Annotated in this window: 83 protein-coding genes, 3 tRNA genes and 3 pseudogenes (1 of these 89 cut by a window edge); 29 read left to right on the top strand and 60 right to left on the bottom strand. The window is 36.6% G+C overall.

All coding sequences use genetic code 11. The annotated features are described in order from the left end of the window. The 4 genes from ribB to B5V81_RS01045 all read right to left on the bottom strand — a co-directional run. A protein-coding gene (gene ribB / locus B5V81_RS01060) for a 3,4-dihydroxy-2-butanone-4-phosphate synthase (protein WP_212111331.1) crosses the window boundary here: on the bottom strand, positions 1 to 937 show its 5' portion. Its footprint begins 170 nt before the window's first position; 937 of the gene's 1107 nt are visible here — the first part of the coding sequence; its start codon is at positions 935 to 937; the stop codon falls past the left edge of the window. A 15-nt stretch (positions 938 to 952) separates the two neighbouring features. After that, a complete protein-coding gene (gene aroC, locus B5V81_RS01055) occupies positions 953 to 2041 on the bottom strand; it encodes a chorismate synthase (RefSeq protein WP_212111330.1) in 1089 nt (362 codons plus the stop codon). Positions 2042 to 2186: 145 nt separating this feature from the next. After that, positions 2187 to 3005 carry an enoyl-ACP reductase FabI gene (gene fabI, locus B5V81_RS01050; RefSeq protein ID WP_212111329.1) on the bottom strand — a complete coding sequence of 273 codons (819 nt, stop codon included), beginning with the start codon at positions 3003 to 3005 and terminating at the stop codon, positions 2187 to 2189. A gap of 129 nt (positions 3006 to 3134) precedes the next feature. Continuing rightward, complete coding sequence (locus B5V81_RS01045; protein ID WP_212111328.1) at positions 3135 to 4037, bottom strand: DnaJ C-terminal domain-containing protein; 903 nt, start codon at positions 4035 to 4037, stop codon at positions 3135 to 3137. 331 nt (positions 4038 to 4368) lie between these two features. Between B5V81_RS01045 and pdxH the strand changes: the two genes are divergently transcribed. Further along, positions 4369 to 4992: a pyridoxamine 5'-phosphate oxidase gene (gene pdxH / locus B5V81_RS01040; RefSeq protein ID WP_212111327.1), complete on the top strand. Its 624-nt coding sequence runs from the start codon at positions 4369 to 4371 to the stop codon at positions 4990 to 4992. A 466-nt stretch (positions 4993 to 5458) separates the two neighbouring features. On the opposite strand, the gene ubiA is transcribed toward pdxH, so the two are convergent. Then, a complete protein-coding gene (ubiA, locus tag B5V81_RS01035; RefSeq protein ID WP_212111326.1) occupies positions 5459 to 6463 on the bottom strand; it encodes a 4-hydroxybenzoate octaprenyltransferase in 1005 nt (334 codons plus the stop codon). Positions 6464 to 6550: 87 nt separating this feature from the next. Here ubiA and purD point away from each other — a divergent pair, with 87 nt between their 5' ends. Beyond that, the gene (gene purD, locus B5V81_RS01030) at positions 6551 to 7825 is read left to right on the top strand and encodes a phosphoribosylamine--glycine ligase (protein ID WP_212111325.1); all 1275 of its coding nucleotides are present in this window, start codon (positions 6551 to 6553) and stop codon (positions 7823 to 7825) included. 850 nt (positions 7826 to 8675) lie between these two features. Here purD and B5V81_RS01025 read toward each other — a convergent pair. The 7 genes from B5V81_RS01025 to B5V81_RS00995 form a co-directional block, all read right to left on the bottom strand. Continuing rightward, positions 8676 to 9203, bottom strand: a complete 528-nt coding sequence (locus B5V81_RS01025) for a DUF6101 family protein (protein WP_212111323.1) — start codon at positions 9201 to 9203, stop codon at positions 8676 to 8678. A 142-nt stretch (positions 9204 to 9345) separates the two neighbouring features. Continuing rightward, positions 9346 to 10755 (bottom strand): FAD-binding oxidoreductase, encoded by a 1410-nt coding sequence (locus B5V81_RS01020; RefSeq protein ID WP_212111321.1) that lies wholly within the window; start codon positions 10753 to 10755, stop codon positions 9346 to 9348. Positions 10756 to 10757: 2 nt separating this feature from the next. Beyond that, positions 10758 to 11720, bottom strand: coding sequence for an L-threonylcarbamoyladenylate synthase (locus B5V81_RS01015; protein ID WP_212111320.1), 963 nt, complete (start codon positions 11718 to 11720; stop codon positions 10758 to 10760). Then, positions 11717 to 12391, bottom strand: a complete 675-nt coding sequence (gene rnhB, locus B5V81_RS01010) for a ribonuclease HII (protein WP_212111317.1) — start codon at positions 12389 to 12391, stop codon at positions 11717 to 11719. Before rnhB ends, B5V81_RS01015 begins: the two co-directional genes overlap by 4 nt. A gap of 241 nt (positions 12392 to 12632) precedes the next feature. Further along, positions 12633 to 13541: a 4-(cytidine 5'-diphospho)-2-C-methyl-D-erythritol kinase gene (locus B5V81_RS01005; protein WP_212111315.1), complete on the bottom strand. Its 909-nt coding sequence runs from the start codon at positions 13539 to 13541 to the stop codon at positions 12633 to 12635. A gap of 222 nt (positions 13542 to 13763) precedes the next feature. After that, on the bottom strand, positions 13764 to 14615 hold the full coding sequence (locus B5V81_RS01000) for a S49 family peptidase (RefSeq protein WP_212111313.1): 852 nt from the start codon (positions 14613 to 14615) through the stop codon (positions 13764 to 13766). A 190-nt stretch (positions 14616 to 14805) separates the two neighbouring features. Then, positions 14806 to 15594, bottom strand: a complete 789-nt coding sequence (locus B5V81_RS00995; RefSeq protein WP_212111312.1) for a tRNA1(Val) (adenine(37)-N6)-methyltransferase — start codon at positions 15592 to 15594, stop codon at positions 14806 to 14808. A gap of 181 nt (positions 15595 to 15775) precedes the next feature. Between B5V81_RS00995 and B5V81_RS00990 the strand changes: the two genes are divergently transcribed. From B5V81_RS00990 to glyS, 4 genes are all read left to right on the top strand, one after another. Then, the gene (locus tag B5V81_RS00990; RefSeq protein WP_212111425.1) at positions 15776 to 16852 is read left to right on the top strand and encodes a polyprenyl synthetase family protein; all 1077 of its coding nucleotides are present in this window, start codon (positions 15776 to 15778) and stop codon (positions 16850 to 16852) included. Positions 16853 to 16946: 94 nt separating this feature from the next. Then, on the top strand, positions 16947 to 18641 hold the full coding sequence (locus B5V81_RS00985; protein WP_212111309.1) for a tetratricopeptide repeat protein: 1695 nt from the start codon (positions 16947 to 16949) through the stop codon (positions 18639 to 18641). Between the two features lie 97 nt (positions 18642 to 18738). After that, positions 18739 to 19680, top strand: a complete 942-nt coding sequence (locus B5V81_RS00980) for a glycine--tRNA ligase subunit alpha (RefSeq protein ID WP_212111308.1) — start codon at positions 18739 to 18741, stop codon at positions 19678 to 19680. Beyond that, positions 19680 to 21902: a glycine--tRNA ligase subunit beta gene (glyS, locus tag B5V81_RS00975; protein ID WP_212111306.1), complete on the top strand. Its 2223-nt coding sequence runs from the start codon at positions 19680 to 19682 to the stop codon at positions 21900 to 21902. The genes B5V81_RS00980 and glyS overlap by 1 nt, the downstream gene beginning before the upstream one ends. A 1113-nt stretch (positions 21903 to 23015) precedes the next feature. On the opposite strand, the gene B5V81_RS00970 is transcribed toward glyS, so the two are convergent. The 8 genes from B5V81_RS00970 to B5V81_RS00935 form a co-directional block, all read right to left on the bottom strand. Further along, complete coding sequence (locus B5V81_RS00970; RefSeq protein ID WP_212111304.1) at positions 23016 to 23510, bottom strand: F0F1 ATP synthase subunit B; 495 nt, start codon at positions 23508 to 23510, stop codon at positions 23016 to 23018. A gap of 11 nt (positions 23511 to 23521) precedes the next feature. Next, complete coding sequence (locus B5V81_RS00965; RefSeq protein ID WP_212111302.1) at positions 23522 to 24088, bottom strand: F0F1 ATP synthase subunit B; 567 nt, start codon at positions 24086 to 24088, stop codon at positions 23522 to 23524. Between the two features lie 129 nt (positions 24089 to 24217). Continuing rightward, positions 24218 to 24448, bottom strand: a complete 231-nt coding sequence (locus B5V81_RS00960) for a F0F1 ATP synthase subunit C (protein ID WP_005773968.1) — start codon at positions 24446 to 24448, stop codon at positions 24218 to 24220. Between the two features lie 54 nt (positions 24449 to 24502). Then, the gene (locus B5V81_RS00955; RefSeq protein ID WP_212111424.1) at positions 24503 to 25261 is read right to left on the bottom strand and encodes a F0F1 ATP synthase subunit A; all 759 of its coding nucleotides are present in this window, start codon (positions 25259 to 25261) and stop codon (positions 24503 to 24505) included. A gap of 7 nt (positions 25262 to 25268) precedes the next feature. Further along, the gene (locus B5V81_RS00950; protein WP_212111300.1) at positions 25269 to 25703 is read right to left on the bottom strand and encodes an AtpZ/AtpI family protein; all 435 of its coding nucleotides are present in this window, start codon (positions 25701 to 25703) and stop codon (positions 25269 to 25271) included. Between the two features lie 1249 nt (positions 25704 to 26952). Next, positions 26953 to 28377, bottom strand: coding sequence for a ribosome biogenesis GTPase Der (gene der, locus B5V81_RS00945; RefSeq protein ID WP_212111298.1), 1425 nt, complete (start codon positions 28375 to 28377; stop codon positions 26953 to 26955). A gap of 4 nt (positions 28378 to 28381) precedes the next feature. Continuing rightward, positions 28382 to 29053 carry a DUF2659 family protein gene (locus B5V81_RS00940; protein ID WP_212111296.1) on the bottom strand — a complete coding sequence of 224 codons (672 nt, stop codon included), beginning with the start codon at positions 29051 to 29053 and terminating at the stop codon, positions 28382 to 28384. A 569-nt stretch (positions 29054 to 29622) separates the two neighbouring features. Beyond that, positions 29623 to 31395 (bottom strand): SLC13 family permease, encoded by a 1773-nt coding sequence (locus B5V81_RS00935; RefSeq protein WP_212111294.1) that lies wholly within the window; start codon positions 31393 to 31395, stop codon positions 29623 to 29625. Positions 31396 to 31749: 354 nt separating this feature from the next. On the opposite strand from B5V81_RS00935, the gene B5V81_RS00930 reads away from it, so the two are divergent. Both B5V81_RS00930 and nhaA read left to right on the top strand, forming a co-directional pair. Next, positions 31750 to 33456 carry an aq_1923 C-terminal domain gene (locus tag B5V81_RS00930; protein WP_212111292.1) on the top strand — a complete coding sequence of 569 codons (1707 nt, stop codon included), beginning with the start codon at positions 31750 to 31752 and terminating at the stop codon, positions 33454 to 33456. Between the two features lie 148 nt (positions 33457 to 33604). After that, complete coding sequence (gene nhaA, locus B5V81_RS00925) at positions 33605 to 34966, top strand: Na+/H+ antiporter NhaA (protein ID WP_212111290.1); 1362 nt, start codon at positions 33605 to 33607, stop codon at positions 34964 to 34966. A gap of 662 nt (positions 34967 to 35628) precedes the next feature. On the opposite strand, the pseudogene B5V81_RS00920 reads toward nhaA, so the two are convergent. Further along, positions 35629 to 35931: pseudogene (locus B5V81_RS00920) on the bottom strand (hypothetical protein); the annotation flags it as partial. A gap of 791 nt (positions 35932 to 36722) precedes the next feature. Next, positions 36723 to 37979: an aspartate kinase gene (locus B5V81_RS00915; protein ID WP_212111288.1), complete on the bottom strand. Its 1257-nt coding sequence runs from the start codon at positions 37977 to 37979 to the stop codon at positions 36723 to 36725. 189 nt (positions 37980 to 38168) lie between these two features. Between B5V81_RS00915 and ubiG the strand changes: the two genes are divergently transcribed. Beyond that, a complete protein-coding gene (gene ubiG / locus B5V81_RS00910; RefSeq protein WP_212111287.1) occupies positions 38169 to 38912 on the top strand; it encodes a bifunctional 2-polyprenyl-6-hydroxyphenol methylase/3-demethylubiquinol 3-O-methyltransferase UbiG in 744 nt (247 codons plus the stop codon). 20 nt (positions 38913 to 38932) lie between these two features. On the opposite strand, the gene grxC is transcribed toward ubiG, so the two are convergent. After that, positions 38933 to 39187 (bottom strand): glutaredoxin 3, encoded by a 255-nt coding sequence (gene grxC, locus B5V81_RS00905; protein WP_212111286.1) that lies wholly within the window; start codon positions 39185 to 39187, stop codon positions 38933 to 38935. Between the two features lie 49 nt (positions 39188 to 39236). After that, positions 39237 to 40022, bottom strand: a complete 786-nt coding sequence (locus B5V81_RS00900) for a ComF family protein (protein WP_212111284.1) — start codon at positions 40020 to 40022, stop codon at positions 39237 to 39239. A 197-nt stretch (positions 40023 to 40219) separates the two neighbouring features. Here B5V81_RS00900 and B5V81_RS00895 point away from each other — a divergent pair, with 197 nt between their 5' ends. Next, positions 40220 to 41116, top strand: coding sequence for a methyltransferase domain-containing protein (locus B5V81_RS00895; RefSeq protein ID WP_212111282.1), 897 nt, complete (start codon positions 40220 to 40222; stop codon positions 41114 to 41116). Here B5V81_RS00895 and B5V81_RS00890 read toward each other — a convergent pair. The 3 genes from B5V81_RS00890 to B5V81_RS00880 form a co-directional block, all read right to left on the bottom strand. Beyond that, complete coding sequence (locus tag B5V81_RS00890; protein WP_212111280.1) at positions 41105 to 42460, bottom strand: L-cystine transporter; 1356 nt, start codon at positions 42458 to 42460, stop codon at positions 41105 to 41107. The two genes, B5V81_RS00895 and B5V81_RS00890, sit on opposite strands and share 12 nt — an antisense overlap. Before the next feature lie 1830 nt (positions 42461 to 44290). Then, positions 44291 to 45664, bottom strand: a complete 1374-nt coding sequence (locus B5V81_RS00885) for a glutamate--cysteine ligase (protein WP_212111278.1) — start codon at positions 45662 to 45664, stop codon at positions 44291 to 44293. Between the two features lie 68 nt (positions 45665 to 45732). Then, the gene (locus tag B5V81_RS00880) at positions 45733 to 46476 is read right to left on the bottom strand and encodes a 16S rRNA (uracil(1498)-N(3))-methyltransferase (protein WP_212111276.1); all 744 of its coding nucleotides are present in this window, start codon (positions 46474 to 46476) and stop codon (positions 45733 to 45735) included. Between the two features lie 233 nt (positions 46477 to 46709). Here B5V81_RS00880 and B5V81_RS00875 point away from each other — a divergent pair, with 233 nt between their 5' ends. After that, the gene (locus tag B5V81_RS00875; RefSeq protein WP_212111274.1) at positions 46710 to 46853 is read left to right on the top strand and encodes a hypothetical protein; all 144 of its coding nucleotides are present in this window, start codon (positions 46710 to 46712) and stop codon (positions 46851 to 46853) included. Positions 46854 to 47173: 320 nt separating this feature from the next. Here the strand turns inward: B5V81_RS00875 and B5V81_RS00870 are convergent. Then, a pseudogene (locus B5V81_RS00870) lies at positions 47174 to 49055 on the bottom strand (AsmA family protein). A gap of 316 nt (positions 49056 to 49371) precedes the next feature. Between B5V81_RS00870 and B5V81_RS00865 the strand changes: the two are divergent. Next, entirely contained in the window at positions 49372 to 50271 is a 900-nt protein-coding gene (locus tag B5V81_RS00865) for a bifunctional methylenetetrahydrofolate dehydrogenase/methenyltetrahydrofolate cyclohydrolase (protein WP_212111271.1), read from the top strand. Between the two features lie 66 nt (positions 50272 to 50337). On the opposite strand, the gene edd is transcribed toward B5V81_RS00865, so the two are convergent. The 10 genes from edd to B5V81_RS09135 all read right to left on the bottom strand — a co-directional run bounded on the left by edd (position 50338) and on the right by B5V81_RS09135 (position 63233). After that, positions 50338 to 52161 (bottom strand): phosphogluconate dehydratase, encoded by a 1824-nt coding sequence (gene edd / locus B5V81_RS00860; RefSeq protein WP_212111270.1) that lies wholly within the window; start codon positions 52159 to 52161, stop codon positions 50338 to 50340. A 59-nt stretch (positions 52162 to 52220) separates the two neighbouring features. Then, entirely contained in the window at positions 52221 to 52973 is a 753-nt protein-coding gene (pgl, locus tag B5V81_RS00855) for a 6-phosphogluconolactonase (protein ID WP_212111268.1), read from the bottom strand. Positions 52974 to 52983: 10 nt separating this feature from the next. Continuing rightward, positions 52984 to 54459, bottom strand: coding sequence for a glucose-6-phosphate dehydrogenase (zwf, locus tag B5V81_RS00850; RefSeq protein WP_212111265.1), 1476 nt, complete (start codon positions 54457 to 54459; stop codon positions 52984 to 52986). Positions 54460 to 54579: 120 nt separating this feature from the next. Continuing rightward, positions 54580 to 55863: an NAD(P)/FAD-dependent oxidoreductase gene (locus B5V81_RS00845; RefSeq protein WP_212111263.1), complete on the bottom strand. Its 1284-nt coding sequence runs from the start codon at positions 55861 to 55863 to the stop codon at positions 54580 to 54582. Positions 55864 to 55874: 11 nt separating this feature from the next. Continuing rightward, positions 55875 to 57302 (bottom strand): glutamine synthetase family protein, encoded by a 1428-nt coding sequence (locus tag B5V81_RS00840; protein WP_212111261.1) that lies wholly within the window; start codon positions 57300 to 57302, stop codon positions 55875 to 55877. Positions 57303 to 58117: 815 nt separating this feature from the next. After that, positions 58118 to 58426 carry a hypothetical protein gene (locus tag B5V81_RS00835; RefSeq protein ID WP_212111259.1) on the bottom strand — a complete coding sequence of 103 codons (309 nt, stop codon included), beginning with the start codon at positions 58424 to 58426 and terminating at the stop codon, positions 58118 to 58120. Positions 58427 to 59246: 820 nt separating this feature from the next. Then, positions 59247 to 59807, bottom strand: a complete 561-nt coding sequence (locus tag B5V81_RS00830; protein WP_212111257.1) for a ThiF family adenylyltransferase — start codon at positions 59805 to 59807, stop codon at positions 59247 to 59249. Between the two features lie 230 nt (positions 59808 to 60037). Then, on the bottom strand, positions 60038 to 60844 hold the full coding sequence (locus B5V81_RS08700) for an MFS transporter (protein WP_244979315.1): 807 nt from the start codon (positions 60842 to 60844) through the stop codon (positions 60038 to 60040). Between the two features lie 33 nt (positions 60845 to 60877). Further along, complete coding sequence (locus B5V81_RS08695; protein WP_244979314.1) at positions 60878 to 61186, bottom strand: hypothetical protein; 309 nt, start codon at positions 61184 to 61186, stop codon at positions 60878 to 60880. A 1783-nt stretch (positions 61187 to 62969) separates the two neighbouring features. Continuing rightward, complete coding sequence (locus tag B5V81_RS09135; RefSeq protein WP_369333983.1) at positions 62970 to 63233, bottom strand: hypothetical protein; 264 nt, start codon at positions 63231 to 63233, stop codon at positions 62970 to 62972. A 576-nt stretch (positions 63234 to 63809) separates the two neighbouring features. Here B5V81_RS09135 and B5V81_RS08690 point away from each other — a divergent pair. The 5 genes from B5V81_RS08690 (at position 63810) to B5V81_RS09015 (ending at position 66690) form a co-directional block, all read left to right on the top strand. Then, positions 63810 to 64418: a hypothetical protein gene (locus B5V81_RS08690; RefSeq protein WP_244979313.1), complete on the top strand. Its 609-nt coding sequence runs from the start codon at positions 63810 to 63812 to the stop codon at positions 64416 to 64418. 243 nt (positions 64419 to 64661) lie between these two features. Then, positions 64662 to 65231 carry a hypothetical protein gene (locus tag B5V81_RS08685; protein ID WP_244979312.1) on the top strand — a complete coding sequence of 190 codons (570 nt, stop codon included), beginning with the start codon at positions 64662 to 64664 and terminating at the stop codon, positions 65229 to 65231. Positions 65232 to 65241: 10 nt separating this feature from the next. Further along, on the top strand, positions 65242 to 65532 hold the full coding sequence (locus tag B5V81_RS08680) for a hypothetical protein (RefSeq protein ID WP_244979311.1): 291 nt from the start codon (positions 65242 to 65244) through the stop codon (positions 65530 to 65532). Between the two features lie 105 nt (positions 65533 to 65637). Continuing rightward, positions 65638 to 66471: an MFS transporter gene (locus B5V81_RS00810; protein WP_342356075.1), complete on the top strand. Its 834-nt coding sequence runs from the start codon at positions 65638 to 65640 to the stop codon at positions 66469 to 66471. Positions 66472 to 66531: 60 nt separating this feature from the next. Further along, the gene (locus tag B5V81_RS09015) at positions 66532 to 66690 is read left to right on the top strand and encodes a hypothetical protein (RefSeq protein ID WP_342356074.1); all 159 of its coding nucleotides are present in this window, start codon (positions 66532 to 66534) and stop codon (positions 66688 to 66690) included. Positions 66691 to 67630: 940 nt separating this feature from the next. Here B5V81_RS09015 and B5V81_RS00805 read toward each other — a convergent pair. Further along, a tRNA-His gene (locus B5V81_RS00805) sits at positions 67631 to 67707 on the bottom strand. A 137-nt stretch (positions 67708 to 67844) separates the two neighbouring features. Next, positions 67845 to 68927: a quinone-dependent dihydroorotate dehydrogenase gene (locus B5V81_RS00800; RefSeq protein ID WP_212111247.1), complete on the bottom strand. Its 1083-nt coding sequence runs from the start codon at positions 68925 to 68927 to the stop codon at positions 67845 to 67847. Positions 68928 to 70021: 1094 nt separating this feature from the next. Here B5V81_RS00800 and mscL point away from each other — a divergent pair. Beyond that, positions 70022 to 70432 carry a large conductance mechanosensitive channel protein MscL gene (mscL, locus tag B5V81_RS00795; RefSeq protein ID WP_212111245.1) on the top strand — a complete coding sequence of 137 codons (411 nt, stop codon included), beginning with the start codon at positions 70022 to 70024 and terminating at the stop codon, positions 70430 to 70432. Between the two features lie 19 nt (positions 70433 to 70451). Here the strand turns inward: mscL and B5V81_RS00790 are convergent, their stop codons facing one another. Further along, positions 70452 to 72152 carry a PAS domain-containing sensor histidine kinase gene (locus B5V81_RS00790; protein WP_212111244.1) on the bottom strand — a complete coding sequence of 567 codons (1701 nt, stop codon included), beginning with the start codon at positions 72150 to 72152 and terminating at the stop codon, positions 70452 to 70454. Positions 72153 to 72961: 809 nt separating this feature from the next. Next, entirely contained in the window at positions 72962 to 75538 is a 2577-nt protein-coding gene (locus tag B5V81_RS00785) for a DNA translocase FtsK (RefSeq protein WP_212111243.1), read from the bottom strand. 461 nt (positions 75539 to 75999) lie between these two features. Here B5V81_RS00785 and B5V81_RS00780 point away from each other — a divergent pair, with 461 nt between their 5' ends. From B5V81_RS00780 to rpoH, 3 genes are all read left to right on the top strand, one after another. Continuing rightward, on the top strand, positions 76000 to 77430 hold the full coding sequence (locus B5V81_RS00780) for an aldehyde dehydrogenase family protein (RefSeq protein WP_212111242.1): 1431 nt from the start codon (positions 76000 to 76002) through the stop codon (positions 77428 to 77430). A gap of 30 nt (positions 77431 to 77460) precedes the next feature. Continuing rightward, positions 77461 to 78465, top strand: coding sequence for an RluA family pseudouridine synthase (locus B5V81_RS00775; protein WP_212111241.1), 1005 nt, complete (start codon positions 77461 to 77463; stop codon positions 78463 to 78465). 148 nt (positions 78466 to 78613) lie between these two features. Beyond that, complete coding sequence (rpoH, locus tag B5V81_RS00770) at positions 78614 to 79498, top strand: RNA polymerase sigma factor RpoH (protein ID WP_212111240.1); 885 nt, start codon at positions 78614 to 78616, stop codon at positions 79496 to 79498. 194 nt (positions 79499 to 79692) lie between these two features. Here rpoH and B5V81_RS00765 read toward each other — a convergent pair whose 3' ends face one another. From B5V81_RS00765 to B5V81_RS00755, 3 genes are all read right to left on the bottom strand, one after another. After that, positions 79693 to 81114 (bottom strand): hypothetical protein, encoded by a 1422-nt coding sequence (locus tag B5V81_RS00765; RefSeq protein WP_212111238.1) that lies wholly within the window; start codon positions 81112 to 81114, stop codon positions 79693 to 79695. 238 nt (positions 81115 to 81352) lie between these two features. Then, positions 81353 to 82642, bottom strand: coding sequence for an adenylosuccinate synthase (locus tag B5V81_RS00760; RefSeq protein WP_212111236.1), 1290 nt, complete (start codon positions 82640 to 82642; stop codon positions 81353 to 81355). A gap of 408 nt (positions 82643 to 83050) precedes the next feature. Then, on the bottom strand, positions 83051 to 84214 hold the full coding sequence (locus B5V81_RS00755; RefSeq protein ID WP_212111235.1) for a phosphoserine transaminase: 1164 nt from the start codon (positions 84212 to 84214) through the stop codon (positions 83051 to 83053). A 401-nt stretch (positions 84215 to 84615) separates the two neighbouring features. Between B5V81_RS00755 and B5V81_RS00750 the strand changes: the two genes are divergently transcribed. Beyond that, positions 84616 to 84691 (top strand) — tRNA-Phe (locus B5V81_RS00750). Positions 84692 to 86670: 1979 nt separating this feature from the next. Here B5V81_RS00750 and B5V81_RS00745 read toward each other — a convergent pair. The 5 genes from B5V81_RS00745 to B5V81_RS00725 form a co-directional block, all read right to left on the bottom strand. Next, positions 86671 to 87225 carry a biotin transporter BioY gene (locus B5V81_RS00745; RefSeq protein ID WP_212111234.1) on the bottom strand — a complete coding sequence of 185 codons (555 nt, stop codon included), beginning with the start codon at positions 87223 to 87225 and terminating at the stop codon, positions 86671 to 86673. Positions 87226 to 87535: 310 nt separating this feature from the next. Next, the gene (locus tag B5V81_RS00740; protein ID WP_212111233.1) at positions 87536 to 88090 is read right to left on the bottom strand and encodes a biotin transporter BioY; all 555 of its coding nucleotides are present in this window, start codon (positions 88088 to 88090) and stop codon (positions 87536 to 87538) included. 15 nt (positions 88091 to 88105) lie between these two features. Continuing rightward, positions 88106 to 88744: an energy-coupling factor transporter transmembrane component T family protein gene (locus B5V81_RS00735; RefSeq protein ID WP_212111232.1), complete on the bottom strand. Its 639-nt coding sequence runs from the start codon at positions 88742 to 88744 to the stop codon at positions 88106 to 88108. Then, positions 88741 to 89421, bottom strand: a complete 681-nt coding sequence (locus B5V81_RS00730) for an energy-coupling factor ABC transporter ATP-binding protein (RefSeq protein ID WP_212111231.1) — start codon at positions 89419 to 89421, stop codon at positions 88741 to 88743. Before B5V81_RS00730 ends, B5V81_RS00735 begins: the two co-directional genes overlap by 4 nt. 40 nt (positions 89422 to 89461) lie before the next feature. Beyond that, the gene (locus tag B5V81_RS00725) at positions 89462 to 90889 is read right to left on the bottom strand and encodes an amino acid permease (protein ID WP_212111423.1); all 1428 of its coding nucleotides are present in this window, start codon (positions 90887 to 90889) and stop codon (positions 89462 to 89464) included. A gap of 165 nt (positions 90890 to 91054) precedes the next feature. On the opposite strand from B5V81_RS00725, the gene B5V81_RS08675 reads away from it, so the two are divergent. From B5V81_RS08675 to B5V81_RS00710, 4 genes are all read left to right on the top strand, one after another. Next, positions 91055 to 91381 carry a hypothetical protein gene (locus B5V81_RS08675; RefSeq protein WP_244979310.1) on the top strand — a complete coding sequence of 109 codons (327 nt, stop codon included), beginning with the start codon at positions 91055 to 91057 and terminating at the stop codon, positions 91379 to 91381. A gap of 511 nt (positions 91382 to 91892) precedes the next feature. After that, a tRNA-Thr gene (locus B5V81_RS00720) sits at positions 91893 to 91968 on the top strand. Between the two features lie 1337 nt (positions 91969 to 93305). Next, a complete protein-coding gene (gene bgtA, locus B5V81_RS00715; protein ID WP_212111230.1) occupies positions 93306 to 93968 on the top strand; it encodes a gene transfer agent endolysin BgtA in 663 nt (220 codons plus the stop codon). Beyond that, on the top strand, positions 93965 to 94192 hold the full coding sequence (locus B5V81_RS00710; RefSeq protein WP_212111228.1) for a hypothetical protein: 228 nt from the start codon (positions 93965 to 93967) through the stop codon (positions 94190 to 94192). Before bgtA ends, B5V81_RS00710 begins: the two co-directional genes overlap by 4 nt. A gap of 3705 nt (positions 94193 to 97897) precedes the next feature. Here B5V81_RS00710 and lldD read toward each other — a convergent pair. Then, positions 97898 to 99049: an FMN-dependent L-lactate dehydrogenase LldD gene (lldD, locus tag B5V81_RS00705; RefSeq protein WP_212111227.1), complete on the bottom strand. Its 1152-nt coding sequence runs from the start codon at positions 99047 to 99049 to the stop codon at positions 97898 to 97900. Between the two features lie 1090 nt (positions 99050 to 100139). Beyond that, the gene (locus tag B5V81_RS00700; protein ID WP_212111226.1) at positions 100140 to 101228 is read right to left on the bottom strand and encodes a 2'-deoxycytidine 5'-triphosphate deaminase; all 1089 of its coding nucleotides are present in this window, start codon (positions 101226 to 101228) and stop codon (positions 100140 to 100142) included. 271 nt (positions 101229 to 101499) lie between these two features. Here B5V81_RS00700 and mutL point away from each other — a divergent pair, with 271 nt between their 5' ends. Together mutL and B5V81_RS00690 are read left to right on the top strand one after the other, a co-directional pair. Beyond that, complete coding sequence (gene mutL / locus B5V81_RS00695) at positions 101500 to 103353, top strand: DNA mismatch repair endonuclease MutL (RefSeq protein ID WP_212111225.1); 1854 nt, start codon at positions 101500 to 101502, stop codon at positions 103351 to 103353. Between the two features lie 109 nt (positions 103354 to 103462). Further along, positions 103463 to 103699, top strand: a complete 237-nt coding sequence (locus tag B5V81_RS00690; protein WP_212111223.1) for a DUF2093 domain-containing protein — start codon at positions 103463 to 103465, stop codon at positions 103697 to 103699. Between the two features lie 19 nt (positions 103700 to 103718). Here the strand turns inward: B5V81_RS00690 and lpxK are convergent, their stop codons facing one another. From lpxK to B5V81_RS00650, 8 genes and pseudogenes are all read right to left on the bottom strand, one after another. Beyond that, positions 103719 to 104759 (bottom strand): tetraacyldisaccharide 4'-kinase, encoded by a 1041-nt coding sequence (gene lpxK, locus B5V81_RS00685; protein ID WP_212111221.1) that lies wholly within the window; start codon positions 104757 to 104759, stop codon positions 103719 to 103721. Continuing rightward, on the bottom strand, positions 104749 to 106071 hold the full coding sequence (gene waaA / locus B5V81_RS00680) for a lipid IV(A) 3-deoxy-D-manno-octulosonic acid transferase (protein WP_212111219.1): 1323 nt from the start codon (positions 106069 to 106071) through the stop codon (positions 104749 to 104751). The genes lpxK and waaA overlap by 11 nt, the downstream gene beginning before the upstream one ends. A gap of 1229 nt (positions 106072 to 107300) precedes the next feature. Continuing rightward, positions 107301 to 107546, bottom strand: coding sequence for a DUF4170 domain-containing protein (locus B5V81_RS00675; protein ID WP_212111218.1), 246 nt, complete (start codon positions 107544 to 107546; stop codon positions 107301 to 107303). Between the two features lie 46 nt (positions 107547 to 107592). After that, positions 107593 to 108396: a 3'(2'),5'-bisphosphate nucleotidase CysQ gene (locus B5V81_RS00670; protein ID WP_212111217.1), complete on the bottom strand. Its 804-nt coding sequence runs from the start codon at positions 108394 to 108396 to the stop codon at positions 107593 to 107595. Next, positions 108383 to 109714 (bottom strand): TldD/PmbA family protein, encoded by a 1332-nt coding sequence (locus B5V81_RS00665; protein WP_212111215.1) that lies wholly within the window; start codon positions 109712 to 109714, stop codon positions 108383 to 108385. The genes B5V81_RS00670 and B5V81_RS00665 overlap by 14 nt, the downstream gene beginning before the upstream one ends. A gap of 1623 nt (positions 109715 to 111337) precedes the next feature. After that, positions 111338 to 111783, bottom strand: a pseudogene (locus tag B5V81_RS00660) (SRPBCC family protein). Between the two features lie 731 nt (positions 111784 to 112514). Next, on the bottom strand, positions 112515 to 113081 hold the full coding sequence (gene rsmD, locus B5V81_RS00655; protein WP_212111213.1) for a 16S rRNA (guanine(966)-N(2))-methyltransferase RsmD: 567 nt from the start codon (positions 113079 to 113081) through the stop codon (positions 112515 to 112517). Further along, positions 113062 to 114483 (bottom strand): pseudouridine synthase, encoded by a 1422-nt coding sequence (locus tag B5V81_RS00650; protein WP_212111211.1) that lies wholly within the window; start codon positions 114481 to 114483, stop codon positions 113062 to 113064. Before B5V81_RS00650 ends, rsmD begins: the two co-directional genes overlap by 20 nt. 266 nt (positions 114484 to 114749) lie before the next feature. Here B5V81_RS00650 and B5V81_RS00645 point away from each other — a divergent pair, with 266 nt between their 5' ends. After that, a complete protein-coding gene (locus B5V81_RS00645) occupies positions 114750 to 115196 on the top strand; it encodes a nucleoside deaminase (protein WP_212111209.1) in 447 nt (148 codons plus the stop codon). Positions 115197 to 115343 lie beyond the last annotated feature (147 nt).

The following is a 115343-nucleotide window of genomic DNA, read 5'->3' as shown; positions in this document are numbered from 1 at the left end:
TCTCTGAACCTTCTCGTATAATCCCCTGAATGCCTGTAGATGATTGTATATTAACAGATTCTGCACGCAAATAAACAAACACACCACGCTTTTCTTTTGTCATCATACGTTGCATGATAGCTGTAATATCTGGAAACTGCCCAAAAATATCATTCAAAATATTTTCGCGATACAAACATACAGGAATGTCCTCACCCTCACGGATATCGCCAAAAATGACTGCAATATGCTGAACAGCTTCCCAGGGAAGTTGATAACTTTGAACAATAGCAGAGCCTACAGGTGTTTTAATAGCCATTTCTCCAACAGACTTAATCAAGATTTCTTTACGCTGGCGGTAAGCAATTAAATCTGCAACCGTTATGATATGCAATCGATGTTCTTGCGCAAATTTTGTAATCTGATCGCCATGTTTGACGCTTCCATCATCATTGACTAACTCACCAATAACACCAACCGGCGGTAAACCAGCTAATTTACATAAATCAACAGCAGCTTCCGTGTGACCTGAACGCAAAAGAACTCCCCCTTCATGCGCAATCAAAGGGAAAATATGTCCAGGACGAACAAAATCATCCGCACTTGCACTTGAATTCGCAAGATTACATACCGCTAATGTACGGTCATGCGCTGAAATCCCTGTTGTTATGCCATGTTTAAAATCAACAGTAACAGTAAATTGAGTCCCATGCGCAGAGTTATTATCTCGTACCATAGGATCAAGATGAAATCGTTGTGCTTCTTTTTTGGGCATAGGTGTACACACAATACCTGTTGTGTGACGAAGAATAAATGCCATCTTTTCTTCTGTACAATGCGCTGCTGCAACCGTTAAATCACCTTCATTTTCACGGTCATTATCATCTGTCACCACAACAATTTCACCGCGTTCAAAAGCTTTAAGTGCAGAAACAATTTTTTCTTCATTATACGCCATTATTTACCTTCTTAATCACCCAACTTGACCGCGATGTCTTAAATAATGGTCAGCAATAGCACAAGCAACCATCGCTTCACCAACAGGAACGGCACGAATCCCAACACATGGGTCATGGCGTCCCTTCGTTATAACATCTACATCATGACCATCAACATCAATGGAGCGACGAGGCGTTAAAATTGATGAAGTAGGCTTTACAGCAAAACGTGCAATAATTGGCTGTCCACTCGATATTCCTCCTAAAATACCACCTGCATGATTGGATAAAAAAAGTGGTTTTCCATCATTTCCCATCCGCATTTCATCGGCATTTTCTTCCCCCCTCAAACGGGCTGCCGCAAAACCATCACCAATTTCAACCCCTTTTACCGCATTAATTGACATAAGTAAGGAGGCAATGTCTTGATCAAGTTTTGCGTAAATAGGGGCTCCTAAACCTGCCGGAACATTTTCTGCAACGATCTCAATAACCGCACCAACAGATGTCCCATCTTTACGGATTTTACGGATATAATCACTAAAAATCTGAACCATCTCTGCATCAGCTGTAAAAAAAGGATTATTCTCAACCTCTGACCAATCCCAACGATCACGATTAATATGATGGGGACCAATTGCTATCACGGCTCCTCGTACAACCAAACTAGGAACAACTTTACGAGCCAATGCACCAGCCGCAACACGCGCTGCTGTCTCGCGTGCTGAAGCACGTCCTCCCCCTCGAAAATCACGAATGCCATATTTAACATCATACGTATAATCTGCATGACCAGGACGATATTGATGAGCGATTTTCCCATAATCTTGAGAGCGTTGATCTGTATTTCGAATCAACAGAGAAATTGGTGTGCCTGTTGTAACGAATGTTGTCCCGTCTTCCTGAGCAATCGCTCCTGAAAGGATTTCTACTTGATCTTGTTCTTGGCGCTGCGTTGTATATAAGGATTGCCCAGGCTTGCGCTTATCAAGATAAGCTTGAATTTCTGCAAGAGTAAAAACAATTCCAGGTGGACAACCATCAATGACACAACCAAGAGCAGCTCCATGACTTTCACCCCATGTTGTTACACGAAACAAATGACCAAATGTATTATGCGACATGAAAAAAGATCCGTTTCTCTGTCAAATATACGCAACGACAATACATGTTGAGCTATACACAAAACAGCTCTTTATTCCAAAATATTCTTGGCCGCTTTAAATTTTGTCAAATCACCGCTGTCCAATACGGGTCCTTAAACAAGACTTATTCTTTAACGACAGAAATATCTGGGGCATCAACGGCTTTCATACCGATGATATTATAACCTGAATCGACATGATGAACTTCACCGGTAACAGAACGAGACAAGTCCGAAAGAAAATAAAGAGCAGAGTCACCAACTTCTTCAATTGACACCGTACGACGTAAGGGAGCATTATATTCATTCCATTTTAGAATATAACGGAAATCACCAATACCTGAAGCCGCTAACGTTTTAATCGGCCCAGCAGATATCGCATTAACACGAATATTTTGGGGACCTAAATCTACCGCTAAATATTTCACACTTGCCTCAAGAGCTGCTTTAGCAACCCCCATTACGTTATAATTTGGAACAACCTTTTCCGCACCATAATAGGTTAGTGTTAAGATTGAACCACCTTCTAACATCAACTTTTCTGCACGCTTTGTTAACGCTGTTAGGGAATAAACCGAAATATTCATGGTCATCATAAAATTCGATTCGCTGATATCAACATAACGACCACTTAACTCGTCTTTATCAGAAAAACCAATAGCATGAACTAAAAAATCGAGTTTGCCCCATTTTTCCTCGATAACTCTGAAGACCTCATCAATAGAGGCACTGTCAGAAACATCACAATGTCCACAAACAAACCCATTTAATTCTCCAGCCAAAGGCTCAACACGCTTTTTCATTGCTTCACCCTGATAGGTAAAAGCAAGCTCTGCCCCTGCAGCACTCGCTGCTTTAGCAATTCCCCAAGCGATGGAGCGATTATTGGCCAACCCCAAGATTAAACCACGCTTACCATACAATAAACCATTACCCTTAGCCATCAGCACTGCCCCATTGTTACTTAAAATTAATATTATTCATCTGCCTATGACACAGGTCAACTTTTTCTTCAAGTAATTGGTTTAAAATCAAACAAAAACTACGCTTGCTCTATATAAAAATTTTAAAAATTAATCTTTTTGCATTTGAAAAAACTGTTCTAGCGCTGCATTTCCACCTTCCGGCAACATAATACGAACATGCACATAGAGATCATCTCTTGTACCATTTTTTAAACGAAGTCCTTTTCCTTTCAACCGCAAAACGCGATCAGAACTCGACCAAGCAGGAATCGTTAAAACCACACGTCCCTCCAATGTCTCAACTTCTTCTTTTGCTCCCAAAACAGCATGTTTAAGAGAAACGGGTAAATCAAGATGAAGTGCTCTTCCTTCAACCCGAAAACGAGAATGTTTTTGAATCTGAATGGTGATCAACGCATCGCCTGCTTGCCCATGAGGAACCTCTTCTCCCTGACCTTTTAAACGAATAGTTTGCCCGTCTTCAATATAATCGGGAAGTTTAATTTTTAACTTTTTTCCATGAGGAAAAACAGCTTCCACCTTTTCTGCACCAATCATCTGCTCTAATGTTATGGTAAGATTAGCGCGAATATGGGCTCCTTGTTGAGAGCGATTATAGTGTGTGGAATTTGAAAAGCTACCGCCTCCCCCAAAGAGATCGCGAAAAATATCACTCGCATCAAAACCGGCCCCCCCTGAAGAGGAAAAATCAAATCCTTTTGCTCTTCCTGAAAAGGGGTTTTGTTTATTGTTAAAATTTTCACCCGCACCATAGGCTTGATAAAGCGGTTTCCCTTCCATATCAATTTCACCCCGGTCAAATTGTGCCTTTTTATCTTTATCACCTATAATTTCATAAGCTTGATTAATTTCAGCAAACTTTTCTTTAGCCTTTGCATCATCTTTATTGTGGTCTGGATGATACTTCTTTGCTAATTTTCTAAATGCTGATTTAATCTCTTGTGATTTCGCGGTACGTGCCACACCCAGAATCGTGTAGGGATCACGCATATTGTCCTCTTTTCAATTTTTTCGTTTCCAAAATATTAACGGATATGTTGCTCAATATCCCTCATACCTTCATCAATCTATTCTAGAGAATAACTTCTTCTTTTCTTTATATGTCTATCAAGAAACTAAAATACCAGATAAAATGAGATATTTATTTAATATAGCTCATTGTTGTCTATGCTAAAGACAAAAATAACAAAACCACCATAAAAATACGCATTTAAAATATATGAAAGCATTGGCTTTTTGAAAATAAGAAAAAATGGTACTTTACTTCTAAATGAAAAAGTAAATGAGAAAATATCCATGCTCACTGACATTTGGAGACACTATGAGCGATAAAATACCAACAGACGATCATTTTATGCGAATGCAAAAACCTTTTGAACTTTTTGCACAATGGCTTGAAGAGGCGACGATAAACGAAATAAATGATCCAAATGCTATGGCACTCGCAACAGTTGACGAAACAGGCCTCCCTAATGTTCGTATGGTTCTCCTCAAAGACTATAATCCTCAAGGATTCGTCTTCTATACAAATTATGAAAGCTGTAAAGGACAAGAAATTTTAAAATCAATGAAAGCATCCTTAGGGTTTCATTGGAAGTCGCTCCGTCGTCAGGTTAGAATAAGAGGAATTGTTGAAAAAGTCAGTCCCCAGGAAGCCGATGCCTATTTCCAATCGCGCCCCCGTGGGAGTCGAATTGGTGCATGGGCATCTAAACAATCTCAACCATTAGAAAATCGTTTTGTGCTCGAAAAAGCAATTGCTCAATATACTGCGCGTTATGCTCTAGGCAATATTCCACGACCACCTTATTGGTCTGGTTTTCGTGTTAAACCCCTTTCTATAGAGTTTTGGTGTGATCGCCCATTTCGTTTACACGATCGTCTGCTTTTTACACGTGATTGTGTTGAACACAATAATTGGAAAAGACAAAAACTTTACCCCTAATTCTTCAAGCTTCATTGTTCTGAAGTTTTTCCTAACGGCTAAACGATTATTTTCTATTTGCAAAATTCTAAAAAGAGATGATTTATTTCTCAACGTTGTTTGATAATATCCTCTATCGCTTAAAAGTCGATAAGCAACAAGTCTATTGAAGAGGAAATGCTGTATTCAGCAAAAACTATGACTTTACTTTTGAATTTCTGATAAGAAACGCTGTAATATTTAAATGAAGCCTAAGATAAAACAGTCATATATCATTTGATTCTGATGAATAAAGAGAAGGCGCACTTTCAATTTAAAAAGGTTTTCATTTCTCCTAAAGTCTATTTTTATTTTAATAAAATTTGAAAAAAACCGTTATTTCAAACAAGAAAGAGCTGGAACAAAAATATTAAAACTCATGAAAGTATCTTTGTATTTTCATTCCTCTCTCCACTATCAAGAACATATGACTTTATCTAACGCGTTGTTAAACTGCATAATTAAATATCATCCATAGACCACCACAGACTAAGCCAACAAAAATCACAAAACCAATAAGCGAATTAGACTTGAAAAGCCTGAGGCATTGTGAACTGTCATCTATATCAATGACTTTAATTTGAATAAACATATGAATGCTTGCCGCAAAAATTCCCAAAAAACTCAAGAGAGGAACTTTAGCCAAATAAAATGCTAAACTAACGAATACGACAAAACCACCATACAGAAATACTAAAGCACACTTAGTTCCTTTACCAAAGAGAAGTGCCGTAGAACCGATACCAACAGTAGCATCATCCTCTTTATCTTGATGTGCGTAGATTGTATCATATCCTATGGTCCATAAGATTGATCCCACATAAAGTAAAATTGGTGCCCAGCTTAAACTTCCAAACACAACGGCCCACCCCATTAATCCTCCCCAATTAAATGCAACGCCCAAAAAAAACTGCGGCCAATAGGTTACGCGTTTCATAAAAGGATAAAATGCAACAGCTATCAATGACGAAATGCCTAGAAAAAAACTAAACTTATTAAATTGTGATAAAACGCCTAAACCAACTAAACATTGCACAAGTATAAAAACTTTTGCTTGAAACCGACTCACATGACCTGTCGGTAATGGGCGAGAACGTGTTCTCTCTACCTGAGAATCAATTTTATGGTCAACAAGATCATTCCAAGTGCATCCTGCCCCTCGCATAGCGATGGATCCCAGGAAAAAAAGAAAAAGATACCAAACCCAATGAAGCAACATTGGTAAAAGAGGTTCATAATGCATGTCATAAGAGAGAAAAGCCATTGTTGTTGACCAAAAACAAGGCCACATCAACAATTGCCATCCGATAGGCCGGTCCCAACGCGCCAATTGCGCATAAAACCATAAAGAACAGGGAAGAAAATTATAGACCCATTGGTTGGAAGATGCATCCATAACCCGTCCTTGGCTATCATAGGACTGAACAGGTGCGATATTTTTATTTTTTTTCATCAAATGATTTACCTTTAGTCTTGCGATAGAGACATTTCATTCTTATGAGAAGATGAGATTAATCATCTTTTATGAGAGGAGCAAGCAATGAATATTCTTCTTATTGGTTCAGGTGGACGAGAACATGCTTTAGCATGGAAAATAGCAGCATCACCACTACTCAAAAAGTTATATTGCGCTCCTGGAAATCCTGCAACAACAGAATTTGGTGAAAATATTAATTTAGACATTGATAACCACCCCCTTGTTATTGATTTTTGTAAAGCACATTCTATTGATCTTGTGATTGTGGGACCAGAAGCACCATTGGTTGCTGGTATAACTGACTCTCTTAATAGCGCTAACATCTGTGTATTTGGTCCTACTCAAAAAGCGGCTCAACTAGAAGGTTCAAAAGCTTTTACAAAAGATTTATGTCGTAAGAATAACATTCCTACAGGAAGTTACCAATGCTTTAATGATGCGGCAAAAGCCAAAGCTTACATTCATCAACAAGGGGTTCCCATTGTCATTAAAGCAGATGGCTTAGCAGCTGGCAAAGGTGTTGTGGTTGCAACAACGATAGAAGAAGCATTTAACGCAGTCGATGCCTGCTTCAAAAGTGCCTTTGGAGATGCGGGAAACAAAATTGTTGTAGAATCTTTTCTTGAAGGTGAAGAAGCAAGCTTCTTCTGTCTTTGTGATGGTAAAATTGCTCTTCCCTTTGGATCTGCTCAAGATCATAAGCGTGTGGGAGATGGAGATACTGGAGCAAACACCGGTGGTATGGGCGCTTATTCACCAGCGCCCATCATGACCGAAGAAATGGTGAATCGTACCCTCAAAGAAATTGTTGAACCTGCTTTAAAAAGTATGCACGAAATGGGCGCCCCTTTTAAAGGCATTCTCTTCGTCGGATTGATGATAACGCAAAAAGGACCTGAACTTATTGAATTTAACGTACGATTCGGTGATCCTGAATGTCAAGTTTTAATGATGCGCCTCAAAAGTGATATTCTACCGATATTTCTTGCCGCAGCTCAAGGAAAGCTTGAAAATAAACCTCTTCAGTGGTCCGATAAAACTGCTCTTACTGTTGTTATGGCTGCGCATGGTTATCCAGCCTCTCCTCAAAAAGGAACTGTTATCCGTAATGTTGATAAAGTAAACACACTTCCTGATGTAAAAGTTTTTCAAGCTGGTACCGCATTGCGCAATGGAGAGCTTATTGCAAATGGAGGACGTGTCCTCAATATAACAGCAACAGGAAAAACAATTACGAGCGCACAAAAACGTGCTTATGAAGCTGTTGATTGTATTGATTGGCCAGAAGGCTTTGTTCGTCGTGATATCGGATGGCGAGCCATTGCGCGAGAAAACTAAATTGGGGGGTATTCTTTTTTACGATTTGATTCTTTCACCTAAGAGCATGATATATGAATCTTCTGATTATGTGGTGTTAACCATAACTTTTGAAGAAAACGTGTATATTTTTCTTTAAAGAATAAAATACCTAAAAAAGAATATACTCATCTTATTCACGCACAAAGCAATATCTCTCATGCTCTTTTTATCATTTCATGATATTAACCGTGAAGAATATCAGTTCATTCTGCTATTTTTATTAAATAAAGATAAATCCTAATAACGTTCTTGTATCCAAATCCCAATACTACAATATAACCCTTGTTATCTAGAAAACTTATCAGAGAGTTTTTGCTCTTTTTAATGTTCCTCATCCACATGAGCCTTCCCTCCTTGTAATGTGCAAGAAAATGACCATTATTTTTATAAATCAATAACTTGCTTTATACAAAAGAAAGTAAAAAACACTCCCAGCAATCTGATCGTGTTTTAACAACGTAGTAAAACCAAAAATCACATAATCAACAAAAAAGCATTTAGTATAGTCGATTCCTGCTGCCGATAGATGCGATCAAAAAACTCTTAATTTACAATCCTTGGCTTCCTCTTTGCCTTAAAGAGCTAAGAATCCTGTTAGAACCAATCTTTAAACAATCAAATTTCTCATTGAATAACTTCCTCTTGAGTTTTCCCTTGGATTCGCACTCATATGTTTCACTGACATAAGGCACGACAAGAAAATTGAAGAATATTCACTAAGTCTCCTAAAAATACTTCATGCGGTAAAGCTCTGTATGCCTCATATCATCACACTAAATAATGGTGCTTTATGGCTCGGTAAAATCAATGCCTATGATCGCATACTAATTTACTGAAGTGCAATTCGATTCGAAATCACCAAACGCAAACCTAACGGATTGCTATAACGAAGTAAAAAACGCTTTTGTTTAGAATGCGGCATTGCATAAAAAAATCGATGTAAATCAGAACGATCTTTTACAGCCACGATGCGATTATCTTCATTAATCATAAGCATGGGAAGGTTATAAGTATCTGCCCATAAACGCCAATCCAGAAGAACATTATTCAAATCTCTAGAAACCAAAAGCGGAATACAAGATTTCTCATCTGCATGAAGTAACTCTAATGCAACAGCTCTTTCTCCTGAACGCGTTTTTACGGTACGCGCCGCAATCCCTTTGAAATGATAAGGGGGAACTAAATGCGATAAGCTTGAAGGCTTATCCATTTTTAAAAAAACACCGCGCTCATTTAACGAACAAATGACCTTATTGCCCGTTTTAGATGAAAAATACGTCGTCGTTTGTGGCAAATGGCACGGATCTAACCGAAATTCAAGCACCGCTTTTGCCTGATTAAAGCATTGATTAGCCATATACAGTGTCCCAATTTACTTAGATAACATACACCTTTTAGCAGCTTTTCCTCATTGGATTATTAAAAGTTTGAATAAAAAACAACAGATTTCTTTTTTGGTTATTAAAACCTAAACAAAAATATAGATCAGCATTCTTGAATTATAATACTTTTCTAGGATTCATGATTCCTAAAGGATCGAGCGTTTTCTTAATCCCTCGCATAATATCCAATGCAACAGGCGATTTAAAAGAACGAAGTTCTTCCCGCTTAAGCTGACCAATTCCATGCTCAGCAGAAAATGCACCTTGATAGTCCATCACCAACCTATGAATGCGATGATTCATTTTTGACCATAACTGCAAGAATGCTGTCGTATCAGCGCCTATCGGTTGTGTAACATTATAATGCAAATTTCCATCCCCCATATGTCCAAAACAAACCACTCGTGCCCCTGGAGCAATATCTTCAACAATAAGTGCTGCCTCAGCAATAAAATCAGGAACGGAAGCAAGTGGTACTGCAATATCGTGCTTAATAGACCCTCCCGCCAGCTTTTGTGCCGATGATATACTTTCTCGCAATTGCCAAAAAAAATCTTGCTGTTTTAAGGATTGTGCAACAATTGCATCTTCTATCACCGCCCTCTTTAAGGCTTTTTCTAATATAATACTCAACACAGATAAAGCTTCATCATCACCTTGCAACGATGAAATGTTCATCAATACGTACCATTCATGTTTCTGTTGAAGAGGCGACTTCTCACACCTCTTATAATCTAAAGCCATTTGAAAACTGAGATTTCCCATGAGTTCAAAACCTGTCACCATCCCTCCTCCATATTCTTGAGCAAGAGATAAAAACTCTAGAGCTTTCGCTGGACTATGTAATCCTACCAAAGCAATTGCTTTTGCTTTTATTTTTGGAAAAATCTTTAAAACAGCTGCCGTTATAACGCCTAATGTGCCTTCTGCACCAATAAAAAGATTTTTTAAATCATAACCGCTATTGTCTTTTTTGACAAAACGCAAATCATCTAAAATACGACCATCCGGTAAAACAACCTCTAAACCAAGACAAAGATCACGCATATTGCCATAGACTAAAACAGCAGTCCCTCCAGCATTTGATGAAAGATTTCCTCCTATTTGGCAAGATCCTTCAGATGCCAAAGAAAGAGGAAAAAAACGGCCTGATTCATCCACTTTTTTTTGTAAATCCTGTAAAATAACACCAGCTTCTACAACAACGAAATTCCCATCAAGATTCATCGCTCTAATCTTATTTAATCGCTCCATGGATAAAAGAACGCTCTCTCCTCTTTCATCTGGTTGTTGCCCTCCCACGAGCCCTGTATTTCCCCCCTGGGGTACAATTGGTGTGCGTGTTTGGCTCGCTAACTGCATAATCAATGAGATTTCTTGCGGTGAAGATGGACGTAAAAGTAAGGGGGTTTTTCCATGAAAAAGCCCTCGCTCTTCAAGCAAATAGGGTGCAATCAACGCCTGATCTGTTATAGCATTCTTGGCACCAACAATTTCTCTAAACCTCTCAATTAATTCCTGCTCCATGTTTATTTCTCCCTTGGAGCTGCAGCTCTTATAAGACGGTCATTGATCGCTTCTCCTAATCCATATGATGGAATAGGTTCTACGGCAATACATCGCACTTTAAATAAATCCAATTCCTTTATGTATTGAAATAAATGAGAAGCTGCTTCTTCCAACTTTCCTTCTTCGCTAAGGTTTAAAATAAAAACGGCATTTTCAGCCCCCATAACGCGTTTTGGACCAAAGGCTAAAAGTGCTTCACCATTTTCTACCTTTTCTACATTCAAACGAATCGCGGCATTGGGAGCATAATGTGACTTTAACATTCCTGGAGCTTCAATCGCCGACCTTTGATCTATCCGTTGTAAAGACCTCCCCACAACTTCTTCAATTTTATCAGCTGCAAGCCCCCCTGGACGCAAAAGATAAATACTTTCACCACAAATCTTAACAATCGTTGATTCAAGCCCTATTTTCGTAGGTCCTCCATCCAATATCAAAGGCACGGATTCTCCCAAAGATGCAAAAACAGACTCAGCGGAAGTAGGACTAAGACGTCCTGATTGATTCGCACTAGGAGCAGCAAGTGGGCGGCCAAAATATTGTACAACTTCCGCAAAACGACTGTCTGGAAAACGAACAGCCAAAGTATTTAAACCGGCAGTTGTTAAAGGATGGATATTATGCTTTTCCTTTAAAGGTAAAACCAATGTTAAAGGTCCTGGCCAAAATTTCTCCATTAACTGTCGTGAAAGAAAATCAATTTTAACATACCGTTCTGCCATTTCAATACTGCTGACATGCACAATCAGAGGATTAATTTGCGGACGACTCTTTGTAGAAAAAATAGAGGAAATTGCCCTCTCATTGGTTGCATCGCCCGCTAATCCATAAACAGTTTCCGTTGGTAATGCGACTAACCTCCCTTGTTCAAGAAGCGCTATTGCCTCTTTTATCGAAGCGCTATTGAGTGGTCGAATCGTCATGACAGATCATTCCTATAACGCTCTTTGAGTGGTGCAAAACTATAACGATGTAGCCCTACAATTGGACCATATTTATCAAGCGCTGTACGATGGGCTAATGTTGCATACCCTACGTGCTTCTCTAAGCCATAATCTGTATAAACTCGTCCTGCACATTCCATCATCCGGTCACGCGTTACTTTCGCAATAATAGATGCTGCTGCAATTGAAACCGAACGCTGATCGCCTTTAATCAATGCCATTGCAGGACAGAGCAACTCAGAGGGGATATCGCGTCCATCAACAAGTACATAATGGGCTGGAACAGCTAACCCTATAATACAGCGACGCATTGCTTCTAAAGTTGCGTTTCTAATATTAGATTGATCAATTGTACGAGCACAAAGACTAGCAACTGAAACGGCTAAGGCACTTTGCAAAATTTCATAGTAAAGCTTATTTCGTTGGAGAAAAGAAAGTTTTTTCGAATCATTTAATCCATCAGGAATATGATCTTTATCCAAGATAACTGCTGCCGTTACCACCGGTCCAGCGAGAGGTCCCCGTCCTACTTCATCAACACCGGCTATATGAAAAAAACCCTGTTTCTGCAAATCCAATTCACACGAAAAATTTGGCTGATGCGGCAAATTAAACCTCTTTGATAAATCACAAATACAACAAATATACACTTATGTCTTTAGCCTGTTTATTTTCTGCAAGCATTACAGTTTTAAATGGCTCTTCAAACATTCTGCGAATTCTTACACAAAAGATAAAAACAAACCATGAGATAAAGAGTATGCTATTGTCCATTTTCTCTTCTAAAAGATTATTCTCGCATGTATTCATTTTATCTAAAAAAACAGATTTCTTTAGTTAGCCTCTTCATGAGGTATAGTAGAATCAGGATAAAATAAAAGTTTTTACTTCTCAAATATTTCCCAAAGTCATGATCGGTTTTACAAACCAATTTGGGTGCATTGACTTGATCAAAAGAGCTGCTTTTTGCGCGGCTTGTTGATTTTTAAAAATGCCAAAACAAGTTGCCCCCGTTCCAGACATACGAGAAAAAAGAGAGCCACATTCATCTAATACAGATAATACTTCAGCTAACTGAGGTGCCATTTTTAATGCCGGAGAAAAAAGATCATTTCGCGTTTCTTGTAAAGCTTCAACCAATGAATCAACAGTCTTTAAAGCAACTGGATTAATTTTTAAAGAAGGATGATGATGCTTGTCTAACGCTTTAAAAACAGCTTGTGTTGAAATCTTTTGGCCATGATTAACCAATACTATCGCAAGAGGACAGGCTTCTTTTAGTTGTATAATCTCTTGGCCAATCCCTTTTACCAAAAGTGGCTGCTGATATTCCAGTGCAAAAAGACACATGGGAACATCAGCACCAAGAACTAAACTCATTTTTGCTAATTTTTCACAAGAGCAATCAAGATTCCACTGTTGACGCAATATGCTGATAACCCCTGCGGCATCGCCTGAGCCACCACCAATGCCTGAAGCAATAGGGAGTGTTTTTACAAGTCGAAAAAAAGCAGGTTGAGCACTTTCAGGAAAAGTCTTATGCATAAAATCCCGTGCACGAATAACCAAATTATCTGAATGAGAAACAAGCCCTTTTGCAAACGATCCCGTTAAAACAAACTGGTCACTTTCACAAGACGCATAGTGCAGGCAATCACCGCTAAGACTAAAATAAACCAAACTTTCTATTAAATGATAACCATCAGCACGTTGCCCCACAACATGCAAAGCTAAATTCAATTTAATGGGTGTAAATACATAAGAATGATTTTGGATAGAAGCTTTTACATTTGATATCATATGACGTAATATTAACCTATACAGAGTTCTTTTATAAATATGCTCCTTTCATCCATACCTTTAGCACCAACCCTATAAACAGCTTGGAACATTCTTAATCGTTTTCTAAACAAATCATAAATATGAAAAGTCCTTATACAAAATAAACTTTTGTACCATTTCAAGCCTCTTTTCTTCTATCATCTGTTTTTAGATAAACCCCCTCTCGAATGATTCTTGGCCTCACAAACCGTAACGCTGCCAAAGTGCCCGCTCTTCTGCTGCCATCAATGCGCTGTCAACTGCTGTATAAACTGTATGAGCAGTTACTCCTGAAGGCGTTTTAAGGCCTAAAAAACTTTTTTGAGGCGTAATAAGTCGAAGTTTTGCATCACGACCAAAGCGCTCCTTAATAACAGAACGGACATCATTTAATCCGTCAATCAAACCAAGTTCAACGCCTTTTTTTCCACTCCAAAACATTCCTGTAAAGAGATTCAAATCATTTGATAATTTTGTAGAACGCCGCTCTTTAACTAAATCGATAAAAGTTTGATGCACTTCCAGTTGGAGAGATTTCAAATGCTCAATATCCGCCTTTTTTTCAGGCTGAAATGGATCGAGTGTAACCTTGTTCTTTCCTGCTGTGTAAACGCGCCGCTCCACACCAATTTTCTTCAAAAGTTCCGGAAAACCAAAGGAAGCTGAAACCACCCCTATGGAACCAACAATCGAAGAAGGATCGGCAAAAATTTCATCGCCCGCACAAGCAATCATATAACCACCGGATGCTGCTATATCTTCAATAAATACAAAAACCTTTTTATTTTTTTCTTCTGCCAAATCACGAATACGCTTGAAGATTAAACGCGATTGTACAGGTGAACCACCAGGAGAATTGATAATAAGGACAATAGCCGGTGCTTTTTTGTATGCAAAAGCCTTCTCTAAAAGATTGGCACATCTACTGAGGGAAAGCGTACGAGATATAGATGTTGACGAATCCATAATCGCTCCTTGAAGGCGAACGACAGGAATTTCCAATTTATTGGAAGAAAAACGATGGGGAACAAGTTTCTTGATAACATCAATCAAAACAAAATCTCCTTATAAGTTAAGAAAAATTAAAGAGGAAAGGACAACAAAAAGGAACAACGCGATACCATCCAAAAACACCAATCGCCCCCCACATTATAACCAGAAATATAATTTCACCCAAAAGCTAAACCTCCCTAATAACAAAGTGTAGACTTTAAATAATAAACTGAAAAACGCAAAGATACCATTACAAAAGTTCCCACAAGCTTATATATCCATTATTAATTGCATCAATCCGTGGTGAAAAAGTATGGCCATTCTCTTCATGGATAACCAATGCCGGTAAAAGTGATAAAGCTGCTCTGCTTCCTCGTTTTGCGTAAAATAAAAGACGAATTGCTGCTGTTTTGGCGCGTGCATGCACAGGAACTATACAAATACCACCAAAACGTCCCTCTAAAGCACGCAAAATATCTGCCAGTGATTGTGGTCGCGCAATGAGTCCTAAGTATCCGCCTGGCTTAACAATCGCTGCTGCACTGCGTAGCCAGTTATCAAACATCGCTTCTGGCATAACGTGTGCTTCAGATTTTTGTTTATCAGGTGTCTTGCGATCAGTAGGATTATTAAAAGGTGGATTCATAATCGCAAAATCAAAGCTATTATCTATCAAACCTGCTGTTATACGTTCATTCCCTTTGAGGGAGACATCTGCTTCTAGCAAACAAATGCGGCCAGCAAATTGTTTATTTTGTTTTAGCATCAGCGTTTTTTGAGCGTAAGATACCATAAAAGATGAACGTTCAACTAAGGTAACATGAACTTGCGGACAACGCGAAGCAACAGCCAACCCTGCAGCTCCAGCTCCCGCCCCTAAATCAACAACCTTACCTTTTAAATCAGTAGGAACCAAACTCGCTAATAACATAGCATCCATCCCAGAACGATGACCATGTTTATGAGGTTGAACTAAATAAAATTTCCCGCGATGAAAACTGTCAATCGTCTCACCTCTCTGATTCGTCACTTTATCCATTTAAAAGTCTAATGTTCAGCTTGTATAAGTTACACTTTCGCTATTCAGCTGCCATTTTAATTTTTTTATCATTTTATAACAACAACATTACACTTAATTAAAGAACATTTCTTGACAAGATCATTTAAAGCTTACACTTCAAAGCCACATCAAAGGCTTGAGTCAAAACAAAACCCCCTTTATGCTAACCAATAAAATAGAATTTATATATGTCCATTGCAATACTCTAGGAGTAAATACATTGAGTGCAGCCATCAAATCAGAACAAATAAGAAATAATCAAATTTCTCTTCAATCTCTTATCAATCTTACTCAACAAGATATGAAGCGCGTAAATCAATTTATTCTCTCTATGGCAAAATCAGAGGTTGAGATGATTCCTGAAATTTCTAATCATCTTATTTCATCAGGGGGAAAGCGATTACGACCAATGATTACCATCGCTTCTGCTCATATGTTTAATTATCAAAGTGACGGGCATATAAAACTTGCAACAGCTGTTGAATTTATGCATACAGCAACATTACTGCACGATGATGTGATTGATGAAAGTAATTTACGACGTGGAAAATCTACAGCACGGATGATTTGGGGAAATCAAGCAAGTGTACTTGTTGGTGATTTCTTGTTGGGTCAAGCTTTTAAAATGATGGTTGATGTCGGCTCTATAGAAGCGCTCTCTGTCTTAGCAAACGCTGCTGCAATTATTGCCGAAGGAGAAGTTATGCAACTTTCTGCTGAAAAAAATATCAAAACCAGTCCTTCAGACTATCTCAAAATCATCAATGCAAAAACAGCAGCACTTTTTTCAGCAGCCGCCGAAGTAGGACCCATTGTTGCTGGCTATGGAGATAAAGAGCGTTCTGCATTACGTGAATATGGAACATCTTTAGGTTTAGCTTTCCAATTGATTGATGACGCTCTTGACTATAGTGGTAGTGCTCAAAACTTAGGAAAAAATATAGGAGATGATTTTCGAGAAGGGAAAATCACGATGCCTGTTATTCTGGCATATGAGCGCGGGAATATGGCTGAAAAAGCTTTCTGGAAAGAAGCACTTGAAGATGGCAATAACAATAATGAAGCCTTCATACACGCGCAACACTTAATGGAGAAATATAATAGTATCACAGATACCATAGAACAAGCACGCATCTATGGAAAACATGCAATTGATGCTCTTATTCCCATGAATGAAAATCTTGCTTATAATGCTCTCGTTGAGGCTGTTGAGTTTTGCATTACACGCGTAAACTGATTCTTTGCAAGAATCGCAGTATTTCTCAAACACAGTAATGAGATTGATTTATAAACGACACAATCGATTGATTATCTTGAAAAGGATTAGCTCCATGTGCTCTGCAACGGTATCCCGACTTTTTACCCTCTTTATCGTGGGTATCATGCTGATGCCATCCCCTACATACAGTAAAATAAGCATGGCGACTCATACAAGCTCATTTACAGGTGCTTATTTAGCTGGAAGGGTTGCAAATCATGAAAATAAAACAGATCTTGCTATCAATTATTTTAAACAGGCACTCATTTATAAACCTGACAACATTGAAACACAAAAAGAGCTCCTTGAAGCTATGCTCTTGGTCGGAGACTTTAAAGAAGCTGTGCAACAAGCTCAAAAACTCAAAGAACAAGATGTTATAACTCCCTTTGTTTCCTTAACATTGTCGATAGAAAGTCTCATCAAAAAAGACTATAAAAATGCCAAGCTTCTTCTGCAATTAAAAGAACCTTCGACAGCTAACAACCCAATACCTGAACTCATCGGGGCTTGGATTACATTTGGATCTGGACAAAAATCTCAAGCAATTGCTGATCTTAAGAAGCTCAAAGGTCCTGACTGGTATGAGCTTTTTATCTCTTATCATCTAGCACTTATGAGCGACCTTGCAGAACAACCAAAGGATGCAAAAAAATATTTCATTAAAGCACTGAGTAATAAACAGGGAACTCTTATTGCTCCTAATACCTATGAGCGTATTATTACAGCCTATGCCTCATTCCAATTGCGCCATAATATGCGCAACCAAGCTCTTCAAACCATCCAGTATGGCGAACAAATGTTGTCAGATCGAGAAGTCTTTAAAAACTTGCGAGAAAAAATTGAAAAAAATGCTTTCTTAGAGAGGTTGATTAAAACACCTCAACAAGGAACAGCAGAGGTATTGTATAACTTTGGGACATCTCTCAACCATAAAAACTCAGGGCGGATTGCACGTATTTTCAAACAATTATCTTTTACCTTATACCCTCAAAATGACGCAACACTGTTTCAGCTCGCAAACATTTCTGTTAAATTGGATGATCATGATCAAGCAATGAAACTTTATCGCGCTTTATCCCCTAAATCTCCTTATTATAAAGATGGGCAACTTCATCTTGCATTCCTTCTTGCCAATAACAACAATTACAAAGAAGCAATAAAATTACTCACATTGTTAAATAAAAAATTTCCCAATGATCGTAACATTTTGATAACACTTGTTGCCTTTTATATGCAGGACAATAAATTTCTTGAAGCGACTAAAACTCTAGACTATGCTATTGCTCAGATAAAAGACTTTCAGCAGGATGATTGGAAACTTTTTTATCAGCGTGGTATTGCTTTTGAACGTCTAAAACAGTGGCCAAAAGCAGAAATTGACTTGCGAAAATCACTTGAATTTTTCCCGAACCAACCGCAGGTTCTTAATTATTTAGCCTATTCCCTAGTAGAACGAGGTGAAAAACTTGAAGAATCACTCCAGATGTTGCAAAAAGCTTCTGCTTTGCAAGCTCAAAACAGTCATATTCTCGATTCTTTGGGATGGGCTTATTATAAACTAAAAGAATACAACAAAGCAGTCCAAATATTGGAAAATGCTGTCAGACTACAACCTGAGGACCCAACATTGAATGATCATTTAGGGGATGCCTATTGGAAAGTTGGACGTAAACGGGAAGCAATATTTCAATGGAACCACGCAATTGACGGAAAACCAGAAAATTCTAAACAAATTCAAGAAAAATTGAAATTTGGTTTGCAATAAACAATGCTTAACCGTAAACCACATAAAATAATCAACGGAGAGACTGAAATTTCTTTGGTCGCTTTCTGTGTCGTTCGATATTTAAAGAGTATAAAGCGTGAAACTGCCCGAGTATCTTAACCCCAAACGTTCTTTTCAAGGACTAATCTTAACTTTGCAAAATTATTGGGCTCACTATGGATGTGCAATTTTGCAACCTTACGATATGGAAGTTGGAGCTGGAACTTTTCATCCAGCAACAACGCTACGCTCTCTAGGTCCACGGCCTTGGAAAGTTGCTTATGTCCAACCCTCTCGGCGTCCAACAGATGGCCGATATGGTAAGAATCCAAATCGTTTACAACACTATTATCAATTTCAAGTACTTCTCAAACCCTCTCCAACCAATCTACAAGAACTTTATATAAAGTCGCTACAAGCTATCGGGCTTGATACAAAACTGCATGATATTCGCTTTGTTGAAGATGACTGGGAAAGCCCAACCCTCGGTGCTTGGGGGCTTGGATGGGAATGTTGGTGTGATGGGATGGAAATCTCTCAATTTACTTATTTTCAACAAGTTTGCGGCATCGAATGCGCCCCTGTTTCAGGAGAACTCACATATGGTCTTGAGCGTCTAGCAATGTATATCCAAGGAGTTGATAATGTCTATGACCTTAACTTTAATGGTTTGGAAGGAGAAGAGAAAATAAGTTATAGAGATATTTTTTTACAAGCAGAACAAGAATATTCATACTATAACTTCGAATTTGCTAATACAAAATTGCTCCACCAGCATTTTATTGATGCCGAGTGTGAATGCAACGCACTTCTTGATGCGGGAAGACCCAATAAAGAAAACGCATTCCATCGCTGTGTTTTTCCTGCCTATGATCAATGTATTAAAGCGAGCCATATCTTTAATCTCTTGCAAGCACGTGGCGTCATTTCTGTAACCGAACGACAAAATTATATTCTTCGCGTTCGTGATCTCGCACGCCGTTGTGGGGAAGCCTTCTTACTCACAGAAGCTGGACAAATACATACTGGAGAAACTTAATGTCTGATCTTCTTCTTGAACTTTTCAGTGAAGAAATCCCTGCACGTATGCAACGAAAAGCTGCTGCTGATCTTAAGAAAGCTGTTACAGATCAACTTGTCAATGCTGGTCTGACCTATAAAGCCGCTTGTGAATATTGGACACCTCGTCGACTAACATTGGACATACGCGGACTTTCTATACGCTCAAAAGATGTCCATGAAGAACGAAAAGGTCCCAGTACAAAATCACCACAGCATGCAATTGACGGTTTTCTACGTGCAACGGGACTCAATGATATTTCTGAAGCCCATATTGGACATGATGATAAAAAAGGTGATTTTTATATTGCTAAAATTGTAAAAAAAGGTCGTGCTGCAGAAGAAATTCTTGCCGATATTTTACCAGATATTATCCGCAATTTTCCGTGGTCGAAATCTATGCGTTGGGGAAAAGATTCAGCAAAAAGTGGTGCTCTAAAGTGGATTCGACCTTTGCAAAATATTCTTTGCATCTTCGGACCAGAAATTGGTGAAACGCATGTTATTCCGTTTACAATTGGTACTCTTGAAAGCAATAATCTAACTTATGGTCATCGTTTCTTAAGTGAGGGAAAGCCATTTCAAGTTCGCCGCTTTGATGATTATGTGACGCAACTTGAAACCCATAAAGTCATTCTGGATGCCGAAAGACGGAAGAATATTATTTTAGCGGATGCCCAAAATCTTTGCTTTGCAAAAGGTTTAGAACTAGTTAAAGACGATGCCCTCTTAGAAGAAGTTTCTGGTCTTGTTGAATGGCCTGTTATCCTTATGGGGGATTTTGACAAATCATTCCTTGATATTCCTCCAGAAATTATTCGCTTGACCATTCGAGCCAATCAAAAATGTTTTGTCACCCGTAAACAGGGAGAAAAAGTAAAACTTTCTCATCATTTTATTCTTGTTTCTAATATTCTTGCAAATGATGAAGGCAAAGAAATTTCGAAAGGAAATAGTAAGGTTGTTCGTGCCCGTCTTTCTGATGCACTCTATTTTTGGCAAACAGATCAGCGTGATTTGCCTGATATTCAACAGTTGGAATCTTCTATAAAAAAATTTGATCTCGATATAAAGAAACCTCTTGATCAAAGAATGGCACGACTTGATCATTTGAATGTAACTTTTCACGCTAAATTAGGCACGCAAGGTGCAAGAGTAGAACGCATCGCTACACTCGCGCAAAACATTGCACCTTTGATACAAGCAGATCCTCTCTTAGCGAAACGTGCAGCAATCCTTGCAAAAGCTGATTTGCAAACAGAAATTGTTGGAGAATTTCCTGAACTACAAGGAGTTATGGGGCAGAAATATGCCCTTCTTCAAGGAGAAGATCCTCGCGTAGCTGTAGCAATTGAAGAGCATTATAAACCTCAAGGACCAACAGATCGTCTTCCGCAAGAACCGCTTGCTATAACTATCATGCTCGCCGACAAAATCGACATGCTCGTTGGCTTTTGGCTCATTAATGAAAAACCAACGGGATCAAAAGATCCCTATGCGTTAAGACGAGCAGCCTTAGGGATTATTAGGCTTGTACTTTCACGGGATTGGAAAATCAATCTTATGCCACTGTTTCAGTTGGCGATGAGTCTTTTTGTACAACAAAAAAATAAATACGAAATCTCTCAAAGAGAAAAGCCACAATTGCAGGATCTTCTTCCAGAAAAAACAGAGGTTATTTTGTCAGATCTGTTATTCTTTTTTCATGACCGTTTAAAAATTCATCTAAAAGAGGAAGGGGCTCGCTACGATGCCCTTGAAGCCGTTTTAAACAAAGATTCTGATGATTTTTTATTGGTTGCATGTCATGTGGAGTCCCTGATCGCTTTTATCAATACCCATGATGGAATCAACTTTGTAGCCTCTGTAAAACGTACTGCTAATATTCTTGAAAATGAATTTCAAAAAAATACAACAATAGCGAATGAAATTAATCCTGAGCTCTTTGTTGAGAAAGAAGAAAAACAGCTCTATCATGCAATTTGTGAAGTAGAAAAAAAGATTCTTGCGCCCATTAATGCAACAAATTTATCCTTTGCACTCGATATGCTAGCGCCACTTGGAAAATTGATTGATCTATTTTTTGAAAAGGTATTAGTGAACGATAAAAACCCTGCTATTCGTGCTAACCGTCTTGCTCTCCTCAAACGTATTCACACAATGACACAAGCGGTTGCAGACTTCTCAAAACTTGTTCTTTAAACCTAAAATATCCCATGAACTGATAAAAATAATGAAGATGATTTTTTTATTAATGAATATTCCAAAATATAATAAAGAACTTCTCCGTGAGATTTGATCTAACTTTAAAAAGCAGTAAAACTTTTGTCGTCAATGACGCTTTATATTGAACAATAACACTGAATATTGTAAATTTTTCTCATAATAACTCTCCTTTCTCTTACGGAATCAATTAAAAGCAATCCTCTACACACTACAAATCGTATTAGTATGTGGTAAGCTATTGAAAAAAAGAGTAAAAGTGCTCCTCACGAATGATGCTAAAATTAGGAAAATGGGCTAGGCACAATATAGGAACTCCTATTGTGTACTGGTACTAAAACAAAAAGATGATCACGCTCAGCAGATTTTATACATTTTACAAGGGCCACACTCTTTACAGATGTTGTCATAACATAAAGAAGGTATATGCGTTGAGAAATGTCTCTTCAAAACAAGCGTATAAATATCTCACACATAGATATTTTGTAAGACAAAATATCTGGATTGCTCATTCATTGGCTTTTTTTTAAGAAACATTCCTTAAGGCACCCAAATCCTTTTCATAATGGAGTCCATGAATGGTATATTAAAGCCATTGAGTACCACCATTTTTACGCTTATAAAAGGAGCCTGCTAACACCGTCACACACTTTGCTACCTCTAAACGCTACCGATAGTCCTTAGCCCTTGAGATGATTCATGAGAGATAAACTTTTTGTACAGCTTTTTCCACGAACCATCCCCGCTTGTTACGTACAAGAAAATGATCTTTATTGATTTAACATGGAGCAGATTTGAAATGAGAGATGTGTTTTCCACTAAACACAAAAACAGTTTCTCGATAAATCATCATAATATCTTAGATACATAATAACAGTGCTCACTTATCGCTTCATAAAAACAAAAATAACGGCACTTCCTATTATAATCTTGGTAAATACAATCAAAAGATGAATCTAGGCTAGATAATACAGTTCTTTAAACTCAATGCATAACTAATTGAAAACTAGCCGTCACAACACAATTAATTAAAGCATTCAATATTAAAAATCTACCCACCTAAAAAAGCAGCTTTTTATCTCTAAAATACCATTAATTAAGATGTGTTTTCATTTTTCCCAATGATTCTTTCGAAAGAGCTTCTTTAACGAATTCATCTGCCCTGTTAGAATCTAATTCCTTTTCAATAAGGATACGTGCCGTAGAAATTGCCAAATCAATAGCCGATGAAGAAACCATGCGTATTGCATCCGCTTCTGCCTGAGCGATTTTTTGCTCTGCCAATTTATTGCGGTTTTTTACATATTCTTCTGCTTTTGTACGAGCCTCCGCAATAACAGATTCAACTTCATGCTTTGCCGCTGCAATAATTTCTTGCGCATCTTTTTCTGCTTCCGCGTGTTTGCGTTGATATTCAGCTAATATTTCTTGTGCCTCTTCACGAAGACGCAGAGCCTCATCCAATTCATCCTTGATACGCTTTGCACGTGCATCAAGATGATGTATAATCTTCTGCGGAATTTGGAAATAGACTAAAAGAGCCAAAAAAAGAACTAACCCAACAAAAGCCCAAAAAGTATCACTCATCTTTGTCTTCCTCAATAATTCGCAGTTTTAATAACTGAACGAACAGCCTCTCTGCTGATATCAACATCAATCACTTTTTTCACAATTTCAAGGGCGACTTCTTCAGCGATAGAACCAACATTTTGCATCGCTTTATCTCGAATTTTTGTTATCTGTTTTTCAGCATCTGCAAGTCTTTTCTCTAAACGCTCTTCAATTTCCTTTCGTTCAAGCTCAGCCTTTTGTTTTAATTCTTCACCAGCTGCTTGTGCTATAGTATGAGCTTTCAAACGCGCTTCCGCTAATTCACGCTCATAAGTTTCAACAACAGTATCTGCTTCCTGCTTCATGCGCATAGCCTGATCTAAATCAGATGCAATTCGATCTCGGCGTGTTTCAATAACACCACCAATACGCGGCGCAATCACACGAGAGATAAACAGATAAAAAAGTCCGAAAGAAATTGCCAACCAGAAAAAATGCGAACTAAAATGAACAAAATCAAAAGGTGGAAACACACGATTTGCATGCTCTGCCACTTTTTTAATATGTTCTATCGACGTTTCGGTGTTCTGTGCATAAGCGCTGGAAACAAACATCTTCTTTCATCCTTTAAATAGCTTAAGCCCTCTTTAGTCGATGATAACTGACAAACAATTTTTCTGGTTGAGAGCTAAAAGGGTAAATCTTTCCTCATAGCGAGAACAAATATACCCTTTTGATAATGATTAAACCCCAAAAAGAAGTAATAAAGCAATGAGTAACGAAAAAATACCCAAAGCTTCTGTCACAGCAAAACCAAAGACGAGACGTCCAAACTGACTATCTGCTGCTGACGGATTACGTAATGCACCAGAAAGATAGCTCCCAAAAATATTACCAAGCCCTAAAGCTGTTCCAGCCATGCCAAAGCAAGCAAGACCAGCTCCAATATATTTTGCTGCAAGCACCATTTCCATGTTATTCTCCTTTTAAGCGAAATTGCACTATTCGACGGAAAACCGCCAATTCTATTAATGTCCTGGATGAATTGCATCATTAAGATACATACACGTTAAAACTGTAAAGACGTAAGCCTGAAGAAATGCAACCAAAAACTCAAGAGCCGTAATCGCTACAGTCATAATAAGGGGCAAAACCGAACCACCAACGCCTACGATTCCTACCCCAATCATCGAAACAACAAACCCAGCAAACACTTTGAGCGTAATATGACCAGCAAGCATATTCGCAAAAAGACGAAGCGAAAGGCTGATGGGGCGGGAGAGAAAAGAAATAATCTCAATCATTGTCACTAGAGGCAAAACTACGACAGGAACTCCACTGGGAACGAACAGTTTCAAAAAACTGATCCCATTCTTATAAAATCCATAACCAATCACTGTCAAAATAACCACCATTGCCAACGAAAACGTAATCATAATCTGAGAGGTCACCGTATAAAAATAAGGAAAAAGACCAATAAAGTTAGCAACCAAAATAAAAGTAAACAGAGAAAAAACTAAAGGGAAAAACTGCATTCCCTGTACACCAGATGATTCTCGCAGAGTCGACGCGACAAACTCGTAGGCCATTTCTGAAAGAGATTGCATCCGCGTTGGAACCAATCCACGACTTGATGATGAAATAAAGAGAAAAACAGAAGTTATAACAACCGTAACGACTGTAAACAATGATACATTTGTAAATGATAAATCCATATTTCCTACGGAAATCTTAATCAGCCGTGAAACCTCAAATTGATGAATAGGATCTGGAGCGTGCGCTGTCACTTCAACCTCATTTATCGGACCTCTTATTGGCCCCTTTATTTTGTTCATCTTGGCGCAATACGCCTTTTTTTCCTAATTGACTGGAGGAAATATACCCCACAGACCGAAGAATACTCAATACACCAGCAGCAAATCCAAGAAAGAGAAAAAATACTAATCCCCAAGGCCATGAACCTGCTAACTTATCAAACCCCAACCCCAAAACAACACCAACGATAACACTTGCCAGAAATTCACTGGAAAGCTTAACTGCTTCCGCCATCCTTCCTTGTGACTTTTCCCGTCTCTCCTTATGCTCACGTTTCCTTAATGCCTGCTTACGCACTAAAGCCACGCTTAAGTTCTTACTACGACATTCCAAATCCTCTGAATGAAAACATTCTCTTTGCTTTTTCTCTTCAGCCCCCTTGCGGCTTGTAACGGGTTCTTCGCCCATCGCCATCATCGGCTCCTTCATCAAAAAGCAAAGTAAAAATGTATCTTATAAAACCGCGTGCATCATATTGTTCCCGAATTTATTCGTCAAGACACTAAAAGAAATCTATCACAAATTATCATATAAATTTTATCGCATAAATAACGCATTTTTCAATTCACATGCTTTAAAAAAAATATATTTCTTAAAGTCCCTAAACTGATTTCACAACATCACCCCAAAATACATAAAAATTTCCGTGAATAATATAAAGCTCACAGGTCCACCATCTTTATGCTTATGAAGAGACAAGGCAACACCATTATACACTTTGTTAATTTCAATATTGCAACAGTCCTCATCTTGAAAAAAGCGTAAAAAGCATTTCTTTTCTTTAATCGTTTTTACTCACACATCACACCTGCTTATGATGGCAAGGACATTATTTTAATTAATTCAATATGAACATATTTGAAATATTAAAGAAGCGTATGATATTTGATGTTCTAAATTCAATATAAAAATGATGATTTATTATGATAAATCAAAGTATTATTAAATTAAAATCCAAAACATCAACGCACTTTCACATTATCATTCTAGCTTGCAAAAAAACGGAATGCTATCTTGTTTTCTATCAAAATCATATTTTTGCTCATATCATTTAAATATTTTAAACATATATGAATTCATCTACACAAAACATATAAAATATATCGTGTAACACTTCGATAAAATAGCACAAACATAACTGGTGCCTTATTCTTGGTAACATAATATAATACATATTCACTGAATGTAAATCAATTGCTAGGATTTTCCCATCATGCATTAAAGAAAATAGATGCCTATGGAACTCTTACACGTTTTAAATGAAACACATTGATTTATAATGGTCATTTATAATTTTTCGACTTGAATAAAAACGCTGATAAGATACTTTTGCGTATTCATATTGAAGTAATCAAAATTGTTTTTTATCTATCACGAGAAGGATTGATGTGTTCTTAAATACTCCCTATTCAATTCTTCTCACAACATACGAATAAAGAAGCTTTATTAAGAAAAATTAAAATGAGAAAGCTCTATAGCACTCGTGATAAATGATTATTGAGAAATCAAGATGTTAGAAAATAAAGATTTTTCCTTTTATGAAAAAGAAGAAATTTGTCTGTTGAAGTTATCATTTCATTTCCGATATTTAGAACGTTATAAATCATGAAGAGATTTATTTTTAAGGTTCTGTAGATTTCATTCACTTTTAAATAAAGAGGTATCATTTCTTTTTAGAACGTGTCGAAAAAGGATTATCAGAAGCTCGTAATGATAGGCGCACTGGTATACCAGACATATCAAATGTTTCACGTAATCCATTGACAAGATAACGCAAATACGACGGGGGCATGACTTTGGGACGCGAGCAAGAAATCATAAATCCAGGGGGACGTGTTTTCACCTGTGTGATATACTTAACCTTAAGTCGACGTCCCGAAATTGCAGGTGGTGGATGATGTGCCACAACAGTTTCGAGCCATTGGTTCAATTTAGCCGTGGAAATGCGACGATTCCATACACGGTGCATCATCATGATATTTTCCATGAGTTTATCAATCCCTTGACCATATTGTCCCGATAAAGGCACAGCCCTCAAACCACGAACTTGAGGAAGAAATCGCATACATTTTTCATGCAAATCAATTAATGTAGCCTGACTATTTTCAATAAGATCCCACTTATTGAAAGCAATAACTGGCACACGCCCCTCACGAATTACAAGATCAGCAATTTGTAAATCCTGCTTTTCAAAAGGCATCGTTGCATCAAAAACAATGACCACTACTTCTGCGAAACGAATAGCACGCAAAGTATCTGCAACGGATAACTTTTCTAATTTTTCTTGAACTTTCGATTTTCGACGTAAACCTGCAGTATCAAAAAGTTTAATATGACGACCACGCCATTCCCAATCAACAGAAATAGAATCGCGTGTTAACCCTGCTTCTGGTCCTGTTAACAACCGATCTTGCTTCAACATGCTATTGATAAGAGTAGATTTCCCCGTATTGGGACGCCCCGCAATGGCAATCCGAATAGGCTTACTTTCATCGTAAATAAGCTCCTCTTCTTCCAAATTGTTTACATCATCACCAACAGATGCAGGCTGTATCGTCATATCTTCTGCTTTGTTATTGTCAAAAACGCGCTCCGATCCAACAGCGTCTATAATGGCATCACGAAGATCACTAAGTCCTAAACCATGTTCAGCCGATATTGGGCACGGCTCTCCCAAACCTAATGACCACGCCTCATACTCCCCCCCTATTGCCGCTTTTGACTCAGACTTATTGGCAACAAGCACAATTGGTTTTCCTGATTTGCGAACCAGTGAAGCAAAATTTAAATCACTGGGTGTTATTCCGCTCTTTGCGTCAAATACGAATAAAATAAGATCTGCTTCATCAATCGCAGCTTTTGTCTGAGAACGCATACGTCCCTCAAGTGTATGATCTCCTGCTTCTTCCAGCCCAGCCGTATCAATCACATCAAAATGCAAATCTTGAAGTTTCGCCGCATGAATACGTCGATCACGTGTCACACCCGGCTTATCATCAACCAAAGCCAACTTTTGCCCAACCAAACGATTAAAAAGTGTTGATTTCCCAACATTGGGACGACCAACGATAGCAATGGTAAGGCTCATCGATTTATTCCTTATTTGCCTTGCCTTCAGCTTGCATAAGCTCAAGCATCATTCGAGCCCGATCTGTTACTTTTGATCTCAGCGCACCTTCTCCAGAAATTTTCTTAAAATAGTCAACGGCCTCATCAATCTTCCCTGCTTTATAGGCAGCTAAGCCCAAAGCCTCTCGTGCGGACATACGCATAGGATCAATATCACTTGCCATATCTTGGACGCGCTTTTTAACATCATCCAAGGTCCCTGAATCAACTAAAAGATAGGCTGCTCGAATGTTCGCAACTTTCCGCAAAATTTGCGGTGCTTTCTCATTCGCTGCAACAGAATCAAAAATCTCCACCGACTTAATAAAATCACCCTGCTCCATAAGTAAAGAAGCCTCCCGCAAACGAGCAAGAAAAGGATATCCCCCAAAATGAGAGTCTTTAACATTCTCCAATTGCTTTATCGCCTCATCAAAATGACGTGTATCTGCAAGATCAAGACTCTTTACAAATGCATCACCAACATAGCTGGCTTTCTTTATTTGCGTATGATGATAAATTTGATAAATAATTATCACGAGAATGAAAAGAAGAGCGGACCCAATAATTGAAAAACCATAACGTTTCCAAAAAGCAAGCGCCTTTTCCTGACGAAATTCTGCATTAACTTCAGCAATAAAACTATCATACGACATATAACATACCTTGTAAAAAATTTACTTTCTATCTTTTACGCATAAATGAACAAAGAGGGTAGCCCTCATTGATGAAAAATCCTCAATTTGCTCCGTTTATTCACTTCAAAGCAATATGTACCCTAATCGATTAGGCTTTTGCAACTGTATCAATTAAAAACGATGTAAATATCCTTTTGCTTTACATAATAATTTTTATACAATTTGAATTTACAAAAAAGATCACAATCTTAATCGTCTAGCATGCTTATCAATAATATGAGCCATTCTTTCTTCATTAATCTATGCCAAAATAATTCTTTAAAGCCATTAAAAACGACTGCTTCCTTATCTTTTGCTTTAGAATTGCATTAAAAATGCAAACTCTTTACAAAAAATGATTGCTAAACTTTCCTTCCTAAAACAGAATAAACAAATTTTCATCCAGAAGAAAAAAATACTGGAACGTTATTAAAAGTATGATCCCCCAAGCTTCAAATAAAATTTTTTATACAAAGTATATCCTTTCAACTCATCTTCATACGATGAACAACCTTTTGTAATCGATCCTTAAAGCTTCTAAAAATACCCTATTGTAATGGCCAAATCCACATAAGCATGGGAACAGCAACAATAACGATCAACACCGCTAATGGAGCCCCCAAACGTGGATAATCACTAAAACGATATCCTCCTGGCGCCATCACGAGCATATTGCTTTGATGTCCAATAGGTGTAAGAAATTCACAACCTGCACCAATTGCAACAGCCATCAAAAAAGCTTCAGGCTTATAATGAAGAGAATGAGCAAAACTTGACGCAATGGGTGCGACCATCATAACCGTCGCTGCATTATTCAAAAATGGCGTAACCAACATGGCTGTCACCAACATCAGTGCTAAAGCACCAGAGGGTGGAAAGAATATTGCCAGTTGGCTTAACCATTGACCAATGAGATCCGTACATCCCGTTTTCTCTAACGCTTCACTTACTGGAATAAGAGCCGCCAACAGGACTAATATTGGTCCATCTAATGCCTGATACAGATCACGCGCGGGAAAAACGCGAAAGATAACCATTGCAGTGGCAGCAAAAAAGAAAGAAAAAGCAACAGGAACGATGTGAAAAGCCGTAAAAATAATTGCTATAAATAAAATGGCTAAAGATATAAAACCATGTCGTAAATTTCCAAACGCAATATTTCGTTTTGCTAGGGGCAAACATTTCAATTCCCTTAATAAATTTGGAATAACCGAATCTTGTCCTTTTAAAACAATTACATCTCCAAGATGGAAAATAATATCATCAAGTCTTCCTCGAACCCTTTCATGTTGACGACTTAACGCAAGTAAATGGACGTTATAGCGATCAAATAGGGAAAATTCTTTCGCACTAATGCCAATAAGAGGCGAGTTATGAGTAATGACCGCTTCAATAATATCAATGTCACTATCCTTATCCCCTGTAGAAAGAGCTTGCCCCTTAAAAAACTCTAAACGAGCAGAATTCATCACACTATCTATTCCTGTATGTGATCCTTCCAGCAAAACAATATCGTTTTCCGACAAAACAAAATCCGGTAGTGGCGAAATAGATACTTTGTTTCTGATGATTTGAATCACCATAACATCACCACTTGATGGCTTAACCAAATCAACGATACTTTTTCCCACAATTGGTGAATTTATTGGAATATGCACTTCTGCAACATAATTACGAATATCAATGGCATCATCAAACGATCCACCCGAACGCACACGCACAGGCAAAAGCCAATAAAAAAAGACCAAATATAAAACACCAACTGTCGCAATAACCGCACCAACTGGTGTAAAATCAAACATAGTAAAAGGTGCTCCTGCTAAACGTTCTTGCATCGCTGAAATAACAACATTGGGAGATGTTCCTATCTGTGTCATAAGCCCCCCTAACAAAGAACCAAAAGCCATGGGCATCAAAAAGACAGAAGGGGAAATCTGAGAACGACGTGCAAACTGAAAAGCTATTGGAAGCATAATAGCTAAAGCACCAATGTTTTTAACAAACATTGATAACACGACAACAGAAAGAACCAAAAAAGCTAATTGAAGACGTACTGATTTCACATCTGGCCATATTCGTTGAATAATAAACTCCATTACACCAGAGCGCGATACAGCCGTACTGACCACAAAAACACTTCCCACGATAATAACAATATCATTACTAAAACCGCTAAAAGCTTCCTTTGGACTGACAAGTCCAAGAGCACACGCAATTAATAATGTACAAATAGCAACAAGATCATAACGAAATCGATCCCAAATAAAAACAACCATCATAAGACCAATGATCAAAAAGGCCATTATTTGATTTTCTGTCATAATACTCACCTCTCCCCATTAAATTATAATGAACAAAAACACCTTTTTATATGTTTTAAATATTCCTATAAACAGCAGAAAGATAAAAGCAGACATAGGAATATTTTAAGATAATTTAAAGTGATAAAAAATATGAGGCGCATAAACTTATCTTTCCTTCATTGTGCGTATTTTTCTATAACGTGCTGAATCCAAAGAAAATCGATAAAAGTTGATAAAGCGATATTGCAAAAAAGATGAGAATAACTCTAATATAGAGGACAGATGACTGTTGAAACTGGTACACGCTATATTTTAACCTTTGTCATTGCTTAAAAAAGTTTATCTTCACTCTCAATTTAAAGAGTGATAAAAATGAAAGAAGAAAGAATGGTCAATCTTAATAGTGGGTATCAAAATAACCTAAAATATTGGCTCACTTGCATTATTGGATTTGTTGCTATCTTGGCAATGATCGGTGTTGGGGGATTTTATATTGCAAAACCTTATCTTGACAGTTTTGTAAAACAAGAGATAGCCCGTCGTGCTATAAAAGCAGAAACAGCTGAAGTCAGTATTCTAGGTAAAGTCAATTTAAAGAACGTTACACTCCCCGTTCCAGCCGATACATCACTTAAAATTGGTGCCATTTCTGCTCGTCCTCCTTTTTCTTTTATTCCTGGAACTTTTACATTTTATAATGTTGACTTAAAGCATAATAATATTCACGTAAAAATTCCCCAAATTTCTCTTAAAGGTATATCCTTAAAAGACAAAGATAGAACAATCACATCGCATCTTTTACAGACAATGATGCGTATTGAGCTTGCCTCAATGAGTGCTCCCAATATACAACTTTCTATAGGAAATAAAAACAAACGAGCAGAAACGGTTGAAGTCAAAGATTTTCAGCTTTTTGACTTTAAAAAAGGCCATATTCGTTCTGTTAGTATCAAAAATATGGATCTTAAAACAGTTGCAGTCAATGGTGATAAACAAATGCAGCTGATGGCTAAAAGTGATACAATAAAAGCCCAAGATATCGACATCAATTATGCCTATTCTATCATTTTCGGAAAAAATAACGCTCTCAATCAAGGAAAAACCGTTACTGGTCCTATTCTTCTGAACAATATAAATGTTGATATTTTTGAAGAAGCAGAAAAAAATAGCTCCTTCTCCCTTGCCCAATTTAAAACATCTGGTCTAAAGATGAAACCGCTTGAACAAGCTCCTGAAAAATTGGTCAAAGCTTATCTTAATGCAAGAAAAGAAAATAATAAAGTCGCAGAAAAAGTAGCACAAAATGGTCTCCTTCTAAACATACTGCTCGCCATTACCTCTGCTGATGCCAAAATCGATAATGTCATCGTTGATATTCCATCATTGAAAGCATCTCTCGAATCATTCCAATTTAAACCAAGCTTGTGGAAACACCCTATCCCCAAAAAGCTTTTCCTTTCTCTCAATAACCTTTCCGTTTTGCCTAAAAAAATGAATGAAAAAGACTTAGAGTTCCTCAAAAATCTGAACTTTGAGCGCTTTGATATTTCAGGAAAACTTGATATTTCTTATGATGAAAAAAAACATATACTCTTTCTTGATACAATGTCTTTCAATATGAAAGATGTTGGATCTGGGAATGTATCGGCTAAGGTTATTGATGTTGATGAAGGGCTTTTTTCTGGTCAACAAAATGTCATGATTGCTGCTTCTCAAAACATTGGCATTAATGAAATTGATATACGATATAAGGATGCAGGTTTCATTGATAAGCTTTTTTCTTATCTTGCGAAAAGCCTTGATGACAGCCAACATGATCTTAAAAAGGAACTCTATGATGATTTCTATTTAATGATGACGAAAACCCCCAAAATGCTGCTAAAAAATCATGACGAAGCAGAAAAAATTTCAAAATCCTTAGGTGAATTTGCTAAAAATCCAAAAACATTGATCGTTAAAATTAAAGCAAAAGATAATAAAGGGCTCACAATGGTTGACCTCGAATCTGCTCTACAAAATGATCTATCCAAGGCTTTAAACAAAGTAGACCTCGCAATTAGAAATGAAGCATCGCCTTGAACATATCGTGCTTTAAACATGATGATCTTGTCTATAAATTAAGAACTTTATTCCTCTTTTTGCTTTTATATGATACACACAGCATCGTGGTAGTGTTATTTACACAGAGAATATAGAATCGTAAAATTGTCGATAGTTGGAGTTATTTATGTCTGATTTATCTTCAAATCGCTTGCCTAATCGCGCTTCTCGTGTCACCAATCAAGCGCTTTCTGCTATCGAGCGTTTTCTCCATATTGAAGCTCTTAGTGGCATTGTTCTTTTATTAGCTGCTGCTTCTGCACTCATTTTTGCCAATTCTAAATATGCTGCTCTCTATGAAGCTTTTTGGCATACACCGCTTGGTTTTAATTTGGGTCATTTCACTCTTTCATGGGATTTACATTTCTGGGTTAATGATGCTCTTATGACTATTTTCTTTCTCGTCGCAGGAATGGAAATTCGACGCGAAATTCATGAAGGTGCTCTTGCCGATTTTAAACAAGCAATTTTACCGATTGTTGCGGCAATAGGGGGCGTTTGTGTCCCTGCAATTATTTATTTCATCTTTAACTTTAACGAGGGACATATCCACGGTTGGGCTGTGCCAACAGCGACAGATATTGCCTTTGCTCTTGGTATTCTAGCTCTTCTTGGGAAAAAAATTCCTTCTAATCTTCATGTCATTCTTCTATCATTAGCCATCATTGATGATATTATTGCTGTTCTTATTATTGCTTTTTTCTACTCAACAAACATTGACCCTAGTGGTTTATTGATTGCAGGTGCAGGTATTGCTCTGGTACTCTTTTTTCAATGGATCGGACTTGCATCAGCATGGCTGTACATTTTACCTGGTGCAATTATCTGGTGGGGATTAATGGTAACAGGCGTTCATCCATCACTTGCTGGTGTCATCTTAGGTATGATGACTCCCGTTTTTCCTACACGCACTCTTGTAGCGCCACTCACCATGCTCAGCAACGCTATGCACATTCTCCAAGAAAAAAACGCAAAAACAGATCTCCATCACATTTCAACCGCATTGAAAAAAATGCGCAAAGGACAACGGGCCATGATTGCGCCAGTAACGCGCATTCAAAAAGCGCTGCATCCATGGGTTGCATACGGTATCATGCCGATTTTTGCCTTTGCAAATGCAGGAGTAAGTTTTGCAAACTTTGATCTTTCTTCTGACAAATCATTCTTAATTGTTCTTGGTGTTATCATTGGTCTTTTCGTTGGTAAGCCCCTTGGCATTATCACAGCCAGTTATCTAGCTGTAAAATCAGGACTATGCCGTCTCCCTCCTCATATGACATGGGCGGGTATTTTACTCATTGGATTCTTAGCAGGAATTGGATTTACAATGTCTATCTTTGTTTCAATGCTTGCCTTTAAAGATATTATCCTGCTTGATGCTGCAAAAATTGGGGTCCTTTGTGGCTCTGGTTTATCTGCTTTTATCGGACTTGGGTATGGACTTATTTATATTAAGCGCAATAAAAACGTTTCTCATAATTCCGAATAAACCAAACAATCATCTACTTTATTGGACTGATCTTTTAGCATAGTCAAGATTTTATCTACAGTTCTTGAAACAGGTGTATCTGCTGGCTAAGATATTTTTATCTTATATTCATTTCGGCTAAATGAACGATTTGAAAATCCCCATAAAAACGTTAAGAATTGCCTGTTGTTGTTTCATTTACTACAGGCAAAAAAACATTAAACCTCAAAAAGAGTTGCTGTTATTATAGCCTCTATCCTTAACTTATTCTCTGTATTCAAATATACTTGTGCATAGCTCTACAGGTCGTTCTTATATCATCATATGAATATTTCAAGAGAATAAAAATATCATTATCATAGCAGAACTTGATCACTTTTTTAAATAACTGTCCTTTTCCAAACTTTTAAAAAATGCGTTGTCGTTTAATGATCACCGGTCGCCTCATTAAAATATTAAGATATAAAATATTTTTCCAAAACTCTTAAATTATCGTGGACTGACCTTTAAAACTCTCGATGTAAAATCAATGAGGTCACAAAGGAGAAGAGATCATAGATAAATTTTTCAATGTACTCATCAATGGGGGTATTTTATTTATCGTTAAAACAAGCCTTGTCTATATGGTATCGTATTTGATTATGAATTGAAGAAACAGAAGCCGTTCCATCAATGACGATAAATCATTCGTCTACTTCTGATAAAATTTGATATACTTGATAAACTTTTTCAATAAATGAGAATTTCTCTTTGTATTTTAAAACTAAACCGTTCCTTTTTGGCAATCGTTCGATAATAGCAGCAGACGGAAAATAACGATAAAATATGATACAAGGTCTTGGAACAAATTGATTTAAATTAATCACACTTTCAAGTGACAACCCTCGAGTATAAAAATAAGCAAGACTGCAATGAATATATTGATCACTGATGAATAAATTTTGCGATGAAATTAAAGAAGGTGTGATAAATTCAAGCGTATGTTTTCGTCTATCTGTTGTGGCTTAGAGTGCTAAAAGCAATAGATCAATTGATTTTCCACTCTCTCAATAATCTCTAACCTCTTGATTATTGCTATACCAATGACTGAGTTGAAAAGTTTGTATTATATGTTTTTCTTGCGCCCAATAGCGAAAAATCTCTTGTGCTTGAGTGCTGCTCTTCCCACTCCCATCAAATCCACATAGAGCAACAAAAGAACCAGAATATTGCTTCAAAGATCACATGGAATTATATATATCTTGATGAAGATACATTTTTCTCCATCCATATAATTTATGTCGTTTCACATCTAAAATCTTCTTATTGAGAGAGAGGGCATTTTATCTATTGATATCATAGGTATGATACCAATAATACTCTCCCTTTCAGCATGAGAGCTTGAGGTTTTTATAAACTATTTACGACTAGGATAATATTTTTAATTTTTAGCCGACTAAAAAGCAAATTGTGCAAGCTCTATGATATTGATTCTGAATTCCCATTCTCATAACATACACATATATGCATTCTTCTTCTCTTAAAAAAAACTATTGTAGACAATTCTCCTTTCCCTTTATCTTATAACGAAACGATTTATAATAAGTATTTTATGTTGTCTCTTAAATAGTTTTTATTCCTACGCCAATCGTGTTGGTGATATGCAGGCAAACAGTTTTTTGCTTCATCATAAGGAAATCTTTAATGAAAAAATTTCACCGTATAAATTATGCTTATAAAGAAAATCATTCATACATATTAAAACTTTACGTTCTTGAAATTGAGAGTTTAAAAATACTTAACCCTTATCCAGTCCATAAACAGCATGTAATGTTCTAACTGCAAGTTCAGTGTAAGCACTATCAATCAAAACAGAAATCTTAATCTCGGAAGTCGTGATTGCTTGAATATTAATACCTTTTTCAGCCAAAGCTTTAAAAGCTGTAGCCGCAACACCTGCATGGCTGCGCATTCCAATACCAATCACAGATATTTTTGCAAGATCGCTTTCAAATTGGAGAACATCAAATCCAATTTCTTTGCGATTTTTCTCAAGAAGTGCAACGGCTTTTTCTACATCTGCTGATGGTACAGTAAAAGTCATATCCGTTTTTGAGCCATCTTCAGAAATATTTTGCACAATCATATCAACATTAATGCACTCTTCAGCTAAAGGACCAAAAATTGCTGCCGAAATCCCTGGACGATCAGCAAGTCGACGCAGCGAAATTTGTGCTTCATCCTTAGCAAAAGCAATACCAGTTACATTTTGTTGTTCCACAATTTCATCCTCATCGCAAATAAGTGTTCCAGAAGAGTTCATTGGATCGCCCATGTCTAATGCATCAGGATCCTCAAAACTTGAACGTACAAAGGTACGAACCTTATGAACCATTGCCAATTCAACAGAACGAACCTGTAAAACTTTTGCCCCAAGAGAAGCCATCTCTAGCATTTCTTCAAAAGCTACTTTTGGTAAACGGCGCGCTTTTGGTTCTATACGTGGATCCGTTGTATAAACACCATCCACATCCGTATAAATATCACAGCGATCAGCTTGTACAGCTGCTGCTATAGCGACAGCACTGGTATCTGATCCCCCACGTCCTAAGGTAGAAACCCGATTATCCGGAGCTAATCCCTGAAAACCAGCAATAACAGCAACCTGACCTTCCTGAAAACACTTTATTAAAAAAGACCCATCAATATCCGTAATGCGCGCACGTCCATGCGCATTGTCTGTGTGAATAGGGATCTGCCAACCAAGCCATGAACGTGCATTGATCCCCATTGTTTGAAGTGTCAAAGCCAGCAAACCTGAAGTGACCTGTTCACCAGAAGCAACGACAACATCATATTCACGAGCATCTCTATGGATAGGCGAAGCATCACACGTCCACTGGACAAGCTCATTGGTTTTACCCGCCATCGCAGAGACAACAACAGCAACCTCATTGCCTGCATCAACCTCTCTTTTGACATGCCGTGCAACATTATGAATACATTCAATGTTTGCTACAGACGTTCCACCAAATTTCATGACAATGCGCGCCATTAATAACACTCTTACCTTTACATCTCTTATCTCAAGCGATAATGAGAATAAGATGCTCTATCCACTAACTGTTTTCTCGACATAGCGAATATCTATCATTTGTGCAAGTTTCATTATGATTATATTAATTTTTCTTGACTTTGTATAAAATCTCCTGGCCTTGATCATTTTAAATAAAAGGAAAGCACCATGATAGATAAAACACGAACAACTGTTGATCAAAATGAAATTGATCATTTTTCACGTATCGCTACAGAATGGTGGAATCCACAAGGGAAATTTCGACCTCTTCACCAATTTAATCCAACACGTCTTGCTTACATTAGAGAAAAAATCTGTTTAGAATTTAATCGTGACCCTGTTTCACTGAGGCCTTTTGATAATTTGAAAATTCTTGATATTGGCTGTGGGGGGGGCTTGTTATGTGAACCAATGGCACGTCTTGGCGCTATAGTTGTAGGCGTTGATGCAGCACAAACGAATATTGAAGTCGCAAAAATCCATGCTGCCCAAAGTAACCTTTCAATTGATTATCGCACAACCACGGCAGAAGCACTCGCTAATGAAGGGGAAAAATTTGATATCATTCTTAATATGGAAGTTGTTGAACATGTCGCTGACGTTAATCTCTTCATAAAAGCGACAGCAAAAATGCTGAAACCACGAGGGTTGATGTTTGTTGCAACACTCAACCGCACGTGGAAAGCATGGGGGCTTGCTATTATAGGTGCTGAATATATCCTCCGTTGGCTACCAAAAGGAACCCATGATTATAAAAAATTCTTAAAACCTCACGAACTTAAAAATTTCTTATCAAAAAACGCTCTGACTGTCATTGATGAGATCGGTATTACTTATAATCCATTAAACGACAGCTGGAATCGCTCAAAAGACATGGATGTTAACTATCTCCTTCTCGCAAAACGGTCTTAAAGAGATATCATTTACAGCAATTATAGATTTTGCAATAAAGAATTGAGTTTTCCCTCATCTTCTAAAGCATAAAGATCATCACAACCACCAACATGATAATCACCTATAAAAATTTGTGGAAATGTACTCCGTCCATTCGCACGTTGTACCATTTCTTGACGAAGGGATGTGGAAGCATCAATATCTGTATATTTTACACCCTTTTTGTCCAGCAAATCACGTGCTTTTGTACAATAAGGACAACCGGGGCGTGTATAAATGATTATCTCTTTCATAAGTATTATCCTCCAAGTATTTTTTTAATAATATCACTTTAAATTCCCCTTAAGAAGAAGGAAAAATAGAATCTTCTTTAAGGACACGCGAAAATGTTAGCACATCAATCTGTCGTGCACCTGCATATTTTAATGCAGATGCTGCTGCCGTAACTGTTGCACCCGTTGTAAATACATCATCAATCAGTAAAACAGAACATCCTTTGAGATATTTTTTAACCTTATGTGAAACCTTAAAAGCATTTTTTACGTTAATTTTTCTCTCTCTCGAAGAAAGACTAACCTGGGGACGCGTATGCCGACAACGAACAAGCCAACCTGGTTTTAAAAGCTTTTTTTGTGATGCTGCAATATAACGTGCAAGCTCAGCAGATTGATTATAACGTCTCTCCCAAAAACGACGAAAATGCAATGGAATGGGAATAATAACATCACACTCATCAATAACCTCACGCCCAGCAAAAATCATCCAATTGGCCATAAAAGATGCCAATTCTATATGATCTCCGTATTTTAAGCGCGTTACCAAAGTGCGTGCAAGCCCTTTATGAACAATGGCGGAACGAACACGTGAAAAAGGGTAAGAATTATGCAGTGCTTCACCACTGAGAAAACCATCCCCCATATCACAAACAAAAGGCGTCCCCATAACAGGACAATAAGGTTTCGTGATAAATTGAAGGTCTTTCCAACATTCAGAGCAAATCGTGCCATAAGTAGAAACATTTCGCTTACATCCAGGACACATTGGTGGATAAAGCATCGTTTTAAAGCACTCAACGAATTGACTGAGTATATCCCAGCTATTTAAAGCCGCTTCTCGAAAATAAAACATTATAAATTTAGGCTGTTACAAATTCCCCGTAGAACAAAAGTTCCTTTGTATTCTCTCAATTTATAAATTTAATTTCTTTAAAAACTCTTAACCTCCTATAAACTTGTTTTTCTTTCACATTATAAACTTGACAGAGCTTGCATAAACATGAACCTTTTCAAGATATATTCTTTCATAGATCGAAAGTGTTCTACAATATGTCTCATCCTTTAATTTTTGATCATAACCGCATTGAACAATTCCGCAAACGTGCTTTCCAAAAAGCTAAAAAAGGGGATGACTTTTTACTCTCTCTCATGGCAGAAGATCTCTATACACGTCTTAGCACTGTTGATCGACTCTTTACATTAGCTCTCGATTTACACAGCCATACTGATCTTGCCACGAAAACTCTCATGAAATCTGGAAAGGTTTGTTCTATAGAACGTATTGAAACCGATATACTTTATCAAAGCCATGATAAAAAATTTCATTTACGTCACCGAGAATTTCTTGATTTGCCTCAAAATTACTGTGATCTTGTTGTTTCACTTCTTTCATTACAATTGACGAATGATACCCCTGGTGTTCTAAGCCAGATAAAAAACACCCTTAAACCAGATGGTTTATTTCTAGCTGTTATGGCAGGAGCTGGTACACTCAAAGAATTACGTGAATGTCTCCTACAAGCTGAAATTGAAATTTATGGTGGGGCAAGTCCTAGAATTTACCCTTTTGCCGATATTCGTGATGCAGGTGCTCTTTTACAGCGTATTGGCTTTGCTCTACCTGTAACAGATGTTGAAGAGATTACAATACGCTATAATACAATGTTTGACCTTATGCATGATCTTAAAGCAATGGGAATGCAAAATGCCCTTATCAATCGCTCACGACGCCCTGTCTCCAAACGATTTTTTCTTCGTGCTGCTGAAATCTATGCACAAAAATTTAGCGATCCTGATGGACGTATTCGTGCACATTTTTCTTTCATCTGGCTCTCTGGTTGGGCGCCTCACCCCAATCAACAAAAACCTCTACAACCTGGTTCTGCACAAATGTCTCTGACAGATGTTTTTTCCCCAAAAAAACATAACCCGAAATCATTTTTTTAAAATACTTTTATCCGTTGTCTGTAATATTTGACTGGTGATCGTTCCAGCTACCATTGAATCACTCACGTTTAAAGCGGTACGCCCCATATCAATCAGCGGCTCAATAGAGATAAGTACAGCAACCAAAGTAATAGGAAGCCCCATAATTGGTAACACAATCAATGCAGCAAAAATAGCCCCTCCCCCCACACCCGCAACACCAATAGAACTCAACGTTACAATTCCAACAAGCGTAGCAATCCAAGTAGGATCAAGAGGATTAACCCCTATCGATGGTGCAATCATGGTTGCAAGCATCGCTGGATAAAGACCAGCACAGCCATTTTGTCCAATTGTAGCCCCAAAAGAAGCGGCAAAACTCGCAATGGATTGCGGTACACCTATCCACTGTGTTTGCGCTTCAATATTCAAAGGAATACTTGCAGCACTTGAACGACTGCTAAAAGCAAATGTTAAAACTGGTAAAACTTTTTTGAAAAAACGAAAAGGATTAACCCCAGAAATGCCAAGTAATACACCATGAATTCCAAAAACTAACATAATGCCGACATAAGAGGCAATGATAAAAACAAGTAAATTTAAAATATCTGCAATATGCGAAGTTGCTCCTACTTTCGTCATAAGAGCAAAAATACCATAAGGTGTCAAAGCAATCACAATACGAACTAACCGCATAATCCAAGCTTGTGCCACTTGAATAAATAAAAGCGCTTTTTCTCCTTTTTCTGGCTCATCTTTCTTTAAAAGAAGAACCGATGCCCCTAAAAACGATGCAAAAATAACAACACTGATAATTGACGTACGCTTGGCTCCACTTAACTCAGCAAAGGGATTTTTAGGAATAAAGGACAAAATCATTTTGGGTATATTCATATCTCCAAGTTGAGAAATACGATCCCCAAGAACAGCAGAAACAGCTTGCCCTTCATGTACCAAACTACTTGCTGTTAATCCAAAGGCATTAACAACCAAAACACCAACCAACGCTGAAAGAGCCGTCGTAATAAGCAATATTGAAATTGTTATGACGCTCACCTTTCCAACAGCATAAACAGAATGTAAATGAGCAACAGCTGAAACGATGGAGACAAAAACCAGTGGCATAACAATCATTTGTAACAATGAGATATAACCTTCACCAACAATGTTAAACCATTCAACGGATTTCAATAAAGTGGCTTCACCCTCTCCATAAAAAACCTGCAAAACACTGCCAAAAATCAAGCCAAGGATAAGCCCTAGCATAACACGGAATGAAAGACTCCATTGCATTCTCTTACTGTGAGCAATCCATAATAAAAAAATAACAAATAGAAATAAATTGATGAAAAAATTAAATGTCATTGTCTGTGCCCAGTCTATACCCACTATTGTCATGATTGATAATGAATAATATGCATAATTCAAAATCAATACGTAATATTTAAAATTAAGGTATAAAGCTTACAAGGCTTTTAAAAAGTCATTATTTTTTTAATTTATAGAGTAAAAGAGAATTTTTTATCTACAAATAACTGTTTAAGGAAAATAAATAAATTTATTTCCCTATTATTTAATAATTTATGATCTTATAAAATAATTTAATGAGAGAAATATCAATACCATTCATTGTATTGTAATACTTAATAATTCTAACTTATCTTATTTTATTAATGCCCTTATTGCTTTCTTTTTCTCTTTTGCCTTTTGAATTGAAAAAAGCTTTTTTGAAAAATGATTGATTAACAAACAAACATTCATCAATTTTCTGGAAAATAAACCATCAATCTCCTCTTGCCAATTTTATGGACCGTACTCTCAATGAAAGCTTTTTGAAGAGGCTTTTTTATTTTTTTAAATTCTCTTTATAGGCATAAAATATGCCCTCTTAATAACAAAAAATCACAAATGTGAAAGCTTTAAAACCACAATGCCTATTCAAAAGAAATACAACTAATAATATATAAAATCACTCTATACACTATAAAACACAATACCAACAAAAATACCATATATCCTGTCGATATAACCAAATTAAGTGATATCAACCGTCATAATAGCTGTATTCAATATCGGTCTATTTATCAAAGATAAGGAGTTAAATCACTCATGAAACGTACCATAGCATTTATTGTGTTATCTTCTCTATTGATACTTGTGTTTGCTGTATTAGTATCATTTGGATATACAAAAGTGAACGATCTGAATCTGTACGATGAACTTTATCAGTCATACCTCAATAAAAACTTTAGAGACTCAGAATATCGCGACAAAGAGGAAATAGCAAAAGAATATATAAAAATGTTTTAGAGTAAGATAGAAAACGAAAAATTGAATCTTCATAATTAGATATTTAAAAGTATTACCCCAAGATACTTTTTTGTAGGTGATTTGCTCTTTTTAGGTAAAGAATCCTAATATGGAGATTTGCTAAGTATTCAAATAGGCTACTCCTTAATTTATTGAAAAAAAATATTTTCCTCTCAAAACTTGAAGCAGACTTTAGGAATTAGATGTTTGAATACGTTTCTAGATTCTCCAACGCGCATTAACCGAAAAAAACAAACATCCTGTCTTAAAGAAAATAATCCCCTCTAATTTCCCTACCCATTTAAAAAATGCCGCTATTGCCTGCACGATGACTGTATAATTTATCATATAATGATAAAAGTATAGAATCCCTACGCAGTCTTGCTATTAAAAAATGGAAGCAACAAACTGTTAAGAAGCATACTCTATGTTTTTAAATAATAAAAGAAGTGTTTGTGGCTTACCAGCACAACAAAATAAAATTTTGTATTTTATTCTACAGAATAAAACGCTTCATATTCCTATAAGCAACATTGAAGCTACTGAGCAAAAATAATGTTTTTTATCCCCTATTTTTAAGCAAAAAATTATTTTCTGCCCTCTTCATAAAAGGAATGAGCCAAGTGGGTAAAAAATGTTTTATAAAAAGCTCAATAGATCAAATCACCTTTAGCACAAAGATATATTAGCATAGAATTATAACATGGAGGTTATGGAAATATCGTGATCGTCGTAATCTGCAGTGAGCAAGAGGTCTTTGTATTGTATCCCTTTATGAGAAAATTTGAAAGTAAGAGTGGATAGTTTCTCTAAAACAAATGAATGAATAAACCACTACGAAGATATGCAATTTTTAAAAAAGTACAAAATGTCTTTTCTTCAAATTTAATAGGCATATTCTAAAAATACAGGTTCGACAGACTCATCCCAAATAGAAGAATAATGGGATAAAAGTTTTTCAGCATCTGTTTGACCCGTTGCCACAACCTCTTCTAAAGGGTTAAGAAAATTTGTTTCATCAAAACTATTTGCATCATACTGTTTGCGATTTTTTAAGCCCTTGCGAGCAATAGCGATAGCTTGACGTGCCAATTCTAAAAGAATGGTTTGACGAAAAGGGGTTTTTAACCCTTCTTTGGGAACGCGTTGGCGCATATCTAAAACCTCTTCAAAACACCAATCTTTGGTCAAGGCCTCTGCCTCGTTAAGCGCTTCTCTATCATAAAGAAGCCCAACCCAAAAAGCCGACAATGCGCAGATGCGCTTCCAAGAACCGCAATCAGCTCCTCTCATTTCTAAAAATCTTTTTAAGCGGACTTCAGGAAATAACGTTGATAAGTGGTTCATCCAATCTCCCATGTTTGGAATTGAATTTGCAACTTGTCCTCTTAATGCTCCATGCATAAACTGACGAAACGTTATATGTGTGCAATCATAATAACGACCATCACGTACAACAAAATACATGGGAACATCAAGGGCCCATTCAACGTAATCAGCAAAACCAAAACGCTCAGAAAATATAAAGGGAAGAACGCCTGTCCTCTGATTATCTGTATCACGCCAAATTTCAGAACGCCATGACAAAAAGCCATTTGGGCGTCCTTCTGTAAAAGGTGAACTGGCAAATAATGCGGTTGCAATGGACTGTAACTTCATGGATACTTGCATTTTTCGCCGCATATCGCTTTCAGATGAAAAATCAAGATTAACCTGAACTGTTGATGTGCGATACATCATATTAAGACCATTATGCCCAACTTTTGGCATATAATCAGTCATAATCTTATAACGTGATTTTGGCATTTTCGGCGTTTCAGCTAACGTCCACTTTGGACTAGCTCCTATCCCCAAAAAACCAATACCCAATGGTTCTGCAATTTTCTTGAGAAGAGCTAAATGTTCCATCAACTCGTGATACGTATCACCTACTGTTTTTAATGGTGCTCCAGATAATTCAAACTGTCCTCCAGGTTCCAAAGAAATAGCTCCCTGTTCAACTGAACCTACGAGCCCAATAATATTTCCTTCATCTAAAATAGGTTTCCATCCTAAAGCACTTTGCATCCCCTCTAATAGCGCTCGGATTCCCCTCTTACCGTCATAAGGAACAGGCCGAAAACCCTCTCTGTAAAACGGAAATTTTTCATGTTCTGTACCAATACGCCAATCATCTTCTGCTTTATACCCCCCTTGGAAATAACTAACCAAGGAATCTAAGTTATAAACTTCACTTTCATCCATTATATCAAGCGCCATAACTTATCGTATCCTATCATTGGTGTTATCATCTTAAATGAATTATTTAGAATGATTTTACAGACATCTCAATCCATTGACCAATCCCCCACGGTAGCATTAAGAAGAGCCAAAGCTGCAACAGCCGCAGTGTCAGCGCGTAAAATGCGTGGACCTAATGATATTGGTACCACAAAAGGATGCTTTTTTAAAAAGCTCCGCTCTTCTTCACTAAACCCACCTTCTGGTCCAATGAGAACACCAGGCGTTGTAACATCACACTTCTTAAAAGAAAGTAATGGATTATGAGGTTTATGCTCTTCATCACAAAAGAATAAAGGCTGTGTCTCATCCCAACGTTCTAAAAGCTCTGCTAATGATAGAGCCGATACACATTCAGGGAGAGATAAAATGCCACATTGTTCAGAAGCTTCGATAACATTCGCTTCCATACGCGCCATATTGATACGTGTGACCTGAGTATGGTGCGTTATAACAGGCTGCAGAACCGATACCCCCATTTCAACAGCTTTCTGCACCATATAATCCAACCGCGCATTTTTGAGTGGAGCAAAGCAATAAATAAGATTGGAATGTGTCGTTTGTAATCTTTCTTGATGGATAAGCTGAACCACGACAAATTTTTTCTTAACAATAAGGAGTTTAGCAAGCCACTCACCATCCTGTCCATTAAAAAGTAGTATTTCCGCTCCTTCTTTCATCCGCAAAACATGCACAAGATAAGAAGCTTGTGCCCCCTCTATCTTTATTTCTTCATTCAAAGCCAATGTCTGTCGAATAAATAATCTTTTAAGTTTATAATTTATGCGCATAAAATCTTGCCAATGCTCACTATCATCATCGAGAAATAGAGAAAAATATATAACAAAAAGAAAAAATTATATCTATAGCGCTATAATATATTCAAAGAATTATAGAGTTTTTTAGCTTTATGAGATAATGATGGGAACCTATAGATCATTAAGTGATTCTGCTTTCATAAAAGTTTAAATAATACACCATTCATCTTTGCATTCGGTTATTAATGCATCAGTGGAGGAAAGATATGTCTGCTAAAAAAGCTACCATTATTACGATTACAACCCTCTTAGCCTTTATTGTGATTACGGTGGGAATTGGTTCTGTTGGAGCAGATGGAAAGCATGCAGTTATCGAAGATGGCTATGGTATTTCTTCTCAGATTCAATAAACACTAACAGATATGCCCTTAAAGTTTTAATGCAACAAAATGTTTTTAGCAATTTTCTAAGATTTGCACTCATATTATGAATCTCTTGTATTTAAAGAGATTCCATAGAGAGGCGTTTTTATTCCCCTCTTCAATCATTTGTCTACATACCAACTGCACTTATGAAAGAGGGGAAGGGTTTTGGTTTCATCACGAACAGATTTAAAATGAAAGAATTTTACTATATTGAAATCTCTTCTTTAAATTAAAAAACAACTTTAAATTACAAATAGACGAATTATCATAACAGAATAGAGTGTTATACAGATGAAAAACAATGCTCAATCTGTATCAATGTCTTTTGTAATCAGAAAATTACCATGATCTTGTCCTTTAAAGCTCAGAGAAAATGTAAAAGGCCATGCAAGGCTGTTAGCAAGGCATTGAACATCTTTACATAAAGTTTCTGACCTATAATTTTTGCGCAATTGTGCCTGTAATATCAATTCATTCTGCTGCCCTTGAGCAATAGCCATTGGAACAGCCCCCTGTATGGATAAACTCAAGTCTGCTGTACGCATTAATGACTCTGTCACCTTCATCACCCTTTCTGAAAAGCTTGCCTGAATATTCCAGTGTTCAAAATTTGTGGAGAGAGAATCATTAATTGTTAAAAGAAATTGTTGTTTGTTTGAAAGTTTTGTTTGTAATTCATTCAAATCATACCCTAAGAGCCAACCAGAAGACATCTTCAATGTTAATTCACCCTGCATCTTTGTAAAAACTTCCATCCAAAAACCTGCACGTGTTTGTATCGTTGCGGTAAAATTTGTTTTGCTCTGTACAAATGGAATAAACCCTAAGGTTTCTAAAGCCTCCTGCGTATCAATAGAAGCCCCTGACATCGTTCCTCCAATACGTATTTCTTGTCCAGATGGCATAATTTCAATATTACTTTGAACGGATCTCCCCCAAATATTGGCATGTCCAAGATCAAAAATACCATGCCCATTTCTTATCTGTATTGCAGCAGCTAAATTTGTGAGTGAAATATTTCCTACTTTGGCTTGTGGTGCAGAAAGTCGTATATCCACCCCAATACAATCCCAAAGCGCCATATCAAAGATATGAATTTTTCTCTTTAACCGAAAAAAACATTGAGTCCAAAAGGTTAATGTCTAGGTTATCAAATGCTAAAGAGCCCATGACATTTGGTACATAATCTTGAAAATCAAATTTCAAAGCTCCACGTGCATTGGCTTTCCCCATCGTAAATGCAACATTGTGCATTTGGATATACATTGGTCGCGCTAAAAAATGAGATTCCCATACAATGGGAATTTTTAATCTATGTCTCCAAAACTGTTTCCCTCCAATCCAAGACAAAGTCTGATTCCATACTGGAGAGCGCATCGATATTTTCCCATCAAAAATATAATATTCAGATAACCGAGCCTATCCTGTAAAAGTTATTCCCCCACGTACAGAATTAAGACTTGCTTTAATTTGGCTTTTTTCTCCTGCCAAAAGTAATAATGCTTGAGAAGCATCAATTGATAATTTTGTAAATTCTCCGCGCCAACAAGCATCTGCACGAAATCGTACTTCCTGATTCGATTCTGGCCAATCTAAAGTCGCATTTAATCCTGTTATTTTTTCTACTGATCCTGAGAGGCTATCATGATATACAAGGGTACCATTTTCAATGACAACCCGTCCAAAAGGTTGTTTTAAAAGGTGTTCTATCTCTGGATGTTCGGGGTTATGCTTTAATATTTCACGCGTCTTGCGTATGGCCAATCCTAAAGCACCTTATGAGAAAGAAAAGCGATCAAAAAAAGCCGCCATTGTTTTAACAGGCTTTTCCATAACAAATTGAGGATGCACAATCCGTGTCTCTGAAAAAGAAACACGTCCTCCAAAAAGATCAACAACAGAAAGATCGACTTCTATTGATTCAGCTTCCATTAATGGCGCAACATCATCTATTTTTGATGATAAAATAACACCGGAAAGTAACGCTTTAGGATAAGGAAAAAGATTTAACCGCGGTGGATCACGCAATTGCACATTATAACCTGTCCATGCACTCAACTCTTGCACTAAACGAACACGAATCATATCCGTAGAAACAAGATAAGGTAAAACGAAAATCCCCACTCCAAATAAAAAGATAATTGTAATAAAAATTCCGCTCAAAAATTTTATTATTCTGATGCGCACAATATCCCTCTACACGCACCCCCTATACAAGATTAAAATAAACTTAAATAATCGTTAAGAGGCTTTTTATAACCCTATAATTGACCTTACCCATTTTGTATTTTCATTATTTTTGTTCTTTATCCAAAGTTTATTCAAACAGCAATATTGCTGCTTTTTTATAAAGCAATTATTTAAAAGTATTCTAAAATGATAAATCCACAACATTATCAAGCCATTCTTACTGTTCTCATATGAATATTGCTATAAAACTCTATCGTATTATTAGAAAATGCTTTACAAAAAAACAAACAGCCTTACCGAAAGGGTCTCTCTCATGAATAATATTATCGACGGAAAAAAACTTGCTGAAGAGATTATTGTGAAAGTTAAGGCTGAAACCATAAAACTTCGCAATAACTATAATATACGACCTGGTATCGCTGTTATTATCGTTGGAGATGATCCGGCAAGCCAAGTCTATGTCACTTCAAAAAATAAAAAAGCTGAAGAATGTGGATTTCTTTCAATCAAACATGTTGTTTCCAAAGAAACACAAGAAAAAGAGCTCCTTCAACTTATTGCAGCATTAAATTCTGATCCTAAAATTCATGGTATTTTGGTACAGCTGCCCCTTCCTGCCCATATCAATACAAATCGCATAACACAAGCCGTTGCTTTCCAAAAAGACGTTGATGGTTTCCATTATGTCAATGTAGGAAAACTCGCAGCAAATGCACTTGAAGATGCTATTATTCCCTGCACACCAGCGGGAGCTATGATGATGATTGAACAACACTGTGGGAAAGATTTATCTGGACTTGATGCTGTGGTTGTTGGACGCTCTAATATTGTTGGAAAACCTATGGCTGCCCTTTTAACAGGCGCCAATGCTACTGTGACAATTGCCCATAGTCGTACCCGTGACCTTGATGATGTATGTCGGAGCGCCGATATTCTCGTGGCAGCTGTAGGCCGCCCACAAATGATTAAAAAAGATTGGATTAAAAAAGATGCTATTGTTATTGATGTAGGCATCAATCGCATTCCAGCTCCAGAAAAAGGTGTAGGAAAAACGCTTCTTGTAGGGGATGTCGATTTTGAAAACGTAAAAGAAAAAGCTGCTGCAATCACCCCTGTTCCAGGAGGTGTTGGTCCCATGACTATTGCCATGCTTATGGTTAATACACTTAAAGCCGCCACCCGATTACACAATCTTCCTGTACCAAAATTCTAAGAATTGTAACAATTAATTGTACATGGTTGCATTGCACATGGTTCATCTTGTTTCTTTTTGCATTCCTCACGTCATAAAAACAGATGCCCCCTGATCTGCACGATTAACCGATTGACGAAAAACACGAAAAAGTTCACGTCCAACACCCTGTTCGTTTTTTGTAAGATCAGGAGGTGTGATTGTTCGTGCGTTAAATTTTGCTAAATCCTCTAAAAGCGTTAATTTACCCCCATAAATATCAAGGAAAACGATGTCACCATCTTGCAAACGTGCAATGGGACCATTATCCAAAGCTTCTGGTGTCACATGAATGGCAGCAGGAACTTTTCCTGATGCTCCCGACATACGGCCGTCGGTTATCAATGCTATTCTCTGACCGCGATCTTGTAAAATCCCTAAAATAGTGGTTAATTTATGAAGCTCTGGCATGCCATTGGCTTTTGGTCCTTGGTAGCGAATAACAGCAATAAAATCTTTATCATGTAACGCTCCAGATTGAAAAGATTTGTGGAGCTCCTCTTGATCATTAAAGACAAGGACTGGTGCTTTAATTTGCCAATATTCTGATTTAACAGATGAAACTTTTATAATAGCAGTTCCTAAATCTCCCGATAAAACACGAATCCCCCCCTCAGATTGAAATGGTTTTTTCCACCCTGCTAATACCTTATGATCACCACTTTCTTTAAGAGCTGCTTCACGTACCACACAGCCATCAGCAGAAAGCTTTGCTTCAATTGCATAAGCGTTAAGATCTTTACCAACAACTGTAGAAACATCTTCATGCACTAAACCAGCTTCAATAAGCTCGCGAATAATAAATCCTATCCCCCCTGCTGCATAAAAATGATTGATATCAGCCAAACCATTCGGATAAATTCGCGCTAAAAGAGGCACAACGGATGAAATTTCTGCAATATCATGCCATGTCAATTGAATACCGCAAGCCGCAGCGATAGCTATCAAATGAATTGTATGATTGGTAGAACCTCCTGTTGCATTTAATCCTACAATGGCATTCACAAAAGAACGCTCATCAATGATCATACCAAGTGGTCTATAATGATCACCAAGATCGGTCATTTCAAGTACACGCTTTGTCGCTTCTTTTGTTAAAGCATCACGCAACGGTGTATTCGCATTGACAAAAGAAGCTCCTGGTATATGAAGCCCCATCATTTCTAGTATCACCTGATTTGAGTTAGCTGTCCCATAGAATGTACATGTTCCTGGTTCATGATAAGAACGAGCTTCTGATTCCAAGAGTGTTTGGCGATCTATTTTATTTTCCGCGTAAAGTTGACGTATTTTTGCTTTTTCATCATTCCCTTGCCCCGTTGTCATGGGACCAGCGGGTATAAAAATTCCCGGTAAGTGACCAAATGTTAGTGCACCAATCAATAAACCTGGTACGATTTTATCACACACCCCAAGATACAATGCTGCATCAAAGACATCGTGTGATAGGCTTATTACTGTCGCCATTGCAATCACTTCACGCGAAAAAAGGGAAAGCTCCATCCCCGCATTCCCTTGCGTAACACCATCGCACATCGCAGGAACACCCCCTGCTACCTGTGCAACACCACCAACCATACGAGCTGCCTCTTTAATTAAGTGAGGAAACTTTTCAAAAGGTTGATGTGCTGAAAGTATATCGTTATATGCCGTGATAATGCCAATATTCCCAACGATATTTCCCTTCAGACGCTCTTTGTCTATTGCACCACAAGCAGCAAAACCATGAGCCTGATTGGCACATCCCAAAAAACTCCGCTTGGGACGATGAGTCTGTGCATTTGCAATACGATCTAAATAAATTTCTCGTGTTGGTAAAGAGCGTTCATAAATCCTTCGTGTAACTGTAGCAATTACCTTGGAAAGTGCCATATTTACTTTCCCCCCTTTCATTGATGCTCCCCCTCATTCATGAAAGAGAGATTGCATTTTTATTCACCTTGTCTCTCATATTTTAATTCACTTATTTCATTTTCTGCAGGCGACCAATAAACCTGCATAAGATGAGGAGAATTACGCAAAATCGCCCGAACCGGCATTTCTATTTCAGCCCCACCTTGACAAGCTTCTTCAAAACAGTCACGTTTCTGAAAACCTTCAAAATGGAGAATAATGCAACGAGATTGTATTATAACTGGCAAAGTGAGTGAAAGCCTTGGCTCAATAGCGCTCTTGGAATGAAGCGGTAAAACAAGCGCTTGTGTTCGAAGGTCAAGTGCTTGCTTTAAACGATCAGCATCAGGAAAAAAGGAAGCCGTATGTCCATCAATCCCCATTCCTAAAACAACAACATCAAAGGGTTTAGGCAAAGCATTAACACGGCTTGCTGCTGAAAAAGCAGCAAGTTCAACGGTGCGTGCCTTATGATAAAGTCCCACAAAACGTGCTTTGGTTGCAAAATTTTGTAACAAATAACGCTGTACCATATATTCATTTGAGCGTTCATCGTGTATAGGGACAAAACGTTCATCAACCAAAGTAATAATGATATTTTGCCAATCAATATCCGCTTTTGATAAATAATGAAAAAATAATTCTGGTGTTTTACCACCAGACACCGCTAAAATCGCGCGCTTGCGCTCCAGAACAGCTACACTGAGCTCTGCTGCAACACGGTCAGCCAAGGCTAAAGCAAGATTTGTGGGTGTTTCAAAATTTAAACGGTCAATATTCATTCCATGCATACTTATTGCTCTAAACTAAGTTATTCCATATACGCCTATCACGTTCCATCAAAACTGTGGAAGCAGATGGCCCCCATGATCCCGCACTATATTCATAAATAGGCTGCTTTATCGCTTGCCACCCCTCAAGAATAGGATCAATCCAACGCCAAGCTGCTTCAACTTCGTCACGACGCATAAAGAGTGTTTGATCTCCGCGAATAACATCCATCAATAAGCGCTCATAAGCATCAGGATTACGCTGAGAAAATGCAGATGCAAAACTCATATCCAGGGGGATATGACGAAACCGCATACCACCAGGACCTGGATCTTTAATCATCAACCATTGTTTGACACCTTCATCAGGCTGGAGACGAATAACAAGTCGATTAGAAAAAACCTCATCCGAATCTATATTAAAAATATTATGAGGAATAGGTTTAAATACGACAACAATTTCAGACATTCGCGTAAACATGCGCTTACCAGTTCGTAAATAAAAAGGCGTATTTGCCCAACGCCAATTATTAATTTTAACCTTCAATGCTACAAATGTTTCGCTCCTACTCTCCTCTTTTTCAAGATCATCAAGATAAGAACCTACAGAAATACCATTTAATATACCAGCCCCATACTGCCCACGTACGGTATGTTGTTCTACATTATGAACATCAAGAGGTGTTAAAGAATGTAAAACTTTAAGTTTTTCATCACGTACAGCATTAGCACTGTTGATAAATGGTATTTCCATCGCAACCAAACAAAGCAGCTGCAGCATATGGTTTTGAACCATATCGCGTAGAGCACCAGTACTCTCATAATATTCTGTACGCCCTTCCAAACCTAAAGATTCAGCAACGGTTATCTGAACATGATCAATATAGTTGGAATTCCATAGTGGTTCATAAAGTGTATTCACAAATCGCAATGCCATTAAATTTTGAACGGTTTCCTTCCCAAGATAATGATCAATGCGAAAGATTTGATCTTCATGAAATACTTTTGCAAATATATCATTGAGTTCAACAGCTGTTTCTCTATCTCGGCCAATAGGTTTTTCAATGATAATTCGTGTTTGTGGCGTGACCAAATTGCTTTTCCCCAACTTCATCGCAATAGCAGCAAAAAGCGACGAACCAACAGCTAAATAAAAAGCTCGAATATCCGCTGAATCTTGCGACAATACCTGCACAAGATCTTGCCATCCTTGATGTGAGGTAATATCAACAGAGACGTAAGTTAAACGTGCAAGAAAACGATGAAGTTCAATTTGGTTAAGATCTTTTGGATGAACATGTTTTTCTAAAGATGCACAAACAAAGTTTTGATACTCTTCATTACTCCATGCGGAACGTGCAACCCCAATAATACGCGTTGGTTCACTCAATTGCCCAACGCACTGACAATGATAGAGAGCAGGCATAAGTTTGCGTAAAGCCAGATCACCATTGCCACCAAAAACAATACAATCAAAGGGAGAGACTGGAATAATTTTACTTACCATGAACTTATTTATTTTTCTATTCGATTATTCAATCCTATACTACTTACAAAAACTTCCATCATTAAAGCAGACAGATACTAAATAAGCCATTAATTTTCTCCATTTCAATCAATGTTTCTGTTAAAAACGATCCATTAAAGAAAACCAACGCATTGCTAAAAATATAAGCGGATAACGCAAAGTACTTCCCCCTGGAAAAGACGAAATTTTTAAGTCCTTAAAATGGGCAAAACGTTCATGATTCCCAGTCAACCATTCTGCGTATAATTTTCCCATAAAAGGAGCAAGCATAACGCCATGTCCTGAATAACCGCCACAATAAGTCATCCTTGAGAAAAGTTGGCGAACATAAGGCATACGTTCAACCGTAATGGCAACCGTCGCCCCCCAACGATGGCTGAGATTGATAGTGGATAATTGAGGATAAATTTCAGCAATTTGCCGTTTTATACGTGCATCTAAATTTACAGGATTCCTATTATTGTAACTTTCTACACCACCAAATAAGAGACGATTATCAATACTTTTGCGAAAATAGCGAACCATAAAACGGGAATCATCAACCGATTCACCCCCCATGAGAATTGAACTGTTCCTCGGTAATGGTTCCGTTGCTCCAATATAAGAGCGAATAGAAACAATATTTTTTTGAACAAAACGCTGAAGCCCGAGTTTATATCCATTCGTTGCGAGTAAAACATGCTTTGCTGTTATACTTCCTTTTTCTGCGATCACTTTCCAACGAGTCCCTTTGCTCTTTACGGTTGTTACTTGTGTTTTCTCATAAAGCTTAGCACCAGCATCTTTGGCTCTTTTTGCCAACCCAACAATCAATTTTAAGGGATTTATATGGCCAGTATCCGCATCATAAATACCACCACAATAAAAAGACGATCCAAGTCGCTTAGATGTTTCAGCCCTATCCATAAAAGTAAGCGCGTGATAGCCATAACGCTGCATTGCTTCAATATGCCGTTGATAAGAGAGAAGCTCACGCCTTTTATGGGTTACAGAAAGCTGTCCTGCCATAAAGTCGCATTGAAAATCAGGCATCGCGCATAACGATAAAATATCTCTTTTAGCTTCTTCTGCTAAATCAAACAGTACTTGACTGCGCTCAAAACCATATTTTTTCTCTAATGTTTCGACCCATTGCCGTTGCCCCGTTCCCAGTTGTCCACCATTACGTCCTGAAGCACCATCACCAAAACGTGATGCTTCAAGCAAAACAACATCCACTCCAGCGTTCGCTAAATGATAAGCAGCTGAAAGTCCTGTAAATCCACCTCCAATAATGACCACATCACACTGTCTCTCTTCACAACAAGAAGGATAAGAGGGGCGCTCTTTTAAAGTACCTTCATACCAAGAAATTCCTGGAGAAATTGGATTAGAGCCAATCATCGTGATAAACCTCAAACATTAAGCAAGAGATATTCGCGCTCCCACGGGCTAATCACTTCCATAAAGGTTTCAAACTCTTGTCGTTTGATTGCAGCATAAGTACTAACAAACACATCCCCTAGAATAGCACGTATTTCTGTATCTTGTTCAAATAAATTAACTGCTTCAATAAGACCACGCGGTAACTCAATATTATCAGCATTCACATTATTTGTTGTTGGCTCATCCGGTTCAATTTTTTGCTGTAAACCAATGAGACCACACGCTAAAGAAGATGCAAGGGCTAAATAAGGATTCGCATCTGACGAAGGAAGCCTATTCTCGACACGTCGCGCTTGAGGAGCAGAACGAGGAACACGAAATGCTGTGGTACGGTTATCATATCCCCATCGCAAATTAACAGGTGCTGAAACATCTGGCATAAGACGTCGATAAGAATTGACATAAGGAGCAAGCATGACAAGTCCCCCCGCCATATGTCTTTGTAATCCACCAATAAAATGGCGAAAACAAATACTTTCTCCACCGTCTTCCTGCGTAAAAATATTCATCCCTGTCTTCTTATCAACGACTGATTGGTGAATATGCATCGCAGAACCCGGCTGCCCTTGAATGGGCTTAGCCATAAAAGTTGCATACATATTATGTTTAAGTGCTGCTTCACGAATTGTTCGCTTGAACATAAAAACTTGATCAGCCAATTCAATCGGATCTCCATGACGTAAATTGATTTCAAACTGACCTGCCCCTTCCTCGTGAATAAGTGTATCAATCTCCAATCCTTGTGCTTCCGAAAAATGATAAATATCATCAATGAACTCATCAAACTCATTCACACCGGCAATCGAATAGCCCTGCCCTCCACCAATTGAACGTCCAGAACGACCAACGGGAGGAACTAAAGGATAATCAGGATCGGGATTTTTCTCTACTAAATAGAACTCAATTTCTGGTGAAACAACCGGCTTTAGATTCATTTGCGTATAAAAGTTGACTACTTTTCGCAAAACGTTTCGTGGTGTATAATCGACGACCTGTCCATTTTGATAGACAAGATCACAAATCACCTGTGCTGTAGGAGCATCTTCCCATGGTACAATACTTAACGTAGACAAATCGGGCTCAAGACGCAAATCACCATCGGCTTTGGGATATTCAAAGCCGTGACCATCTTCAGGATAATCTCCTGAAATGGTTGCCATAAAAACCGCTGAAGGCAATGCTAATGATGTTGCCGATGTAAATTTTTTAGAAAGCATCATCTTGCCACGCGGCACGCCCGCCTGATCAGGTGTGATACACTCGATATCTTCTACATTACGAAAAGAAAGCCATTGTAAAACTTGCTGCCAGTTGTTTACACCACGTAAATTTTTAAGAAAACTGGAAACAGGCTTAGAACCCTTACTTTTTATTTGTTTACCATTTTTCACAGCCATAACACACCAACTTAAAACACAATCAATTTCCGTTATTATGGTACCATCCTATGCATAAATGTCACAAAAAAATCTTAATCAATTTAACTTTTATAGAATGCATAACACCTATCAAGGTAAAATCGTTCTTATCATCATTCTAAGCTGCTTATTGTATCAAATACGATGGGAAAATGGTCCTGAACGCGATACATCGCGTGCTAATCTTCTTCTTATATAAATAGCGAAAAATACCATAGTGGACGTAACTTAATCCTGATTCCAATAATCACACATAAGAAAATATTGGTAAGAATAATAAAGGCAAGATATTTAATTTCCTTTTGGCTGTAGCAATGCTTAATTAAAATAAAAGGAACTTTTCTTCTAAAATGAAGCAAGTTTTGTAACCTCTATTGTTATCCATATAGAAGTAAACAACCTAGGATGGTTCTATGCCTTTACAGCGAGTGCTTACAAATACTCACCTCGCCGTAATATGCGTAAATGTATTTTCAGGATAAGACTAAGCTCAGCATTTCCGACATGAAACTTAACTAACCCCTGCATAACAGAGCTATCAACCTTGTTCTAAGCTGATGCTACAGACTCTGCACTTATATCAATTCCCACCGCTTGACATTGCACTTCACACACAATATTTAGAGCTGAGAATTCAGTGAGCATGCTAAATCCAATAGGCCAGATTTTTTTGCTAATCGCGCCATGTGTGACCCAATATTTGGTAGTCTCCAGCCCACCAGAAGGTGTGTTATTTATATATAAAAGCCCAAAAATCAGGATATGAGAACGCAGTAATATCAATTTCCTTTGTACTAAAGCCCTTCATCGTCGATCTTCCACAACCGTAAAATCTTTTTTGTATCAATTGCTTTCACATACTTTGACTTATGATCTAACGATTCCGCTAACGGAATATTATAGTAAATCCCAGATTCCGCATAAGCTTGGCGTATACGCTTGCGAGCTGTAGGAACTATCAGATTTGTTTGCGTATTTGCAAACTTACGAAAAATAAAGTTCGGCTGAATTAGAAATGCGATCGCATCTTGTAGAGGCAAATTCCTAGCATGATTTTCTGGATAATGCGGTGAAAACACAAGTAGGTATAACCTCGTATCCATAACTTTAAATCTCCACTCATTAGCATCCACGCCCTCAAGAAGGTTAAGAGCCAAAGCAAGACGTATGAAGTCAAAAAAATTATAGACATGCTGCACAAATTCATTATCAGTTGTAACGTTTACACCTTCAAAAAGCAGATATCATCCATCAAGCTGGTGCACGGAATAAGTCCTAAGGTAGTCATAAATGAGCGCTAAAAACCTTCTGTCCAGACCGTAAAACGAACCAAACCAATAGTTACTCTTTCGCGAAAAAATACATTTTACGCTAGAAAAAATACGATTTATCCGATCACCTAACGCATCTTCATGATTGATGCATATTGTTTCAATACTGTCTTCAATTCCATAAAAATCACCTACCGCATTCAATGAATGCAATAATGCGCTTTTTATTAAATGTAAGAGATTCAAAAATATTTTTTTGTAACGAAGATGCCGGCTGCAGGTGATATATCTTAGTATCTCGTGCCCTCATATATAATCTGTCATTAAAAACGTCTCTTATGATTAATAACATAGATACCCTTTAAAGTTAAAAAAAGAAAAGCAACATTCTATATTTTTAAAACCAACACTTCTAAACAGGTCTATATTTTCATGATCAAAATTTGGTATTAATTTATTTTCCAAAGCTATTTTCTTATTATCAATTTCAATCTTGGAATATCCATTGTTTTCTTTCCACTGCAAATAAACGTCAATATATATATCATTTATAAGTGTATTAGAAAAAATAATTTTTTCGAAAACAACCAGTGTTGGCTTAGACTCACATGAACTTTGAATATTTCTGAGAAATTTGTCTCTATCTACAGGTCTAATAAACTGCAAAACTAAATTCAGAATCTGGAAAAAACATTGAGCCTATGGTTCCCAAACGCCATAAATATCCTGCATTAATAACCGGAGTTGAAATCTTTTTCTTAATCTCAGCCATTAACTCAAATGCATTCGGTGGATCAGCAGACAATACAACAAGGTCGACTCCTATTAAAAAAGAACAGAATTCATCTAATGCCTCGACTTCAAGTAAACGCGGAAAAGTTACAACTTGACAAGTATTGTTGTGTTCAAAAATGCGCACTTTTAAAGCATCTACTTTTCGCAGACCTATCTGTGCTTCAACAAAAGAAGTGGTCATTGTTAAATTCGATAATTCAATTCGATCACCATCGGTTATCCTTAAATAACCAATGCCTACAGCAGCTAAAAGGGTTGCTACATTAGAACCAATGCCATCTGCACCGATCACCCCAATTTTAGCCTGCTGTAAAGACCGCATAGAAAGATCATGATCTACTCCTGCCATATCCAAAAACAATCGATGTCTATCGTATCTATCCTGCTCCCAAACAGTAGATACAATTTTATACTCCATAAGCTCTTGTAACACCACATCAACATCATAAGCCTCTTGATACGCTCATTCGCGATATTTCTGGCGAATAGCAGCACAATCATTTTGCGCATTCAAATCGACAAGCATCTCTACTAAAAACGATAGACAACTATTAATTTCGACTAAATCCATATAAGTTGACCCACACACTATTTTTTTCCTGTGTATGTAAGTCATAGGCAGGGCCCTATTCAACTGTATCTTCACCCTTAATCCCTCTCATCTTTTATTAACTTTTTATCCGTATAAAGCCAGGCCAAATTAAGTGGGATAACGAAACATATACACAGCAAAGCGAAACAAAAAGCTGCTTCTACATTATTCGCCAACCAACCAATCAGCACAAGCGCTAAAATACCAAAAATACGTGCAAGAAAACTAACAATGGATAAAACCGTATTCGCATTTTTTTGTTGAATATGTTTAAAAAATTCTGCTTCAAATTGCGTCACAGGGACAGAAAAAAAACTGTGAAATACGGTGAATAAAATAATAGGAGCCCAACTGTTTGCAACAAGAAGCAGAGCAAGCATAACAACAGCACTCAGGACAAGTGAGCACAAAGTTATCACCATAGGAGCATATTTTTGCATAAAATATTTAATTACAAAGCGATTAAATAAGTATTTGACGAGAGTATAGGACACAAAACACAGGCCAAGAATAAGAATTTTCGTCTTTCCTGTTGCATTGTCTAATATTCCTGTTTGTCCCAAAATAAAGGGTTGCCAAAAATGAAATACTGGCTGCAATGCAGCAACAATAAAACCACATATCAATATATAATATAACCCGATTCTTAAGGTAACTAAACAAGTAAAAGCTTCTGTTGCATGCAACAAAGAACTTGAGTCTATTGACTGACTACTCGAAACGGATGCAATACCTATCCCCTTCACCCGACTCAAAAAGAATACAAGCACGAGAAATCCGAAAGAACAAAAATAATATGCCGACTGATAATTATCCATACACAAAACAATAAGAACACCTAGCGCCCCAGCAACCATATTCATGAATGCCGTTAGTTCGCGCTTATAGGCGTTTACTTAGTGATAGATCAAACTACCCTTGTATCCACTGCCGTCGATTAAGCCTTTAATCCATGTGCTATCAACGCCAGAACACAAAGCAAAACCTAAAGCGTAAATAATTTCTGCCGGAATTAAGACTGAAAGATGAGGCGCGTAAATACATAAAAAGAAGAAAAGCGAAAAAAAGAAACATGATAAGATAACATTTTGTTTAACGCCGATTTTATCCCCTAAAATCCCACAAGGAACTTCAAAAATACAAATAGCTGCACTAAACACGATTTGCAATAAGGCTAACTGTGCTATACTAACGCCCATAGACAAGAAAAAAAAGCATGGAAGGAACCTGTAATCAACCGAATCCCGCTCATTGCTCCACAGCCATAGAGCAACTTTTTAACTTCATAATCTATCGTCATTAATATATCCCAAAGCTATAAAGCTAGCAGCTTTTTTACTGCCAGCTTTATATATATTTTAAAACATCAATTCAGAAAGGCGCCTCGAGCAGCCATTTTCTGCTCACTTGCTCGGGCTTTGAATGCTGCAACATCAATCCGCTTAATTTGAATTTTTTCAGTGATTTATACATATTTTTAGTTTTCATAACTTTACCCCCGCATTAAATGAAAACAATTAAATTTAACATGAGGTACACATTGTAACCACCTTTTGTCAATTTATTATTGTGATATAAAAAGTTTTGTTCTCCCTCCACGCCCACGTTAAGTATTTCATGCACCAATCATGCTGCAATCACTACAGCAATTAGAAACTCAAGCGCCCCTTCAGGCAGAGTAGGCTTATATTCACGCAAATTTGTCGCGGCTGTGCACCACACTTAAAACCCATCTCAAATTTTCTGAAAACGCTGCTTTTAGAAATTGCCTACGCAGCCGCGATCAAACTTCTAACGATAAAATAACGTCATCTTGACATTCTCTAGCACTTTTCTTAGCCAATTACCGCCAAGGTACTTTAAAGATTCTGTAGAGTGTATCATCCATACGAAGTCAAACTGAGCCATAACGAGCCTGTTTTTCTAGAATTATAGTTGAACAAGTAAACATTATATTGGTGACGTTTCCCATAAATTCATGACCATTATAAAATCTATTTGTCAATTCAAAAGTGGTAATTTTCTATCCCATTGAAAAATAAATAATAAACCAAGCATAGATCTTTTTAGATACCCCCCCTGCTCATTGAAACAGTTTAACTATTTTAAGTAAAAAAGGGACCTCACGAGAGGATAATCTTTGCTCTATTATCACTCATACGCAAAAAATCTGAGAAATGCTGATTTCTTAAGGGAAAAAACAAGAAATAGAATAGTTTTATAAAGGAAATGGCACTGCACGCAATACATCGCATACTAACTTTTGACTAGTATAAAAGATCGACGAATCAAATTAAATATGTTTTACAAATAAGCACGAACATTTTGCACCGCACTAGGCTTTATACAGCTGCAGAATATCTCCTTTATTCGACAGCAACTATCGCAGCACCCCTAAAACGACCACACTTTGGAATAACCTCCTACCAAGCTACCCACTCGCAACTAAAGATTCACCATAAACTAAAAAGCACTTTATAACTAAATGCGCTCTAACAAAGTACAATACCTAATAAGCAAAGGGATAAACTCCATAATACGAATAGTCATTTTCTTCAAAAAAATAATAATTTGAGGCCACATTCTAATCCAATCGGCACATTTATGCTATCATAGCGCCCACATGCCGGCAGCATAAATTTGTCATCTAAGAATAGATCCAATGGGATAGATATATCTCTCACAAGAATATTATACTCATAACAATTTGAACCAACGACATCCGCTAAACTAAATTCACCGCTCATATCTCGAAAAGATGACATTTGTAGCACTCTATTCCCGTGATACTGTGCAGACTGAGCACACGTCCTCAGGGTCCAAGTTGTAATTAAGTTCGTACCATTCCGCTCTTTTATAGAGCTAATATTTGAAAATAAATAACCATAACCTTCAGATATAATACGCCCAGATTCAATAATTACCGTAAGCTTATGTAAACCACAACCCAATTATGATAATGCCTCATAAACTTTACGAGAATATTCGTCATTGACCGTCACTGCATCGCAGAACGCCGTGGAAGTTGGATATCCCCACATAGACTGATAAAAACTTATCTGATCCTTCAATGCGTAAAATATCCTTTCCAGCCTTAGTTAAGGTGGATACTATTAACTCAGTCGAGTTCAAATTAGAGCCCACATGCAAATGCACCCCATTAAGCCTAATCCTATTGGATTCTAGCAAAGATAATGTGGCACGTAACTTCGTCGCAGTCATACCAAAACGCGATCTATCCCCGTTTGCCATTACATGGCACAATCACAATGAGATTTTAGGTAATATGTCAAAATGGTGGGCAAGAACGATGATGTCATGTAATTCGATAATATTATCACACTGGACATTTATATGTTTTCTAATAGATAATTCTATCTCTTCTCGAAATTTTACAGGGATATTAAAAAATGTATCTCTACCTTTAAAACCATCTTTTTGCGCTAATGATATTTCATAACCAGACGCAAATTCCAAGTCCCAGCAACATAACAATGATGCCCCGCACGTCCATTAAAATACCCTGCTTTTTCTCGCTCTCAGCGTTCATAGCCCGACCATGTAAAACAGGATACCAATTACAATATCAGGTCATTAAGACTGCAAGAGAAAGTTCTTTTATAAATTAGACATTTTTTTTATCTTTACATTGCCGCTTAAACAAGCGAGCCTGTTCATATATCAAGTTATATGTATAATACATATAACTTCTACAAAAGGAGGATTCATTATGTTCCATGAAAATCTTTGGTAATACACTCGGGCGATTGGATCACTTGTCGCCCGTCAATAATATATTCCGAGTTAAGAAATTGGGGGAGGTAAGCTATGCAACTCGTGGATCATCCTTTTGTGAAGTTCGATCAACTCAAGCCAATTTACAACTTCACATACCCGCTATTTCGCACTATTTCCAATGAATTTTACAATTACCTAGACTTTAATAAGCTAGCGCAGAGTAAGCAGATTCCACAAGCGCGTACCGTTTCTCTTTATTTGCATATTCCCTTTTGTGAAACAATCTGTTCCTTCTGTCCCTTTCAGAAAGGAGCCTACAAGCACGTTAAGCAAATCGAATCTTATATGTCAGCGCTTACCACAGAGATCAGAAACAAAGGAAATTTCATTCGCTCGCTTAGAGGTCCCATCCGCAGCATCTATATAGGGGGCGGCACACCGTCGCTCTTATCTGCAGATAATATCCGCTACATCGGAAAAGTATTGCATGCCGAATTTGATCTCTCTTCCTTAGCCGAGTTTACACTGAAAAGCGAACCGAAGAGCGTCACACGTGATAAACTTTATGCTGCCCGTGAGATCGGCGTTAACGGGATAAGCTTCGGTGACAGAGTTTCATTGAGCGTTTCCGATCATTGTTTAACCTCACCTCAACACGTGAACAAATCAAAAATACCGTGGACTGGTTACAAGAGATAATTGGACATGTCGGTTTCGACCTACTATATGGCATGCACAGTCAGCAAGCTGAAGAACTATTATACGATTTGAAGCAAGCCAGCGAGCTTCACCCTGAGACCATCAACCTCTATGCAATCAACAATCTGGCTATCACGTCGCAACTGCATAAGTCTTACGCACAAAAAGGGCTAAAACCGTCCAGCCTACAACATCGACAGATGCTTCGATTATTTAGCGACATCGTTATGCGCAGCTGCGGCTATGCGCCGTGTAATGGGCATTCCTATATCAAAATTTCCAATAACACTCCCTCTAACGCTCGCTAAAACGAGTTCAATTAATTATTTCCGCTATCACAAATATTTGCATGGTTATCATGAGGATTATGTGGTTGGTTTTGGGGCGTCAGCACAGTCGATTCTCGGCTCACTCGTCACACGAGCCAATCCCAGTCGAAGCGAATATATTACCGACATACAACTTAAAGGCAAATCCAAAGTATACTACAATTGGATATCAGTGGAGCAACAAGCCTCCAAGGCTTTATGTATGCGGCTACCTTATAACGGCTATGCCAAAAAAGAAAGAATTGACTGGACCGCACTCCCCTCTTTCGTATACAATAATCTACAGCAACTTATAGGTGCAGGTCTCATCGCAGAAAGTGATAACGATCTTCAGCTGACTCAGCGTGGTTGGCAATGGTATTCCAATCTTATGTATTTTCTTCTCCCTCAGGAAGACAGGAATATCTTGGACGACTATGTCGCAAACATGCTGAATACAACCGCCGTACTTGATGGACCAGCGGAAATCTGTGTGGCATCTTAAGGAGAACAGAATGTTCACGCTTTTTGCCAACAAAAACATACGCTATTTTTGCCTAACCGTTAGTCTGCTAGCCTTACTCAGCGGTGCTTTGCGCACTGCTATCCCGCTATTAGCAAGACAATCTGGATATGGCGTAGTTGGAGTAAGTTGGGCGCAAGGTCTCTTCTCATTAGCGTGGCCAATTTTCGGCATCCTTGCAGGCACTTTACTTGACCGCTGCGACAAAATAAAACTTGCCACCTCGGCTCTCCTCATCTTCATGCTACTGCATATTGTCCTGTTCATACTACTTATGATATAGATTGCTCCAATTGCTCCAGCCGAACAAATTTTCTTCTATGCAGCCATTGCTGGATTCATCGTCGTTTCTGCCGAAGCTTATATAATAACGATTCCACCACTTATCATGGAGGGGGAGCGATTGATGACCTTCTACTCAATTGTCTTGTTTCTAGATTTCGGGGTCTCCTATTTTTTTGCCCCTGTCATAACAAGCAGCATTTTAGCGCATAGCACACTGCTATTTCTCGGCCTTTTAATCGTGCTTTTTATCACATTGATTTTTACCGCTCGCCGTGCTGTTCCGACATCGCCAGCACTTGATAAAGAAAACATCACTTTCCGTTATATCATTGCCGGCTTTCATTTCATTTTTTCAAATCGGCACCTCACCTCCCTTACATTACTCACATTCTTTCTATCGGTGGTATTTGGAGCATTCCTAACCTCATTTATCTTCTTCGTTACCGACAGCCGGTATCTTGGCCTACATAGCAGCCAATATGGCGTGATGTTTGCAGCCTACGCGCTTGGAACAATGGCAGGTGCCCTATTTGCGCCGCGTATACGCTATGCACCGGTGCGCCTAGCTGTTCTCACTGACGGTTTAGGAACGGTTGTCTTGCTGCTGATTCCAGCCTTTTCAAAAAGTGCTATCGTCGTATGGGGCGTCACCTTTATTGCTGGCGTTGGAGCAAGCTTATGGTTTATTGGTGTTACCGCCTTTAGGCAGCGCCACACACCAAAACAACTTCTCGGACGAGCTAATTCTGCTTTTCGGGTGATAGGCTATGCTGGAACGCCGGTCGGAAGCTTTTTGGTCGGCGTCCTTGGTTCTTTTATATCATTGCAATTTGCTGTCACCTTTATCGCTGGACTACTATTGGTGGCTATCGCGATAACACTTCCATTTCTTTGGCAGGCTGATCATATAGACACACCCACCCCTGCCACAAGGTAACAGCTGCTTTTTAAAAAAGACACGGTCGAAAAAGGCACACATACCCTATTACGCAATCGATTGATCTGTTCTTTGGACGAGAAAATTATCACCATAATGGCTGATAGAGCCAGCGGCACTACAGAAGCAGCCAAACAAGCGCTAAAGACAAAACAACCCCTTTACGTTGCATTGGGCAATGATCTCAACGCCTATATGAAGGGTGCAGAGAGCTTATAGCGTACAAAATGCAATTCTTAACCAACAACTCCGCCTTAGCAATACCTCCTTATACTTCAGTTAATCTGTCGTCCAACTATTATACTCATCTTCGCGCTTCTCCATTACGCTTAGTATAAAATATATCTATGAATATTTCTTTTGTACGTCGCAATTCCTTTTATCCTATTTATTTCTGTATCCTCTGCAAATTCACTTTCATGCAAAGTGTCGTATAAGCTGTTCTCTTTATTTTTTAAAGTTTCTTGTGCTTATTTTATTTCTTTTCGCTTACACAAGTCAGCTCGATCAATTCGCATTACCACATTTGGACATTTTGCTTTTTTTGCTTTGCAAGAGCAATAATTTCGCGCTCTAAGTTGGCGCGCTGTTTCGCATAATTAAAAACGGCATTTTTCTATTTCTTCTTGTGCATATTATGGCACTTACAAATATTATCGGCAAGCTTATCAATTGGCACAAGTCCACAAAAAATGTCTATCTTTTGGCATTGACATATTTCTGACAAATCAAGGACCTGAATCTCCAATTTGACAACATATCATCACGGGTAAATTTAAAATTGCTTCACGTGTGGCATAACCAAATACAATCTAGAAAAAAACTCAATAATGACGGTGTCTGCCAACTATATGCCTAAGCTTGTTGTTACTATAAGCCTACTGCGTGCCAAGCTTACGGGTTCGCATCTTATGTCTCATCATAAGGTGCATTTGCACACTCAAAAGCAGAAATTCTCTATTCCATTGAAAATAAAGTAATAAATCTAAAAAATACCTTCTTAGACAAGATCTCTGCTCATTAAGAAACTTGGGCTTTTTTAGAAAAAAGAGAGAAAAATTCACCGTCTCAAGAGTCTTAGCTACGTTATCGATCATATGCAAAAAAGGCTGAGAAGCGTGGATTTCTTAAAGAAACAAAATAGTTGTACAAAGAAAAATGGTACGGTTGGTGGGATTTGAACCTACGACCTCTGGTGCCACAAACCAGCGCTCTAACCAACTGAGCTACAACCGCATAAAAAGCAAATGTATCATAACTGTTTACAATTTTGTAAACATTTATTCTTTGCTTATGTGACATAAGGAAGATCAACAAAGTTTGCAAGCCCCTTAAAAAAAATCTTGCAATTTTTTGTGAAGAAAAAATGTTTTTTACAAAGGAAATTTTGCCCAATGCTCAAGACTCTGATCACGATAGGCTTTTATGCTATCAACACCCTCATGTTGCATCATCTGCAAAATCTCTTTCAGAATAGTTATGGCAAGATTTGGGCCTTCATAAACCATCCCACTATATAATTGAATTAAATCTGCACCGGCTTTTACTTTTTCCAAAGCAGTTTGTGCGTCCTTTACACCGCCAACGCCGATAATTGCAATTTCCTTCCCTAACTTTTGGCGCATTTTTGCGAGCACAATGGTAGAACGCTCAAAAAGAGGACGCCCAGAAAGCCCACCCTCTTCATTGCTGAAATGGCTATTGGTAAGACCTTGGCGTGAAAGAGTCGTATTGGAAACAATGAGTCCATCAAAATCAGATAGTTTTATTTCTTCCGCAATATCATCCAATTCTTTCTCTGACAAATCTGAAGCAATTTTTAAAAAAATGGGAATGAAGAATTTATGCTTTTTCTCTTGCTCCTTTCGTGCTTGCGAAATGGCTTCTAACAAAAGATGCAAACTATCACGAGCCTGTAAATCGCGCAAACCTGGCGTATTAGGAGAGGAAATATTAATCGTAAAATAATCAGCAACATCATAAAAATGAGCAATACCAACCGTATAATCGTCAATCTTATCAACTGTATCCTTATTGGCTCCAATGTTGACTCCTACAACACCAGTTTTTTTACACACGTGCAGTCTGTTGTAAACAACTTGATGCCCATCATTATTAAAACCCATTCTATTAATAATTGCTTCATCTTCTTTTAAACGAAAAAGCCGTGGTTTAGGATTTCCAATCTGAGGCTTTGGTGTCACTGTCCCAATTTCAGTAAAACCAAATCCTAAACGCAAAATTTCATCAACAACCTCTGCATTTTTATCAAATCCCGCTGCAAGACCAATAAAATTTTTAAACTCAAGCCCTGCAAGAGTTACACACAATCGTTTATCGACAACCTTTTGACAACCGTTTAATCCACTTTTCAATCCAACAATCGCTAAACGGTGCGCATGCTCTGGATCTAACATAAATAAAGCAGAACGGCCAATACAACGAAAAAAACTCATCAATCCTTCTCCACAATATAAAAATGATCCATCACACCTCACATACATCTTTTAATACAAAATATCCTCAACAAAGGGAGCATATTATTCAAAAATCCCCCCTTCTATTAAGAATAGTGCATCACATCATCATTCATGTGGATTTTTATGCTCCTCCCTGAATAGAAAAATTTATTCTTGAAAAAACGTTTCTCTTTTTCACAATTGTTCAGATAGTCAAATATGTCTGTAAATCCTCAATCTTATAAAATGTAAAATGCCTGTATGAATTGAGACATCAATGGCTCTTCATCACACCATGATTTTAATGATCTTATCTCTTGCAAACAAGTTCATAACGTCTTTAAAAAGGCAAGAAAATTATCTCTATTCCCAAGATTCTTTTATGTAATTACAGTTGCTTTGTGTAATGTTGTGTTCCAAAAAAACAAAGCTTGCTCTATAAAGCTGTTTTCCCTCATAAATTTATAGAATACACGGCTTGTAAAATTATCTACATTCATGCCATTGTTAAACCATTTACATCAGTAACATGGTTTATATTGTGTTAATAAAATTTTGAAAAATCTGCATTATCACTATTGCTGATGCGGCTCAATACAGTTTGCATCTAGAGATTCTCTGTCTAACATACAGCTCAAGTAATCAAAGTTGATCATTAAACTCATATTTATCACACCAGCGACTCGTAAACCAAAACGGTCTTGCAAACTCTATCGTTCTGCTATCTATAAAATGATACAATCTCTCAACCAATGAAAATGTGATTTCTTGCATCAAAATGATGATTGCTTTCAAATCTGTGGTACTGTGTAAAAATCTTTTTTTTAAATGTTATCATAAAAATGTCGAAGAAATTATATAATTTTTCGTTGAAAAAAAACAGATACAATTTTTATCAAAAAAGCTGTTTTCTACGAAATAGATATACATTCCTATAGATTCCATAGAGCTATTGATTAAGCCTCATAAAGTTCTTGGAAAATAATATGAATGTTGTAGTATACTCCTAAAAATAAAATCTGCCCTTTCCTTTTTCATCAAAAGCGGTAAGTAGATTACCGTATATCGCTTACATTAAAGGGGAAACCGCAATGTTTAAAGAATTCAAAGAATTTGCCCTAAAAGGTAATATGATTGATCTTGCTATCGGTGTGATTATCGGAGGCGCTTTTGGTAGCTTAGTCAACTCAATTGTCAATGATATTTTTATGCCAATCATTGGACTTATTACAGGTGGAATTGATTTTTCAAATATGTTTATTCAACTTGCTGGCGAAAAACAAGCGACAGTGAGTGCCGCCAAAGCAGCTGGAGCAACCATTAGCTATGGGCACTTTATCACCTTACTGATCAATTTCCTCATTATTGCTTGGGTTCTTTTTTTCTTTGTTAAAGCTATGAATAAAATGCGTAGAAAAGAAGAAGGAGAAAGCCCCAAAAAAATCTCTTCAGAAGAACAAATTTTAACAGAAATTAGAGATCTCTTAGCTAAGAAAAAGTAAATTCTATGCAAGATTTACATCATGGAACATGAGGAAAAAACATTTCCACAGTTGTTCCGTGATTAGGTTTTGAGAATAATAAAAATTCTCCCCCACTTTCTTCCACCATTGCCTTACTCATTGGGAGTCCTAAGCCTGTTCCCATAAAAGCACTGTCACCAGATCGTCCATCTTTGCGCTCTACTTGACCATAAGGTTGTAGTGCCTGTATAATTTCCTCTTCGCTCATCCCTATGCCATTATCACTCACGGAAATTTTTACGCGTTCTTTTCTATAAGAAACATGAACAATAATCTGTCCACCCAAGGGGGTAAAACGAATGGCATTGGAAAGAAGATTCCATATAATCTGGCGAAACATTTGTTGTGATACAGGAATAAATGGAACATGCGGTGGAGCAACAATGCGCATAATAATACCGTTATGATTGGCTTGAGTTTCAAGAAAAGCTATCGTCGCACGTAAACAAGATATCACATCAAATGTTTCAGAAATAAGAGAAGAATCAATCTGATTATTTGGATTAGAATAATTTACTTTCGAACATTCTAGTAATTCATTAATGAGCGATAATATATGTTTTCCAGATGAGATAATATCGTGTAAATATCCGTGGTAACGCTCATTTTCTATCAAACCAAAACGGCCTTCTCTCATAATCTCCGCAAAACCAATAAGAGCATTCAAAGGTGTTCGTATTTCATGAACAACTTCAACGATTTTATTCTCTTCCGCTTTTTTTTCTCCTAATGAAACTGTTTTTGTCCTATCACGCAACATAACAGCATAATTGCCTTGCTGTGCCAAAAATACAATCGTTATCAAAACGGTTATATTTTTATGACTTTTCGTCATTAAATCAGCTGCTTCGCTACGATTTAAAACCTGACTTTCCCCATTCATACGGATTAATTTAAAATATTGTTCAACCAAAAATCGGCTTTGCAAAGTAAATAATGAAGAGAGTGACTGTCCTCGTAGTTCATTTATTTCATAACCCATTAGTGCTAAAGCTGCACTACTTGCCGATTGAATAAACCCCTGTTCATCTAACCATAAAACACCATCTGTTGCTGTTTCCAACAACGATAAAACCGCAGCGGGTTCTTTTGTGAGAGCTTGCTCTATAGCATTTACCGGCAATGTTTGTGGATATGGTAATTGAATAGCAGTTTCTTCAGCAAAATTCTCTTCTTTTACCGATGAATTCAATTCATCACGTAATTGCTCTGCAATCTCATGAAAAGCTGAGCCTTCTATCTCTGTAAGACACGGCATTTCCGTCTTCAGCTTTTTATCTCTTTGTTCTTGAACTTTTTCTCGTATTTTTAAAACACCAAAGCCACAAAACCCTTTAAGCTGCTTTTTAACATCAAAAATTGGCACAGCCGATAATTCAACATCAAGCCATTGTGAGCAACCATCAACAGGCCATTGAACAATTTCTTTACTCCACGGCATAGCTGCTTCAATAAAATGATTGAGATACCGATATCGATCATCATTAAATTGATGAGCAAGCTCATGAAAACTACATCCTAAAATAGAGGAAGAGAGAGGCCCGACAACTTCAGCTAGCTCTTTTGAAACTTCACAAAATAAACCATTGTGATCGATTTTCCACGTAAAAGGCCGTGGCAAAAGCTCTGGTATAAAACAAAAAGCTTCTTGCTTACATTTTAATTCATTTGCTCTAAACTCATCTTCTTTTAATGACATAACTAAAACTAAAAAAGTATTGGATTGACTCTCAAACGAATAATGTTAATTTATTTACAAATACCTGCTCTCGTTTAAATAACTTGATATCTCATTATCAATTATCTGTAGCAAAATTTTGTCTGTTTCATCAACAAAACAAGAGTAAAAAGAATCCTCCAGCGCTATTGCTTATTCACCTATTATTGTAAAAAAGCTTATTACAATAATAGAAACATACCCCTCACATAAAACAGTATTCCTAGAAGAATATACTTATTTTTCGCATTCATACGCCTGCCCTTAAAAGAGATATTTGGTTCCAATTTTATTTTATGACAGCATCCAAAATATATAAAGGCCTCCATAAAGGATATTAAAGCATTCGTCCTTGCCATTTTTATATTCCTGAACGAATTCGCTCGTACCCTCATTATATAATGACACCCTATTCTTCGTAAGAATTGTAACCCAGTAAGCAAGATTGCTAAAAATAAAAAATATACTACCGTATTATTTGACCAAAGAATCTTCTCGCAATAAGAAAATATCCACTCTCATATATAAAGATTTATTTTATTTATTCACATTTAAAATTATCTAGAAATGTTAAAAACATCTTCACCCTTTCGGATAAGCTTGTTCTCCTCATGAATAATCAAAAGATTGCCTTATAACTCTCCACTCAATTTTTTAATATTACTCTTAAAAAAATAAATAGATGGTCACATCTGCTTTGAAAAATAAAATATGTATTCGCTATTTCAATAATGACTGTCAAACATTTTAAAAACACATATTTTTAAATATGCTTTTTTAAATGTGCCTATTTATTTTCTTTCATTGAGCAGAATTTCACGTTTTCCAACGTGATTAGCAGCTCCCACAATACCTTGTTCTTCCATCTTCTCAACGAGAGAAGCAGCTTTATTATAGCCGATTGAAAGTCGGCGCTGAATATAAGATGTTGAACATTTTTTATCACGCATAACAATCTTTACAGCTTGATTATAAAGCCTCTCACCCTCTTCATCAAAATCTTCTTCCTCAAAAACTTCAGACGTTGAATCAACGGAAGCATCCTCATTGTTTTCGCCTTCATTATCAGTGACGGTCGCTAAATAATCAGGTTTCCCTTGCATTTTAAGATGTGCAACGACGGATTCAACTTCTTCATCAGAGACAAAAGGTCCATGAACGCGCACAATACGCCCCCCCCCTGCCATATGAAGCATATCTCCTTGACCTAAAAGTGTTTCAGCCCCCTGTTCACCTAAAATCGTACGACTATCAATTTTTGATGTAACCTGAAAAGAAATGCGAGTAGGAAAGTTGGCTTTAATTGTCCCTGTGATAACATCAACAGAAGGACGCTGCGTTGCCATAATAAGATGGATACCTGCCGCACGCGCCATTTGCGCTAAGCGCTGAATGGCATTCTCAATTTCTTTCCCTGCCACCATCATGAGATCAGCCATCTCGTCAACAATCACGACAATATAAGGAAGCTGTGTGAGATCCATGGCTTCTTCATGATAAAGCATTTCCCCTGTTTCTTTATCAAAACCCGACTGCACAGTACACATGATCGTTTCGCCTTTTTGAGCCGCAAGTGCAACACGTGCATTAAAACCATCAATATTACGCACACCTAACTTAGCCATTTTGCGATAACGTTCTTCCATTTCTCGAACTGCCCATTTTAAAGCAGTTACCGCTTTTTTAGGATCTGTTACAACAGGTGTTAAAAGATGTGGAATGCCATCATAAACAGAAAGCTCTAACATTTTAGGATCAACCATAATCAAACGACACTGCTGTGGAGTCATCCGATAAAGAATTGACAAAATCATTGTATTAATTGCAACAGATTTTCCTGATCCTGTTGTCCCTGCAACCAATAAATGAGGCATTTTTGCCAATTCTGCAATAACAGGTTCACCATTAATCCCTTTCCCCAAAGCAAGAGCAAGTTTAAATTCACTTTCACGAAAAGAACGCGTTTGGATTAATTCCCGTAAATAAACCGTTTCACGAACAGCATTGGGCAACTCAATCCCAATAACATTACGTCCAGGAATGACAGCAACGCGTGTAGAAATAGCAGACATAGAACGCGCAATATCATCAGAAAGATTAATAACACGCGATGACTTTACACCCGCAGCGGGCTCAAATTCATACATTGTCACTACTGGCCCCGGATGAACATGGATAATTTCACCCTTAATGCCAAAATCTTCCAAAACACTTTCCAAAAGTCCAGCACCACGTTCTAATGTTTCCTGAGAAATCATCGTCCCTTCATGAAAAACAGGTTTTTGTAATAAATTGATCGGAGGAAATTCATAAACATCACTGTCAATAGATTGAATATTTTTCATAAAAGAAGAATTATAATGGCCTAATGATGTGTGGGTAGATTGCAATGTTTTAGTTTTACTGTTTGCTTGCATCACAGACAATTCTTTTGAATTCTTTGTGATATCTTCTGTTATACAGTCGACAGTCTTATAAGCAAGAGTATTATGGGTTTCTTCAGTCTCTATAGTTTCCCCAGTATCACTTAAAGCCTCAGGACCATTTAACAGGTGAGCAGACTCTTCAATAGAAAGTTTAGAATGAGACTCTTTAGACTCCTTCATAGTCTCATTATTCGTATTCATTAAATCAGAAATTTGCTCAACGCCTCTCATCATTTCCGCTGGAGATTCTAATGTCATTGAATCATAGAGCTGCGGAAAGCGGTATTCAAGAACACGATAAAGAGCAGTTATTGACTCATCAAAAGCAGAAGAGGCATCAGGTGTAATTTCATTTGTCGTATCAATTGGTGTGCTATCCTCTTTTGAAATTTGAGTCTCCATATGTTCAAATATCAAAGATCCACACTCAAAAAATGCATCATCGGAAAGGTGCAAAGCAGGCTTTATTTTTTGTGGTACAATTTTCACTTGTAATTCATGCTCTTGTTTATTCTCCTTAAGAGGAATATGGGCTGATGGTATGCTCGTCGTTTTTTGTGACAACTGCTTTAAAACCGTTGAATGACAAACTGAGGTTTTATTCTCTAACGATTGGGGATTAATGACTTTTTTTGGCGATGAAACGTTTGTTGTCTTCTTGTTACCATGTACAATGTCGGTAATTCTTTTCCTATCTTGCTTCGTAAAAATTTTAAATTGTTTTGCAAAAATTGGATCTGCTTCTATACGACGACGTAAAATCTCAACTTCTGGCGTTCGTGTAAAGCGAACATTTTTTCCGAGAGTAAATGCCTTTTTCCACACTTCCGGATAGGGAAATATCTCAGTAATCCTAATAGATAAATCTTCTCTTGAGGCATCTTCCTTACCATCATCAGAAAAAGAAGACGTAGAAATAGATTTTGTTTTCGAATTATGCATGGCACCCAACAAATTTATAGCAATGAGAAAAATGATATTTTCAAAAAGAATTCATAGAAACTATCATATGAAGGTTAATAACTTTTTGCTGATGGTTATTTTTTAATGAAAAAAATAAGGCCCAAATACATATATTCTCTTTTAAGATTTATGAAGTAAATTGCCCAATTTATGGTGCCTATCGCTCGTATTTCATTTATTTTGAAAAAAAACTTCATGATAAAAAGCATCAAGAAAATTGTCTATACTTCTTTTCCCCTCCCATTTTATAAAAACGATTAGTTCCAATAATAAAACCCGTTATAGAAGCATTTTTCTATTTAACACTCCATATTTGATGCGTATAACACAATCTAATTTCTCGTGTTTTCATAAGATTATCCTTGTTATCCTCGTTTAAAAAGGCTTAGACTAAGATGATTATAATTACATAAACACAAATAGAAAAAAGGGAGTAAATTATGTTTAATAAACGGAAATTTTATATCAATGGCCTGTGGGATGATCCAAGTACTCCTTACGATTTTGACGTCATTAATCCATCAACAGAAAAAGCTTGTGCTGTCATTAGCCTTGGAAGCACAAAAGATGCCGATAAAGCAATTAATGCGGCGAAAGAAGCATTTCAAAAATGGAAAACAACCTTACCAAGCGAGCGTCTTGGATTTGTTGAAAAAATTTTAGAGATCTATGAAAAACGTTCCAAAGACATGGCTAAAACCATTTCAATGGAAATGGGAGCACCTATCGATATGGCGCTTAATGCGCAAACCGCAACCGGCAGTTCCCACATTCGCGATTTTATCGAGGCTTATAAAGCGTTTTCATTCCAAGAAACTTTAGTAAAGGGAAATGAGCAAGCAATCCTTCACTACGATCCTATCGGCGTCGTAGGATTAATTACGCCATGGAATTGGCCCATGAATCAGGTAACTCTTAAAGTTATCCCTGCTCTTTTGGCTGGCTGTACCATGGTGCTAAAACCCTCTGAAATTGCACCTCTTTCCGCTATGCTTTTTGCTGAAATTTTAGATGAAGCTGCACTTCCGGCCGGTGTTTTTAATTTAATCAATGGTGATGGTATAACTGTTGGCTCTTACCTCTCAGCACATCCAGATTTAGAAATGATCAGCTTTACTGGTTCAACTAGAGCAGGAAAAAATATTTCTAAAAATGCCAGCGCTACTTTAAAAAGAGTCTGTCTGGAACTTGGAGGGAAAGGCGCAAATATTATCTTTGCTGATGCCGACTCAGATGCTATTCAGCGTGGTGTGCGACATTGCTTTTATAATAGTGGTCAAAGTTGTAATGCACCAACTCGTATGCTTGTGGAACAGAACATCTATGACAAAGCCATCAAAATAGCCAAAGATATTGCAGAAACGACAAAAGTAGGACCAAACTGCCAAGAAGGTAATCATATTGGACCCGTCGTTTCAAAACAACAATACGACAAAGTCCAAGATCTTATTCAATCGGGAATTGATGAAGGAGCAACTCTTGTTGCAGGTGGAACTGGTTTACCTATAGGGATGGAACGCGGTTATTATGTCCGTCCCACAGTCTTTGCTGATGTAAAACCTCATATGCGTATTTTCAAAGAAGAAATCTTTGGTCCAGTTCTCTCGATTCTTTCTTTCAGTACAGAAGAAGAAGCCATCGCTTTAGCAAATGACACTGAGTATGGTCTAACAAACTATATTCAATCGCAAGATCGTAACAAATGTCGTCGTATTGTGGCACAAGTACGATCCGGTATGGTAGAAGTTAATGGACATGGATTACCGGACGGAAGCTACTTTGGAGGTGTAAAATTCTCTGGACGCGCCCGTGAAGGCGGACATTGGGGAATTAAAGAATTTCTCGATAGCAAAGCAATTTCATACTGGTAAAAATCTTATTAAAAACCTAATAGGAATCATATGGTCATACAGAAAGTAACGGATGAAGGTGCTCTGGGGCAACGTCTTGATCAGTGGCTTGCAAAAGAATATCATAATGTGCTCTCACGTTCACGTTTGCAAACCCTCATCCGTGAAGGGTGTCTTAAAATTGATGGTCAATTCATAAAGGAACCAAAAACAAAATTAAAACCGAACCAAATAATTGAATTGGAAATGCCTAGCCTTCGTGATGCAGAACCTAGCGCTGAAGCCATTGCATTGGACATTCTTTTTGAGGATGATCATGTCATCGTTATTAACAAACCAGCGGGTCTTGTTGTTCACCCTGGGAACGGCAATTGGACTGGTACATTGGTTAATGCCCTTATTTACCACTGTGGGAATAGTTTATCTGGTATAGGTGGTGTTAAACGCCCTGGCATTGTCCATCGTCTTGATAAAAATACAAGCGGTGTTATGATTATTGCAAAAAATGATCTCGCTCACAAGAGTCTCAGTGCTCAATTTTCTGATCATGGACGTACCTGCGCACTAGATCGACGTTATCATGCCTTAATTTGGGGGACACCTCACCGCAATACTTGGACAATTGATGCACCACTTGGCCGTTCGCCCCATAACCGAACAAAGCAAGCTGTCGTCCATAACCAAAACCCTCATGCTCGTCATGCTGTTACACATTTTTCTCTGCTTGAAAAATATGGTACTCATGCAGACTTAACATCTTTTGCTAGCCTTCTGGAATGTCGTCTGGAAACCGGACGCACCCATCAAATCCGTGTTCATATGGCTCATATCGGACATCCACTCATAGGTGATACGGTTTATGGAAACGCTTTTAAAACAAAATCAAATACACTCAATCCCACTATTAAAAATGCAATCGATCAATTCAACCGACACGCACTCCATGCCACAAGTCTTACTTTTGAACATCCTTCTTCTGGAAAAGTTATGTCGTTTTCTGCACCAATGCCACAAGATATGGCTCAACTTATTAAGCATTTAAAAAAAATGAATTGAAACTTTTTTCCGTCTCAAGATTTCACAATAAAATATCTTTTTTTGAACAAAATTGAAAAATATGCTAAAGTGAAGTTACAAGGATAGTTGGCTATCTTAAACGGAGAATTTGCCTTATCAGGGAATTCAGATAAAAGGAGGGTGCTATATGGCCCATATAAATTTGTTATCAGTCATCACAGGTGATGGTGGATTAAACCGTTACTTGGAAGAGGTGCGTCGTTTTCCGATACTTGAGCCAAAAGAAGAATACATGTTAGCTCAACGTTACCGTGAGCATAATGACTTAAAAGCTGCACATAAGCTGGTTACCAGTCATTTGCGTCTTGTCGCTAAAATTGCGATGGGATATCGTGGCTATGGACTTCCGATTGGAGAAGTCATTTCAGAAGGCAATATTGGACTTATGCAAGCCGTTAAACGTTTTGAACCAGAGCGTGGTTTTCGTCTTGCGACCTATGCAATATGGTGGATTAAAGCATCAATCCAAGAGTATGTCTTGCGATCTTGGAGTTTGGTGAAAATGGGGACAACAGCTAATCAAAAGCGTTTATTTTTCAACCTTCGTAAGTTAAAAAATAAGCTTCAAGCACTTGATAGCGGTGATCTCAATGCAGAACAAGTAAAAGAAATTGCGACCCAATTGAATGTCACAGAAGATGAAGTTGTATCGATGAATCGCCGACTTGGGGGTGATACTTCACTTAATGCGTCCCTTCGCACGAAAGAAGGAGAAAGCAGCGAATTGCAAGATTGGTTGGTGGATGAATCTAACAATCAAGAACAAGTTTTAATGGAAAAAAGTGAATTGGAAAATCGTCGTTCCATGCTTGTCAATGCTATGGACAATCTCAGTGACCGCGAAAGGCGTATATTCAAAGCGCGTCGTTTAAACGATATACCTTTAACTCTAGAAGAACTCTCTGGTGAATTTAATATTAGTCGAGAACGAGTAAGACAAATTGAAATGCGTGCATTTGAAAAAGTACAAAACTCTATCAGAGATTCTGCTTTATCTCAAAGTCAAATATAAGACTCTAGAATTAGGTATAAAGCCAATTGCTTGCACATTCTTCAATTGAAAGTAAGAAAAGCATTTATTGGCTTTATACTGGTAAATGAATCTCGCACATTCTTTGAGTTATTGGCGTGTAAGCTTTATTGAACACATCCAAGTATAACCGATAAAAACGGATGGGAAGAAATAATCTTTTATCTTATTTTCATCTATGTTTTATTTTTTTGACCAAGAACTGTTAACTTATCTTGTTGCGCAAGCCATTGTCCAATAACTTCATTAAAGATAGACTCACCTGTTGGTCCTTTTGCAAAAGTTAATTCATTGATACGTCCATTTTTATCCGTTAACACCAAACGTATCCAGTCTAATTTTCGCATCAATTGTAAATTTCGGTCAAGAAATGGATGATTACCACTTAATGCAACAAGAAAAAAATCATCTTTAATTTTTGCTGCGATAGTCCTTGTTAAAGCCTGCCCAATGGATTGTTCACTTGCTTTAAAGGTTAATGCTTGAACATTGCTTATAGATTTACCTGAGAACTTATCAGAAAGAATAAAAATAAGATCCATAATATATGCAGCGGGAAATGACCGATCGGTATTACGACGTAAAATTAACCGTAATGATAATCCTTCATCGGGAATTTTTATATCACCTTGTATAGCCATTTCTTCCGGAGCTCCCTTTACATGAGATTCCCTTATAAGCGTCCAACGAGCACTTCCCGTTGCTACCTTTTCTGCATCATCACTTGTACGTGCTTGATAAAAAACAGCTTCACCTGATTTTTCAAGCGATTGTAAATTACTGGCAACAACTGTTGATATTCCTTCTTCATCAGAAGAATCTGCTGCTTGTTTTAAACCAACATCAACTTCACTTCCATCCTCTAATAAACGCTGTGTTAACTTTCTTTTAACCGAAAGTGCCTTTGGTAACCCATGAGAAACTTGAAGATTTTCTCCTAACAACTGATGATCATTTGATACAAATACACGCCCACCAATAAATAAAATACCAACAGTTAAAACAACAAAACTCACAACAGAAACAGCGCTTATCATAATACGTCTTTGCACCAATGATTTATTAGCACGACGTAAAGCTTGAGAAAAAATATGTGAAACAATATGCGGATTATCTTCTTGTGAAGAAGAAACCTTTAACGTACAGCGATTAACATGCTCAGAAGGAAAATAAGCTTCCATATTAACAGGTTCTGCCTCTGGCATATCTAATACACAAGGATCATCACCCCCCTTGTTATCCTTTGAACATATCACAAAATCCTGCTTGCTTTTTTTGTTTACCACTGAAAATTCATTATTCTTTGGTAATATATTGTCTTTTGTATATTTTTTATCTTCATTTATATTTGTGGGATTCCATCCAATAACTGAAGAGAGCAACTTCTTTTCAACTGCTAAATATTCTTCTTCAACAGTTGTAATAGAATTTTTAAGAATTTTTCTTTGCTCATCTGCTATTGCTTGCGGTATTTTCGCTGTTAAAAATTGATGTTCTAATGTTTCGATAGCCCGTTTATAAATCCGCTTGCGCACTTGTGGTGTAACATTATTTTGCGCATTAATTGCCTTTTTTAAGATTCCAACGAAATCTACCATTTCCTCTATAATCTCTCTTAAACTGAGAAAAGAAATCTCAACCCTACAGCCAAAAAACCTTTTAGCCTCATAAATTAATTGTCATTTATATTGGTGCAACTATCGTAATAATGTAAAATGAATATGAAAAATAAACAATGTTATTTTACACCTTTCTCTCACACGCTCTTAAAAATGCTCTTCGTTAAAAGATATAGAAATGGAAAAAGAATCTATATAGAAACCTAAAAAACAATAATCAATTTGCAAAGGGATCAGCAATAAGAATAGTATCTTCACGTTCCGGACTTGTAGATAATAAAGCCACTTTTGTATTAATCAATTCTTCGATATAGCGTATATATTTAACAGCCTGCACTGGTAAATCTTCCCATCTCAATGTATGGGCCGTTTTTTCCTTCCAACCTTCTAATGTTTCATAAATAGGCTTTACACGGGCTTGAGCTCCCATGGAAGAAGGTAAATAGTCAATTTTTCTGCCATCAAGCTCATAACCAATACAAATTTTTATTTCATCCATACCATCTAGAACATCAAGTTTTGTCAATGCTATACCTTGAACACCACAAATTGCTACCATCTGACGGACTAAAACGGCATCAAACCAACCACATCGACGCTTTCGACCCGTTACAACACCAAATTCATGTCCACGTGTCCCAAGAAATTCACCAATATCATTTATCTGCTCTGTCGGAAACGGCCCTTCTCCAACACGTGTGGTATAAGCTTTTGCAATACCCAAAACATAATGAATGGCCCTAGGCCCCATCCCAGATCCTGTACATGCCTGCCCAGCAACTGTATTCGATGATGTTACATAAGGATAAGTTCCAAAATCATTATCGAGTAAAGCACCTTGCGCCCCTTCAAAAAGAATGTGCTTTCCCTCTCGATAACCTTCATCTAAAAGACGCCATGTACTATCCATAAAGGGCAGAATTTTATCTGCAACTTGCATCAATTCATCATAAAGCGCTTGAGAATCAATCTCTGCAACCCCCATCCCACGACGCAAAGCATTATGATGCCTCAAAAGCCGCTCAATTTTAGCCATAAGCGTATCTTTTTCTGCTAAATCCATCACTCGGATAGCTCGACGTCCCACCTTATCTTCATAAGCCGGCCCAATACCACGCTTTGTTGTCCCAATCTTTAAACCTGATAAACCGCTTTCTCGAATCGCATCAAGATCACGATGCAAAGAAAGAATTAAAGGAGCATTTTCAGCAATCCGTAAAATTTCTGGTGTAATTTTTACACCCTGATCACATAACTTTTTTAATTCTGCAACAAAATGATGAGGATCAACAACGACACCGTTACCAATGATTGATAACTTCCCACGAACTAAACCAGACGGTAAAAGTGATAATTTATAACTCACTCCATCAATAACCAATGTGTGGCCAGCATTGTGTCCGCCCTGATATCTCACAACGATATCTGCCCGCTCAGACAACCAATCTACAATTTTACCTTTGCCTTCATCACCCCATTGTGTACCGACAACAACTACATTGGCCATAACTTTCTCCGTCGTGTTTGGTCAAAAACCAGCATTCAAAAACAAATACTTCTTCATAACGAAACCTTAGAGCAAGTGCGACTCCTCATTTCAGGTTTTTCTCAATCTTCAAGTAATTAAATTTTCAAATCTATGATAATAAAGATAAGCAAACACCAAAATATTCTAAATCTGTCATTTTTGCTACAAAAAGTAAAAAAATTAGAGATTTTAATTTGTGCTTTACCCAAAACCTTGCAAAGTATTCACTTCCCTTCTTAATCTTTTATAATTTATATCAATTATTTAGAAGTTGCATATCAATCATTTAAAAATTGTTTGTCTAATACAAGAATACGAAAGATCATCATAATCTCTCGTATCATTTTTTCTGTTTAAAAACACGGTGTAAAAATCACCAGTCATTATTTAAAGCTCTGCTTTTTCAACTTGGAACGCCCATTCAAGCCATTGTGTTAAAATTTCAAGATCGGAAGCCTCAATCGTTATACCCGCCCAAATTCGAAGCCCAGGAGGAGCATCGCGATACGAACCGATATCATAAGCAACACCTTCCTCATCAAGACGCCTTACAACCGCTTTTATAAAAGATATTCGCTTTTCAATATCTAAAGCAGTAATCACTGGATCCACAATATCTAAACAAATAGATGTGTTAGAACGTACCTCAGGATCTTTTGCCAAATATTCTAACCATGGTGTTTTACGAACAAAAGCATCGAGTACAGAAGAGTTCTTCTCAACCCGTGCTCTTAATGCCGCTGCACCTCCGAGAGACTTTGCCCACTTCAACCCATCAAGAAAATCCTCAACACAAAGCATAGAAGGCGTATTGATGATCTTTCCTTTAAAAATATCTTCATTCAATTTTCCATTTTTTGTCATACAGAAAAGCTGAGGCATAGGCCAAGCTGGAACATGATTCTCAAGCCTCTCAACAGCACGAGGACTTAAAATCACCATGCCATGTGCTGCTTCACCTCCCAAAACTTTTTGCCACGAAAAAGTAACAACATCCAATTTTGAAAAATCAAGATATTGTGCAAAAGCTGCTGATGTTGCATCACAAATAGTCAATCCTGACCGCTCATCCGGAATGAAATCCGCATTAGGAATACGCACACCGGAAGTTGTCCCATTCCATGTAAAAACAACATCACGATCAAAATTAAGTTGGGTTAAATCTGGTATTTCACCATATGGGGCTTCAAAACGGCGCACATCAGAAAGTTTTAATTGTTCAACAACATCTTTATTCCACCCAAATCCAAAACTTTCCCACGCCGCCATATCAACGCCACGCTCACCTAATAAAGACCATAAAGAAGCTTCAACAGCACCGGTATCTGATCCTGGCACAATTCCTATACGATGATCAGAAGGAACCTCAAGAATTTCACGGGTTAAATTAACAACTTCAGCAAGCTTTAACTCTGCTTCTCTCGATCTATGCGAACGTCCAACTAATGCATTTTTAAGAACATCAAAAGTCCAACCTGGCCGTTTGCTACAAGGACCTGAAGAAAAATTCGTATTCTTGGGACGACTGCTTGGTTTTTGTAACATTATCATTATTTCTCCCCTTTTAGATGTTTTTCTTCCTTTATAAAGAAAAACAAATTGTTATAAAGACTAATCAAAAGTCTTTTTAGAAAAAAATCAAAAATGTTTTCTATTATTTTGTAGGCTTTAAAATCACGGAAACTTTGTAAAACAATCTTTCTAAATCATGCCTCTCTATTGATTCTTTTAATTTTTTTCGTATCATCACCACGATAAGATAGCATTCTGATAACGATACATTAACGTATCATAATATACCTATCAAGTTTATTTTATGATAAAGATTCATTGATACCTCTCCGGAATAGGGAGAAAAACTGATTAAAAAATCAATTATTTTTCTTTTGATGACTGGACAGAGAAAATTTTAATGTTATAACCGCACACGCTCTATATTTTTTATGAGGCATGCCCAGATAGCTCAGTAGGTAGAGCAGCGGACTGAAAATCCGCGTGTCCGTGGTTCGAATCCGCGTCTGGGCACCACTTTTTTGTTTCTAATAACTCATATTTTGACTGTTTTTTTTAAGTGTGGGGCCCCAAATAAAAGTAAGAGAATAGGATTTTGCAATATGCCTTTTAATTATTGTGAATCAGGATTTATTTTTGAGGTGTTTTGTTGATTTGTGCACTCTAAACTTTTTCATTTCTAACAAGATGAATCCTTAAAAAATCTTTCTACGATTATTATACTTCAACGTTAATTTGGTCTTGGAATTTTTTGATAGTGTGCGTCATATTCATGGTATTATCTGTATCAAAGTTATCCTCGATAATAATTACTCTTTCTAAGAAATATGAAACACCTACTACAAAATTATTGAAAGTATCAAAGGAAGCTCGTGTTTTTATAAAAGTTTTTTTAATTTATATTAAGTCGTTGTAAATATACAATGTGTTGATTATGTCATCATAATTTGTTGTTTTATATGTTGAATGAGAAACCTGAATATCGTAGATCTTTCATTTAAAATCACTTGCTTACACATCACAAGGGTGGCTAGTAAGTGGATAGGAAACATTTTATGAACCATCTCAGAGCCAAGAGCTATAACAAAACATTGGTAACTGACAAAAGTGTACGAGGGTATCGACTTGCTCCTTCTTAACTGTAAAGATGCTGATATCCTAGTATATATTATTCGCAGAGGCTTTAGCATTACACTATTCATAAGCATCATCACAAGCATCATCACAAAATTGGTGTGATGTACTCTAAAAGATGCCTTTTTAAAGCAAACTCATAAATTGAAGCAACAAGTATATCGCGTTTGAATTGTTCTCTTTGTAAATAAGAGACATCACTCTATTAAAGAACGTGAAACATAAAAGCATAATTTCCATTATTAAAAAGATATTGATGTGGGGGCTTTTGAAAGTCAGAAAACCAAATTAAAAGGAAATGATCAATCGATTGGTTGCTTCGCATCTACCCCACATCATTTGCTCTAAAAATTTTATGAAATTGACACTCATCCATCTTAAAAAGATTAAAATACTTATACCACTCTTTCAACGAAGTAAAAACTTAAAAATCAATTAGCGCAAAGTTCAAAAATAATTATTGCAAATAACCTAATCATTCTCATCATTTTATAAAATATTATTATTTTTTTAATATTACTATAAAAACTTACTTAAGTCCATCTTTAATGCTTACATACTATAAACTATTTCTATAGTAGATAAAATTTTTAGAATATTAATATACATAATTTGTTTATTAAATATAGATATATTATTATTTATAATAATGATAATAAAATTATTCCTAAAAAAAACAAATAATCTACCATTTAAATATAGAAAATATTGAATAATATAAATACATTCCCAAATTAGTATATACGTGTTTTGCTTTTTGAAAAAAAGATATCATATTTTCCCAAAATAAATTATGCTTACCAGGATGAGATGGTAAAATAATTTTATTTAATAAAAAATTGCTCTGTTTACTAAGAAGTAGATCTGATGAAGAAATAGTATGAGTAATAGTAAAATATGATTCTTCTTGAAAAGATGTACGTTCAGATGCTTTCACTGTAGATAAAAAAATTAATAATATAGCACATAGAGTAAATAGATACTTTAAAATCATTTTTATAATTTCCCTCACTTAATAAATATTCATAATGAAATTAACATAGATATATTTTTGTGTCTATATTATATTTTAATAAAAACATATTTCTTTGTAAATTTATTTTAATAAACCATTAAAATATATGAAAAATTGAAAAATAATATTATTTAATACGTGAAATAATGAGCTTTTTAAATACCAATATATTATTTTATAAGATATACTGTATAATTTAAATTTAGAATTTATAATAAATTATTTATTTTCTATATATTATATTTCATTAAAACACAAAAACAAGACAAAAATATTTTGTATTATTACTATTTGTGTTCTACTTTTCTCATGTACTGTAATACAAAACTTCATTCAAGAATCAGAACTACCCTTTCTCGAAATGAATGAGAGGAACAGTTTTTTTAATGGTAAGTGCTACAAAAGATGCAATCAGCACCTTCAAAAAACCACCAATTAAAAAACCTAATGAACTTATTAAAACTGTTAGCAAAGGCACTTGTATCATATACGCTGTCCATGGAATACCAAAAGCATAGACAACGCCTATACCACCCACAGTATTTATCAAGAATAAGAGTATAAAATTTAAGCGCTGCCAAAATAACTCAACCAATAAGCCAATGAAAAATGCAGCAAAAGGAAAACTGATGAGATAACCACTCGTAACTCCTGAAAAAACACTCATTCCACCACGACCTCCTGGCAATAGAGGCAATCCAATCGCAACAAGTATAAGAAAAAGGAGCGATGCGAGAGCCCCCCTTTTTGCCCCAAGTATAGACCCTGCTAACATCGGTCCCATCGACTGAGCTGTAATAGGGACTCCTAGAAGAAAAGGAAGATAAACAGGAGGGAAAAGACTTAAAACAGCATAAATAGCAGCAAACAAAGCTATATAGACTAAATCTTTTGTATTCACTGGACTATCCCCTTCATTATGGTAAAGCTTTAGTTATTATCGTATAATTAATCAAAAATATCAGCTTTCTAAAAGCATACTTCCAATGCCTTAGATATCAAGAAAAATATTATAATAATATTACTTATATGAATCATTTTAGATTCTACAATGTTTAATTATATCATAAATGACTATATATTTAAACTTAATAGACTTGCGATGATCTATAAACATCACATAATAGCAACATGACAAAATGATACATTTATTTTAGCTTATTATTTTTTATTAACTGTATGGCATTATAATAATACATTCAAAATAAAACCTATTTTTTCTTTGAATAAATGAGCGGAACAGATCTTTTAATTGCAAGTGCAACAAAGGATGCAATCAATACTTTTAAACAATCACCTATCAAAAAACCTGAGGAAGCGATTAAAACTTTCAGTAAAGAAACTTTAGTCATATATGCTGTCCATGGAATACCAAAAGCATAGACAATTCCTATACCGCCCACAGTATTTATCAAGAATAAGAGTATAAAATTTAACCGCTGCCAAAACAACTCTACCATTAAACCAATAAAAAATGCGGAAAATGGAAAACCTATCAAATAACCACTAGCAATCCCTGAAAAGACACTTATCCCACCACGACCTCCTGGCAATAGAGGCAATCCAATCGCAACAAGTATAAGAAAAAGGAGCGATGCGAGAGCCCCCCTTTTTGCCCCAAGTATAGACCCTGCTAACATCGGTCCTATCGACTGAGCTGTAATAGGGACTCCTAGAAGAAAAGGAAGATAAACAGGAGGGAAAAGACTTAAAACAGCATAAATAGCAGCAAATAAAGCTATGTAGACTAAATCTTTAGTATTCATTTGATTCTTCCTTTACTACAAAAAACTTGGATTATTATGAGATGCTGTATCAATAGTATCAGCATCATAAGAACGCGCTTCCAATGCTTCAGCCACTTCTGAAGCCATCCTTATGGTCCGTATAATTAAAGGTATTGCAAGAGCAACAATGTTAGTATTAAGTCCCCGTGCTTGCTGTGCTTCATGGACCTCATGAAACTTTTCACTTAAAAGAGGAATAAACCTGATTGCCATAGAGATAACAATACTCACTTTTGATGGATTTATACCAAAACAACGAAAAGGCCGAAGCCCTACTTCAATTGCATCCACCATATCTGAAACTTTTGTTGTGAATGAAATGAGTGATGATAAAGAAAAAAGGACAACAAGACGTAATATAACCTCAACTCCTGTAAGCCAGCCGCCAAAAATAGTTTGAAATAAAAATAGAAGAATTAAAAGCAATCCCATCGATTTAAATTGCTTTATCACAGTACTAAAAGGAACCTTAGCAACTCTATAGAATAAGATAACAAACAATAAAAAGAGTCCAAGAAGTGGTATGGATGAAACCATTATTATAAAAGTTCCACATACTGTAAGAAATAATAACTTAACGCTAGGACTTAACCTATGAATAAATGTATCCCTTGAAATATATAAACCGATCATGACATTCTTCTTATATACTCCTTGATAGCAACAAAAGGTACATCATCTATTGCTATCTCCCCCTTATCAAAAACCAGTACTCTATCAAACTTTTTCAAAAACTCCAAATCATGCGATACAACTATTGCCGTTTGTGGTAATTCTTCTATCACTTGCGTAACGCGATGTTTATTTCGCAAATCAAGTAATGTCGTCGGCTCATCAAAAATAATGTAATCTGGTTTCATGGCAACTACGCTGGAAATAGCAACGAGTTGTTTTTGCCCACCACTTAATAAATGAACAGCGTGATTTCTGAAATCTTGAAGTTCATAGCGCTGTAAAATTTCATCTACACGTTCCTTAATTTCATCTTTACTAAGCTTCAAATTTTTAAGGCCAAAGGATAAATCTTCTTCAACTAATGGTAAAACAATCTGATTATCAGGGTTTTGAAAAACAAATCCAACTTTACGCTTTACCGCTTTCGCATCGCGTTTGGTATCGAGTCCATCAACGCTTACAAAACCGTGAGATGGTAATTGGAGCCCATTGATAAGACGAACAAATGTACTTTTTCCAGAACCATTTGCACCAATAACAGCAATCCGTCTTTCGGTAAGTTGTACAGTAATATTCTTTAAAACACACAACTCACCAAAGACTTGTGCCACATTATCAAATTTTATAAGCCCCAAGATTTATTCCAATCAGTCACTTTGATTAGCTTTTCTTTCGCTATCGTTTCAGTTTATAACCTAAAAGTAAAAACAAGCACCATAGAGGAATAATAATGACTGCCAAACTCATATCAGGCATCTGCACTGGAATATATGACCTAAGAAAAGATGCCTTTATTCCTATCATCTCAAACAGTTGAGCTATGAATCCATTTTGTCCAAAACCACTTATAAACATTATACAAAATAATAAAACAAGAAAGCATAAGCAAAAATAGTTAGCGTAAGGATATAAACCAAAAGCATAAATAAACGGCTCTTTTTTGTCCCTATGAGCCTTTCGAAACTTCAAATGAACAATAACAATCATGCCCCAAGTAATAACCGCTGCTGCTGTAGCAAGAGCCATGATCCGCATAAAACTATTATTGGGAATAAGAGCATTAACGATGATAATAATCGCAGTACAGATTGATGAAAATAGGATAGCAACATAAGGAACGCGTGCAGAATTAAGTTTACTAAAAATATGGGGTGCATTTTTTTGTATAGCTAAACCGTAAAGCATACGGCCATTAGAATAAATACCACTATTATAAACTGAAATAGCTGCCATAATAACCACAAAATTCAAAATATGACCCGCAGCTGGAATTCCTATCGTCTCAAAAATTGTTACAAAAGGACTCCCGTTTTTCTCAATTATATTCCACGGATTGAGCATCATAATAACACTAATAGAACCAACATAAAAAATTACAATTCTCCACATAACCTTACGAATAGCTGTGGGAATTGTTTTTGTTGGATTTGATACTTCTCCAGCAGCAACACCAATCAGCTCTGTTCCCCCAAAAGAAAACATCACCACACATGTAGCTAAAATAACTCCCTCTATCCCATAAGGGAAAAAACCACCATATTCCCAAAGACGATGAATGCCTACTTGATATCCACCTATTCTAGTGACAATAAGAAAAATTCCAAAAATAATCATACCAACAACGGCTGCAACTTTAATCAAAGCCAAACCAAATTCAAATTCACCGTAAAAACGAACATTCAACAAATTGATCAATGTCACACACACAAGAACAACAAAAGATGACTTCCAATGATCAATCAAAATCCAATGATCTAAATAAAATCCAATCACTGTAAGTTCGGTCATACTGACCAGAATATAAAGAAACCAATAATTCCAACCTGTTATAAAACCTGCTAAACTTCCCCAATATTTATAAGCAAAAAAACTAAAAGCACCCGATGTAGGTTCTTCTACTGACATTTCACCAAGCATTCGCATGATGAAATAAATAATAAGGCCCCCAAAAAGATAAGCGAGAATAGTCGAAGGACCCGCCAATTTTATAGATTCTGTTGAACCATAAAAAAGACCCGTTCCAATAACGCCTCCTAAAGCAATCATTTGAATATGACGATTTTGAAGATTACGTTTTAATTCATTGTTCTTTTTGTTAAACATCATGCCTCGTTACTTTTGTTGAAGCTAACCTCAACTTTTATCGAAAAAATTATGCACCTTTTTCAAAAAGCACAACACAAACGTAAATTTATTTTCTTGTAATAATGCAACTCCTTATTTTTCTATGCATTATACGTATGTCCTGTTAAAATTTAAGAAAAAAATATGCTCCACCTTTTATTTAAATTAATGACCTTCATTTTCGTTACACTAGCAATTATAGCATTGGTCATTGACAACGCACACTCTGTAATCACATCACATTGGACAACAACCCCCCTTAATAAAATTTTAGCAAACCTTCTGCAAACAGATATCTATAATCTTAATCAATCTCTATGTAAAATAATGCCTGATTTTCTGTCCTCAATTTGCATTACTCTCACTTATTTACCAGCATGGTCTATCTTTGGTGCTTTAGCAATAGTATTTTGTATCTTAACTTACGAAAAACCAAAGCCTTTTCAAAAAAATATCATATACGTAAAATGAAGAACAAATTTTGAAAAAGATTTCCAGAACTCACTGGTACTATACACAATTAATATAGTTTAGAGTACCTTACCCTATCAAAACAACTGAACGTTACTTGATCATAAGAACAGATTACAATGCTTTATATAAATATATACTATTACTTATGATTTTTATAGATAATGATAACATCACTCCATTTGCATCAATTCAAAGAAATTAGCGAATAAATTTAATCCGCGCCGATAAGAAAACTCTGTATAGAAAAAATTGAAATCCACTAAAGGCTCTATACCTTTCTATGTCGCTGTTTTACACTCTAAAACACTTCCTTAGTTTTAGTATTAGAAATCACATATAAAAAAAATTTTCCAATATCAGCACTCCTTATAAGATTGAAACTTCTTGAAATTAATGAGGAATCTTATAAAAACTGTTCTATATGTCTAAAAAATGCATACTTGCTTTTATACATACTTTTAGCTATTACCCTCGAATTGGTTTTTGTTTCATTGACTTAAAAATCTATGCCGCATTAGCTCAGTTGGTAGAGCACATCATTCGTAATGATGGGGTCGCTGGTTCGAATCCGGCATGCGGCACCACTTTTTGTCTTTAACATATTGAAATATATAAATTTTTTGTTTAATTCTCTGTTTTTAGACCATCTTATTAGTCCATCCTTTGAAATTTATAAAATTTTATCTAATTTGTTGTTATTTACTCCGTATTTCTCTCTAGGGTAAATGTTGCGACTCTTTTTTCTACACCTTAACGGCTCTTTCTAGTTTGTATGGCTTTGGAAATACACCTTGAGGCCCCCAATTACGAGCGTGGTTTTGGGTGCAAAAAGCTATACATTCACGGATTATTAAATATCTATGGCCATTATCAAAGAGCATCTCATTTTTTACATAAATGGATGAAAAAGTAGGGAGGGAAAAATTTCCTCTCTAACTTCAAGAAGCTTTTATCAAAATCTTTTATATCCCTTGTGTTATTGCCCCTAAAAAATTCAAAAGCTTGATTGATTTGTTTAAGATGTTGCTTGGAAATGTGACCAATAAAACTCCAGACAAAGATAATACTCTTGCCCCAAATGCCCCAAAAACACTTTATATGAAAAAGACGAAAGTGTTATTCGTATAAAAAATATATAACCAAGATTACTGTCCAAATCTATTACGGTATAATATTCTTTTAAAAACCATCAAATATCATTGCATATGCTCCTCTAATATATTGTTTCTGTTGGAAACAGACGATAAGAAATGGATAAATATCCATTATGTTTTTATGTAAATTTATAATAAATTGATGTAACAGTTTATTTCAAATCATTCATGAAGGTATGTTTTTAAAGAAATGAAGCAATGAGAGAAAAAAAATAAATACTAATTAAATTAACTATAGCTTTTTTGGTTAAATATGTATAATACATTATGTGTTTGATATGTCGATTCTAAGGTAATTAGCAGATGTAGAATGTTTATTATAATGTATTTTTTTGTTTTATAGAAATTTATGTTACGTGTGTTATGGATTTTAGGATTATTTAGAAATATAATGTCTATTATTTCGTTAATTATTATATTTTTATTGAAAAGAGCTTTTCTTCGCTAGAGGTATTGAAATTTTTCAAGTGACTTTTCTCTAAATGATTCTGGATCAATTATATTTATAAGTGGAATAGCTGATTATAAATTAGTTTATCGAAAGTTTATTTTATTTAGGATCAAGAAAAAATTAATTACTACAAAATGAATAGTGGTTAAAGTGATCTTTGTTATAATTAAAAACGATATGGCCTTTAATATATCATGCTATGGTCGCTTTAGTTCAATGAGTCTTTTTCATCGTTTCGTTCTTAAAAATTGAGTAGATGAAGGTTTTGAATTCATATCCTGCTTTGTGTAGGTTTTTTTATAGGGTAAAAAAAATAATGCGAAAAATATCAACAGAAGGGCTTACACTGATTAAGCAATGGGAGGGCTTGCGTTTAAAGTCCTATGAGGATTCCGGTGGGATATGGACAATTGGTTATGGGCATACAAGTGCAGCTGGCGCTCCAACTGTCCATAAAGACATGCAAATCACGGAAAAAGAAGCTGAAAAAATTCTTTGCCAGGACTTGAAAGAGTGTGAAGCCGTTGTTGAAAAATCCGTTACCCTTCCTTTAAATGATGAGCAATTCGCGGCATTAGTGTCATTTTGCTATAATGTAGGAATAAAAGCTTTTTGCAATTCTACGCTTTTAAAAAAACTCAATAAAGGTGAATATGAAGCCGTACCAACTGAATTGCAAAAATGGACAAGAGTAAAAGGAAAACGTATCCGCGGTCTTGTCAATCGCCGAGCAGCTGAAGCAGGGTTATGGGCGAAAGGAGCTCATGTTGCCCCTAATTATCATGTAGTCGAGTCAGAAGGTGTGACAGGCATTTGCAAAATAGAAGCTCTTGCCCCAGTCATAGGCTCTTTTTCAGGGCTTGGGGGGCTTTTTGTCGGAAATGGTCCTGTCCAATGGGCCTTAGCAGGCATTATGGTTTTAGCTGCTTGTACAGCTATGGTATATATTGCTAAACGTTTTCAGGAACACCGCCTATGATCTTATGGATAAAAAAATATCTGACGATGACGTCAGCAATCATAGCAGCTTTTCTTATAGCTTTAGTGAAAGCCTTTTTCCTTGGGAAAAAAGTTGAGAAGCAAAAACAAACAAAGGAAGCTTTTAATATAGCGAAAACACGGCTTGAGGTAGAAAATGAAATTAACAAGAAAAGTGATGCTGATGTGCGCAATAAGCTTTCTAACTGGTTGCGCGACGAATGAACGAACCTCTTGTATTGGATGGCTGCCAATTTATTTGAATCGACAAGATATCAATGTCATTAGCCCTAATTTGGCAAGAGATATTCTAAAACATAACGAACAAGGTGAGCGTCTATGTGGGTGGAGGCATACACGAAAAGAAAAATGATGAAAATATAATTCCTCTGAAACATTAATCAATGAAAAAATTTGAAAGAAGTACGTACATTCAAATTAAAACAGAAGTGCACTTAAAGGGTTAAAATACTTTGATAGTCTCTTAATTTAGTTGGAGTGACTGAATTTAATAGGAGTGATAAGGGGGGGTGGTTTGAGAGGAAAGAATTCAACTGATTATATTCACGTAAAATGATTGAGTGTATCCAATATATTCTAAGGGGATCTCTGTTATCTTATCAAAATAAGAGAAAAAACATGCTATGGATTGCTCTGTTATTGCCGCTCAAAGATCTAATGATATGAAAAGTTGTCTTCAGGAAAAACAATGTCTATAGATCTGTCCATACTTTAAGAAAACTAATCCACAAAACTGTACAAAGATGTTGGTTTTATGTGATTTGTAAATAACGTTATTTCGGTTTTTTACCGTCATACCCGTGAAGATAAACTAAATCTTTTCACATTATATCTACTTTTTTATGCTAAAGGGATGCGAAAACATTGCTGATGATATTGGCTATTAATTTTTCTATAGGTAAGCTCCCTATCCGTGAAATAACATGCAACTCCAATGGAGAAAACCAACGTCCATTTTCTCCTTCATTTTTTTTTACTTTCAAAAGCCACTTGGTCAATTTCTTGAAAATATTGCTTTGCTGGTTTAAGATAGTTTGTTCTCGAAAGACAATAGGACCATTACCTTCTTTGAGAAGATCACTATAACTCTTTCACGTGCTGATAATTCCTTTTAAAGAAAGTCTTGTAATAGGACCACGCTCCATTTTACGGCGCTTATTGTGGTGTAATGAAATAACCAAGAGCACGTATATTTTTTCGAACATTCACTCTCCCTGCTTCATCACATTGTTTACCTTGAGGAGATAATTTTACGAATGCTGCTGATGAGTCTATGAATCATCCTTATCTAATTTACGGTCTCATCTACCTTTTCACGCATTGCATGTTCATCTTTTTTGATCCGCCCTTCAGACCTCCTTTTAGTTTTTGATATAGAATTTTTTCTTTAATCCTTATTTTTATTAAATTATAAAAAGATATGTAGCAATGCGTCCTTGCGCATCTTTATACACTTTGCTTCTCGTTTCTAAAGCTCTTTCTGCTAACATGTTGCAACATTTTTTTATATTTAATATATATTTTTTAGATTTATTTGTAAGCTGTTAGAAAATTTTCTGTATTTTGATAAAACATCTTGTATCAGTTCACTTTTTTCAAAAGATTATGAAAAAATTCTCAACAAGTCTTCAAAATAAAAAAACCTTTAATACATATTGTTTTTTGTTTTAGAAATCAAATTTGGTGATGCTTCATTCCTTAACAACAATTGCATTATTTGAAGAGCGATCTGTATCAGATGATATAATCTTTTTATAAAGTAATTGAAAGTTTTTCAAACTTCTAACATATTGTTTAAAGACAACAGGCATCTTCCTTTTATTTATGCAAAACTCATGCCATATCTGATAATTTTCTCGCTTACACAAATCATTTCCGTAATAATAGTACCACAATAAGGTGAGTTAGAATAAAATAAAGTGTTTGAACATTCATAACACACAATAAGTCAGCCTCGCTTAAATGTTCAATGCAAACCGCCTGTTAAAGATTAGTCAACAAGTTTTGGCACCCCGTAAAATTTAAAAGAATTAACCGCGTACTACAACAGATTTTAACTCTCATCGTACGATTGTTTACCTTCCCGCTAATAATTGCTATAAATACAAAGCCTTGGCGACCCATTCTAAATCCATGAGGGGTTCTAGATCTTGCCTTATTAAGGTTGAAACACATCACTGCTGCTCATCTGAAACGCTAACCGTTTTCATAAAAGGATGATCGTGGCATTGTAACATTTTCCCAAAAATTTACGACATCACTTGAGAAATTCTTACTGATTTTAACGAATAGAATGAATTTCTGCCTAAAAAAATATACCCACATCGACAAAAGGCTTTGTGTACGCACGATGAAAAATGTCTTCAATAATTTTGATGATTATTTTGTCAAATTTTTCATCATCAATATCAGTAGCTGGCGTGAGACTACGAGATTCACAGAATTATAATTTTTTATCGTAAAATATATTCAATCATTTTTTATATTCTCTCATCTATATAGCCATCTTCTCACGGCTTCAAGCAATAATAAAATGGCTGCAATATTAAATTGTATTGCATCAAACAGACTGCTCGAAAACTACCTCTTTTGGTTAGATACCCCCTCTATTTAAAAGAGAAAAAATTTTTCATTCAACAATAAAATCAATAGTATCTTTCCAATTACTTACGAGTAATAATTCGATTAATTGCAATTCTTTCTACTTTCCGTAATCTTGCACCCATTTATACGGGTTTAAGAAAGCGCGTTGGTTAAAAATCTTCATAAGAGTGCTTTATTTAAGGAATGCTTTAAAAATCGGTATTTATAAAGCTTCTATCATAAAAAGGAAAAGATATTCTCTTACTCGCTACTAGAGAAACTATTCAAATTTATCTTGATGTTTCTAAATAGCTCAAAAATAGAAATTATACCAACAGTTACAGATGTGATAACAATTCGACCTTTAGATAATATACAGTGCTAAAGTCATGAAAATCTCATAGAGAACTGTGATTATTTGTTAAGAGAATAATATCAATGAAAACTTAGAAATAGAATTGCTAGATAGCTTCTGGAATAAAACATTCCATACCAATTTATATCATTAACAATACCGAATGAGCTAATCTGTAATGGAAGCCAATGGAATATTTTGGCAAATTATAGAATAAGTCTGGAAAATATAACGAAAACTGTATTGGCAATGTCATACTATACAAAAAGTATTAAACTGTCTCCTAATACGCTCGCAAGTTCAAAACTATCATAAGTAATTGATAGAACAAGAAAAAATGGATGATAAGAATCTTAGATTACGTTGTCTTGCTTTCTAATGAATGCGTTTTATTTAAAAGATAATATATTGTATTTTTTATTATTTAAAAATGCATTCCATAAAAGACAATATTATACCTATATAATATAATTATTCATTAAAATTAACATAAATAATATTATATTATATAATATATCTCCATATTACTATAAATTTATATATTATCAATAATTCATATTGACTTTTTAAATGAAATTAGTTATATACTAAATGTATATTATGTATTAACACAATACATAGTTAATGTATTATATTTTTATAAATAGGAGAGGAAAAATGCTCACAGCATTATTTATATCTATTTTTTCTACGTCAACAGTTGTGATACCTTTACTCGCAGCACTTATTCCTTTTTATCCTTAGAATAATCTTTTAAAAAAGTGAATTAAAAGATGCCTGCAGTGTTATTTTTGCTTTTTCTACATTCATGATTATGAAGTTTTTTCTTTATTGGGTATTTTTATCATTTTATGGAGAAGAATTTTGACCTTTTTCTTTAACGTTAACTGTCAACAGATCTGTAAAATATACAATGATGCTCTTCTATAAAAAAGACTTTTTGTTTCTAAAAGCAGTATAAAACATAATTTTCATTGTTTAAAGACATCTGTATTCACTAAACTTTCACGTGTAATCTCTTTGAGTGTCTGAGCACCAGTCAGTGTCATAGCGACCCGCATTTCATTGGCAAAAAGATCAAGCAGGTGAAAAACACCTTTCTCACCTGCTGCTGCAAGTGCATAAACATAAGCACGACCAATCATAACGGCATCCGCGCCTTGTGTGATCATGCGTACAACATCAAGTCCAGAACGCACACCTGAATCCACTAAAATAACCAAATCATTCTTTACAGCCTCGGCAATTGCTGGTAATGCTCGCGCCGTTGATAAGACACCATCGAGTTGGCGCCCGCCATGATTGGAAACAACAATACCATCAGCACCAAATTGTACTGCTTCTCGTGCATCTTCTGGATCAAGAATGCCTTTCAAAATCATTTTTCCCTTCCAGAAATCTCGAATCCACTGTAGATCATGCCAACCAATTGATGGATCAAAATTTGCCCCAATCCAACCAACATAATCATCCAATGCAATTTTCTTTTTAAGATAAGTGGAAACATTTCCAAGATCATGGGGACGACCCATAACACCAACATTCCAAGCCCAATGTGGATGTGTAAAAGCTTGTAAAAAACGGCGTAATCCAGCATAAGGACCAGACATCCCCGAATGTGCATCACGATAACGTGCACCAGGAACTGGCATATCAACGGTAAAAACCAACGTGCGCACACCAGACGCCCAAGCCCGCTCTAATGCATCACGCATAAAGCCGCGATCTTTGAGAACATAAAGTTGAAACCAAAATGCATCTCCAACCACTTCCTGCACTTCTGCAATGGGACAAACTGAAACAGAAGATAGAGTAAAAGGAATCCCTTTTGCCGCTGCAGCACGCGCTGCTTGTACTTCACCACGACGTGCATACATGCCTGTCAGCCCAACAGGGGCAAGAACAATCGGTAAATTAAGTCTCTGCTCAAAAAGCGTGATTGAAAGATCAACTGTACCAACTTGCCTTAAAATCCTTTGACGCAGTGCAAGAGCTTGAAGATCTGTACAATTACGTCGCAGTGTTTCTTCAGCATAAGCCCCTCCATCAATATAGTGAAAAAGAAAGGGAGGAAGACGACGCTTTGCCGCCTTCCGATAATCAAATGTTGAAGAAATAATCATTGATGACACCATTGTTCCTAAATGAAAAGGGAAAACACCCTAAAACGCATAAGAAGAACCACCAGATACCTTCCATATTCAATGTCCTCCCAAAACGCTTTACTGAATAGATATAAGTAACAGAGATTGTAACTTTCTAAAAAAACTTATTGATAAAAACAACGTATTTATTTCTCTTTTCCAAATATAAAACTTCACAGTATGAAGCAGTATCCATAACGTATGTATTCACACATTGTTCATGAACAATTGAAATTATTATATTCTATTTTAAATGAATACCTATTCGAAAGCGATTGCTCCGCCACTTAAGTTAGTTGCAATTTAAAGTCATCTCTTCCCCCAAAGAGTCCTTACATTATCGTTTATAAGAATATAGAGTCTCTTGTCATTAAGTATAACCCATAACCTCCCCCAAAATAGGGAAAAAACTTTTAATTAATACTGGAAACAAAGCTGTCACGTATGTCCAGAAATATTCTCATATGTAATATTCAAACATGAGATATTTTACTTATCCATGAGAGTTTATAAAAATATACAATACCTCATTCACATAAAGTACAAAAAACTTTTAATATTCATTATCATAGAAATTATTCACATTTAGTTGAATAATTTTCTGGCAATATTATATCTTGAGACTATAAATGATTTACTAAAGTTAGAACACCCTTCATTAAAAATTGCTATTAAAATTTAGTGAATAGCAACACTCAGCCTTGCACGTTTTTTTTTGAAAAACAAATAAGCTATTATTAGATAGAATTTTAGTAAATTATTGATTTATTCTCATAATACGTACGCATGACATATTGAATAAGAATTGAATGCAATAAAAATCTTTCATTTTAACTCTTTTCACGATGAAACAATTGAAACTATTCTTTTTCTCATCATAAACAGAACTCGTATGAATAAAAACTCTTTAAAAAGAAGTCAAAATACCTCTCATATCCTCTAAAATACAAAGATAATCATAACTTGTAAAACTGAAAATAGAGAGCATAGTGCCGATTTTTTTAAGAATAAATTTCTTACTTAAAATACATTTTCTGCATACATTTTATCAAAATTTGTAGTTTTCAGCTCATTTAAAATGCTTGGATAACTTTAAACCCTGTGCTTGATAATGTGATCCAACATCATGTCCATAAAGGGCTAACGGTTGATTAAGCATATGCTCATAGATCAAACGGCCAATAATTTGACCATGCTCTAAGATAAAGGGAACTTCATGGCTCCGCACTTCTAAAACTGCTCTTGCACCTTTACCACCTGCCTCCTTATGTCCAAATCCTGGATCAAAAAAACCTGCATAGTGCACCCTAAACTCACCCACTAAGGGATCAAAAGGTGTCATTTCTGCAGCATAAAGTGGAGGCACATGAACAAACTCTCGTGAAACTAAAATGTAAAACTCATCAGGATCAAGAACCAGCTCCCTTTGACCACGATCAAAAAGAGGTTCCCAAAAATCTAAAAGGGGGGCAGTAGCACGTTTATCAATATCAATAACACTTGTATGATGTTTACCACGATAACCTATCAGCCCATTTTCGTCTCCTTTTAAATTAATGGAAAGCCCAATACCACCAGCGCTAATATTAGGAAGATCATCTGATATCAACGTTTCTTGCCTTTGCAAAGCATGCAGCTCGATTTCATTTAAATAACTTTGCCCTTTTCTAAATCGAAGCTGTGATAAATGCGAGCCTGTACGTACCAAAATTGGAAATGTTCGTGGACTAATTTCCAGATAAAGCGGACCATGATAACCCGCACAAACTTTATCAAATTCTTGAGCATTGTCCGTAATAACTCGTGTAAAAATATCTAATCGTCCCGTAGAGCTTTTTGGATTAGCAATAGCAGATAAAAATTCTGGTAAGGCCAAATTTTCTAAAAGTGGAACGATATAAACACACCCCGTTTCTAAAACAGCTCCATCTCGTAAATCAAACTCATGTAACTTTAACCGTTCAAGCTTATCGAAAACTTTTGTATCAAGACCCGGCATAAAGGAAGCACGTATACGATAAGCTTTCTCCCCTAAACGAAGATCAAGGCTTGCAGGTTGTATTTGAGATCTATCAAATGGACTCTGAGCTTTCAGAAAGTTATTATCAATCAATGCTTGTATATCACTATCTGCTAAAATACCGCTTATACGCGCCATATATATATTGCCTTCCATTTTTACACTGTTTCTTTTTTGACCTAGATGATAAATTGGTGCAAGCTATTTTAGGATGATAAAAATTATTTTTTCTATTTTTCCAAATAATTTATTAATACTTCGAATAACGAAAAAATTGAGTATAATACTTTCTCAAAAAAATAGTGTTTAGAAATAATACCTCTCATACCTTCCCATTCTTGAATGTTACACAAATGATGTTATCATAATTTTCTATGAAACCCCTTAAGAATCCTGTTTAGAATTTATTATGATTATACGCCATCTTAGCGAAAATATTATTAATCAAATCGCCGCTGGTGAAGTTATTGAACGGCCGGCAAATGTTGTCAAAGAACTTGTTGAAAATGCTATTGATGCTGGTGCAACGCGCATTGAAATTATTACAGCAAATGGTGGAAAAAATTTTATAAAGGTAAGTGATAATGGTTGTGGAATTCCGGTAGATCAGTTAACCTTAGCTGTTTCTCGCCATTGTACTTCAAAGATCACCGATGACGTACACAATATCTGCTTCCTTGGATTTAGAGGAGAAGCCCTTCCCTCCATTGGTTCTGTTGCTAAACTCAAACTCATTTCACGAACAAAAGAGGCTGAGAATGCTGCTGAAATTTCCGTGACTGCAGGAAAAATTGTAGGCCCCAAACCAGCAGCCGCAAATCTAGGAACAATTGTTGAAGTTCGTGACCTTTTCTTTGTCACGCCCGCACGATTAAAATTTATGAAAACTGATCGGGCTGAAACAAATGCTATTAGTGATATGATTAAGCGGATTGCTATTGCATTTCCGCATATTCGTTTTTCTCTTTCCGGACTAGACAGAACATCTATGGAACTCTCTGCAACAGAAAATAATACGCAAGGACAATTACAACGTATTACCCAAATTATGGGAAAAGAATTTGCCCCTAACAGCATCGCACTGAATGCTGAACGCGAATCCGTGCGCTTAACGGGATTTGCTTGTTTGCCATCTTTCAACCGAAATAACAGCCTTCATCAATTTGCTTATGTTAATGGGCGTCCTGTACGTGATAAATTTCTATGGGGTGCAATCCGAGGCGCTTATGCTGATGTCATGACACGAGATCGTTATCCTGTCGCTATTCTTTTTATTGATCTCCCACCTGCTGAAGTAGATGTTAATGTCCACCCAGCCAAAGCTGATGTAAGATTCCGTGATCCAGGATTAATTCGTGGTTTAATCGTTGGAGCTATTCGTGAAGCATTGCAGCAATCTGGTATTCGTCCTACTTCAACCCGTTCTGAAGCAATGCTTACTGCATTTCAAACACAACAATCATTGGCACAACAACCATTAGGAAATTTTAAGAACACTCACCAATCCTCTTCTTACAGCCCGCAACCTCATCATTTTGTCGCCGCTTCAATGGTTCATAAACCGTTGGATATTAATAGCTCTTTTGATTTAAAAGAAAATGCTACTCCTATTATGGAGGGCTTAAATACTCCAAGCGGAGATGCATACATTCCAAGCACTATACCTTCATCAGAAGAGTTATCTTACCCTCTAGGTGCAGCCAGAGCACAAATCCATAAAAACTATATTATTTCCCAAACTCAAGATAGTTTGATCATTGTCGATCAGCATGCTGCACACGAACGATTAGTTTATGAAGCACTCAAAAATGCACTTTATGCCAAACCACTTCCTTCACAATTATTACTCATTCCTGAAATTGTAGAACTCTCTGAAGAGGATGCAACATGCCTTTTAACCCACAAAGATTCTTTGCAAAAATTTGGATTAGGAATAGAACCATTCGGACCTGGTGCAATTCTTGTACGTGAGACGCCTTCCATGTTAGGAGAAATGAACGTACAAGCCCTTATTAAAGATCTTGCAGATGAAGCTGCTGAGTATGATACAACAAACAATTTAAAAGCAATGCTTGATTATGTTGCAGCAACGATGGCATGTCACGGCTCCATACGATCAGGACGCCTTTTACATCCCGAAGAAATGAACACACTGTTACGACAAATGGAGGCAACACCCAATACAAGTACATGTAATCATGGTCGTCCTACTTATATTGAACTCAAATTAGCAGATATAGAACGGCTTTTTGGCAGAAAATAAACGCTTAATCCTTTTAACAAGAAAAATATTTTTAAATTAATTCTCAACTTTATAATATACTTTATGGCACTTTTTTTGAATCTCTGGTATCAAGTAAAAAGGAATTGTAATGTTTTCCAATGATGAACGTGAAGCTAAAATTCATTATTCTAATAATGGATATGACATTATAGAATATGGAACCTACACCGTTTGTGCTGTTAGCGGACAAAAAATCCCTATAGATGATTTAAAATATTGGAATCATCACCGACAAGAAGCCTATGCTAGTTGTGAAATCTCCTATCATCGCGAACTGGAATGCAATCCACATCTCAAAAAACTGTTAAAAACACAAGAAGAATAAACCCTCGAAAGCTATAAATTTAGCCTTTTCCTTTCGCACAGGAAAATTCACAGGAACGTTTTCTAAAGCGGGTTATGACCTCCTCAAGGAGCATACGACAGAAATCTTTTTGAATAAAATCAACATCCACATCAAAGACAATAAGATTTTTCAAATCTTTTTTCGTATGAATTGTTTGTATACGGATATAATCTTTAGCTGTTGTCGCTAGCCATAAATTGTGCATTTGAGCCTTTTCTATAAGGCTTGTTAAATTTTTATCAGTGAAAAAATAATGATCTGGATACGTATAAGTTTGCACCACATGACCAGATAATTCTTTAATGGATTGAAAAAATTTATCGGGATTGCCAATCCCTGCAAATGCCAAAAATGATTTTCCTGCAACCTCATCAGAGGCACTTGCCTTAAGATGAGCACGATGCAAAGGTTTTCCAGTACGCGCAACAAGAAAAGAAACATTATCACGCGCATCTGAGTGACCAATCAGTAAAACACTATCCATAAAAGAAAATTGCGTTTTTAATGGTACGCGCAAAGGTCCTGCTGGAAAGACAGCTCCATTACCAAAACCGCGCATCGCATCAACAACAAGTAACGCATAATCCATATAAAGGCGACGGCTTTGAAAGCCATCATCCATTAGAATAAGATTACATCCCTCTTTTTTCAGCCGTTGTGCCGCTTCATAACGATTAGCTGATACAGCAACAAACGCATGCCGTGCCAATAAAAGGGCCTCATCTCCAACATCGCGTACAGTGTCATATTTCTCATTGACAAGATGCACTCCTTTAACTGCTCCACCATAACCACGTGACACAACACCAGGGACAAAACCAAGTTCTTTAGCCACTTTGGCAAAAGCAATAACAACCGGCGTTTTACCCGTACCACCACATGTAAAATTCCCAATACATAAAACCGGAAGATCAATCGCGAGAGGTTGTCTTGCCATAAAACGACGTGAAAAATAGCCATACCCCCATGAAATTGGAGCTAATAAAAAACGCGAAAAGCTTTTATTTTTCCACCAAAAATGGGGGGCACTAATATGCATATCCACCCTGACGCTGACGTAAACCTGTTTGTATGACGAGGGGTTGTAAAAACGGATCTAAAATCTTTAACGTGCGCTCAAGTGCTCCTGACATACCTGTTGCAACCTCATGAGCCTTATCAACCATTTCTTGTCGCAGTGTTTCATTGGTTAAAAGTTTATACACCTGAATCGCAAGCTGTTTTGTATCTTGAACCATATATGCTGCATCACGCATTAAAAATTGTTCGAACATCTCTTGAAAATTTGAAACATGAGGCCCCGTTAAAATAGCGGAGCCAAGTAAAGCCAATTCTAATGGATTATGTCCACCCTTTCCACATAATGACTTACCCACGAAAGAAACTTTTGATAAACGAAGAAAAAGTCCCATTTCTCCAATCGTATCACCCCATAAAATGTCGGTATTCATATCTGGAATAGCATTTCTGCTTCTCCGCATAAAACGTAAACTCTGATTATCACATTTTTTGATAAGGTCTTCTAAACGTTCAGGATGACGAGGAACAATAATTGTCAATAAATCTGGCAAATAATTTTTAACAATTTTATGAACCTCAAAAGCAATCTCCTCTTCCCCTTCATGCGTTGAAATAGCGGCCCAAACTGGACGATTTCCGATAGCATTACGATAACGCGCAAGTAAGGTTTGATCTTCAACTAAAAAAACATCAGCCTTGAGATTACCAGAAAATGTAACAGATTTTACACCAAGTGTATGGTAATAAATGACATCTCTTTCATTCTGACTAATTGCCAAATCAATATCCTTAAAAATATGTTTGGCAAGAACACGCCGTTTTTGCCAAGCTTTAAAAGAACGTTCAGACATATGGGCATTAACCAAAATCTGTGGAATCCCCATTTTAGCCAGTTCTTTAATCCGAAGAGGCCAAATTTCCGATTCACAAATTAAAACGAGATCAGGCTTCCAATGATGAATAAAACGCCGCACTACAAAATCTAAATCTAAAGGAGCATATTGATGAATCAACCGATTACCAAAATGTTTTTTCACAAGAGAGGAAGATGTCACTGTCCCCGTTGTCAATAATACATTAATTTTTAATGATAAAATATGATTAATAAGTGGAACAAGTGCAAGTGTTTCTCCAACACTTGCTGCATGCAACCAAACTAACGAACCTTGGGGACGTTGGAGGGAACTTTTACCTAAACGCTCTTTTTTGCGATGCCACTCTTCTTTTCCACGGATAGCACGAAAAAACAAATAAAAAGGGATAACAGGACATAAGCAAAAACCAATCATCCGATAGGTTAAAAGAGCCGCATGTGCCTTTAATTCTGCCATTTAAAATCACCTCATCAGCTGTTTTGAGATATCTATAGGCTTATTTCGTTAAAAAATTCATCAATATTATTGGTTACATCCAGATTTTTTTAATACCATCCATATCTTAGATAAAAAACACTTCTCTCATGAGAAAATTGAAGGCACTAAAGCAAAAGAAATGCAATTTTATCCCTTTCTTTTTTAAATTTTCCTATAAGAATAGCATAGATACAATAGAATAGACATATCATCGACTATACGATGTCTCTGTTCCAGCTTTCTCTCCTATTCCATATGAAATATCCACATTCATAGCCATATTTTTCAGATTTAAAGGTATTTCAAATGTTAATAATACTCAATTTTTATAAACATGATATGCTGGACATTATTCTATCCTAATCATAACAACGTTACGCTTACACTGTTTTATAAATTTCATATTTATCTTTGCGCAACCAAGAAGAAATAGAGCAACAACTTCCTCAATTCTAGAACAAAGAAAATTCTAATACAGTACTCCTTATGCAAAAAAACGACAATAAATGAGCGATAAGTATCTTCATATCGATGCAATTGTCATCTAAAGTTATCTTATAAAGGGATATACCTCCTGATTTTCATAACAAGCACTTGCGCAAATCACCTTGTCGCTAGTCAATGCTACATTTTACCAAAGGCGCTTTAAAATATACCGCCTTTTTTGAACCCTTTTACTCACTCTGATATCAAATCCAGAAACTTAATCACGCTATATTCGCATAATTAGGCAATATATTGATGTATAATTATTTGCTATTGCGTAACTTACCCCTGAATAGCGTAAAATTTTCTATTTAAAGACAACTTATATTGAAGTAATCAAAACTTTTTGCTTACGCACCACAAGTGGATAGGACGTAGATAAAAAAAATACTAAAAAAAGAAATAACAATGCCTCTTATACTCTATCTTAAGTGCTCAAGTTTATTCTTAATGTTTTAAGCTAGCAAAGCGTACAATAATATACGCCTGTATTTCTATTAATATTTAAATGTAAAGACGATGCTGCAATCATGGATTGTAGCTTGCACGAACACCATTATGAAATGAATGGGATACCTTGAGAGATATTTTTTTAAGACAGCATATGAATTTACGATAATAATAGCATTTTATTGGATGGTGTTCTGTTTTTCTTAAAAGATACACTGAGAGCAGGATAAACAAGCGTGAGGTCGTGGATATAATGACCAAATATTCAAGCTTTACTCTGCATCATCTGTTTCAGTATCAAGAAATTGATGCAAATCTACGATGTAATAACGTTGTAATGCATTATCTACACTGCTTTGTGCTTTTGCCTGCCATGCTTCTTGAGCGGATTGATAATTTGAGAAAATACCAACCACATCTAAATCATCAGGATTCTTAAATTGATTACTCTTAAGATTTTTTAATTCACCACCAAATACAAGATGTAAATATTGTTTTTTTTCGTTGGTTTCAGCCATATGTGCCTCCATATCATTCAGATGATTTTAGCGCGCTTTCATGTGATTAAACTAACTTTGCTTGACGAACAACATCTATCATATCCTGACAGCAATTATTTTTACCAGCAATTAAAAGTCCATATTGATAAGGTTCAATTCCGTAAGATAGTAAAGGGGCATCAAGCGATAAAAAGCATCCCCCACACTCCTGCAAAATAAGATCAGCCGCGGCAATATCCCATTCATGACAATTTGGGCGAACTAATACGATATCGATTTCATCTTGAGCAACAAGAACAATACGATAAGCAAGAGAGGGAAGATAATGGTAAAGATTGACTCGATTGAGAAAATCATCTGGTAATTTTTGTGCGAGCGATTTATCAAGCGAAATTTTATATTTTCGATGAACCTGAAAGGCTAAACGAGGAAGTTTTATTCCGTTTAATGTTGCCCCTTCACCCGTGACCGCTGCATAAACATCTCCTTGAGCCGGACATTGTACAACGCCCACAATAGGACGCCCATTCTCAATAATAGCAACCGAAATACACCAATAAGGGCTGCCAGAAAGAAAACCTCGTGTTCCATCAATAGGATCAACCACAAAGGAGCGCTTATAACCTTGTTGTTCTCGATTATCTTTTGTTTCTTCTGAAATCCATCCATAATTTGGACGTGCTCCAAGAAGCTTCTCTTTCAAAAAATGATCAACAGCAAAATCTGCTTCACTGACCGGTGAATTCCCCTCTTTCATCCAAACATCCAACGTGCATCCAAAATACTGCATTGCTAAATCTCCTGCCTCTCGACAAACGTCACGCAAAAGATTTAAATCAGAAGAATGATGCGCGTTATTTTCCTGCAAGTGTCATCCCTTCAATTAACAATGTTGGAGCTGCTGTTCCATAACGCCGATCAATATCATTGGCCGGTGTTAAATGTGCTAACATATGCAGCAAATCAGAACCTAGCGTTACTTCACTTACTGGATAAGAAATTTCACCATTTTCAATCCAAAAACCGGAAGCACCCCGACTATATTGACCAGTAATAAAATCAATGCCATGGCCGAATAATTCTGTCACATAAAATCCACTTCGTAAATTTTTTATCATATCGCAAGGCGATACTAAACCCGGTTCAATAGCAAAATTTGTACTTGTCGGCTGCACCAATGACCCAGAACGCACACCGTGCCCATTTGTTTTAAGTCCTAATTCACGTGCTGTAGATGATGAAAGAAACCAATTTTTTAAAATACCGTTTTCAATAATATTGAGTGGTTGCCCCTCTACTCCTTCTCCATCAAAAGGATGAGAAGCATTTCCACGTAATCGCAAAGGGTGATCGGTTACATTAACATCAGGTTTCATCACTGCCTTGCCTAAAAAATCCTGTAAAAGACTCGTTTTACGAACCACAGAAGCTCCATTGACCATCGATGCGATATGCCCTGCAATTGTGCGTGCCGTACGCGGATTAAAAATAACATCAATACCTCCTGTCGCCGCACGAACTGCCCCCAAACGTCGAACAGCACCAAGACCTGCATTCTTTCCTACAGTTTCTGCGGCCTCTAAATCAGAAAAATGTAAGGCTGTTGTATAATCATAATCCCGCTCCATCTGTGTCCCTTCACCCGCAAGAGCGCTGCAAGAACGCGAAAAGCAACTGGAGCGATAGGCTCCACAAAAACCATCGCTGGTCACAAGAATAAACCCACTACGGCCATAAGCTGTTGCAGCGCCACCAGAATTGCTTATGCCTTTAACATCAAGAGCTGCTGCTTCTATTTTTAAAGCATCTTCTGTTAAAAAATGGCTGCTTGGTACAAAATCATCAAAAAGATCAAGATCTTTAGGATGTTTAACCAAACACTCTTTATCTGCCAAACCTTCAAATAAACTATCGGGAGAAGCTTTAGCCATTGCAACAGCACGTTCTGCGAGTTCTTGTGGATAAGACGCTAAATTAGCAGAAACACTTGCCACTTTCTTTCCAACCAAAACCCTTAGAGTAAAATCATTGCTCTCGGCTGCTTCTGTCGATTCGACTTTTCCAAAACGAACAGATACGCTGGTGGAATGTGTATGAACAATAACCGCATCAGCAGCATCCGCCCCAGAACGCCTTGCCGCTTCAACCAACGAAACCGCTTTCTCAATCTGGTTTTTGTCAGTCATTATAGACTCCCTAAAATATTTTATTCTTTATATTGATACGTACTCTGACAAATTTATACAAATCAGAATATAACTCTTATCTGTTTATTCATAAAATTACGTACGTCTCATGCATTCTTTTTCTTTTAATGCATCAAGTTACTTACCTTTTAGCTTCTTTATGAAAAGACGCAATATGTCGTAAAATCTCTTTAATTTCAAGATTTCTCATGGACCCTTACCATTTTAAAAGCTAAATCAGCCCTGCAATCAGATCAATAGAAAACCTTGTAAATCAATAGAAGGCTTAGCAATAACACTTGGATTTAAGCCAAAATCCTCAAAAATTCAAAAAGCATAAAACGACCTAAACCACACGCCTTTTGTCCTCTGGAGTGTCAAAAAACGTTCCTCATTCCTATAGCATTCTTTAATATCTACGCAAGAATCACAAAAACAACTTATCTTTTGGGATACTTCTATAAGCTCCCTCATAAGAGAACAGCAATCGTGTCAATGAAACAAAACATCAACAACGTAAAAAATATTTCCTTTCATTAAATGATTTCAATAAAATGAGCCGTCATACACTTCTTATCCTCATGATCAGTAATGTTACAGAAAACGCCTTTTTTATAATTGTCAAAATAAGTTACAATCGTAACATTTTTTCGAAGCTTTAGTATGTCTAGTCGAAAACCATTCATCTTTTCTCATGCATTATCCTTGATCAGTTCCTTTGTTATTGAGCAGGTATAATTTGACGGAATTCTTTTTTCCCGAAACAGAAATCTCAAGACACGGGATAGATTTTGATTTAATATTTTCTCTCTCACCCCTCCATTAAAAAATGAAGAGACGTGATATTGTCATAAAATAATAATCAATAAAAGTTTTGTACGAAACTCAACATTGTATCTATTTCTCAATTCAGTTTGCAATAAACATATTTGCCCAACTCGTTTTAGCACCCTTATCACTCATAATTGTTTTAACAGATATAAAAACATTTTTAGAAGCTGAACATCTCTATACATTTTAAAAATTCAATTTTTTAAACATTGGAACCAAACATATAGATACAAGATTCATTTTTACGGGAATAAAGTGTATACTTATTTTATCTTCTCGAGTCTTTTAGAGCTATACTCTCTAGAAAAGTGATCAAAAAAAATCTTGCAATGTTTCAATCAACAATTTGATTTGTAAAAATAATTTATTATTTTGTCATTTGCATAAAAAACCAATGTCATAAAATTCTCTCCATTAAAAATCTATCCATGTTGAGTCAATGACAACTATTTAAGAAGAAATCAAAATATCTCTTATGCATACTCTTAAATACAAAAGCTATCGCAATATTAGAAACGAGAAAATATCATAGCCATATTGCTCTATGATTTCACAGCAATAATAAGCTTCTGAAATTTTCTTATTTTCAGTGAAAATAAGCACCTTATAAGTTTTTATATAAAAATAAAATTCAATAAATTTTACCGTAAGATAATTTGATACAATTTCAACGACTAACTAAAAATGCTCCGTCGCTCATCGACTTGGCATATACTCACAACTGATTTTGTTCTAATATGAGTTATAATTTCTGCAGCTTTTTTAAAAGATCAACTTCTTTATGAATACACATCAGATAGTTTTATTTCCAGTAAGAGCACGTCTGCTCATTTCAATCATTGCATCGCGAAGATGTAATTTAATTTTTGATCCAATAATCATTCCAAAGAAAGGAGAAAGTAAACCAGACATCGTTACAGTATGACGAATCTTATTATTTGAAGAACCAGATTTTTGTGAACAAATATATTCATGATCAAAACGCATGCGTGTAAGAGGAAGTTTAGCATAATCAGAAAAACAAACGTTTTTATCACTTTATCAAGTGTAAAAGTTACTTTTGGTCCTTTTTTAGGTTTCAGGCGTCCTACAGTGCCTTCTTTAAAAGCACCAGGAAGTTCTGCCCACTCAAGTTCATAATCCCAGCAAGGCCATGTTGCTACGTCTTCCCACATAGCCCAAATCTGCTCTGCACTTGCTTCTGTATTAATTTCTTCGCTATGTGTCCATTTAAACATGATAATCTCCCCTTTTTTACAAAATCACTTATCTTTAGCGATAAAGAGTGATAATGTAAATAATCCTTAAAACTACACAACGATAAGATATTTAATATTCTCAAGTATACTTAATAGGTAATGATTTAATCAACAAGCGATATTAATAAATTAAATACACAAATATTCAGTATAAATGAACACTATTTTCTACCTTAAATAAAAATATCTGTTTTTTTAGTTCATACAATAACAAAGATAGAATTTACGCACCATTTAAGATATAAATGTAGACTAACATAGTTTAAAAATTTTAACTGTTGATAAAATATTGATGATTAATGTTTCACCGAAAGAAATGAGGTAAAAAAGTATCATTATCGTAAAACATATATTCCATTGGAGAAGAAAAATTCATCGGTAACCAAGTTTAATAATACACTAAAGCTTTGACAATGCATTTCGCTTTTAATGGAGTTTAAATTAACAAATCAGTACATAACTTACAAAAATGAGCAGCAACACATGTTGTTCATTCAGGTGCGATAATATCATACCTCAAAGCAATTTTTAGCTGAACAAAAGATTAGAACGCATCTCTCTATAAAGAGTATAATGAAATTAAAATGCATCAATTTCTTTCACATGAGAATCTTTTATTGATTTTCTTCTTAATCTTTAAAGAAACCGTATCGAATAAAGGAAACTGTAAAGAAGCGTTTTTTCATCCTACCGGATAAAAAAGAACTTTCTCAAGATGTAAGCGATCGTAATTTATAAAGACGTATTGCTGTCTCACCATAAAAACGCTCATCATCTAAATAAAACACATCAGGTAAGTGAATGATTGTATCTTTTTTTTCTTCAAGTATAAAGAGCGTATCAGCTTTTGCCCACCCTCCTCGCAAAGCTTCTACAAAAGCACGTTCTCCTAAACAACGGCTATAGGGAGGATCAGCACAGATAACATCAAATGGAAGCATTGTTCCAATATTGCCAAGTTTGGTTGCATCACGGCGCAAAATCCGTCCTATCGACTGTAATTCAAAGGTTTCGATATTTTTTTGAAGCAACCCACGCCCCTCAACCGAGTTTTCAACAAAAACAGCAGCCTTTGCTCCACGCGAAAGTGCTTCGATACCTAAAGCACCAGTACCAGCAAATAGATCAAGGATACGTTTATTGGTCCAAAATTGTTCTTCACGGCTGGAAAGAATATTAAAAAGATTTTCACGCGTACGATCACTCGTTGGACGAATCGATTGATCACTAGGCGAAAATAAAACACGCCCAGCAAATTTACCGCCGATGATCCGCACGTGGACCTCCAAACCGCTTCGAAGCTTTTGCACCATCACCATGTGATTTAGATTTTTTCATACTACCACCAAACGGTTTTACTTTTTTCTTTCTCTCAAAAGAACATTCATCACCACCATCTTTTATCATTTTCTCTTTGTTCTTTAAAAAGCGATCTTTTTTACCAAAGGTATGCGTCTCTTCATAAGATGTTTTGCTACGTTTTTGAACAAAATTTTCCCTGCTTTCTTTTTGAAAGTGCCCCTTCTCTTTCTGTAAGTAATTGTCTTTTCGTTTTTCCTTACCTCGATGAAAGGATTTTTTATCCGCTAAAGCGCCTTTATGATCATGTGACTTCTCCTCACTATAGGAAGACTTCTTACGTGCACTCTGCGGACGTGCACCAGGGGCCATCCAAACATTAGCACGGCGAGAACGTGGTAGAAAACGCTCTGCTTTTCCTTCCTCACTTTTCCCCTTATTCACATTCTCATGAGACTTTGCTCTTAATCGTGTGCGATCATACTCAACCGAACCATCTCTTGATCTGCGCCGTATCGTTCTTTCACTCGAGAAAACCCAACCATCATTTGTAACAGAAAGATCCTTCTGACTTTGCTTTTCCGCAACAACTGCAGAATTTGAAAAGGGTTTCAGAATAGGAGCATCAAAATCTGCATTGGCTTGCATAATCAAACGCTCCCCTAACTGATCACGTAACATCCGCCCTTTTAATTCTCGCACGGCTCCTTCTGCTAAATCAGAGAGATGAAATGGACCATAAGATACACGTATTAACCGATTGACTGATAACCCCAATGCTCCTAAAACATTCTTTATTTCACGATTTTTTCCTTCTCGCAAAGCGACAGAAAGCCATATATTCGCCCCTTGTTCACGCTCAATTGATGCTTCAATTGAACCATAGAAAATACCATTAATCGCAATACCATTTTTAAGATTATCCAACGCACTCTGCTTTACTCTTCCATGAGCACGAACACGGTATTTGCGAACCCACCCCGTTACAGGAAGCTCTAATACGCGCGCTAAGCCACCATCATTGGTTAAGAGCAAAAGGCCTTCCGTGTTAATGTCAAGCCTTCCAACTGAAAGAACTCGCGGCATTCCTTTTGGTAAATTACTAAATACTGTAGGTCTACCTTCAGGATCACGGTTCGTGGTAACAAGCCCTGGTGGCTTGTGGTAAAGCCATAAACGCGTTCGTTCTATAGGAGATAAAGGTTTACCATCAATTTTAATAACATCAGAGCGGCTAACATTAAAAGCAGGCGTTTTCACAACGGCACCATTCACAGCAACACGACCTGCAACAATCATCATTTCTGCATCTCGACGCGAGGCAACACCAGCGCGCGCTAATCTTTTAGCAATCCGTTCACTCTCATTATTTTCATTCATTTGCGTTTCAAACCATTCTTTACCAGTATGTTCAGAAAATTATTCACATACACCATACCGCTTATCCTGAAAGAGGACGTAGCATAATCATTGATCATTTTCTATCCTTTAACGACAGGAATGTATTTATTGATTTGAAATTTTGTTTTAAACATTTTTAAAATAGAGATGTTCCTTTCATTATAAAAGCGTATAAATTATTCATTCCATAGCATTCCTTATCGAAAAGCCTTTAAATTCTCTATGACTTTGTGAGAAAGAATCTTATGACTTTGACACCCATGGAAATAGCCCTTTTAGAAGCACAATGGGCTGCAAAAAAAGATGAAGTTCCCGTAGGTGCCGTCATTACACGCGGAAAAACTATCATTGCACGCGCTGGCAATTTTATAAAATCCGCATATGATCCTACAGGACACGCAGAAATACGCGCAATCCGTATGGCCTGCAAAACATTGCAAAGTGAAAGGCTTCCTGATTGCGATCTTTATGTAACACTCGAGCCTTGTGCTATGTGTGCTGCTGCCATTTCATTTGCACGTATACGACGCCTCTATTACGCAACAAATGATCCTAAGGGGGGGGGTATAGAAAATGGCCCACGTTTTTACCAACAATCAACCTGTCATCACAAACCTGAGATTTATTCTGGTTTTAAGGAAAAAGAAGCTGCCCAATTACTTAAATATTTTTTTATTCAAAAGCGATCCTAAAAATAATTCTTCATCTATAACTTTCACTCTTGAGAAACTATTCTATTTCTATCTTCCGATATAGCGAAAGCTACTTCGAAACATTTTTTTCCTCACACCCTTTTAACACTACATATTTCTTCTATTAGATGACACTTCATTTATTAT

Origin of the sequence: Bartonella queenslandensis (assembly GCF_018155095.1) — a bacterium.
GTDB lineage: Bacteria > Pseudomonadota > Alphaproteobacteria > Rhizobiales > Rhizobiaceae > Bartonella > Bartonella queenslandensis_B.
The sequence above is the reverse complement of the archived record's forward strand: the minus strand, read 5'-3'. Positions and strand labels throughout refer to the sequence as shown.

Coding starts and splice junctions, on each gene's coding strand:
- aroC (WP_212111330.1), bottom strand. CDS start 2,041: ATGTCGCATAATACATTTGGTCATTTGTTTCGTGTAACAACATGGGGT.
- fabI (WP_212111329.1), bottom strand. CDS start 3,005: ATGGCTAAGGGTAATGGTTTATTGTATGGTAAGCGTGGTTTAATCTTG.
- B5V81_RS01045 (WP_212111328.1), bottom strand. CDS start 4,037: ATGCGTGATCCCTACACGATTCTGGGTGTGGCACGTACCGCGAAATCA.
- pdxH (WP_212111327.1), top strand. CDS start 4,369: ATGAGCGATAAAATACCAACAGACGATCATTTTATGCGAATGCAAAAA.
- ubiA (WP_212111326.1), bottom strand. CDS start 6,463: ATGAAAAAAAATAAAAATATCGCACCTGTTCAGTCCTATGATAGCCAA.
- purD (WP_212111325.1), top strand. CDS start 6,551: ATGAATATTCTTCTTATTGGTTCAGGTGGACGAGAACATGCTTTAGCA.
- B5V81_RS01025 (WP_212111323.1), bottom strand. CDS start 9,203: ATGGCTAATCAATGCTTTAATCAGGCAAAAGCGGTGCTTGAATTTCGG.
- B5V81_RS01020 (WP_212111321.1), bottom strand. CDS start 10,755: ATGGAGCAGGAATTAATTGAGAGGTTTAGAGAAATTGTTGGTGCCAAG.
- B5V81_RS01015 (WP_212111320.1), bottom strand. CDS start 11,720: ATGACGATTCGACCACTCAATAGCGCTTCGATAAAAGAGGCAATAGCG.
- B5V81_RS01005 (WP_212111315.1), bottom strand. CDS start 13,541: ATGATATCAAATGTAAAAGCTTCTATCCAAAATCATTCTTATGTATTT.
- B5V81_RS00995 (WP_212111312.1), bottom strand. CDS start 15,594: ATGGATAAAGTGACGAATCAGAGAGGTGAGACGATTGACAGTTTTCAT.
- B5V81_RS00990 (WP_212111425.1), top strand. CDS start 15,776: ATGCTAACCAATAAAATAGAATTTATATATGTCCATTGCAATACTCTA.
- B5V81_RS00985 (WP_212111309.1), top strand. CDS start 16,947: ATGTGCTCTGCAACGGTATCCCGACTTTTTACCCTCTTTATCGTGGGT.
- glyS (WP_212111306.1), top strand. CDS start 19,680: ATGTCTGATCTTCTTCTTGAACTTTTCAGTGAAGAAATCCCTGCACGT.
- B5V81_RS00970 (WP_212111304.1), bottom strand. CDS start 23,510: ATGAGTGATACTTTTTGGGCTTTTGTTGGGTTAGTTCTTTTTTTGGCT.
- B5V81_RS00965 (WP_212111302.1), bottom strand. CDS start 24,088: ATGTTTGTTTCCAGCGCTTATGCACAGAACACCGAAACGTCGATAGAA.
- B5V81_RS00960 (WP_005773968.1), bottom strand. CDS start 24,448: ATGGAAATGGTGCTTGCAGCAAAATATATTGGAGCTGGTCTTGCTTGC.
- B5V81_RS00950 (WP_212111300.1), bottom strand. CDS start 25,703: ATGGCGATGGGCGAAGAACCCGTTACAAGCCGCAAGGGGGCTGAAGAG.
- der (WP_212111298.1), bottom strand. CDS start 28,377: ATGAGCCTTACCATTGCTATCGTTGGTCGTCCCAATGTTGGGAAATCA.
- B5V81_RS00940 (WP_212111296.1), bottom strand. CDS start 29,053: ATGTCGTATGATAGTTTTATTGCTGAAGTTAATGCAGAATTTCGTCAG.
- B5V81_RS00935 (WP_212111294.1), bottom strand. CDS start 31,395: ATGACAGAAAATCAAATAATGGCCTTTTTGATCATTGGTCTTATGATG.
- B5V81_RS00930 (WP_212111292.1), top strand. CDS start 31,750: ATGAAAGAAGAAAGAATGGTCAATCTTAATAGTGGGTATCAAAATAAC.
- nhaA (WP_212111290.1), top strand. CDS start 33,605: ATGTCTGATTTATCTTCAAATCGCTTGCCTAATCGCGCTTCTCGTGTC.
- B5V81_RS00915 (WP_212111288.1), bottom strand. CDS start 37,979: ATGGCGCGCATTGTCATGAAATTTGGTGGAACGTCTGTAGCAAACATT.
- ubiG (WP_212111287.1), top strand. CDS start 38,169: ATGATAGATAAAACACGAACAACTGTTGATCAAAATGAAATTGATCAT.
- grxC (WP_212111286.1), bottom strand. CDS start 39,187: ATGAAAGAGATAATCATTTATACACGCCCCGGTTGTCCTTATTGTACA.
- B5V81_RS00900 (WP_212111284.1), bottom strand. CDS start 40,022: ATGTTTTATTTTCGAGAAGCGGCTTTAAATAGCTGGGATATACTCAGT.
- B5V81_RS00895 (WP_212111282.1), top strand. CDS start 40,220: ATGTCTCATCCTTTAATTTTTGATCATAACCGCATTGAACAATTCCGC.
- B5V81_RS00890 (WP_212111280.1), bottom strand. CDS start 42,460: ATGACATTTAATTTTTTCATCAATTTATTTCTATTTGTTATTTTTTTA.
- B5V81_RS00885 (WP_212111278.1), bottom strand. CDS start 45,664: ATGGCGCTTGATATAATGGATGAAAGTGAAGTTTATAACTTAGATTCC.
- B5V81_RS00880 (WP_212111276.1), bottom strand. CDS start 46,476: ATGCGCATAAATTATAAACTTAAAAGATTATTTATTCGACAGACATTG.
- B5V81_RS00875 (WP_212111274.1), top strand. CDS start 46,710: ATGTCTGCTAAAAAAGCTACCATTATTACGATTACAACCCTCTTAGCC.
- B5V81_RS00865 (WP_212111271.1), top strand. CDS start 49,372: ATGAATAATATTATCGACGGAAAAAAACTTGCTGAAGAGATTATTGTG.
- edd (WP_212111270.1), bottom strand. CDS start 52,161: ATGGCACTTTCCAAGGTAATTGCTACAGTTACACGAAGGATTTATGAA.
- pgl (WP_212111268.1), bottom strand. CDS start 52,973: ATGCATGGAATGAATATTGACCGTTTAAATTTTGAAACACCCACAAAT.
- zwf (WP_212111265.1), bottom strand. CDS start 54,459: ATGGTAAGTAAAATTATTCCAGTCTCTCCCTTTGATTGTATTGTTTTT.
- B5V81_RS00845 (WP_212111263.1), bottom strand. CDS start 55,863: ATGATTGGCTCTAATCCAATTTCTCCAGGAATTTCTTGGTATGAAGGT.
- B5V81_RS00840 (WP_212111261.1), bottom strand. CDS start 57,302: ATGGCTGTGAAAAATGGTAAACAAATAAAAAGTAAGGGTTCTAAGCCT.
- B5V81_RS00835 (WP_212111259.1), bottom strand. CDS start 58,426: ATGGATACGAGGTTATACCTACTTGTGTTTTCACCGCATTATCCAGAA.
- B5V81_RS00830 (WP_212111257.1), bottom strand. CDS start 59,807: ATGGAGTATAAAATTGTATCTACTGTTTGGGAGCAGGATAGATACGAT.
- B5V81_RS08700 (WP_244979315.1), bottom strand. CDS start 60,844: ATGAATATGGTTGCTGGGGCGCTAGGTGTTCTTATTGTTTTGTGTATG.
- B5V81_RS09135 (WP_369333983.1), bottom strand. CDS start 63,233: ATGGCAAACGGGGATAGATCGCGTTTTGGTATGACTGCGACGAAGTTA.
- B5V81_RS08690 (WP_244979313.1), top strand. CDS start 63,810: ATGCAACTCGTGGATCATCCTTTTGTGAAGTTCGATCAACTCAAGCCA.
- B5V81_RS08685 (WP_244979312.1), top strand. CDS start 64,662: ATGCGCCGTGTAATGGGCATTCCTATATCAAAATTTCCAATAACACTC.
- B5V81_RS08680 (WP_244979311.1), top strand. CDS start 65,242: ATGTTCACGCTTTTTGCCAACAAAAACATACGCTATTTTTGCCTAACC.
- B5V81_RS00810 (WP_342356075.1), top strand. CDS start 65,638: ATGGAGGGGGAGCGATTGATGACCTTCTACTCAATTGTCTTGTTTCTA.
- B5V81_RS00800 (WP_212111247.1), bottom strand. CDS start 68,927: ATGAGTTTTTTTCGTTGTATTGGCCGTTCTGCTTTATTTATGTTAGAT.
- mscL (WP_212111245.1), top strand. CDS start 70,022: ATGTTTAAAGAATTCAAAGAATTTGCCCTAAAAGGTAATATGATTGAT.
- B5V81_RS00790 (WP_212111244.1), bottom strand. CDS start 72,152: ATGTCATTAAAAGAAGATGAGTTTAGAGCAAATGAATTAAAATGTAAG.
- B5V81_RS00785 (WP_212111243.1), bottom strand. CDS start 75,538: ATGCATAATTCGAAAACAAAATCTATTTCTACGTCTTCTTTTTCTGAT.
- B5V81_RS00780 (WP_212111242.1), top strand. CDS start 76,000: ATGTTTAATAAACGGAAATTTTATATCAATGGCCTGTGGGATGATCCA.
- B5V81_RS00775 (WP_212111241.1), top strand. CDS start 77,461: ATGGTCATACAGAAAGTAACGGATGAAGGTGCTCTGGGGCAACGTCTT.
- rpoH (WP_212111240.1), top strand. CDS start 78,614: ATGGCCCATATAAATTTGTTATCAGTCATCACAGGTGATGGTGGATTA.
- B5V81_RS00765 (WP_212111238.1), bottom strand. CDS start 81,114: ATGGTAGATTTCGTTGGAATCTTAAAAAAGGCAATTAATGCGCAAAAT.
- B5V81_RS00760 (WP_212111236.1), bottom strand. CDS start 82,642: ATGGCCAATGTAGTTGTTGTCGGTACACAATGGGGTGATGAAGGCAAA.
- B5V81_RS00755 (WP_212111235.1), bottom strand. CDS start 84,214: ATGATAATGTTACAAAAACCAAGCAGTCGTCCCAAGAATACGAATTTT.
- B5V81_RS00740 (WP_212111233.1), bottom strand. CDS start 88,090: ATGAATACTAAAGATTTAGTCTACATAGCTTTATTTGCTGCTATTTAT.
- B5V81_RS00735 (WP_212111232.1), bottom strand. CDS start 88,744: ATGATCGGTTTATATATTTCAAGGGATACATTTATTCATAGGTTAAGT.
- B5V81_RS00725 (WP_212111423.1), bottom strand. CDS start 90,889: ATGTTTAACAAAAAGAACAATGAATTAAAACGTAATCTTCAAAATCGT.
- B5V81_RS08675 (WP_244979310.1), top strand. CDS start 91,055: ATGCTCCACCTTTTATTTAAATTAATGACCTTCATTTTCGTTACACTA.
- bgtA (WP_212111230.1), top strand. CDS start 93,306: ATGCGAAAAATATCAACAGAAGGGCTTACACTGATTAAGCAATGGGAG.
- B5V81_RS00710 (WP_212111228.1), top strand. CDS start 93,965: ATGATCTTATGGATAAAAAAATATCTGACGATGACGTCAGCAATCATA.
- lldD (WP_212111227.1), bottom strand. CDS start 99,049: ATGATTATTTCTTCAACATTTGATTATCGGAAGGCGGCAAAGCGTCGT.
- B5V81_RS00700 (WP_212111226.1), bottom strand. CDS start 101,228: ATGGCGCGTATAAGCGGTATTTTAGCAGATAGTGATATACAAGCATTG.
- mutL (WP_212111225.1), top strand. CDS start 101,500: ATGATTATACGCCATCTTAGCGAAAATATTATTAATCAAATCGCCGCT.
- B5V81_RS00690 (WP_212111223.1), top strand. CDS start 103,463: ATGTTTTCCAATGATGAACGTGAAGCTAAAATTCATTATTCTAATAAT.
- lpxK (WP_212111221.1), bottom strand. CDS start 104,759: ATGCATATTAGTGCCCCCCATTTTTGGTGGAAAAATAAAAGCTTTTCG.
- waaA (WP_212111219.1), bottom strand. CDS start 106,071: ATGGCAGAATTAAAGGCACATGCGGCTCTTTTAACCTATCGGATGATT.
- B5V81_RS00675 (WP_212111218.1), bottom strand. CDS start 107,546: ATGGCTGAAACCAACGAAAAAAAACAATATTTACATCTTGTATTTGGT.
- B5V81_RS00665 (WP_212111215.1), bottom strand. CDS start 109,714: ATGACTGACAAAAACCAGATTGAGAAAGCGGTTTCGTTGGTTGAAGCG.
- B5V81_RS00650 (WP_212111211.1), bottom strand. CDS start 114,483: ATGAATGAAAATAATGAGAGTGAACGGATTGCTAAAAGATTAGCGCGC.
- B5V81_RS00645 (WP_212111209.1), top strand. CDS start 114,750: ATGACTTTGACACCCATGGAAATAGCCCTTTTAGAAGCACAATGGGCT.